The sequence below is a fragment of the Micromonospora sp. CB01531 genome, from assembly GCF_001905095.1.
Taxonomy (GTDB): domain Bacteria; phylum Actinomycetota; class Actinomycetes; order Mycobacteriales; family Micromonosporaceae; genus Micromonospora.
In genome coordinates, this window is sequence record NZ_LWLS01000046.1 from 1 (window position 1) to 115343 (window position 115343).

Annotated in this window: 98 protein-coding genes, 1 tRNA gene and 2 pseudogenes (1 of these 101 running past the window's edge); 32 read left to right on the plus strand and 69 right to left on the minus strand. The window is 73.3% G+C overall.

All coding sequences use genetic code 11. The annotated features are described in order from the left end of the window. Positions 1-760: 760 nt before the first annotated feature. From uvrC to rsgA, 4 genes are all read right to left on the minus strand, one after another. The gene (gene uvrC, locus A6A27_RS07420) at positions 761-2701 is read right to left on the minus strand and encodes an excinuclease ABC subunit UvrC (RefSeq protein ID WP_073833803.1); all 1941 of its coding nucleotides are present in this window, start codon (positions 2699-2701) and stop codon (positions 761-763) included. 87 nt (positions 2702-2788) lie between these two features. Continuing rightward, complete coding sequence (locus A6A27_RS07425; RefSeq protein WP_073833804.1) at positions 2789-3277, minus strand: Rieske (2Fe-2S) protein; 489 nt, start codon at positions 3275-3277, stop codon at positions 2789-2791. Between the two features lie 195 nt (positions 3278-3472). Continuing rightward, positions 3473-6415, minus strand: coding sequence for an excinuclease ABC subunit UvrA (gene uvrA, locus A6A27_RS07430; RefSeq protein WP_073833805.1), 2943 nt, complete (start codon positions 6413-6415; stop codon positions 3473-3475). A gap of 204 nt (positions 6416-6619) precedes the next feature. Continuing rightward, a complete protein-coding gene (rsgA, locus tag A6A27_RS07435; RefSeq protein WP_073833936.1) occupies positions 6620-7699 on the minus strand; it encodes a ribosome small subunit-dependent GTPase A in 1080 nt (359 codons plus the stop codon). Between the two features lie 289 nt (positions 7700-7988). On the opposite strand from rsgA, the gene A6A27_RS07440 reads away from it, so the two are divergent. Further along, entirely contained in the window at positions 7989-8708 is a 720-nt protein-coding gene (locus A6A27_RS07440; RefSeq protein ID WP_073833806.1) for a maleylpyruvate isomerase family mycothiol-dependent enzyme, read from the plus strand. A 7-nt stretch (positions 8709-8715) separates the two neighbouring features. After that, a complete protein-coding gene (locus A6A27_RS07445; RefSeq protein ID WP_073833807.1) occupies positions 8716-9369 on the plus strand; it encodes an MBL fold metallo-hydrolase in 654 nt (217 codons plus the stop codon). A 63-nt stretch (positions 9370-9432) separates the two neighbouring features. Here A6A27_RS07445 and A6A27_RS07450 read toward each other — a convergent pair whose 3' ends face one another. Beyond that, positions 9433-10056 (minus strand): DedA family protein, encoded by a 624-nt coding sequence (locus A6A27_RS07450; RefSeq protein ID WP_073833808.1) that lies wholly within the window; start codon positions 10054-10056, stop codon positions 9433-9435. Positions 10057-10156: 100 nt separating this feature from the next. Continuing rightward, positions 10157-10831: a class I SAM-dependent methyltransferase gene (locus A6A27_RS07455; RefSeq protein ID WP_073833809.1), complete on the minus strand. Its 675-nt coding sequence runs from the start codon at positions 10829-10831 to the stop codon at positions 10157-10159. 178 nt (positions 10832-11009) lie between these two features. Between A6A27_RS07455 and A6A27_RS07460 the strand changes: the two genes are divergently transcribed. Beyond that, complete coding sequence (locus tag A6A27_RS07460) at positions 11010-11213, plus strand: cold-shock protein (RefSeq protein WP_073833810.1); 204 nt, start codon at positions 11010-11012, stop codon at positions 11211-11213. A 74-nt stretch (positions 11214-11287) separates the two neighbouring features. Here the strand turns inward: A6A27_RS07460 and A6A27_RS07465 are convergent, their stop codons facing one another. The 3 genes from A6A27_RS07465 to A6A27_RS07475 form a co-directional block, all read right to left on the minus strand. Continuing rightward, positions 11288-12190 (minus strand): hypothetical protein, encoded by a 903-nt coding sequence (locus A6A27_RS07465; protein WP_073833811.1) that lies wholly within the window; start codon positions 12188-12190, stop codon positions 11288-11290. A 167-nt stretch (positions 12191-12357) separates the two neighbouring features. Beyond that, on the minus strand, positions 12358-14013 hold the full coding sequence (locus tag A6A27_RS07470; protein ID WP_073833812.1) for a CocE/NonD family hydrolase: 1656 nt from the start codon (positions 14011-14013) through the stop codon (positions 12358-12360). Between the two features lie 2 nt (positions 14014-14015). Beyond that, positions 14016-14564 (minus strand): MarR family winged helix-turn-helix transcriptional regulator, encoded by a 549-nt coding sequence (locus A6A27_RS07475; RefSeq protein WP_073833813.1) that lies wholly within the window; start codon positions 14562-14564, stop codon positions 14016-14018. A 135-nt stretch (positions 14565-14699) separates the two neighbouring features. Here A6A27_RS07475 and A6A27_RS07480 point away from each other — a divergent pair. After that, positions 14700-16772: pseudogene (locus tag A6A27_RS07480) on the plus strand (MMPL family transporter); the annotation flags it as partial. 13 nt (positions 16773-16785) lie between these two features. Here the strand turns inward: A6A27_RS07480 and A6A27_RS07485 are convergent. Continuing rightward, complete coding sequence (locus A6A27_RS07485; RefSeq protein WP_073833814.1) at positions 16786-18255, minus strand: DedA family protein; 1470 nt, start codon at positions 18253-18255, stop codon at positions 16786-16788. A gap of 131 nt (positions 18256-18386) precedes the next feature. On the opposite strand from A6A27_RS07485, the gene typA reads away from it, so the two are divergent. Further along, entirely contained in the window at positions 18387-20255 is a 1869-nt protein-coding gene (gene typA / locus A6A27_RS07490; protein ID WP_073833815.1) for a translational GTPase TypA, read from the plus strand. A 161-nt stretch (positions 20256-20416) separates the two neighbouring features. Here typA and A6A27_RS07495 read toward each other — a convergent pair whose 3' ends face one another. Further along, positions 20417-21082 carry a class I SAM-dependent methyltransferase gene (locus A6A27_RS07495; protein ID WP_073833816.1) on the minus strand — a complete coding sequence of 222 codons (666 nt, stop codon included), beginning with the start codon at positions 21080-21082 and terminating at the stop codon, positions 20417-20419. A 66-nt stretch (positions 21083-21148) separates the two neighbouring features. Between A6A27_RS07495 and A6A27_RS07500 the strand changes: the two genes are divergently transcribed. Continuing rightward, complete coding sequence (locus A6A27_RS07500; RefSeq protein ID WP_073833817.1) at positions 21149-22012, plus strand: serine hydrolase; 864 nt, start codon at positions 21149-21151, stop codon at positions 22010-22012. 44 nt (positions 22013-22056) lie between these two features. On the opposite strand, the gene A6A27_RS07505 is transcribed toward A6A27_RS07500, so the two are convergent. Continuing rightward, positions 22057-22854 (minus strand): tyrosine-protein phosphatase, encoded by a 798-nt coding sequence (locus A6A27_RS07505; protein ID WP_073833818.1) that lies wholly within the window; start codon positions 22852-22854, stop codon positions 22057-22059. 45 nt (positions 22855-22899) lie between these two features. Here A6A27_RS07505 and A6A27_RS07510 point away from each other — a divergent pair, with 45 nt between their 5' ends. Continuing rightward, positions 22900-23997, plus strand: a complete 1098-nt coding sequence (locus A6A27_RS07510) for a mandelate racemase/muconate lactonizing enzyme family protein (protein WP_073833819.1) — start codon at positions 22900-22902, stop codon at positions 23995-23997. 56 nt (positions 23998-24053) lie between these two features. Continuing rightward, the gene (locus tag A6A27_RS07515) at positions 24054-24971 is read left to right on the plus strand and encodes a C40 family peptidase (RefSeq protein ID WP_073833937.1); all 918 of its coding nucleotides are present in this window, start codon (positions 24054-24056) and stop codon (positions 24969-24971) included. Positions 24972-25036: 65 nt separating this feature from the next. Here the strand turns inward: A6A27_RS07515 and A6A27_RS07520 are convergent, their stop codons facing one another. Beyond that, a complete protein-coding gene (locus A6A27_RS07520; protein ID WP_073833820.1) occupies positions 25037-26035 on the minus strand; it encodes a TerC family protein in 999 nt (332 codons plus the stop codon). Positions 26036-26540: 505 nt separating this feature from the next. On the opposite strand from A6A27_RS07520, the gene A6A27_RS07525 reads away from it, so the two are divergent. After that, entirely contained in the window at positions 26541-26855 is a 315-nt protein-coding gene (locus A6A27_RS07525) for an antibiotic biosynthesis monooxygenase family protein (RefSeq protein WP_073833821.1), read from the plus strand. Positions 26856-26980: 125 nt separating this feature from the next. On the opposite strand, the gene A6A27_RS07530 is transcribed toward A6A27_RS07525, so the two are convergent. Both A6A27_RS07530 and uvrB read right to left on the minus strand, forming a co-directional pair. Continuing rightward, positions 26981-27895 (minus strand): DUF5753 domain-containing protein, encoded by a 915-nt coding sequence (locus A6A27_RS07530; RefSeq protein WP_073833822.1) that lies wholly within the window; start codon positions 27893-27895, stop codon positions 26981-26983. A gap of 118 nt (positions 27896-28013) precedes the next feature. Continuing rightward, a complete protein-coding gene (gene uvrB / locus A6A27_RS07535; protein WP_073833823.1) occupies positions 28014-30122 on the minus strand; it encodes an excinuclease ABC subunit UvrB in 2109 nt (702 codons plus the stop codon). A gap of 296 nt (positions 30123-30418) precedes the next feature. On the opposite strand from uvrB, the gene A6A27_RS07540 reads away from it, so the two are divergent. Then, positions 30419-32545: a hypothetical protein gene (locus A6A27_RS07540; protein WP_158073962.1), complete on the plus strand. Its 2127-nt coding sequence runs from the start codon at positions 30419-30421 to the stop codon at positions 32543-32545. 6 nt (positions 32546-32551) lie between these two features. On the opposite strand, the gene coaE is transcribed toward A6A27_RS07540, so the two are convergent. Next, entirely contained in the window at positions 32552-33730 is a 1179-nt protein-coding gene (gene coaE / locus A6A27_RS07545; protein ID WP_073833824.1) for a dephospho-CoA kinase, read from the minus strand. Positions 33731-34026: 296 nt separating this feature from the next. Then, the gene (gene rpsA, locus A6A27_RS07550; RefSeq protein ID WP_073833825.1) at positions 34027-35514 is read right to left on the minus strand and encodes a 30S ribosomal protein S1; all 1488 of its coding nucleotides are present in this window, start codon (positions 35512-35514) and stop codon (positions 34027-34029) included. A gap of 351 nt (positions 35515-35865) precedes the next feature. Here rpsA and A6A27_RS07555 point away from each other — a divergent pair, with 351 nt between their 5' ends. Genes A6A27_RS07555 through A6A27_RS07565 form a run of 3 tightly spaced genes read left to right on the plus strand, consistent with a single transcriptional unit; the run spans position 35866 to position 37345 of the window. Next, positions 35866-36672 carry a class I SAM-dependent methyltransferase gene (locus A6A27_RS07555; protein ID WP_073833826.1) on the plus strand — a complete coding sequence of 269 codons (807 nt, stop codon included), beginning with the start codon at positions 35866-35868 and terminating at the stop codon, positions 36670-36672. A 39-nt stretch (positions 36673-36711) separates the two neighbouring features. After that, positions 36712-36930: a DUF2945 domain-containing protein gene (locus A6A27_RS07560; protein ID WP_073833827.1), complete on the plus strand. Its 219-nt coding sequence runs from the start codon at positions 36712-36714 to the stop codon at positions 36928-36930. Continuing rightward, positions 36917-37345, plus strand: coding sequence for a DUF3140 domain-containing protein (locus A6A27_RS07565; RefSeq protein ID WP_073833828.1), 429 nt, complete (start codon positions 36917-36919; stop codon positions 37343-37345). Before A6A27_RS07560 ends, A6A27_RS07565 begins: the two co-directional genes overlap by 14 nt. A gap of 53 nt (positions 37346-37398) precedes the next feature. On the opposite strand, the gene polA is transcribed toward A6A27_RS07565, so the two are convergent. From polA to A6A27_RS07620, 11 genes are all read right to left on the minus strand, one after another. Further along, the gene (gene polA, locus A6A27_RS07570) at positions 37399-40098 is read right to left on the minus strand and encodes a DNA polymerase I (RefSeq protein WP_073833829.1); all 2700 of its coding nucleotides are present in this window, start codon (positions 40096-40098) and stop codon (positions 37399-37401) included. Between the two features lie 134 nt (positions 40099-40232). After that, complete coding sequence (locus A6A27_RS07575) at positions 40233-41042, minus strand: amino acid ABC transporter ATP-binding protein (protein ID WP_073833830.1); 810 nt, start codon at positions 41040-41042, stop codon at positions 40233-40235. 76 nt (positions 41043-41118) lie between these two features. Beyond that, positions 41119-42096, minus strand: coding sequence for an amino acid ABC transporter permease (locus A6A27_RS07580; protein ID WP_073833831.1), 978 nt, complete (start codon positions 42094-42096; stop codon positions 41119-41121). Between the two features lie 2 nt (positions 42097-42098). Then, complete coding sequence (locus A6A27_RS07585; protein ID WP_073833832.1) at positions 42099-43010, minus strand: ABC transporter substrate-binding protein; 912 nt, start codon at positions 43008-43010, stop codon at positions 42099-42101. A 29-nt stretch (positions 43011-43039) separates the two neighbouring features. After that, positions 43040-43750, minus strand: a complete 711-nt coding sequence (locus tag A6A27_RS07590) for an ABC transporter ATP-binding protein (RefSeq protein ID WP_073833833.1) — start codon at positions 43748-43750, stop codon at positions 43040-43042. Further along, complete coding sequence (locus tag A6A27_RS07595) at positions 43740-44585, minus strand: ABC transporter ATP-binding protein (RefSeq protein ID WP_073833834.1); 846 nt, start codon at positions 44583-44585, stop codon at positions 43740-43742. Before A6A27_RS07595 ends, A6A27_RS07590 begins: the two co-directional genes overlap by 11 nt. Beyond that, positions 44578-45723 (minus strand): branched-chain amino acid ABC transporter permease, encoded by a 1146-nt coding sequence (locus A6A27_RS07600; RefSeq protein WP_073833835.1) that lies wholly within the window; start codon positions 45721-45723, stop codon positions 44578-44580. The genes A6A27_RS07595 and A6A27_RS07600 overlap by 8 nt, the downstream gene beginning before the upstream one ends. After that, positions 45720-46670, minus strand: coding sequence for a branched-chain amino acid ABC transporter permease (locus tag A6A27_RS07605; protein ID WP_073833836.1), 951 nt, complete (start codon positions 46668-46670; stop codon positions 45720-45722). Before A6A27_RS07605 ends, A6A27_RS07600 begins: the two co-directional genes overlap by 4 nt. Before the next feature lie 106 nt (positions 46671-46776). Then, positions 46777-47937 carry a branched-chain amino acid ABC transporter substrate-binding protein gene (locus tag A6A27_RS07610; protein ID WP_073833837.1) on the minus strand — a complete coding sequence of 387 codons (1161 nt, stop codon included), beginning with the start codon at positions 47935-47937 and terminating at the stop codon, positions 46777-46779. A gap of 260 nt (positions 47938-48197) precedes the next feature. Next, complete coding sequence (locus A6A27_RS07615; protein ID WP_143193930.1) at positions 48198-49397, minus strand: hypothetical protein; 1200 nt, start codon at positions 49395-49397, stop codon at positions 48198-48200. A 53-nt stretch (positions 49398-49450) separates the two neighbouring features. Beyond that, on the minus strand, positions 49451-50071 hold the full coding sequence (locus A6A27_RS07620) for an ANTAR domain-containing response regulator (protein WP_073833838.1): 621 nt from the start codon (positions 50069-50071) through the stop codon (positions 49451-49453). A 95-nt stretch (positions 50072-50166) separates the two neighbouring features. Here A6A27_RS07620 and A6A27_RS07625 point away from each other — a divergent pair. After that, a tRNA-Leu gene (locus A6A27_RS07625) sits at positions 50167-50239 on the plus strand. A 392-nt stretch (positions 50240-50631) separates the two neighbouring features. Next, the gene (locus A6A27_RS45765; protein ID WP_241825138.1) at positions 50632-51021 is read left to right on the plus strand and encodes an LAGLIDADG family homing endonuclease; all 390 of its coding nucleotides are present in this window, start codon (positions 50632-50634) and stop codon (positions 51019-51021) included. 34 nt (positions 51022-51055) lie between these two features. Here the strand turns inward: A6A27_RS45765 and A6A27_RS07635 are convergent, their stop codons facing one another. Further along, complete coding sequence (locus A6A27_RS07635) at positions 51056-52213, minus strand: trans-sulfuration enzyme family protein (RefSeq protein ID WP_073833839.1); 1158 nt, start codon at positions 52211-52213, stop codon at positions 51056-51058. Between the two features lie 102 nt (positions 52214-52315). Here A6A27_RS07635 and A6A27_RS07640 point away from each other — a divergent pair, with 102 nt between their 5' ends. The 3 genes from A6A27_RS07640 (at position 52316) to A6A27_RS07650 (ending at position 55517) form a co-directional block, all read left to right on the plus strand. Beyond that, entirely contained in the window at positions 52316-52795 is a 480-nt protein-coding gene (locus tag A6A27_RS07640; protein WP_073833840.1) for an Lrp/AsnC family transcriptional regulator, read from the plus strand. Positions 52796-52841: 46 nt separating this feature from the next. Beyond that, positions 52842-53852: an LLM class flavin-dependent oxidoreductase gene (locus A6A27_RS07645; protein ID WP_073833841.1), complete on the plus strand. Its 1011-nt coding sequence runs from the start codon at positions 52842-52844 to the stop codon at positions 53850-53852. Between the two features lie 327 nt (positions 53853-54179). Continuing rightward, positions 54180-55517: a pyridoxal-dependent decarboxylase gene (locus A6A27_RS07650; protein ID WP_241825139.1), complete on the plus strand. Its 1338-nt coding sequence runs from the start codon at positions 54180-54182 to the stop codon at positions 55515-55517. 192 nt (positions 55518-55709) lie between these two features. Here A6A27_RS07650 and A6A27_RS07655 read toward each other — a convergent pair whose 3' ends face one another. The 5 genes from A6A27_RS07655 to A6A27_RS07675 all read right to left on the minus strand — a co-directional run bounded on the left by A6A27_RS07655 (position 55710) and on the right by A6A27_RS07675 (position 60473). Beyond that, the gene (locus tag A6A27_RS07655) at positions 55710-56684 is read right to left on the minus strand and encodes a sulfite exporter TauE/SafE family protein (RefSeq protein ID WP_073833842.1); all 975 of its coding nucleotides are present in this window, start codon (positions 56682-56684) and stop codon (positions 55710-55712) included. Between the two features lie 202 nt (positions 56685-56886). Continuing rightward, positions 56887-57357 carry an RrF2 family transcriptional regulator gene (locus A6A27_RS07660; protein WP_073833843.1) on the minus strand — a complete coding sequence of 157 codons (471 nt, stop codon included), beginning with the start codon at positions 57355-57357 and terminating at the stop codon, positions 56887-56889. Positions 57358-57428: 71 nt separating this feature from the next. Beyond that, positions 57429-58298 carry an acyl-CoA thioesterase gene (locus A6A27_RS07665; RefSeq protein ID WP_073833939.1) on the minus strand — a complete coding sequence of 290 codons (870 nt, stop codon included), beginning with the start codon at positions 58296-58298 and terminating at the stop codon, positions 57429-57431. 120 nt (positions 58299-58418) lie between these two features. After that, a complete protein-coding gene (gene pyk / locus A6A27_RS07670) occupies positions 58419-59867 on the minus strand; it encodes a pyruvate kinase (RefSeq protein WP_073833844.1) in 1449 nt (482 codons plus the stop codon). Between the two features lie 240 nt (positions 59868-60107). Beyond that, complete coding sequence (locus A6A27_RS07675) at positions 60108-60473, minus strand: YciI family protein (protein WP_073833845.1); 366 nt, start codon at positions 60471-60473, stop codon at positions 60108-60110. 148 nt (positions 60474-60621) lie between these two features. Between A6A27_RS07675 and A6A27_RS07680 the strand changes: the two genes are divergently transcribed. After that, positions 60622-61245: a hypothetical protein gene (locus A6A27_RS07680; protein WP_073833846.1), complete on the plus strand. Its 624-nt coding sequence runs from the start codon at positions 60622-60624 to the stop codon at positions 61243-61245. Positions 61246-61321: 76 nt separating this feature from the next. Here A6A27_RS07680 and A6A27_RS07685 read toward each other — a convergent pair whose 3' ends face one another. The 5 genes from A6A27_RS07685 to A6A27_RS07705 form a co-directional block, all read right to left on the minus strand. Continuing rightward, on the minus strand, positions 61322-62122 hold the full coding sequence (locus A6A27_RS07685; RefSeq protein ID WP_073833847.1) for an esterase/lipase family protein: 801 nt from the start codon (positions 62120-62122) through the stop codon (positions 61322-61324). 238 nt (positions 62123-62360) lie between these two features. After that, on the minus strand, positions 62361-62807 hold the full coding sequence (locus A6A27_RS07690) for a hypothetical protein (RefSeq protein WP_073833848.1): 447 nt from the start codon (positions 62805-62807) through the stop codon (positions 62361-62363). 7 nt (positions 62808-62814) lie between these two features. After that, positions 62815-63078 (minus strand): DUF6244 family protein, encoded by a 264-nt coding sequence (locus A6A27_RS07695; RefSeq protein WP_073833849.1) that lies wholly within the window; start codon positions 63076-63078, stop codon positions 62815-62817. Positions 63079-63271: 193 nt separating this feature from the next. Further along, positions 63272-64174: a hypothetical protein gene (locus A6A27_RS07700; RefSeq protein ID WP_073833850.1), complete on the minus strand. Its 903-nt coding sequence runs from the start codon at positions 64172-64174 to the stop codon at positions 63272-63274. A gap of 67 nt (positions 64175-64241) precedes the next feature. Beyond that, positions 64242-66878: an FtsK/SpoIIIE domain-containing protein gene (locus tag A6A27_RS07705; protein ID WP_073833851.1), complete on the minus strand. Its 2637-nt coding sequence runs from the start codon at positions 66876-66878 to the stop codon at positions 64242-64244. Positions 66879-67070: 192 nt separating this feature from the next. Here A6A27_RS07705 and A6A27_RS07710 point away from each other — a divergent pair, with 192 nt between their 5' ends. Next, positions 67071-68498, plus strand: a complete 1428-nt coding sequence (locus A6A27_RS07710; protein ID WP_073833852.1) for an alkaline phosphatase PhoX — start codon at positions 67071-67073, stop codon at positions 68496-68498. 171 nt (positions 68499-68669) lie between these two features. Here A6A27_RS07710 and A6A27_RS07715 read toward each other — a convergent pair whose 3' ends face one another. After that, positions 68670-69251, minus strand: a complete 582-nt coding sequence (locus A6A27_RS07715; protein WP_073833853.1) for a TetR/AcrR family transcriptional regulator — start codon at positions 69249-69251, stop codon at positions 68670-68672. Between the two features lie 358 nt (positions 69252-69609). Here A6A27_RS07715 and A6A27_RS07720 point away from each other — a divergent pair, with 358 nt between their 5' ends. Further along, positions 69610-71073, plus strand: a complete 1464-nt coding sequence (locus A6A27_RS07720; RefSeq protein ID WP_083672488.1) for an MFS transporter — start codon at positions 69610-69612, stop codon at positions 71071-71073. Positions 71074-71416: 343 nt separating this feature from the next. On the opposite strand, the gene A6A27_RS07725 is transcribed toward A6A27_RS07720, so the two are convergent. The 3 genes from A6A27_RS07725 to gltB all read right to left on the minus strand — a co-directional run bounded on the left by A6A27_RS07725 (position 71417) and on the right by gltB (position 79425). Continuing rightward, positions 71417-72985 (minus strand): MFS transporter, encoded by a 1569-nt coding sequence (locus A6A27_RS07725; RefSeq protein ID WP_241825141.1) that lies wholly within the window; start codon positions 72983-72985, stop codon positions 71417-71419. 211 nt (positions 72986-73196) lie between these two features. Beyond that, positions 73197-74705 carry a glutamate synthase subunit beta gene (locus tag A6A27_RS07730; RefSeq protein WP_073833854.1) on the minus strand — a complete coding sequence of 503 codons (1509 nt, stop codon included), beginning with the start codon at positions 74703-74705 and terminating at the stop codon, positions 73197-73199. Further along, a complete protein-coding gene (gene gltB, locus A6A27_RS07735; RefSeq protein ID WP_073833855.1) occupies positions 74698-79425 on the minus strand; it encodes a glutamate synthase large subunit in 4728 nt (1575 codons plus the stop codon). The genes A6A27_RS07730 and gltB overlap by 8 nt, the downstream gene beginning before the upstream one ends. A gap of 148 nt (positions 79426-79573) precedes the next feature. Between gltB and A6A27_RS07740 the strand changes: the two genes are divergently transcribed. Next, positions 79574-80419, plus strand: coding sequence for a GNAT family N-acetyltransferase (locus tag A6A27_RS07740; RefSeq protein ID WP_073833856.1), 846 nt, complete (start codon positions 79574-79576; stop codon positions 80417-80419). Between the two features lie 21 nt (positions 80420-80440). Here the strand turns inward: A6A27_RS07740 and A6A27_RS07745 are convergent, their stop codons facing one another. Both A6A27_RS07745 and lgt read right to left on the minus strand, forming a co-directional pair. Next, positions 80441-81628, minus strand: a complete 1188-nt coding sequence (locus tag A6A27_RS07745; protein ID WP_073833857.1) for an FAD-dependent oxidoreductase — start codon at positions 81626-81628, stop codon at positions 80441-80443. An 11-nt stretch (positions 81629-81639) separates the two neighbouring features. Continuing rightward, positions 81640-82818 carry a prolipoprotein diacylglyceryl transferase gene (gene lgt, locus A6A27_RS07750; RefSeq protein WP_073833858.1) on the minus strand — a complete coding sequence of 393 codons (1179 nt, stop codon included), beginning with the start codon at positions 82816-82818 and terminating at the stop codon, positions 81640-81642. Between the two features lie 102 nt (positions 82819-82920). Between lgt and A6A27_RS07755 the strand changes: the two genes are divergently transcribed. Beyond that, complete coding sequence (locus A6A27_RS07755; protein ID WP_073833859.1) at positions 82921-83445, plus strand: NUDIX hydrolase; 525 nt, start codon at positions 82921-82923, stop codon at positions 83443-83445. 174 nt (positions 83446-83619) lie between these two features. On the opposite strand, the gene trpA is transcribed toward A6A27_RS07755, so the two are convergent. The 3 genes from trpA to trpC all read right to left on the minus strand — a co-directional run bounded on the left by trpA (position 83620) and on the right by trpC (position 86580). Continuing rightward, entirely contained in the window at positions 83620-84423 is an 804-nt protein-coding gene (gene trpA / locus A6A27_RS07760) for a tryptophan synthase subunit alpha (RefSeq protein ID WP_073833860.1), read from the minus strand. Positions 84424-84499: 76 nt separating this feature from the next. Beyond that, positions 84500-85738, minus strand: coding sequence for a tryptophan synthase subunit beta (gene trpB, locus A6A27_RS07765; RefSeq protein ID WP_073833861.1), 1239 nt, complete (start codon positions 85736-85738; stop codon positions 84500-84502). Positions 85739-85776: 38 nt separating this feature from the next. Beyond that, positions 85777-86580, minus strand: a complete 804-nt coding sequence (trpC, locus tag A6A27_RS07770) for an indole-3-glycerol phosphate synthase TrpC (RefSeq protein WP_198940234.1) — start codon at positions 86578-86580, stop codon at positions 85777-85779. 387 nt (positions 86581-86967) lie between these two features. On the opposite strand from trpC, the gene A6A27_RS07775 reads away from it, so the two are divergent. Next, positions 86968-87243, plus strand: a complete 276-nt coding sequence (locus tag A6A27_RS07775; RefSeq protein WP_073833942.1) for a hypothetical protein — start codon at positions 86968-86970, stop codon at positions 87241-87243. Here the strand turns inward: A6A27_RS07775 and A6A27_RS07780 are convergent. The 6 genes and pseudogenes from A6A27_RS07780 to A6A27_RS07800 form a co-directional block, all read right to left on the minus strand. Then, entirely contained in the window at positions 87236-87817 is a 582-nt protein-coding gene (locus tag A6A27_RS07780) for a Trp biosynthesis-associated membrane protein (protein WP_073833863.1), read from the minus strand. The two genes, A6A27_RS07775 and A6A27_RS07780, sit on opposite strands and share 8 nt — an antisense overlap. Further along, a complete protein-coding gene (locus A6A27_RS07785) occupies positions 87814-89367 on the minus strand; it encodes an anthranilate synthase component I (RefSeq protein ID WP_073833864.1) in 1554 nt (517 codons plus the stop codon). Before A6A27_RS07785 ends, A6A27_RS07780 begins: the two co-directional genes overlap by 4 nt. Continuing rightward, entirely contained in the window at positions 89364-89798 is a 435-nt protein-coding gene (hisI, locus tag A6A27_RS45770) for a phosphoribosyl-AMP cyclohydrolase (RefSeq protein WP_073833941.1), read from the minus strand. The genes A6A27_RS07785 and hisI overlap by 4 nt, the downstream gene beginning before the upstream one ends. A gap of 180 nt (positions 89799-89978) precedes the next feature. Continuing rightward, positions 89979-90629 (minus strand): annotated as a pseudogene (locus A6A27_RS45775) (phosphoribosyl-AMP cyclohydrolase); the annotation flags it as partial. A 160-nt stretch (positions 90630-90789) separates the two neighbouring features. Next, the gene (locus A6A27_RS07795; RefSeq protein WP_073833865.1) at positions 90790-91794 is read right to left on the minus strand and encodes an aldo/keto reductase; all 1005 of its coding nucleotides are present in this window, start codon (positions 91792-91794) and stop codon (positions 90790-90792) included. Next, positions 91791-92180 (minus strand): MerR family transcriptional regulator, encoded by a 390-nt coding sequence (locus A6A27_RS07800; protein WP_073833866.1) that lies wholly within the window; start codon positions 92178-92180, stop codon positions 91791-91793. Before A6A27_RS07800 ends, A6A27_RS07795 begins: the two co-directional genes overlap by 4 nt. 105 nt (positions 92181-92285) lie before the next feature. Between A6A27_RS07800 and A6A27_RS07805 the strand changes: the two genes are divergently transcribed. From A6A27_RS07805 to A6A27_RS07815, 3 genes are all read left to right on the plus strand, one after another. Next, positions 92286-93005 carry an ABC transporter ATP-binding protein gene (locus A6A27_RS07805; RefSeq protein ID WP_073833867.1) on the plus strand — a complete coding sequence of 240 codons (720 nt, stop codon included), beginning with the start codon at positions 92286-92288 and terminating at the stop codon, positions 93003-93005. 58 nt (positions 93006-93063) lie between these two features. Beyond that, entirely contained in the window at positions 93064-93819 is a 756-nt protein-coding gene (locus A6A27_RS07810; protein ID WP_073833868.1) for an ABC transporter permease, read from the plus strand. Between the two features lie 70 nt (positions 93820-93889). Beyond that, positions 93890-94501 carry a TetR/AcrR family transcriptional regulator gene (locus tag A6A27_RS07815; RefSeq protein ID WP_073833869.1) on the plus strand — a complete coding sequence of 204 codons (612 nt, stop codon included), beginning with the start codon at positions 93890-93892 and terminating at the stop codon, positions 94499-94501. 63 nt (positions 94502-94564) lie between these two features. On the opposite strand, the gene A6A27_RS07820 is transcribed toward A6A27_RS07815, so the two are convergent. After that, positions 94565-96352, minus strand: coding sequence for an ABC transporter ATP-binding protein (locus tag A6A27_RS07820; RefSeq protein WP_073833870.1), 1788 nt, complete (start codon positions 96350-96352; stop codon positions 94565-94567). Then, on the minus strand, positions 96349-98223 hold the full coding sequence (locus tag A6A27_RS07825) for an ABC transporter ATP-binding protein (protein ID WP_073833871.1): 1875 nt from the start codon (positions 98221-98223) through the stop codon (positions 96349-96351). The genes A6A27_RS07820 and A6A27_RS07825 overlap by 4 nt, the downstream gene beginning before the upstream one ends. 217 nt (positions 98224-98440) lie before the next feature. Here A6A27_RS07825 and A6A27_RS07830 point away from each other — a divergent pair, with 217 nt between their 5' ends. The 3 genes from A6A27_RS07830 to A6A27_RS07840 all read left to right on the plus strand — a co-directional run bounded on the left by A6A27_RS07830 (position 98441) and on the right by A6A27_RS07840 (position 102114). Next, positions 98441-99070: a TIGR03085 family metal-binding protein gene (locus A6A27_RS07830; RefSeq protein WP_073833943.1), complete on the plus strand. Its 630-nt coding sequence runs from the start codon at positions 98441-98443 to the stop codon at positions 99068-99070. Positions 99071-99196: 126 nt separating this feature from the next. Next, positions 99197-100147, plus strand: coding sequence for a terpene synthase family protein (locus A6A27_RS07835; protein ID WP_073833872.1), 951 nt, complete (start codon positions 99197-99199; stop codon positions 100145-100147). A 140-nt stretch (positions 100148-100287) separates the two neighbouring features. After that, positions 100288-102114 carry an AMP-dependent synthetase/ligase gene (locus A6A27_RS07840; protein WP_073833873.1) on the plus strand — a complete coding sequence of 609 codons (1827 nt, stop codon included), beginning with the start codon at positions 100288-100290 and terminating at the stop codon, positions 102112-102114. Between the two features lie 128 nt (positions 102115-102242). Here A6A27_RS07840 and A6A27_RS07845 read toward each other — a convergent pair whose 3' ends face one another. The 3 genes from A6A27_RS07845 to yczR all read right to left on the minus strand — a co-directional run bounded on the left by A6A27_RS07845 (position 102243) and on the right by yczR (position 107650). Beyond that, positions 102243-103556, minus strand: coding sequence for a low temperature requirement protein A (locus A6A27_RS07845; RefSeq protein WP_073833944.1), 1314 nt, complete (start codon positions 103554-103556; stop codon positions 102243-102245). A 121-nt stretch (positions 103557-103677) separates the two neighbouring features. Continuing rightward, complete coding sequence (locus A6A27_RS42110; RefSeq protein ID WP_083672489.1) at positions 103678-106134, minus strand: low temperature requirement protein A; 2457 nt, start codon at positions 106132-106134, stop codon at positions 103678-103680. Between the two features lie 58 nt (positions 106135-106192). Then, positions 106193-107650 (minus strand): MocR-like transcription factor YczR, encoded by a 1458-nt coding sequence (gene yczR / locus A6A27_RS07860; RefSeq protein WP_073833874.1) that lies wholly within the window; start codon positions 107648-107650, stop codon positions 106193-106195. A gap of 58 nt (positions 107651-107708) precedes the next feature. Here yczR and yczE point away from each other — a divergent pair, with 58 nt between their 5' ends. Next, complete coding sequence (gene yczE / locus A6A27_RS07865) at positions 107709-108386, plus strand: membrane protein YczE (protein ID WP_073833875.1); 678 nt, start codon at positions 107709-107711, stop codon at positions 108384-108386. Between the two features lie 140 nt (positions 108387-108526). Further along, positions 108527-108988, plus strand: a complete 462-nt coding sequence (locus A6A27_RS07870; protein ID WP_073833876.1) for a hypothetical protein — start codon at positions 108527-108529, stop codon at positions 108986-108988. Positions 108989-109141: 153 nt separating this feature from the next. On the opposite strand, the gene hisF is transcribed toward A6A27_RS07870, so the two are convergent. From hisF to hisD, 10 genes are all read right to left on the minus strand, one after another. Further along, the gene (hisF, locus tag A6A27_RS07875; protein WP_073833877.1) at positions 109142-109909 is read right to left on the minus strand and encodes an imidazole glycerol phosphate synthase subunit HisF; all 768 of its coding nucleotides are present in this window, start codon (positions 109907-109909) and stop codon (positions 109142-109144) included. A 112-nt stretch (positions 109910-110021) separates the two neighbouring features. Beyond that, on the minus strand, positions 110022-111020 hold the full coding sequence (locus A6A27_RS07880; RefSeq protein WP_073833878.1) for an NADP-dependent oxidoreductase: 999 nt from the start codon (positions 111018-111020) through the stop codon (positions 110022-110024). Further along, on the minus strand, positions 111020-111412 hold the full coding sequence (locus A6A27_RS07885; RefSeq protein WP_073833879.1) for a RidA family protein: 393 nt from the start codon (positions 111410-111412) through the stop codon (positions 111020-111022). The genes A6A27_RS07880 and A6A27_RS07885 overlap by 1 nt, the downstream gene beginning before the upstream one ends. Then, the gene (gene priA, locus A6A27_RS07890) at positions 111409-112137 is read right to left on the minus strand and encodes a bifunctional 1-(5-phosphoribosyl)-5-((5-phosphoribosylamino)methylideneamino)imidazole-4-carboxamide isomerase/phosphoribosylanthranilate isomerase PriA (RefSeq protein ID WP_073833880.1); all 729 of its coding nucleotides are present in this window, start codon (positions 112135-112137) and stop codon (positions 111409-111411) included. The genes A6A27_RS07885 and priA overlap by 4 nt, the downstream gene beginning before the upstream one ends. A 16-nt stretch (positions 112138-112153) precedes the next feature. Then, positions 112154-112477: a hypothetical protein gene (locus A6A27_RS07895; RefSeq protein WP_073833881.1), complete on the minus strand. Its 324-nt coding sequence runs from the start codon at positions 112475-112477 to the stop codon at positions 112154-112156. 115 nt (positions 112478-112592) lie between these two features. Then, positions 112593-113216: an imidazole glycerol phosphate synthase subunit HisH gene (gene hisH, locus A6A27_RS07900; protein WP_073833882.1), complete on the minus strand. Its 624-nt coding sequence runs from the start codon at positions 113214-113216 to the stop codon at positions 112593-112595. Positions 113217-113235: 19 nt separating this feature from the next. Then, positions 113236-113409 (minus strand): hypothetical protein, encoded by a 174-nt coding sequence (locus A6A27_RS44890; protein ID WP_198940227.1) that lies wholly within the window; start codon positions 113407-113409, stop codon positions 113236-113238. After that, entirely contained in the window at positions 113409-114020 is a 612-nt protein-coding gene (hisB, locus tag A6A27_RS07905; protein ID WP_073833883.1) for an imidazoleglycerol-phosphate dehydratase HisB, read from the minus strand. Before hisB ends, A6A27_RS44890 begins: the two co-directional genes overlap by 1 nt. A gap of 53 nt (positions 114021-114073) precedes the next feature. Next, positions 114074-115147: a histidinol-phosphate transaminase gene (locus A6A27_RS07910; RefSeq protein ID WP_073833884.1), complete on the minus strand. Its 1074-nt coding sequence runs from the start codon at positions 115145-115147 to the stop codon at positions 114074-114076. Positions 115148-115211: 64 nt separating this feature from the next. Next, positions 115212-115343 carry the end of a histidinol dehydrogenase gene (hisD, locus tag A6A27_RS07915; RefSeq protein WP_073833885.1) on the minus strand. Its footprint extends 1191 nt past the window's final position, so the window shows 132 of its 1323 coding nt (coding positions 1192-1323); its start codon lies off the right edge, out of view; it ends in the stop codon at positions 115212-115214.

Below are 115343 nucleotides of genomic sequence, written 5' to 3' on the forward strand. Positions count from 1 at the left end.
CCACCGGGCCACCCCCGGCCACCGGACAGCCAGCCCCCCAACCGGACGACACACCACGCCCAACCAGACCCCAACCAGACAGCCCATCCCGCACAGGCCGGGACCGAACGGGCGTCGACGGACCTCCGGGGCGAACAGCCGACCTTCTGGCGCTCTGAGGGGCCACTTTCCCCGAAAGTGTCGCCTCGTGGTCGCGCAGGGGCACGGTGATCGACTTCATGTGCGGTATGTGGCGGTGTCGTAGGTGATGGATACCGCCGTTTGCGGGATCTCGAGTGGATCAACGGAGGGCACCGGCCATTAGCCGGGGTTGTGGTGCGGGTGCCGGCACGCGCACGTCAACCCTCACCCACCGTCACATCCCGTGGCGGACCAGACCCATCCGCACCCTGCTTTGCTCTGCAGCCACATACGCAACACCCACAGAACGTGACAGCTGCGTATCCGGCTGCAGAGCAAAGCGAGGACGGGGACAATTCCCCTTTGCGAAGCTGGCGGAGGAAACACCTGCTCAGCCCCCTCTCCGGGGGCTGGCGTGCGTATTCGTCAAGACGCCTATCGGTTACGGTGCGTGCCTCAAGGCCAATCAGCCGGCCGTCACGTTCCGTCAAACCACTCCGATGGCTGGCGGGGCGATGTTGACGCAGGCACCTCGTCGCCCGCGCACCCTCGTGACGGCCAGACCGGGCACATGCGCGGCACCGACCGGCGCGGCACCGTTTCTCGCAGAGACCTGGGACGCGCGGCGGGCTGGGGCGAGTCAGGGGGTGGGAGTCGGCTTGGCGCCTTCGTCGAGGGCGGCCAGGATCGCCTCCGCCGTCCGCTTCCCCACCCCGGGCACCTCGCTGATCTCTTCGACCGTGGCGGCGGAGAGGCGCTTGAGCGAGCCGAAGTGGCGCAGGAGGGCCTTCCGGCGTACCTCGCCCAGGCCGGGGATGTTGTCGAGCGCCGACTCGGTCATCCGCTTCGAGCGCCGCTGCCGGTGGAAGGTGATGGCGAACCGGTGCGCCTCGTCACGGACACGTTGCAGCAGGTAGAGCGCCTCCGAGGCGCGCGGGAGGATGACCGGGAACTCGTCGTCGGGCAGCCAGACCTCCTCCAGCCGCTTGGCCAGCCCGCAGAGCGCCACGTCGTCGATGCCCAGCTCGGCGAGCGCCTGCGCGGCCGCCGCCACCTGTGGCGCGCCGCCGTCAACCACGACCAGTTGAGGCGAGTACGCGAACCGGCGCGGACGCCCGGTGGTGGGGTCGATGCCGGGCCGGTCCGGGTCGCCGGCGGTCTCCTCGCCGATCTCCCCGGTCTCGGCGCGCGCGTCGAGGTAGCGGGCGAAGCGCCGGCGGAGCACCTCGGACATCGCGGAGAGGTCGTCGCTGGCACCCCGGATGATGAACCGTCGGTACTCGCTCTTGCGGGGCAGCCCGTCCTCGAAGACGACCATGCTGGCGACCACGTCGGTGCCCTGGATCTGCGAGACGTCGAAGCACTCGATGCGCAGCGGCGATGTCCGCATGCCGAGCGTCTCGGCGATCTCGTCGAGGGCCTTGCTGCGGGTGGTCAGGTCGCCGGCCCGCTTGAGCTTGTGCCGAGCGAGCGCGTCCTTGGCGTTGCGTTCCACGGTCTCCAGCAGCGACCGCTTGTCGCCACGCTGTGGGACCCGCAACGACACCCGGCTGCCCCGGCGCGTGGAGAGCCAGTCGGCGAGCGCGTCGACGTCGCTGGGCAGCTCCGGGACCAGCAGCTCGCGGGGGACGTCCGCCTCGCCCTGCTCGCCGCCGTAGACCTGGGTGCAGAAGTGGTGCACCAAATCGCCGGTGCTCAGGTCTTCGGTCTTCTCCACCACCCAGCCGCGCTGGCCGCGTACCCGGCCATCGCGGATGTGGAAGACCTGGACCGCGGCCTCGAGCGGGTCGTCGGCGAAGGCCACCACGTCGGCGTCGGTGCCGTCGCCGAGCACCACCGTCTGCTTCTCCATGGCCCGGCGCAGCGCGGCCAGGTCGTCACGCAGCCGGGCGGCCCGCTCGAACTCGAGCTCCTCGCTGGCCTCCTGCATCTCCCGTTCGAGCCGCCGGACCATGGTGTCGGTGCGGCCGGCCATGAACTCGCAGAAGCCGTTGACGATCTCCCGATGCCGCTCGGCGGTGACGCTGCCGACGCAGGGCGCCGAACACTTGCCGATGTAGCCCAGCAGGCAGGGGCGGCCGACCTGACCGGCCCGCTTGAACACGCCGGAGGAGCAGGTCCGCGCCGGGAAGACCCGGAGCAGCAGGTCCAGCGTCTCGCGGATCGCCCAGGCGTGCGAGTACGGCCCAAAGTAGCGGACCCCCTTGCGCTTGGCGCCGCGCATCACCTGGAGCCGCGGATACTCCTCGTCCAGGGTCACCGCCAGGTACGGGTACGACTTGTCGTCGCGGTAGCGGACGTTGAACCTCGGGTCGTACTGCTTGATCCAGGTGTATTCCTGCTGGAGCGCCTCGACCTCGGTGGCGACGGTGATCCAGTCCACCGACTCGGCGGTGAAAACCATCTGCCGGGTGCGCTGGTGCAGGTTGACCGGGTCGGCGAAGTAGGAGTTGAGCCGGCTGCGCAGGCTTCGCGCCTTGCCGACATAGATCACCCGGCCGGTGCCGTCGCGAAAGCGGTAGACCCCTGGCGACTCCGGGATGGTGCCGGGTGCGGGACGATAGGTCGAGGGGTCAGCCACGCCGCAAGCCTAGTCCGCACCCCCGACACCCCACCGCCGCCACGCGTCCCCCACCCGGACCCGCGGGCGGGGGACGCCGCCGAGCACTCAGGCGAGGGTGATCTGGTCGCCGGTGACCTTGATGTTCTTCGGGGCCAAGGGCCGGGTGGCCGGGCCCTGCTTCACCGATCCGTCGACGATCGAGAACCTGCTGTTGTGGCAGGTGCAGTTGATGGTGCCGCCGTCGACATTCGACACCGGGCAGCCCTGGTGGGTGCAGATCGGGTCGAAGCCCTTGAACTGGCCCGGCTCCGGCTGGGTGATCACGACGCCCTTGCTGGCGAACACCGCGCCGCCGCCGACCGGGATGTCGGTGGTCCGGGTCAGCGGGCCGATGCTGTCCCGGTTACCGCCCCCGGCGTCGCCGGCGCCGGTCGCGCCCGGGCCGCCGCTGGTCGGCGCCGGGGTCCCCGAACCCGAGCCCTCGTTGTCGCCGCAGGCGGCGAGCACCACTGCCGCGCCGACCGCGCCGGCGCCCGCGAGCAGGGCTCGGCGCGTCTGCGTACCCGGCTCGTTTCCCACCTGATCGTCACTCATGTCCGGCCTCTCTCTCGACTGCCGCCACCCATCATGATCCGTGTCCATTTCTGGACACGGATGACTGTGCCGCGCGGTTCATACGAGCGCGTCACCAAATGGGTACCGAAACCCAGAACGCCCCGGCTTCGCCCGGACGCGCGGACGGGCCGTGCGGCGGGCCGGCGGGTGCGCCGGGCCGCCGCGGCGCTCGGCTCAGCGGGCTCCGGCTGGCACCTTACGGGCACGTGACCTGGCGGTGCCGTTGGCCCGCGCCGCCCGGGTGGTGGCCGCCGTGGCGCCCTTGGCCTCGCCGTCGAGTTTGAGCATCGGACGCAGGAACTGGCCGGTGTGGCTCTCCGGCACCTCGGCGACCTCCTCGGGCGTGCCGGTGGCGAGCACCGTGCCGCCCCGGTGGCCGCCTTCGGGGCCCATGTCGATGATCCAGTCGGCCGTCTTGATCACGTCGAGGTTGTGCTCGATGGTGATCACGGTGTTGCCCTTGTCGACCAGACCCTCCAGCACCATCAGCAGCTTGCGGATGTCCTCGAAGTGCAGGCCAGTGGTGGGCTCGTCCAGCACGTAGACGGTCCGACCGGTGGAGCGCTTCTGCAGTTCCGAGGCGAGCTTGACGCGCTGCGCCTCACCGCCGGAGAGCGTCGGGGCGGGCTGGCCCAGCCGGACGTACCCGAGACCCACGTCGACCAGGGTCTTGAGATGCCGGTGGATGGCTGGGATGGCGGAGAAGAACTCGGCCGCCTCCTCGATCGGCATGTCCAGCACCTCAGCGACCGTCTTGCCCTTGTAGTGCACCTCGAGGGTCTCCCGGTTGTACCGGGCGCCCTTGCACACCTCGCAGGGGACATAGACGTCCGGGAGGAAGTTCATCTCGATCTTGATGGTGCCGTCGCCGGAGCACGCCTCGCAGCGGCCGCCCTTGACGTTGAACGAGAACCGGCCCGGCCCGTACCCCCGGACCTTGGCCTCGGTGGTCTCCGCGAAAAGCTTGCGGATGTGGTCCCAGACGCCGGTGTAGGTGGCCGGGTTGGACCGCGGCGTACGCCCGATCGGCGACTGGTCGACGCCCACCACCTTGTCCACGTGCTCCAGGCCGCTGATCCGGGTGTGCCGGCCGGGGACCAGCCGGGCGCCGTTGATCTGGTTGGCCAGGACCGTGTACAGGATGTCGTTAACCAGCGTGGACTTGCCCGAGCCGCTGACCCCGGTGACCGCGATGAGCTGGCCGAGCGGGAAGTTCACCGTGAGGTTGCGCAAGTTGTGCTCGCGCGCCCCGTGCACCACCAGCTCGCGACCGGGGGTCTGCGGCCGGCGGTGGCCCGGCGTCGGGATCACCTTCCGCCCGGACAGGTACGCCCCGGTGACCGACTCCGCGTTTTCCAGCAGCGCCGGCACCGACCCGCTGTGCACGATCTTGCCGCCGTGCTCGCCGGCGCCCGGGCCGATGTCGACGATCCAGTCGGCGACCCGGATGGTGTCCTCGTCGTGCTCCACCACGATCAGCGTGTTGCCCAGCCCGCGCAGTCGCAGCAGCGTCTCGATCAGCCGGTGGTTGTCCCGCTGGTGCAGGCCGATGGACGGCTCGTCCAGCACGTAGAGGACGCCGACCAGGCCGGACCCGATCTGGGTGGCGAGCCGGATGCGCTGCGCCTCACCGCCGGAGAGGGTGCCCGCCGGGCGGTCCAGGGAGAGGTAGTCCAGCCCGACGTCGAGCAGGAACTTCAGCCGGGCGTTGATCTCCTTGAGCACCCGCTCGGCGATCATCTTCTGCCGGTCGGTGAGCTCGATGCCGGCCAGCAGGTCGGCCGCCTCGCCGACGGAGAGGTTGCAGACCTCGGCGATGCTCTTGCCGGCCAGGGTGACCGCGAGCACCTCCGGCTTGAGCCGGGCGCCCCCGCAGGCCGCGCAGGGCACGTCCCGCATGTAGCCCTCGTACTTGTCCCGCGACCACTCCGACTCGGTGTCCGTGTGCCGGCGCTCGATCCACTGCACCACGCCCTCGAAGCCCGTGTAGTAGGAGCGCTCGCGGCCGTACTTGTTGCGGTAGCGGACGTGCACCTGGTCGTCGGAGCCGTGCAGGATCGTCTTCTGCGCCCGGGACGGCAGCGCCCGCCACGGCGTGTCGATGTCGAAATGCTCGGCCTCGCCGAGGGCCTCCAGCAGGCGGAGGAAGTATTCCAGGTTGTGCCCGGTCGACCAGGGCTGGATCGCGCCGTCGCGCAGAGTGCGCTCCGGGTCCGGGATCACCAGCTCCGGGTCGACCTCCTTCTTGGTGCCGAGGCCGGTGCACTCGGGGCACGCGCCGTACGGGGCGTTGAAGGAGAAGACCCGGGGCTCCAGGTCCTCGATCGCGAGGGGGTGGTCGTTGGGGCAGGCCAGGTGCTCGGAGTAGCGGCGCTCCCGGGCCGGGTCGTCCTCGGGCAAGTCGACGAAGTCGAGCAGCACCAGCCCGCCGGAGAGGCCGAGCGCCGCCTCGACCGAGTCGGTCAGCCGCTGCTTGGCGCTGGGCTTGACGCTGAGCCGGTCGATCACCACCTCGATGGTGTGCTTCTCCTGCTTCTTGAGCTTGGGCGGCTCGGTCAGCGGGTGCACCACGCCGTCGACGCGGGCCCGGGCGTAGCCCTTGGCCTGCAGCTCGGCGAAGAGGTCGACGTACTCGCCCTTGCGGCCGCGCACCACCGGGGCGAGCACCATGAACCGGGTGCCCTCGGCCATGCCGAGCACCCGGTCGACGATCTGCTGCGGGGTCTGCCGGGAGATCCGCTCGCCGCAGATCGGGCAGTGCGGCTCGCCGATACGGGCGAACAGCAGCCGGAGATAGTCGTAGACCTCGGTGATGGTGCCGACGGTGGAGCGCGGGTTGCGCGAGGTGGACTTCTGGTCGATGGAGACCGCGGGGCTGAGCCCCTCGATGAAGTCGACGTCGGGCTTGTCCATCTGGCCCAGGAACTGCCGGGCGTACGACGACAGCGACTCGACGTAGCGGCGCTGGCCCTCGGCGAAGATGGTGTCGAACGCCAGACTCGACTTGCCGGACCCGGAGAGGCCGGTGAAGACGATCAGGGCGTCCCGGGGCAGGTCGAGACTGACGTCACGGAGGTTGTGCTCGCGCGCGCCACGGATGATCAGTCGGTCGGCCACGGTGCGTGTGCTCCCGGAGAAAGAATGTGAGGCGGATCTGTCCGCTCGGAGCGTGGTCTGAGCGGTTTTTCGAGGTTGTCGAGGCGCAGGGAAGACGCCCGAGCAACTCTAGCCCTGAGGTACGACAACTTTCGTCGTGCGCACATTCCCCCAGGTCGGCCCGGTCGCGCCGGCTCCGACGGGCCGCCGCGACCGGTGCTCGACTCAGTATCCGCCGGGAGGCGGCGGCGACGCCGGACGCGCGGCGCGCCGCCGCTCGCCCCGCCAGCTTCCTCGCCGCTCGGCGGCCAGCCGGGCCTGCCGGCGCCGGCTCTCGTACGCCACCTCCCGCTGGAGCCGGCGCCAGCTCTCCCAGCGCCGGACGGACAGTTCCCCGCTCTCCAGTGCCGCCCGCACCGCGCAGGCCGGCTCGGCCTCGTGTGCGCAGTCGGCGTAGCGGCAGCCGGCGGCGAGCTCGGCGATGTCCGCGAAGGCCCGGTCCAGCCCGGCCGAGCCGTCCAGCAGGCCGACCGCCCGGACGCCCGGGGTGTCCAGCACCGCGCCCCCGCCGGGGATCGGCACCAGCGCCCGCCAGGTGGTGGTGTGCCGGCCCTTGCCGTCCACCCGGCGGATCGCCTGGGTCCGCATCACGTCTGCCCCGGCGAGCGCGTTGACCAGGCTCGACTTGCCCGCGCCGGAGGGCCCGAGCAGCCCGAGCGTCCGCCCCGGCGCGACGTACCGGCGCAGCGGGCCCAACCCGGCGCCGCGCTCGGCGCTGACCGGCAGCACCGGCACCCCGGGTGCGACGGCTTCGAGCTGCCGGGCGACCGCCGCCGGGTCGGCGGCCAGGTCCGTCTTGGTGAGTACGAGCAGCGGCTCGGCCCCGGACTCGTGCGCCAGGGAGAGCAGCCGCTCGATCCGCGCGGTGTCCGGCTCGGGGTGCACCGGTTCCACCACCGCGGTGGCGTCCAGGTTGGCGGCGAGCACCTGGCCGCTGGCGTCCTTGCCGGCGGTACGGCGAACCAGCGCGGTGCGGCGGGGCAGCACCGCCTCGACGGTCACCGGCCCGTCCGGCCAGGTGGCCAGCAGCACCCAGTCACCGGCGCAGGGCAGCGCGGTCAGGTCGCGGGCGGCGGCGGCCAGCACCGCGCCGCCCAGGCTGGCCCGGACCGGGCCTTCCGGGCAGAGCACGGTGCAGATCCCCCGGTCGACCCGGGCCACCCGGCCCGGACGGTGGTCGGTGCGCCGTCGTACGTGTGCCGCCCAGTCGGCGTCCCAGCCGAGGGCGGTCAGATCGAGTGTCATGGTGTCCTCATCGGTGTCGAGGGGTTCATGGCGGAACACGCGTGCTAGGACCGGCATGCTCACCACCTCCGTCCCGACTCCCGGTGCCGCGTTCGACGCCGACTTCAGCTCGGCGCGTCTGGCGCCGCGCCGCGACCTGAAGCCGTCGGACCGACGGTAAGGGCGCGGGCCGACGCGCCGAAAGCGATTTCCCCGACGACGCGACGGCGCCCGACCGTTAGGGTCGGTTCGTGAGCGCGAGGAGTGAGCCGGTTCTGCGAGCCCCGCAGTCGCGAGGTGAGGTGGCGCCGTGAGCAACGATCCGCTGCTGTTGACCGGCGAGGTGGCCGACGCCACCGCCCGGTTGCTGCGTACCGTGGCCGGCTTCGACGCCGGGGACGTCGCCGCCGCCTCGCTGCTGCCGCGCTGGACCCGCGGGCATGTGCTGACCCACCTGGCCCGCAACGCCGACGGCTTCGTCAACCTGCTCACCGCCGCCCGCACCGGCGAGGCCGTTCCGATGTACGCCAGCCCGGCGGCCCGGGTGGCCGACATCGAGGGCGGCGCCGCCCGGCCGCCGGCCGCCCACCTGGACGACCTGCGCCGGTCCGCGGGCCGGTTCGCGGCGGCGGTCGCCGCCATGCCGCCCGAGGCGTGGACCGCGACGGTGCAGACACCGCGCGGCCCCCGGGTGGCCGCCCTGCTGGTCTGGGGCCGGCTGCGCGAGGTGGAGGTGCACCACGTGGATCTGGCCGCCGGCTACCGGCCCGCGGACTGGCCGGCGGCGTTCAGCCACCGGCTGCTGCACGAGGTCGCCGCCGACCTGGCCGACCGGGCCGCCGCACCCGCGATGGTGCTGCGCTTCCCCGGCAGCGGCTGCCACGAGTTGGGCATCGGCGACCGGGCCGGGGCGCCCACCGTCTCCGGCGCCGCGCCGGACCTCGCCGCCTGGCTGATCGGCCGCACCGCGGGCGAGGTGCTCACCGTCACTCCCGACGGTCCCCTGCCGAACCCACCGGAATGGATATAGCTGTCCCATGACCTACACCGGAGACGTCACGCCCGGCGGCGAGCCCGCCGTCCGCGAGCTCGACCAGCTCACCATCACCAAGGTGTCGGTGGGTCCGATGGACAACAACGCCTACCTGCTGCGCTGCCGGGACACCGGCGAGCAGCTGCTGATCGACGCCGCGAACGAGGCGCCGCGCCTGCTCGACCTGGTCGGCGACGGCGGGCTCACCGCGGTGGTCACCACGCACCGGCACATGGACCACTGGGTGGCCCTGGAGGAGGTGGTCGCCAAGACCGGGGCCCGCCCGCTGGTGCACGCCGACGACGCCGACGGGCTGCCGATCCCCGCCGAGCCGCTCCGCGACGGCGACACCATCGCGGTCGGTGGCTGCGGCCTGCAGGTGATCCACCTCAAGGGCCACACCCCGGGCTCGATCGCGCTGCTCTACCGCGACCCGTCCGGCATCCCGCACCTGTTCACCGGCGACAGCCTCTTCCCGGGCGGCGTCGGCAACACGGACCGGGAGCCGGAGCGGTTCGGGCAGCTCATCGACGACGTCGAGCACAAGCTGTTCGACCGGCTGCCGGACGAGACCTGGTTCTACCCGGGGCACGGCAAGGACGGCACGCTGGGCGCCGAGCGCCCTGCCCTGCCGCAGTGGCGGGCCCGCGGCTGGTGAGCCGCCCGTCGGCCCCGGCCCGGCGGGTCGGCGCCGACGGCGTCAGGTTTCCGGCCGGCCCACTCAGGACGCCGCGCCCGCGCCGATCACCGCGCGGAGCCGGCGCCGGGTGCCGAGCAGCACCGGAGCGGCGAGCAGGAGGCCGACCGCCATGGTGAGTACCGACGGGTTCGGCACCCCGGGCAGCAGCCCGGTCAGCGCCCGGGCGGTGATGCCCAGCGCCACGTAGGCGCCGGCCCAGAGCGTCGCGCCGAGCGCCGCGCAGGCCACGAACCTCCGGTACGGCATCCGCAGTCCGCCGGCGGCCAGCGGCAGCAGCGCGTTGAACACCGGCAGGAAGGGGGCGACCAGCACCATCCGGCCGCCGCCACGGTGCAGGAGCGCCTCGGCGGCCACCCAGCGCGACTCACCGATCCAGTCACCCAGCCGGCTGCGCCGCAGCCGCTCGCCCCAGCGCCGCCCGGCCAGGAAGCTCAGCGACCAGCCGGCGAGGCAGCCGGCCACCACCGCCGCCACGGTGGCCAGCCCGGTCGCCGGCCGGCCCGCGCCGACCGCCGCGAGCACCGCGGCGTCGCCGGGCACCAGCACCCCGATCAGGGGTACGGCGTCGGCGAGCATGACCATGCCCAGCATCCCCATCAGCAGGGTGGTGGGCAGCTCCCCGACCTGGGCCAGCAAATCCGTCATTCCGCGTACGCTATGGCCCCCGCTACGGGCGCACATCCGGCCGGATCCCCCACCCTCCCCTGATTTCGGCTCGGGGTCGCCCCGAACCGACCGGCACCGGTCATCGTGGACGCAGCACCTGCACCCGGCGTACCGGGGAGTCGACCGAGGGCTCGGTGGTCGGCACCGGGTAGCTGGCGACCACCTCCAGCCGGTCCGGCGGCAGGTGTCCCCGGTCGGGGTCGCCGACCAGCACCTGGACACCCCGGTCGGCGGCCCGCTGCAAAAACGGCAGCACCCGCTCGGCCAGCGCGGCGTCGTAGAGGATGTCCCCGGCCAGCAGCAGGTCGGTGCGGACAGTGCTGTCCAGCAGGTCGCCGGCGGTGGCGGCCACGGCCACCCGGTTGGCCCGGGCGTTGACCGTGACGGCGGCTACCGCGTACGGGTCGACGTCGTTGGCGACCACCCGCGCCGCCCCGGCGAGCGCGGCGGCGATGGCCACCAGCCCGGACCCGGCGGCCAGGTCGAGCACCCGCCGGCCGGCGGCCAGCTCGGGATGGTCGAGCAGGTGGCGGGCCAGCGCCTGGCCGCCGGCCCAGACCGAGGCCCAGTACGGCGGCGGCAGCGACTGTCCGGCGGCCGCCTCCATCCGGGCCCACCAGAGGATCGCGTCCTCGGCGACGTGCAGCCGTACCTCGGGCACGAACGGCGTGGCGACCAGCCGGAGCCGGTCCATGCCGCCGCCGGGCGCGGCGATCTCCCGTTCCAGGTCGGCCAGCGCGGTCTGTGCCCTCATCGGGCCAAGCATGCCGGGTGCCGACTCCACGCGGAGGGATTTTTCCGCTCGACGCGTATTCGCGAGGCACGCCGGCACTTCCGCCAGCGGATCCCGGTTCGGCCGGTTACTGTCGGGAAGGTACAGGGCGATCATCGGCTGCGGCCGGTGCTCACCCGCTTTGAACAGGGAGAGACGCATGGCAACCGGCACGGTCAAGTGGTTCAACTCGGAAAAGGGCTTCGGCTTCATCGAGCAGGACGGCGGGGGTCCGGACGTGTTCGTCCACTACTCGGCCATCCAGAGCAGCGGCTACCGCGAGCTGCAGGAGGGTCAGAAGGTCGAGTTCGAGGTGACCCAGGGGCAGAAGGGCCCGCAGGCGGACAACGTCCACCCGATGTAGTTTCGTGCCGGCGGCGGCGGTCGGGCGCGCCCGACCGCCGCCGAAGCGCATCCCCAGCCGGGCGCGCCGGCCGGTCAGGCGGCCAGCCGCCGGGACAGCTCGTCGGCGACCTGCCGGGCGATCTCCGGCGACAACGCGGCGGCGATCGCCTCCGGGGTGAGCTGCGCCAGCAGCAGCGGCGCGAGCGCGGCGGCCAACGCCGGCACGTCGACCGGTGGCCGGCCGGCGACCGTGGCCAGGTCGGCGCGGATGCCGTTCACCTGGTCGACGAGCCACACGGGCCCGCCGGCCCCCTTCAGGTCGCTCCGTATCTTGGTGCGGCCGTTGGCGATGGCCTCCATCCGCCCGTCGGTGTACCCGGACTGGCTGACCAGGGTGGGCAGCACCGCGGCGAGTTGGTTGAGGACAGCGGCGTGCGCGTCGGTGAACTGGGCCATGGGGTCCTCCAGAAGTCCGATGCCGGTCAGGTAGCGGCGGAACAGCGGGGTCTGGTCCCGGCCCGCCTTGGTGGAGTCGCGGAAGAAGCTGAAGTGGGTGTGCGTCAGGTGGCTGGAGTCGCCGGTGGTGCGCTTCCGCAGCCGGTCCCACCGCTTCACCACCTTGCCGTCCGGCGAGTAGATGATCTCTCTGAGGTCCCGCGCGTCCGACTCGTTGGCGACGCACTGCGCGACGCACCAGGCGGAGAAGGTGCGCAGGTTGTGGGTCCGGCCGCCGGAGCGGACCGTGAACATCCCGACGTCCAGGGCGGACGCGTCCAGGGTCAGGCCGGAGGAGTCCCGGGTGGACTCCACCACGGAGTAGTCGTTCTTCACGACCCGGTCGGAGCCGCAGTGGTATCCGCCCCGGTGGTTGGCGTCGCCGACGATGCCGACCTCGCCGGGTTCGAGATCCTCCGGCCGCACGGCCTTCTTGTCGACGTTGAGGTGGGTGAGCAGCAAATTGCGGACGGCCAACAGGTTGTTCGGGGCCCGCGTCATCGGATTCCCCCCTTGTGGATCGCCAGCCGGCCGGGCACGACAATCACTCCGCGTGATGCGGACGATCCGGGGACGCACCCGGTCGGTACGGTGCACGGCGCCGGGCAACTGACCCGAGAATATCCACGCCGACAGGCAACTGCCCAGGTCAGAGGCACTATCTGCAACTATGAAGGGGCTGCGGGCGCTGCCGCGGCCTGCGGCAGCACCAGGGCGGACGGATGCGCGGGGTCATGCAGCACCTCCCGCCATCCAGCACGGAGGGTGACGGCTGTACCCAGCGGTTCTCCGGTGCCGGGGTTGCGCGCGTAGCGCGGGTGCGCACCGCCGGACACCTGCACGCGCAGCCGGTGCCCCGGCGCGAAGCGGTACGCCGTCGGCCAGAGGGTGACCGGCACCCGGACCGCGCCGGACGGATCGACCGGGAAACGCCCCGGCGCCACCCGGACCAGGCCGTCGCAGACGTTCCAGGACCGACCGCGGTGGTCCACGTCGCAGAGGCGGACGAAGACGTCCAGGTAGGAGAGTTCACTGCGAACGTGGATCTCGGCGCGGACCGGGCCGACCACCTCGACCGGGCCGTCCAGCGGCTCGCTGGTGTAGGTCAGCACGTCGGGCCGGGCCTCCACCGGCCGGTTGTCCACGGCGCCGGCCCGCTGGGCGACCAGCAGCGGGCCACCGAGCGACGGGGTGGGGTCGGCCGGGTCGTACCAGATCCGGTCGGGCGGGGAAGACGCCGGCGCGGCCGGGTCGAGGGCCTGGCCGGCGTGCAGGTGCCAACGGGTCGGCACGGCGGGCGGGGGCCAGTCGGGCAGGTCCCGCCAGCCGCCGCCGACGCCGCCGACGTGCACCCGCACCGGTGCACGCCGGACCGCCCGGCGGCCGGCCAGGTGCGTGTCGAGCCAGTCCAGTCCCTCCCTGAGGGCCGCCACCAGGAGCCCGGGGCTGCCGTGGGTCCACGGGCCGACGGTCAGCCGGGGCCGGGCCCCGGCCGACCGGAGCCGGGCGTAGTCGTCGAGCTGGGCGGGGAGGAAGATGTCGTGCCAGCCGCTGATCATCGCCACCGGCGCCCGCACGTCGGCGATCCGGTCGCCGAAGACCCGCAGCCGCCAGTAGTCGGCGTCGGGAGTGTGGTGGCGCAACCACTCCTGGAAGAACGGCACGGTCACCCCGGTGGCGATGTGATCCGCCTCGGCGAGCGGCAGGTGGGCCAGCGCGCGGACCAACCGGGGTTGCCCCCGCCGGAGCTCCCACTGCCGGGCCAGCCAGGGCACGGTCTGCGCCTGCAGCAGCTCCGCCCAGGTGAGCACGGTGTCCAGCGCGAACGACTCCCCCGCGTACGTCGAATCCCGGGTGGCCGAGGCGGTCACCACCATGACCATCGCGCGCAGCTCGTCGGCCGCCTCGGCGGCGAGCGCCCATTGCACGAAGCCCTGGTAGCTGGCGCCGAACGTGCCGAACGACCCGGACCACCAGCGCTGCCGGCGCAGCCAGTCGAGGGTGTCCAGGCCGTCGTCGCGCTCGTGCACCAGCGGGACGAACGCACCGCCGGAGCCGTAGGTACCCCGGCAGGACTGGATCACCACGTGGTAGCCGCGCTCGGCGACGAGCCGGCCCAGCAGCCGGATCGGCCCACCGCGCCCGTACGGGGTCCGGATGAGCACGGTGGGCGCGCCCGTCAGATCCGGGGCGTAGTGATCGGTGCGCAGCGTGACCCCGTCCCGCACCCGGACCGGGATGTCCCGCCTCACCGCGACCCGCCGCGTCCGGACGGCAGGCAGCCGCAGCGCGGCGGCGGCGAGCCGGGTGAGCAGCCCGTCCATGTTCAGTCCGCGGGCGATCCCGCGGCGGCCGGGTCGGCGCCCGCCGCCCGTCGGGCCGGTTCGCCCCGGGCCGCGCGGACGGCGTCCCGGTGCTCCCGCATCGAGACCACCATCTCGGCCATGAACCGGTGGACGACCGCCAGCTCCTCGTCGCTGAACCGGGCCATCACCTCGTCGGTGCGCCGGCCGAGCGGGCCGAAGAAGCTGCGGGCCACGGCGGCGCCCTGATCGGCGTAGTGCAGGAACACCTTGCGGCGGTCGGCGGTGTCGCGGTCGCGCCGGATGTGGCCGGCCCGTTCCAGCCGGTCGATCAGCGCGGTCACCGAGCCGGAGGAGAGGTTGAGCTGCTCCCCGAGGCGGCCCGGGGTGATCGGGTCACCGACCAGTTCGGCGTCCATCACTGCGATCAGGGCGTGCAGGTCGGTGACGTTGAGCCCGTGCAGGCCGGCGAACGCGTGCCCGACGTGCTGCGCGTCCACCGAGTAGCGCCGCAGGTCGTTGGTGATGTCGGCGATCATCTGCCCGCGCCGGTCGTCCCGCCGCCGGTACATGCTCTGCGCTGCCACGTCTCGCCGCTGCCCCCTGTCCGACCGCTCCGGTTGCAGCATAGAGCAGCTGCAGATAATCTCGCCCATCAAGATACTTGCCAGGCGAGATTCGATCCCGAGGACCGTGAGGGCATCCCCATGTCACTGTTCACCCGCGTCGCCCGGAGCCGGCTGGCCGCCTGGCTCACCGTGGCCGTCGCGCTCGTCGTCGGCGTGATCGTCTTCGGGCTGCCCCGACCCGACAACCCCGCCCCCGTCTCCGCCACCGGCCTCTCCATCCGGTGGCAGTCGACGCAGGTCGAACGCCTGCAGGAGCAGTTGCCGGCCAGCGGCGGCCAGCCCGCCGTCGTCGTGATCAACCGCGCCGACGGGACACCGCTGACCGGGTCCGACCGGACCGCCCTCGCCGGCGCGTCGGCCGCGCTGGGGCGGCTCGCCGTCGGTGGCCGGGTCGCCCCGCCGCAGCTCTCCCCCGACGGCACGGTGGCGCTGGTCGCCGTGCCGCTGTCCACCGCCGGCGGCCAGCAGGCCGTGGTCGACGAGGTGGCACAGCTCCGCACCGCCCTGGCCGACCTGCCCGACGAGCTGACCGTGGCGGTGACCGGCGCGCCGGCCATCACCGCGGACCTCACCAAGGTCTTCGCGGGCGCGGACGTCACGCTGCTCGCGGTCACCGCCGCCGTCGTGGCGCTGCTGCTGCTCGTCACCTACCGCAGCCCGTTCCTGTGGATCGTGCCGCTGCTCGTGGTCGCCGCGGCCGAGCAGCTCACCCAGCGCGCCGTGGACACGCTCGTGCCCGCGCTCGGGATCCACCTCCAGGACGGCCAGGTCACCGGGATCGCCAGCGTGCTGGTCTTCGGCGCCGCCACCGACTACGCCCTGCTGCTGATCGCCCGCTACCGGGAGGAACTGCGCCGCACGGAGAACCGGTTCACCGCGATGCGTGCCGCCCTGCGCCGGACCGCCGAGCCGATCCTGGCCAGCGGCTCCACCGTGGTCCTCGGCGTGCTCACCCTGCTGCTGTCCGAACAGGAGACCAACCGCGCCCTCGCGGTCGCCTGCGCCACCGGCGTCGCGTTCGCCATGCTGTCGGCGCTGTTCGTGCTCCCCGCCGCGCTGGTGATCTTCGGGCGGGGCCTGTTCTGGCCGTTCGTGCCCCGGATCGGCAGCCCGGCCCGGGAAGGCCGGCTCTGGGGGCGGCTCGGTGCCGTCGTCGTCCGCCGGCCGGTGCCGGTCGCGGCGCTCGCCACGCTGCTCCTCGCCGGCCTGGCCCTCGGCGGCCTGGGAATCCGGACCGGGCTGTCGGAGACCGAGCAGTTCCGGGTGAAGCCGGAAGCGGTGGCCGGCGCGGAGACCCTCGCCCGTGCCTTCCCGGCCGGGACCACCCAGCCGGTCGCCGTGCTGACCAACCCCGGCGCGGTGCCGGCCGTCCTGGCGGCCGCCGAGCAGGTCGACGGCATCGCCGCCGCCCGGCCCGGCGCGACCGGCGACCGGGTCGCCCAGGTCGACGTCGTGCTCGCGGCCGAGCCGGGCACCGCCGCCTCGGACCGCGCCGTCGAGGCGCTGCGGGACGCGGTCGCCGCGGTACCCGACTCCGCGCCGCCCGCCGTCGCCGGCGCCGAGGCCCCGCCGGGGGCGGTGGTCGGCGGCACGGTCACTGCCACCTACGACTCGGCCCGGGCGGATGCACAGGATCTGCGGGTGATCCTGCCGATCATCCTGCTGCTCGTCGGGGCGGTGCTGGTGCTACTGCTGCGCGGCGTGCTGGCGCCGGTCCTGCTGGTGCTCACCGTCATCGCCTCGTTCTTCGCCAGCCTCGGCGCGGCCTGGCTGCTCTTCGACCACCTGCTGGACTACCCGGCGCTGGACAGCGGCGTGCTGCTGCTCGCCTTCGTGTTCCTGGTGGCCCTCGGGGTGGACTACAACATCTTCCTGGTCACCCGCGCCCGCGAGGACGCCCGCGAGGCCGGCACCCGCGCCGGCATGCGCTCCGCGCTGCGGGTCACCGGCGGGGTGATCACCAGCGCCGGGGTGCTGCTCGCGGCGGTCTTCGCCGTGCTGGGCGTGCTCCCGCTGATCACGCTCACCCAGATCGGCGTCATCGTCTGCGTCGGCGTCCTGCTGGACACGCTGCTGGTCCGGACGGTGCTGGTGCCGGCGCTGGCGTTCGTGCTCGGCGACCGGTTCTGGTGGCCGGGCCGGATCCGCCGCGAGCCGCAGCACCCTAAGCAGGATCGGCGGGGCCCTGGGGGGCGGGCGACGCCGCTCCGGACGGGCGCGGTCGGGGCAGATGCCCCGCCCCCAGCCACTCCGCCGGGCCGTCGGGCTCCGTTGTGGACGGCGGATCGGCCACGCCGACGGCCCGGTCCCGGGTGGCCCAGGCGACCATGAACACCGTGGTCCAGGCGGCGCCGAGCAGGACGGACGTGGCGGTGCCGCTGGCCGTACTCCAGCCCAGGTAGAGCCGGGCGCCGCCGACGGCGAACACCCCGGCCACGGCACCCGTCCACACCGCCACGGCGACCGGCCAGCGCGCCCCGCGGGACAGCAGCCAGGCCAGCGTGCCGAAGCTCGCCGTCACCACCGTGATCTGGGTGGGCAGGAGCACCGGCGTGTCGCCAGGACCGCCCGGGCCGGTCAGGTCGGCGACCACGGCCAGCACGACCAGCGGCACGAACGCCCCCACCGTGCCGACCACGCTGAGCAGGTCGGCCCGCCAGGGGCGGCTCCGCCAGGCCAGCACCGCCGCGACGACCGCCACCGCGGCGATCAGGGACGACCCGCGCAGCACCGAGACGGCGGCCAGCGCCGCGTCGGCCACCCCGGGGGTACGCCGGGCGGCGAACCACTCCGCGATGAGGCCGTCGACCACCCCGAGCCCGCTGTGCCGGACCACCGCCTCCAGCACCGCGGCGACGGCCAGGCCGGCGGTGAAGAGCAGCAGCAGGCCGGCAGCGAGGTTGAGCAGCAGCGTCCAGGCCGGCCCGATCCGCATGGCGACCAGGAAGAACAGCACCCCGTACCGGGCGCGCAGCCAGCGCAGCGGGGGCACGGCGGCCGCCCGGGCGGCCAGGGCCCGGGCCGGGTCCGGGTTGCGGCCGAGCCAGCGACCGGCCAGCACCACCCCGACCAGGCAGAGCAGCAGCACCAGCACCGCCCCGGTGGCCCGGCCGAGCAGCCGGGACACCTGCGCGTACGACTCGCCGGCGGCGTATCCGGCCAGCACGGACGCGCCGACCCAGCTCACCACCCCGGCCAGGTTCCACGCCGCGAACCGCCGGTACGGCAGGCCCGCCGCGCCGGCCAGCCGGGGCGCCAGGGTACGGGCGAAGGCCACCCAGCGGGCGGCCAGCACACCGCGACCGCCGAGCCGGTCGAGCAGCGAGTCGGCCCGCTGCCACCGGTCGGCGCCGATCCGGGCACCGAGGCCGGAGGCGCGTAGCCGGGGCCCGTACCGGCAGCCAGCCCGGAAGGCGAGTGTGTCACCGATCACGGCGGCGGCTGTCATGGCCAGCAGCGTGGGGACGAGCCGTAGCGTCCCCGCGTACGCTAGGAAGCCGACCAGCAGCAGGGTCGCCTCGCCCGGCACCAGCAGTCCGAAGATCACCGCGGTCTCACCCGCGACGATCATCGCGGCGACCAGGTAGATCAGCAGGGCCGGCAGGGCCTGCAGCCACGTCAGCAGGTCAGGCATCCGGTCCCCCGCACGAGGACCAGCATGCCAGTCACTGGAACGGTCGGAACAGCAGTTTCGGCAGACATCCGGGCGATCTCGGGGTGACCCCGACGCGCGCCCCGGCAACCGCAGACAGGAGTATGGAGGGTATGCAGCTTCGCACCGACCTCCGCAACGTCGCCATCATCGCCCACGTCGACCACGGCAAGACAACCCTGGTCGACGCCATGTTGCGGCAGGCCGGCGCCTACGGCGCCCGCGGTGAGGTCACCGAACGGGTCATGGACTCGATGGACCTCGAGCGGGAAAAGGGCATCACCATCCTGGCCAAGAACACCGGCGTGCACTACCTGCCGGCGGACGGGTCCGACCCGGTCACCATCAACATCATCGACACCCCGGGCCACGCCGACTTCGGCGGCGAGGTCGAGCGCGGCCTGACCATGGTCGACGGGGTGGTGCTGCTGGTCGACGCCAGCGAGGGCCCACTCCCGCAGACCCGGTTCGTGCTCCGCAAGGCCCTCAAGGCCCGGCTGCCGATCATCCTGGTGATCAACAAGGTGGACCGGCCCGACGCCCGGATCAAGGAGGTCGTGGACGACACCTACGAGCTCTTCCTCGACCTGGACGCCGACGAGGAGCAGATCGACTTCCCGATCGTCTACGCCTGCGCCCGCGACGGCATCGCCTCGCTGACCCAGCCGGCCGACGGCGCGGTGCCGGACGACAGCCACAACCTGGAGCCGCTGTTCCGCACCCTGCTGGACACCATCCCGGCGCCCGCGTACGAGGAGGACGCGCCGCTGCAGGCGCACGTCACCAACCTCGACGCCTCACCGTTCCTGGGCCGGCTGGCGCTGTGCCGGGTCCGGCAGGGCACCATCAGCAAGGGCCAGACCGTGGCCTGGTGCCGCACCGACGGCAGCACCCAGCGGGTCCGCATCTCCGAGCTGCTGATGACCGAGGGCCTGGAGCGCAAGCCGGCGGAGAGCGCCGGCCCCGGCGACATCATCGCCGTCGCCGGCATCCCGGAGATCATGATCGGCGAGACCCTGGCCGACGCGGAGAACCCCGCCCCGCTGCCGCTGATCACCGTCGACGAGCCGGCCATCTCGATGACCATCGGCACCAACACCTCGCCGCTGGTCGGCCGGGTCAAGGGCGCCAAGGTCACCGCCCGGATGGTCAAGGACCGCCTCGACAAGGAGCTGATCGGCAACGTCTCGCTGCGGGTGCTGCCCACCGAGCGTCCCGACGCCTGGGAGGTGCAGGGCCGCGGCGAACTGGCGCTGGCCATCCTGGTCGAGCAGATGCGCCGCGAGCAGTACGAACTGACCGTCGGCAAGCCGCAGGTGGTCACCCGGGAGATCGACGGGAAGACCTGCGAGCCGGTCGAGCGGCTGACCATCGACGCCCCCGACGAGTACCTCGGCGCGATCACCCAGCTGCTGGCCACCCGCAAGGGCCGGATGGAGCAGCTGGTCAACCACGGCACCGGCTGGATCCGGATGGAGTGGCTGGTCCCGGCCCGGGGCCTGATCGGCTTCCGCACCGAGTTCCTCACCGAGACCCGCGGCACCGGCATCCTGCACCACGTCTTCGAGTCGTACGAGCCGTGGTTCGGCGAGCTGCGGACCCGGGCCACCGGCTCGCTCGTCGCCGACCGCTCGGGCGCGGTCACCGCGTTCGCCATGACCAACCTGCAGGAGCGCGGCCAACTCTTCATCGAGCCCGGCACCGAGGTGTACGAGGGCATGATCGTCGGGGAGAATTCCCGCTCCGACGACATGGACGTGAACATCACCAAGGAGAAGAAGCTCACCAACATGCGCTCCTCGACCTCGGAGGAGACCGAGAAGCTGATCCCGCCGCGCAAGCTGTCGCTGGAGCAGGCCCTCGAGTTCTGCCGCGAGGACGAGTGCGTCGAAGTGACCCCGGCCGCGGTCCGCATCCGCAAGGTGACCCTCGACCAGACCCAGCGCGGCCGGATGGCCGCCCGCCGCAAGCACGCCGGCTGACCCCAGCCCACCCCGGAGCCCGGACCGCCCCCAGCGGCCCGGGCTCCACCCTTCCCCCACCCGCGGCCCCGGCGTCGATCATGGAGTTGGCGGCAGTCCTGAAGCGGAAAATCGCCGCCAACCCGATGATCAAACCGGGGTCATCGCGGGGCGTGCGTAGGTCAGGCGGGTTTGGTGGCCTGGAAGGCCAGGATGTCGGGGATGGGGGTGGCACCGGACTCCTGGACGCGGGCGAGGGCCAGGCCGGCCGCGGTGACCGCATTGAGCAGATCCGCCAGCGGCACGTGCCAGGCACCCACCCGGGCCCGGACGCCGCTGGAGTTCCACGACCGGAAGCTGCGCTCCCGCTCGCCGTACCCACCGTCGATGACGATGCGCGCCGGGTCGGAACGGTCCGCGAACGGGCCGATGAAACAGGGGTGCACGCCGATGTGGACGAAGCGCCCGCCGGGGACGAGCACCCGAGCGGCCTCCGCGACCACCGCCGGGTAGGCGGGCAGGTCGGTGTGCCCGAGTACACAGGTGACCGCACAGACGCTCGCGTCGGCGACCGGGAGCCGAGCCGCGTCGCCCCGGGCCACCGGCAGCCGGGTACGGGCGTACCGCAGCTGCCCGCCGGACAGGTCGACCCCGACCGGCTGCCAGCCCAGCCGACGCAGCTCGGCGGCGTGCACCCCGGTGCCGCAGCAGACATCGAGACAACGACCCGGCCCGTTGCCGAGCAGGTCGGCGAGCTGGCGACGGACCCGGAGCTGGTAGTCCGCCGAGGTGTCGGTGACGAACTGCTCATACCAGTCGGCGATGGCGTCGTACGCGGCGGTCGTCACCCCCCGCACGCTAGACGGCCGTCGGGCGGGCCGCAGCCCCGCCGGCGATCGACTACGGTCACCGGCATGACCTGGGAGGATCTCGACTCGTACCTCGACAAGGCGCCCGGCACCATCTCCGCGTACGTGGGGCGGCTGGGCGCCCCGCCCACCTGGACCCGCCTGCCCGACGCCACCCACTACGCGGCCAGCACCATGAAGGTCGGGGTGCTGGTGGCGCTGCACCGCGCTGCCGAGGCCGGCCGGCTGGACCTGGACGCGCCGGTGCCGGTGCACAACGCCTTCGACTCCGCCCTGCCGGGCGCACCCCGGTTCGCCAACGCCCGGGACTACGACAACGACGACGCGGTCTGGGACCGGGTCGGCAGCACCGCGTCGCTGCGCTGGCTCGCCGAACGCATGATCGTCCGGTCCAGCAACCTGGCCACCAACATCGTCATCGGCGCGGTGGGACTGCCGGCGGTGGCCGAGGCGTGGGCGCTGAGCGGGGCGCGGCACAGCGTCACCGGCCGCGGCATCGAGGACTCGGCCGCCCGGGAGGCGGGCATCGACAACCTGGTCACCGCGGCCGACCTCGCCGCCCTGCTCGGCGGGCTGGCCCGCGGCGCCCGGGAGCCCGGCCCGCTGGCCTCCCCGGCCGGCTGCGCGTCCATGCTGGACGTCCTGTTCGCCCAGGAACACCGTGAGGACCTCGCCGCCGGGCTGCCCGCGGGAACCCGGATCGCGCACAAGAACGGCTGGGTGCGCGGCATCCGGCACGGTGCCGGAGTGGTCTTCCCGGCCGACGCGCCGCCGTACGCGATCGTCGTCTGCACCACCACCGACCTGGCCGACGGCGGCCCGAGCGGCGAGGAGGACGACGACGCCTGCCGCCTGATCGCGCACGTCTCCGCGCACGTCTGGGCATCCCGGCACGACCTGGCCGACTGACCGCACCCCGCCGGCCCGCCGACGGGCGGGCCGGCGGCCAGGGCTCACTCCAGCAGCTGCGCGCGCAGCGCGGCGACCGTCTCGTCGGTCACGCCCAACCCGTCGCGCAGGTACGCCCCGAACGAGCCGTGCGCCCGCCGGACCTCGTCGTACGCGGCATCCAGGTATTCCGGCCGCACCTCCAGCAGCGGGCGCGCGCTCGCCGGGTCCAGATTCGACCGCCCCCGGGTCATCGCCGCCAGCAGCACCTCGCGCAAGCTCTCGGTCAACTCGTTGTGCCGCAGGTAGTCGGCCCGGATCGCCGCCTCGTCCACGCCGAGCGCGGTCAGCAGCACCACCGACAGCCAGCCGGTCCGGTCCTTGCCGGCCGAGCAGTGGAACAGCAGCGGCAGGTTCGCCCCCTCGGCCGCGAGCCGCACGGCCGCCCCGAACCCGGCGCGGGCGGACTCCCCGGTGACGAACCACCGGTAGATCGCCGCCATCGCCGCCGGCATACCCTCCCGGGCCAACTGCTCGTACGCGCTCAGGTCGTGGCCGAGCAGCACGGCCGAGACGTACGTGAAGACGGGGTGAGCCGGGTCGTAGACCGGCAGGTGCACCACCCGCGGCTCACCGGCCAGGCGGTCCGGCGGGGCGACCTCCTGCTCGCTGGCGTGCCGCAGGTCCACCACGCAGGCGGGCGCCAGCTTGCCCAGCACCGGCAGGTCCTCGTCGGTGAGCCGACCCAGCGCGGCGGTACGGATCAGCCGACCCGGGCGGACCCGCCGCCCATCGGATGTCGGCAGACCGCCGAGGTCGCGCGCGTTCGGTGCGCCCACCAGTGCCCAGTCCCGTTCCGTCATCGGCCCTCCCCAGTCGCCGGCAAACCTCCGTATAGGGTGCCGCACATGACGATCGCCGCGGTACGCACCCACCGGCTCTCCGCCCCCTTGCACACCCCGTTCGTCACCGCGCTGCGCCGCACGACCACGGTGGACACCCTGGTCGTCGAGGTCGTCGACAGCGACGGGCGGTCCGGGTTCGGCGAGGCCCCGCAGGTCTGGCAGGTCACCGGGGCGTCGATCGCCGGCGCCGAGGCGTGCGTCCGGGACCTCCTCGCCCCCACGCTGACCGGACGGGACGCCGACGACCTTCAGGCCCGCTGCGCCGAGGTGCGCCGGACGGTGGTCGGCAACGAGTCCGCCAAGGCGGCTGTCGACGTCGCCCTGCACGACCTGGCCGCGCGGCGGCTCGGCGTACCGCTGGTGCGGCTGCTCGGCGGCACCAGCCTGCGCGTCCCGACGGACGTCACGCTGGCCGCCGGCGACGCCGTGGACCTGGCCGCCGCCGCGAAGCAGCGCCGGGCCGAGGGGTTCACCGTGCTCAAGCTGAAGGTCGGCACCGACGCCCGGGGCGACCTGGACCGGGTCCGCGCGGTCCGCGCGGCGGTCGGCACCGACGTGCGCATCCGGCTGGACGCCAACCAGGGTTGGACCCCGCGCGAGGCGGTCCGGGTCATCCGGGGCATCGAGGACGCCGGACTGGACGTCGAACTGGTCGAGCAGCCGGTCCACCGGAGGGACCTGGATGGGCTGGCCTGGGTCAGCGACCGGGTCGACCTGCCGATCCTCGCCGACGAGTCGGTCTTCGACGTCCGCGACCTGGTCGAGGTGATCCGCCGGCGGGCGGCCGACATGGTCAACGTCAAGCTGGCCAAGTGCGGCGGCCTGCACACCGCGCGGACGCTGCTCGACCTGGCCGCCGCGCACGGGATGGGCACCATCGTCGGCTCGATGATGGAGAGCCCGGTGGGCGTGGGCGCCGCGGCCAGCCTGGTCGCCGCCTACGGCACCACGGCCGTCTCCGACCTCGACGCCGCATGGTGGCTCGCCTGGTCACCGGTGGGCGGCGGAATCCGGTACGACGGCGCGAGCGTCCTGCTGCCCGACGAGCCCGGCCTCGGCATCTCGGCCATGCGTGAAGTCAATGTGCACGCCCGCAGTTGATGGCTGGTGAAATTTTTCATAGGGTCGCCGGAGAGAACCGCGAGGTGGGAGTGGACGTGGAGCTGCAGCCGGGCCGCGAGGCCGTCGTCCGGGTCCCGGTCGCGACCCTATGGAGCGCCCCCGAGGCCGTCCGCCCGATCGACGGTGCCGCACTCGGCGACACGCCGGACACCGCCGCCTGGGTCGCCGGCATGGACCGCGACCAGCAGGTCGGCGAGTGCGTGCTGAGCCAGCTGCTGCTCGGCGAACGGGTGCTGGTCACCGAACTGCGCGCGGACGGTTGGGCGCAGGTCGTCGCCCTCGAACAGCCCGCCGCCAAGCTCGACCCCCGGGGCTACCCCGGCTGGCTGCCCGCCGCCCAGCTCACCGCCCCGGCAGCGACCGACGCGTCGGCGGGCCCGCTGGTGGTGGACGCCACGCTCACCGCGCTGCGCACCGCCCCGGACGGCCCAGTGGCTCTGCCCGACGTAGTCCTCGGCACCCGTCTCGCACCAGCGGGCCGGACGGTGGACGGATGGCGGCCGGTGCACGTACCCGGCCGGGTGGACCCGCTCTGGGTGCCCGAGGCCGACGTGGTCCCGCTGCCCACCGAGCGGCCGGAGGCCAAGGAGGTGCTCGCCGTGGCGGAGCGGCTGCACGACCTCGTCTACGTCTGGGGCGGGGTCTCCAGCCACGGGATCGACTGCTCCGGTCTGGTGCACCTGGCCTGGCGGCGGTACGGGGTGACGCTGCCCCGGGACGCCGACGACCAGGCCGAGGCGACCACCCCCCTGGCGCTTGGCGAGGAGCGCCCCGGCGACCTCTACTTCTTCGCCCGGCCCGGCCGCCGGATCCACCACATCGGCATCGTGAGCAGCGAGCCGCAGGGTGAGGTCCGGCGGATGCTGCATGCCTGCTACATCCAGCGCGTGGTGATCGAGCAGCGGCTTCCCGATTACCGAGAGGCCACCCTGGTCGCGGCCCACCGCGTCTGACCTCCGTACGCGAATGGGGCGCTCCCGACCGCGGGAGCGCCCCATTTCGCCGGGTGTGGGTCCGGTCAGTGTCGCGCCGCGGCCAGCTCGCGGCGCCGGTCCCGGGACGACTTGACCAGGCTGGCCGCGGTGGCGATCCCCAGGGTGCCCAGGATGACGGCCAGCGACAGCCAGATCGGGATGTGCGGGGCCCACGCCACGTGCTCGCCGTTGTTGATGAACGGCAGGTTGTTGTCGGCGAGGGCCTCCAGGACCAGCTTGACCCCGATGAAGCCAAGCACCACGGACAGGCCGTAGCTGAGGTAGATCAGCCGGTCCAGCAGCCCGCCGAGCAGGAAGTAGAGCTGCCGGAGCCCCATCAGCGCGAAGACGTTCGCGGTGAAGACCAGGTACGGCTCCTGGGTGATGCCGAAGATCGCCGGGATCGAGTCGAGCGCGAAGATCAGGTCGGTGGTGCCGATCGCGATCATCACGATCAGCATCGGGGTGAAGAGCCGCCGCCCCTTCTCGTGGGTGGTCAGCTTCGCGCCGTCGAAGTCCCGGGACAGGGGCAGCGCCTTGCGGCTCCACCGGATCAGCACGTTCTCGCTGAACTCGTCCTCGTCCGGCTCGCCCTGCCGGGCCAGGTTGATCGCCGTGTAGATCAGGAACGCGCCGAAGATGTAGAAGACCCAGGTGAACTGAGCGAGCAGGGCGGCGCCGGCGGCGATGAAGCCACCCCGCATCACCAGCGCCAGCAGGATGCCGATGAGCAGCACCTTCTGCTGGTACTGCCGGGGCACCGCGAAGCGACCCATGATGATCACGAAGACGAAGAGGTTGTCCACCGAGAGGCTGTACTCGGTGAGCCACCCGGTGTAGAACTGGCCGGCCACGCTGGGGCCGACGGCGAGCCACAGCCCCACGCCGAAGAGCAGGGCCAGCCCGACGTAGAAGCCGACCCAGATGCTCGACTCACGGACGCTGGGCTCGTGCGGGCGCCGACCGATGATGAGCAGGTCGACGAGCAGGACGGCGGTCAATGCGACGAGGGTCGCTGCCCACACCCATCCGGACACGTTCAAGATCCAACCTCCGGCAGACACACAACGTCGGCCACACCGTACGCCCCATGAGGGGCCAAGGTGCGTCGACGCTGACTCTGGTGACTGTCGGAGGTCTCTTCCGCCACCGACCGGGGGTGCCGGGTCGCTGACCAACAGAGCCGGGTCGTGCCACCGGGGGGCCGGCGCTCTTCCGTGCTGACGACTCCATTGCGGGGGAATACTCCCCTCCTCGGGCGCCATTGTTCACCATCAAGGCGGCTCGGCGCATCTCCGGGCGCCCGGATTGATGAGAGAATTAGGTCACGCCGCGAGGTGGATCTCCTCCGCCAGGGCTTCCTAAGAGGAGCTAGGTGAACCGCCCCGTGGTCGGCAGCAGGGCCGGCGATACGGCGGCATCCCGGCGATGTAACACCGCCAGGTCGGCGAGATGGAGCCGACTGTCGGGAGGCGCCCGGCCGATGGTGTGGCGGCCGGACCAGCCCCGGGGCGGACGGGTCGGCGGCCGGCGTGCGAGGCTTCGGGCATGGTTCTTGAGGTCGCGCTGATCGACGTGACACCCGGGCAAGAGGACGCCTTCGCCGCCGCCTACGCACAGGCGTACCCCCTCCTCAGCGGCACTGAGGGCTGCCGCTCGGTGCGGATGACCCGGGGCGTGGAGTCGCCGTCCCGGTTCGTGCTGCTGGTGGAGTGGGACTCGGTCGAGGCGCACGACGTCAACTTCCGGCAGAGCGAGCGGTTCCCGCAGTGGCGGGCGCTGATCGGTCCGCACTTCGCGAACCCGCCGCTGGTCGAGCACTTCGTGGACGTGCCGGCCGGACCTGTCACACCCCTCGCATAGCCTGCGGGCAACGCGCCAGCCACCGGTCCCGACGGGCATCGGGGGCGCCGGGCCCGGTGGCGGCGCGGGCTTCGCTCCAGCCAGCCGAGCCCGATTGATCAACTTCCGGCGCTGGGGCGCCGCCTTCAGTGCAGTTCGGGGACCGAGGCGTCGCGGGGCTCGCGGGGCCGCGGCACGTGCACCGGGCCGAGCCGCCGGGCCAGCAGCTCGACCGTCTCCTCCTCGGGCAGCGCCGCCGCCAGCAGCCGGTCGACCAGCCGCTCGTAGCGGGCGATGTCCGCCTCGCCGACCAGCCGCAGGTCGGTGGTGAGGGTCTCCACCAGTACCGTGCGGGGGTCGGCCGGGTCAGGGTACGCGTAGTAGGAGAAGGCAGTCAGCGGGCGGACGCCGCCTTCCGGGGCGGCGTCGCTCGGCACCACCCGGATGGTGATGTGCGGCCACTCGGCGAGGGCGATCAGGTGCCGCAACTGGTCCCGCCAGACGTCGGCCGGCGTGCCACCCGGCTCGCAGACCCGCTCGTCGACCAGCGCCGTGTAGTGCGGCGGATCCGGGCGGCGCAGCACCTCCTGGCGCACCGTCCGGCCCCGTACGTCGGACTCCACGTCCACGTCGTCGCCGAGCAGCGCCCCGGCGCTCACCCGCAGGCGGGCGTACGCCGGGGTCTGCAGCAGCCCGGGCACGAGGGCCGGCTGGTACTCCACGATGCGGGCGGCACCCGCCTCCAGTTCGGCGTACGCCCGCTGCCGCTCGCCCATCTCGCCCAGGGCCTTCGACAGACCCCGCCCGGTGGCGGCGTCCCGGGCGATGACGATCAGCTCGTTGCGCTGGTCGGCAGGCACCTGGTAGGCGTCGAGCAGGTCGAGCACATCGGCCAGGTCCGGCCGGCTCTGGCCCAGCTCGATGCGGGACAGCTTCGAGGTGGACGCCCACCCGAGCCGGACACAGACCTGCTCCAGGGTGAGCGCCTCCCGGCGACGCAGCCGGCGCAGCTCCGCGCCGAGGCGCACCCGCCGGACGACAGGACTTGCTGACAGCCGCATACCAGCCTCCCCACCGTGGGAGAGTACGCATTGCCGTCACTCACGGCAATACCTCACTCGCGCAGTGCAACCGGCCCGGAGTCCGTCCCGGGCGCACGTCCACCGCCGCCCGGCCCGCTCACTTCACGCCGGCCGCGTCCATCCCGCGCAGTTCCTTCTTGAGGTCGGCCACCTCGTCCCGGATCCGGGCCGCCAGCTCGAACTGCAACTCCCGCGCGGCGGCGAGCATCTGGTCGTTGAGCTCCTGGATGAGGTTGGCCAGGTCAGCCCGGGCCATGCCCTCCCGGGACGGGGTGGCGGCACCGCCCCGGCCGCGGCTACGGGTCTCCTTGACCGGGGCCTTGCCCCGGGACAGTTGCCGGACCGCCCCGCCGACGCGGGTGTTCTCGGTGTCCTCCGCCTCGCGGTAGATGTCGTCGAGGATGTCGTGGATCTTCTTGCGCAGCGGCTCGGGGCTGATCCCGTGCGCCTCGTTGTGCGCGATCTGCTTGGCCCGGCGCCGGTCGGTCTCCTCGATCGCGTCCGCCATCGACGGAGTGATCTTGTCGGCGTACATGTGGACCTGGCCGGACACGTTACGCGCCGCCCGGCCGATGGTCTGGATGAGCGACCGGCCGCTGCGCAGGAAGCCCTCCTTGTCGGCGTCGAGGATCGCCACCAGGGACACCTCGGGCAGGTCGAGGCCCTCCCGGAGCAGGTTGATGCCGACCAGCACGTCGTACTCGCCCTTGCGCAGCTCGCGCAGCAGCTCCACCCGGCGCAGCGTGTCGACCTCCGAGTGCAGGTAGCGCACCCGGATGCCGTTCTCCAGGAGATAGTCCGACAGGTCCTCGGCCATCTTCTTGGTCAGGGTGGTGACCAGGACCCGCTCGTCCCGCTCGGTCCGCAGCTTGATCTCGTGCATCAGGTCGTCGATCTGCCCCTTGGTGGGCTTCACCACCACCTCGGGGTCGATCAGGCCGGTAGGGCGGATCACCTGCTCGACGAACTCGCCCTGCGCCTGCTCCAACTCCCACGGGCCCGGGGTGGCGGAGAGGAACACCATCTGGCCGACCCGCTCCAGGTATTCGTCGAAGCGCAGCGGCCGGTTGTCTGCCGCGCTGGGCAGCCGGAAGCCGTGGTCGATCAGCATCCGCTTGCGGGAGGCGTCGCCCTCGTACATGCCGCCGATCTGCGGGATGGTCACGTGCGACTCGTCCACCACGGTGAGGAAGTCGTCGGGGAAGTAGTCGAGCAGGCAGTGCGGCGGGCTGCCGGGCAACCGGCCGTCGATGTGCATGGAGTAGTTCTCGATGCCGGAGCAGAAGCCGACCTGCCGCATCATCTCGATGTCGTAGGTGGTGCGCATCCGCAGCCGCTGCGCCTCCAGCAGCTTGCCCTGCCGCTCCAGCTCGGCCAGCCGCTCGCCCAGCTCGGTCTCGATGTCGCGGATCGCCCGCTCCATCCGCTCCGGCCCTGCCGCGTAGTGCGTGGCCGGAAAGATCATCAACTGGTCGACCTCGCGAACCACGTCCCCCGTGAGCGGGTTGAGGTAGTAGAGCTTCTCGATCTCGTCGCCGAACAGCTCGATCCGGACGGCCAGTTCCTCGTAGGCCGGGATGATCTCCAGCGTGTCCCCGCGGACCCGGAAGGTGCCCCGCTGGAACGCCATGTCGTTGCGGGTGTACTGGATGTCGACCAGCCGGCGCAGCAACTGGTCACGGTCCAGCTCCTGGCCGACGGCCGCCCGGACCGCGCGGTCCAGGTATTCCTCCGGGGTGCCCAGACCGTAGATCGCCGAGACGGTCGCCACCACGATGACGTCCCGGCGGGTGAGCAGCGACATGGTCGCCGAGTGGCGCAACCGCTCGACCTCCTCGTTGATCGAGGAGTCCTTCTCGATGTAGGTGTCGGTCTGCGGGATGTACGCCTCGGGCTGGTAGTAGTCGTAGTAGGAGACGAAGTATTCCACCGCGTTGTGCGGGAGCAGCTCGCTGAACTCCTTGGCGAGCTGGGCGGCGAGGGTCTTGTTGGGGGCGAGCACCAGGGTCGGCCGCTGCAGCCGCTCGACCAGCCACGCCGTGGTGGCGCTCTTGCCGGTGCCGGTCGCGCCGAGCAGCACCGTGTTACGGTCGCCACGCCGCACGCGACGCTCAAGCTCGTCGATGGCTGCCGGCTGGTCGCCGGCCGGCTGGAACTCGCTCACGACCTGGAAGCGGCCGTCGAGCCGGGGAATGTCGAGCGCCATGACCCCAACGGTACGCCCGCGGTCCGACACTTCGGGCCGACCACGGACCGTCCGTGATTGGCTTCGATATTCCCATTGTGTGCCCCAGCACACCCGACTACCCTCGTACCGTAGGCCGCTCGCGGCGGCCGACCGGGCCCGGTGGCCGCCCGTCAAGGGCGCGGCCGCCCCCGGCACAGGGTCGCAGCACCCGGGACGACCGGCGTGCGCACCCAGGTGGTCGCGCTGGAGGCGCTGACCGGCCGCCGCGAGCGCCCCTGCTCGTCACCCGATCCCGACAGCCGCGTTGTCCACTCGTGGAGACCTCCCCCGGCCGCCGGTCCCGGCCCGCTCCGTCGCCCGACGCCAGCCCGCCCCCCGCCGACGACACCCGCCGCCACCCGCCCGCCGACGGTCCCGAGAAGCCGACCACCGACGGCGCCGACGAACCGACCCCCGGCACCCGGACCGCGCGCGCCGCCGACCAGCCCGGAACCGGCACTCCTCCCCCGCAGTCGACCGGCCAGCCCCACCTCGACCCGCGACGCCCGCACGCAGCCGACCGGCAGGGCGTCGGCGCACCGCTCGCCCGCACCGCCGACCAGCCCGGTGCCGACCCGCCCGGTGCCGACCCGCCGGTGCCCCGCGCGATCGACCAGCCCGGCGCCGGCACAACGCCCCCACGCACCGCCGGCCGGCCCGGCACCGACCCGCCGCCACCGGGCACCGCAGGCAGGGCCCCACGCCGCACCACTCCCACCCCCGGCACCCGCGGCGAGCCAGCCAGCACCGGCCCGGACGGGGGACCGGCGCCGACCGCCGTGCCACGCGAACCGGGCCGCCGCCACCGTCGCGCCCGCTTGGCGGCCGGTGACCGGCTCCTGGCCCTCCCGCTCCGCCGTCGGCGGGCCGACCCGGCAGCCGCCACGGGTCCGCTGCCGCCGGGCAAGGAGGCCGGACCACCGCCCGACACCGATACGGACGGTACCGACGACCCGCCGGAGCGGTCGGCCCGGCGCCGAGCGGTGCTGGTCGCGCTCGGCGTCACCGCGGCGGCCTCGGCGGCGGCGCTGGTCGCCGGGCTGCTGAGCTGGTCGCCCGAGCCGGCCGACCCGGCCCGGCCGCTCACCGCGCCGGAGGCCGAGCTGCTGGCGGCGATGCGGGTCACCAACCAGCGCGACGTCCGTGCCGGCGTGCGGGGCTCGGTCGGGACGGGCAACGCGCGCACCGAGTTCGTCGGCTGGGTCGACTGGGCCCGGCCGCTGGTCTACCTGGACGTCGGCGGACCGGGTGCCGGCACCGAACGCGGGCTGGTCCAGGCCAACCGGTCGGCGCTGGTGGTCCGGCCCGATCCCGATCCGGCTGCGGCGCCCAGCCCCGCCCCGCCCCCGTTGGTGCCCCCGGCCGACCGCTGGCGGCTGCGGGAGCCGCCCGCCGGGCGTGCCGTGGCCGCCGTCCGGGACCTGCTCCTCGGGCTGAGCGCGAACCGGACCGACCCCATCTCCACGGAGGCCCGCTGGCTGGGCCAGGACACCGTCGAGGGCAGCCCGGTCGACATCCTCCAGGCATCCCTGCCGACGGCCCCGACCCCGACCCCGACCACCGCCGTACCGACCGCCGCTGGCGCGAGCAGCGGCGCCGGAGGAGACGCCCGCGGGCCGGCGACCGGCGACGGGCCGAGCTGGCGGCCGCGTCTCTGGCTGGACCGTGACGCGCGGTTGCACCGGCTGGAGGGGCGGCTGCCGGACGACACCCCGATCACCGTCGAGTTGGCCCGTAGCGACCGCCCCACGCTCCGCCCGGTGGACGCGCTCGGCGGCCGACCGGGCCTGCCCCGCGCGCTCGCCGACGGCGAGAATGACCGCCTGGTCCGGCTGCCCGACCGGCTGCGGGCGAGCGGAGGCGCCACGCTGACCCTGACCGCCCCGCTCGGCCCGACCGCCAACCTGCGGGCCGCCGGCTGGCTGAGCTGGGCGCAGTCCGCCGCGTACCTGGCGCTGGTCGAAGTCGACACCCCGGGACGCCGGACCCTCCTGCGGTGGCGGTCCGGGCAGGTGGCCCGGGCGGAGGTCCCGGGCGGCGGCGCGGCGACGGAGCTCCCGGCCGCGCCGCCGCTACCGCCGCCGACCGGGGTGACCTGGCCGGCCGACCAGCCGCCCGAGGACGACCTGGACCGGCTGCTGGACGCGGCGCTGCGGGCCGGCAGCGGCCCCGGGCCGGCGGGGACGACGGTCCGGGTCCGGGACGACCGGGTGGCCGACCGCGCGGTGGACGTCATCGAGGTGCGATCCGGCGCGACCGCGCTGCGCTGGTGGATCGACCGGAGCGGTCTGCCGCGCCGGTTGGAGCTGCGGACCGGGCGGGGCGTCTGGGCCCAGCTCGACCTCACCCCCAGCAGGGTGCCGGCGCTGCCCGTGGCCGCGCCCGGACCGACCGCACGCTGAGCCCGGTCAGGGCCGCCAGCCGGTCTGCGCGGCCCACGCCTCGGCCCGCAGGTGCTCCTCGTCGAACCAGGGGTCCTTCAACGTCCCGTACGTGGCGCTGTCCGGGGCCGACGCGGCCAACTCCCGCTTCAGCTGGAGGTAGGCGGCCCGCTGGCCCGGGTCGGCGCGCAGGTGGTCCCGCATCAGCAGCGCGTACCGCCAGCCGGGCGAGCCGGCCACCCGCAGGTGCAGGTAGACCGGGCGGCCCGGGTCGGCGCTGCCGTGCAGCCGCTTCTCCCACCGGGCACTGCCCGGTGGGCGGGGGTTGTCCCACCAGTCGCCGGGCAGCCGGGGGAACCCGGCGTCGGCGAGCCGCTCGGCGAGCGGCCCGTCCGCCTCCGCCAGCGACGAGACGGTGAGCTGGATGTCGATGACGTCCTTGGCGGCCAGCCCGGGCACCGCGGTGGAGCCGATGTGGTCCACGCGAATGTCGGCCCCGGCCGCGCGCCGGATCCGGGCGGCCAGTCGGGCGTACTGCTGGGGCCAGGCCGGGTCCGGTCCGGTGAGCACCACCTGGTCCGGCCGGACCGCGTGGCGTTCGCGGACGTTGCGCTCGTAGGGCACCAGCCGCTCATGCCAGAGCGCGTCCACCGCCGCGTGCAGCTCGTCCAACGGGCCGTCGTTGGTCAGCACCACGTCGGCCGCCGCCTGCCGGCGGGCGTCGTCGGCCTGCGCGGCGATCCGCCGCTCGGCCTCCGCGCGGTCCATGCCCCGGTCGTGCGTCAGCCGCGCCAGCCGGGTGGCCACCGCCGTCTGCACCACGACCACCAGGTGGTACGTCGGCGCGAGCCCCACCTCCACCAGCAGCGGTACGTCGTTGACCACGACCGCGTCCGGAGGCGCGGCGGCGGCCAGTTCGGCGGTACGCGCGCGTACCCGGGGATGGGTGATCGCCTCCAGCCGGCGGCGGGCCGCCGCGTCGGCGAAGACGACGGCGCCCAGGGCCGCCCGGTCGAGCGCGCCCTGCGCGTCGAGCACCCGGTCGGAGAAGGTGGCGACGACCTCGGCCAGTCCCTCGGTGCCCGGGGCGACCACGTCGCGGGCGACCTGATCGGCGTCGATGATCACCGCGCCGAGGACGGCCAGCCGGCTGGCCACCGCGCTCTTGCCGGACCCGATACCACCGGTCAACCCCACCATCAGCACCCGCCCAGTCAACCCGATCACTGGGCCGGTGCCAAACCGGCCGCCAACCTCGACGGGCCGCGCGGGGATGCGGGATGGCGGGGGGTCCGGTCGGCGGAAAGGCAACACCACACCGAGTCGATCAAGCCCACCCGGCGGGGCCGGCCGACGACGGGGTCGGGCAGAGACACGCGAGGGCCCCGCCCCCGGCGGCCTGGTGAGACCGGATCGCGGGGACGGGGCCCGTCGTCGTCAGCGACGACTCCAGATCGACATGGCGTCAGACGCGCCGACCTGGAGGTGTCGTCGCAGGAGGGTCACTTGCCGCCGGCGAGCTTCTCCCGCAGCGCGGCGAGCGCCTCGTCGGTGGCCAGGGTGCCGGCCGGCTCCTCGGCCTGACGGCTCGGGGCCGTGGTCGAGGTGGTGGTGCCGCCGGCCGCAGCCGGAGCCGGGTTGGCGGCAGCCTCGGCGTCGGCGGCCCGGGAGGTCTGCACCTGCTTGGTGTGGGCCTCCCAGCGCTGGCGCGCCTCGGCGTACTGGTTCTCCCAGGTCTCGCGCTGCTTGTCGTAGCCCTCGAGCCACTCGCCCGTCTCCGGGTCGAAGCCCTCCGGGTAGATGTAGTTGCCCTGCTCGTCGTAGGTCGCGGCCATGCCGTAGAGGGTCGGGTCGAAGTGCTCCTCGCCCTCGACGAAGCCCTCGTTGGCCTGCTTGAGCGACAGCGAGATCCGGCGACGCTCCAGGTCGATGTCGATGACCTTGACCATGACCTCGGAGCCGACCTGGACGACCTGCTCCGGGATCTCCACGTGGCGCTCGGCCAGCTCGGAGATGTGGACCAGGCCCTCGATGCCGTCGTCCACCCGGACGAACGCGCCGAACGGCACCAGCTTGGTGACCTTACCCGGCACGATCTGCTGGATCGCGTGGGTACGGGCGAACTGACGCCACGGGTCCTCCTGGGTCGCCTTCAGCGACAGCGAGACCCGCTCGCGGTCCAGGTCGACGTCCAGGACCTCGACCTCGACCTCCTGGCCGACCTCGACGACCTCGGACGGGTGGTCGATGTGCTTCCAGGACAGCTCGGAGACGTGCACCAGACCGTCCACGCCGCCCAGGTCGACGAACGCGCCGAAGTTGACGATCGAGGAGACGACGCCCTTGCGGACCTGGCCCTTCTGCAGCTTGTTGAGGAACTCGGTGCGCACCTCGGACTGCGTCTGCTCCAGCCAGGCCCGGCGGGACAGAACCACGTTGTTGCGGTTCTTGTCCAGCTCGATGATCTTGGCCTCGAGCTCACGGCCGACGTACGGCTGCAGGTCGCGCACCCGCCGCATCTCGACGAGCGAGGCGGGCAGGAAGCCGCGCAGACCGATGTCGAGGATGAGACCACCCTTGACGACCTCGATGACCGAGCCGCGGACGACGCCGTCCTCGTCCTTGATCTTCTCGATCGTGCCCCAGGCCCGCTCGTACTGCGCCCGCTTCTTCGAGAGGATCAGACGCCCCTCCTTGTCCTCCTTCTGGAGAACAAGGGCCTCGATGTGGTCGCCGACCGAAACCACCTCGGCCGGGTCCACGTCGTGCTTGATCGACAACTCGCGCGAGGGAATGACGCCCTCGGTCTTGTAGCCGATGTCGAGCAGGACCTCGTCCCGATCGACCTTGACGACGGTGCCTTCGACAATGTCGCCGTCGTTGAAGTACTTGATGGTCTCGTCGATCGCGGCGAGGAAAGCCTCCTCGGAACCGAGATCGTCGTGAGTGACCTTGTTGGCGCTCGAGGGGGCCTCGATGCTGCTCGTCATGTGGGCGGTTGCTCCGGTCGGATGGGTTGTCACAGCAGGCGTGGCGTCGCGGTGACTCGTCCGCGCCAGCGGATCCGTCACCGGGCACACCTAACGATCACCGTAAGAAGATCATTAGTGGCTCCGGTGACCGCACACCTGCTCCCTGCCGAGGCACACGATCCGCGAGCGCATCCTCTAGCCTACCCGCTGCATTACCACAGCGTGCAAGCCCTCCCTGGTCCTGACGACCTCGTCAGCTGCGAAAGCGGAGATTTCGCGCGGTAAGGTCCAGTAGCTGTCTCATCCGTCACATCAGCCCCACCCGACCCATGACGGCGGCCCCCGCGGGTTGAGGCTAGCGTGACTCGGATGAACGAGGACAGGGTGACCCGGCGCCGGGTGGGCGCCGCGGAGGTTCGCCGGGCCAACCGCGGCTGGTGGGACGCCGACGCCGACGAGTACCAGGCCGAGCACGGCGCGTTCCTCGGCGACGTGGACTTCGTCTGGTGCCCCGAGGGGCTGCGCGAGGCCGACGCCCGGCTGCTCGGCGAGGTGGCCGGGCGGCGGATCCTCGAACTCGGCTGCGGGGCGGCCGCCGCCGCCCGCTGGCTGGCCACCCAGGGGGCCCGGCCGGTCGCCCTGGACCTCTCCGCGGGCATGTTGCGGCACGCCACGCAGGCCGCCGCGCGCACCGGGGTACGCGTACCGCTGGTGCAGGCCGACGCGCTCGCCCTGCCGTTCGCCGACGCCGCCTTCGACACGGTCTGCACGGCGTTCGGCGCGATCCCGTTCGTGGCCGACTCGGCGGCGGTGATGCGGGAGGTGTCCCGGGTGCTGCGACCCGGCGGTCGCTGGGTCTTCTCGGTCACCCACCCGATGCGGTGGATCTTCCTCGACGACCCCGGTCCGGGCGGACTGGCCGCCGTGCATTCCTACTTCGACCGCTCCCCGTACGTCGAGCAGGACGAGCACGGGGTGGCCACGTACGTCGAGCAGCACCGCACCCTCGGCGACCGGATCCGGGAGCTGGTCGGCGCCGGGTTCCGCCTGCTGGACCTGGTGGAGCCGGAGTGGCCGGAGGGGCACGAGGGGATCTGGGGGCAGTGGAGTCCGCTGCGCGGCCGGCTCTTCCCCGGCACCGCGATCTTCGTCGCGGAGAAGCCGACCGACGGGTAGCCGTCGTTTCCGCCCGGCGGCCCCGGGTACCCGGAGGGCATGGCCGAGAAGGAGTTCCGCGAAGGCGACCACGTCTCCTGGGCCGCCCACAGCGGCCGAGCGTACGGCGTGGTGAAAGAGAAGCTGGTCGACCGGACGCACGTCCGCGGGCACCCCGTGAACGCCTCGCCGGAGGACCCGCAGTACCGGATCCGCAACGACCACTCGGGCCGGGATGTCGCGCACCGACCGGAGGCGCTCCGCCGTGAGTCGAAGTGAGGATGGGCGGGACACCTATCGGGAGTTCACCGAGGCGGTGAACATGAAGCCCGGCGAGCTCCAGAAGTGGCTGGAGACGGACCAGTCGAAGCATGTCGGCTGGCGGAAGAAGAGCAGCGGCGGTGAGTCGGTCGGCCACGAGTCCGGCCGGAAGATCGTCGAGCTGCTGCGCCGCAGGCGCGACGAGCTCTCCGAGAGCGACTACCGGCACATGCGCAAGGTGGTCGGATACGTCCGGCGGCACATGGCGCAGCGACCGAGCGGCGACGTCCGCGCGACCCGGTGGCGGTACTCCCTGATGAACTGGGGTCACGACCCGGTCAAGGCCCCGCTGCCCCCGCCGGGCGGTCCGTCCCGAAAGGCCCTGCAGCGGCACGGCGCCCCGCCGAAGGCGCGCCGCGGGCCGGGCCGCTGACCCGCGGACCACCCCTACCCCGCCCCTGGGTCCCCGGGCGGGGCGGGCGACGGTCAGTGGTCGGCGCTGTTCCAGTCGCGGCCCTCGCCGACGGAGACCTCCAGCGGCACCGAGAGCGGGTACGCCTCGCCCATCTCCTTGCGGACCAGGGCCTCCAGGGTGGCCCGCTCGCCGGAGGCGACCTCGAAGACCAGCTCGTCGTGCACCTGGAGCAGCATCCTGGAGCGCAGCCCGGCCTCGCGCAGCGCGGTGTCGACGTGCAGCATGGCGACCTTGATGATGTCGGCCGCCGAGCCCTGGATCGGGGCGTTGAGCGCCATCCGCTCGGCCATCTCCCGGCGCTGCCGGTTGTCGCTGACCAGGTCGGGCAGGTAGCGGCGGCGCCCCAGGATGGTGGAGGTGTAGCCGTCCTGCCGGGCCCGGGCCACCACCTCTTGGAGGTAGTCGCGAACCCCGCCGAAGCCGGCGAAGTAGTTCTCCATCAGCCCGCGCGCCTCCTCGGCGGTGATCCCGAGCTGCTGGGAGAGGCCGAACGCGCTCAGCCCGTACGCCAGGCCGTAGTTCATCGCCTTGATCTTGCGCCGCTGGTCGGCGGTGACCTGGTCCACCGGGACGCCGAAGACCGAGGAGGCGGTGGCCGCGTGGAAGTCGTGCCCGGAGTTGAACGCCTCGATCAGCGCGTCGTCCGACGACAGGTGCGCCATGATCCGCATCTCGATCTGGCTGTAGTCGGCGGTGAGCAGGCACTCGTAGCCCTGACCGACGACGAAGGCCCGCCGGATCCGCCGCCCCTCCTCCGTGCGGATCGGAATGTTCTGCAGGTTGGGCTCGGTCGAGGAGAGCCGCCCGGTGGCCGCCACGGTCTGGTTGAACGTGGTGTGGATCCGGCCGTCGTCGGAGACGGACTTGAGCAGCCCGTCGACGGTCGACTTGAGCTTGGCGACGTCCCGGTGGCGCAGCAGGTGCGCCAGCACCGGGTGCGGCTGCTGGGCGTAGAGCCACTGGAGGGCGTCCGCGTCGGTGGTGTAACCGGTCTTGATCTTCTTGGTCTTGGGCAGGCCCAGCTCGCCGAAGAGGATCTCCTGGAGCTGCTTGGGCGAGCCAAGGTTGAACTCCCGCCCGATCTCCGCGTACGCGCCCTGCGCGGCGGCCTTCACCTCGGCGGCGAAGTGTGCCTCCAGCTCGGACAGGTATTCGGTGTCGGCGGCGATGCCGGTGCGCTCCATGGTGGCGAGCACCCGCATGAGCGGCAGCTCCACGCCGGCCATCAGCCGGGCCGACTGCTCGCCGTCGCGGGACAGCTCGGCGTCGATCGCGTCAGCCAGGTCGAGGGTGGCCCGGGCCTGGAGCATGAGGTTCTGCTCGGCCTCGCCGTCGTTCCCCAGCCCTTCCAGGGTGAGCTGGCCGGTCTCCGGCGCGTCGACCCGCAGCTCCCGGTGCAGGTAACGCAGCGCCAGGTCGGTCAGGTCGTAGGAGCGCTGGTCGGGGCGGGCCAGGTAGGCGGCGATCTGGGTATCGCGGGAGATGCCCCCCAGGTCCCAGCCGTGCGCGGCGAAGGCGAGCACGGCCGGCTTGCTGTCGTGCAGCACCTTGGGGCGGGCGGCGTCGGCCAGCCAGCTCGCGAGGGCCGTCTCGTCGGCCGGGTCGAGCGTGGCCGGGTCGAACCACGCGGCGGCGCCGCCGTTGGTGGCCAGGGCCATCCCGGTCACCGACGCGGTGTGCCGCCGGTTCGGTCCGGTGTCGAGCTTGACCGCGAGGCCCACCGGGCTGCCGGCCAGGGCGTGCGTCTCCAGCCAGCCGGCGAGGGCGCCCGGCTCGGTGAGCAGCTGCCCGGCCAGCTCGAAGCCCGCCTCGGCCTCCGGCTCGACGGCCTCCAGGTACTGGTACAGCCGGTCGCGCAGGATGCGGAACTGGAGGGTGTCGAAGACCTGGTGCACGGCCTCCCGGTCCCAGCCCTGCCAGCGGGCGTCCTCCGGGCGCACCGGCAGCTCCAGGTCGGCGACCAGGCAGTTGATCTCGTAGTTGCGGATCACGTCGGCGAGCCGCTCGCGCAGGCTGTCGCCGGCCTTGCCCTTGATCTCGTCGGCCCGGGCCACCACGCCGTCGACCCCACCGTACGTGTTGATCCACTTGGCGGCGGTCTTCGGGCCGACGCCCGGGATGCCGGGCAGGTTGTCGCTGCTCTCGCCGACCAGGGCGGCCAGGTCACGGTAGCGGTCCGGGCCGACGCCGTACTTCGCCTCGACCGCGGCCGGGTCCATCCGGGCCAGGTCGGAGACGCCCTTGCGCGGGTAGAGCACGGTGATCTGGTCGCCGACCAGCTGGAACGCGTCCCGGTCGCCAGTGGTGATCAGCACCTCCATGCCCTGGTCCCGGGCCTGGCAGGCGAGGGTGGCGATGACGTCGTCCGCCTCGTACCCCTCCTTCTCCACCACCGGGATACGCAGCGCGGCCAGCACCTCCTTGACCAGGCTGACCTGCCCCTTGAAGTCGGTCGGGGTCTCGCTGCGGCCGGCCTTGTACTCGGCGTATTTCTCCGTGCGGAAGGAACGGCGGGAGACGTCGAAGGCGACCACGATGTGGGTGGGCTGCTCGTCGCGGAGCACGTTGATCAGCATCGAGGTGAAGCCGTAGACGGCGTTGGTCGGCTGCCCCGTGGTGGTGGAGAAGTTCTCCACCGGCAGGGCGAAGAAGGCCCGGTATGCCAGGGAGTGTCCGTCGACGAGGAGCAGGCGCGGCGTCGTAGCTGTCACGGCAGCGACTCTAGTCCGTACCGCCGACAAGCCCGACCCGCGGCGCGGCCCGAACGGCCGCGATCCGCCGGGCATCGGCGGCGATGTCCGATCTGTCGGGTCCGGTGCGGCACGTGCCGCACCGGACCCGACGATCAGAGGACCTTGGCCAGGAACGCCTTCGTCCGTTCGTGCTTCGGGGCGGCGATCACCTCGCGCGGGTTGCCCTGCTCGACCACCACGCCGCCGTCCATGAATACCAGCGAGTCGCCGACCTCCCGGGCGAAGCCGATCTCGTGGGTCACCACGATCATCGTCATGCCGTCGCGGGCCAGGTCCTTCATCACGTCCAGGACCTCACCGACCAGCTCCGGGTCCAGCGCGCTGGTCGGCTCGTCGAAGAGCATCAGCTTCGGCTGCATGGCGAGCGCCCGGGCGATCGCCACCCGCTGCTGCTGCCCGCCGGAGAGCTGACCCGGGTACGCCCCGAGCTTGTCCCCCAGCCCGACCCGGTCCAGCAGCTGCGCCGCCCGGTCCCGGGCCTCCGCCTTCTTGGCCCGGCGCAGCAGCACCGGCGCCTCGACGACGTTCTGCAGCACGGTCATGTGCGGGAACAGGTTGAACCGCTGGAACACCATGCCGACGGCTCGGCGCTGCGCGGCCACCTCCTTGTCCCGCAGCTCGTGCAGCTTCCCGCCGCGCTCCCGGTAGCCGATCAGGTCGCCGTCCACCCAGATGCGGCCGGCGTTGATCTTCTCCAGGTGGTTGATGCAGCGCAGGAAGGTCGACTTGCCGGAGCCGGAGGGCCCGAGCAGGCAGCACACCTCCCCGGCGCGGACCTCCAGGTCGATGCCCTTGAGCACTTCGAGGGGCCCGAACGACTTGTGCACCTGCTCGGCCCGGACCATCGGGCCCGACTCCGCTGTAGGCACCCCGGCCTGGGCGGAAACGATCAGCTCGCTCATACCGGCACTCCGCTACGCTCCGTGCCGCCATGAGACACCGCGGCACTGCGTCGATGATTCGCTCGCTGGCGCTCGCTCATGCGCCCCCTGCCCCTCCGCTGCTACGGCCCCAGACGCCGAAGCCCTGCAGCCGGTTGCGCGCGTCGGCGGTCCGGCCGAAGCCGCGCCCGTAGTGCCGCTCCAGGTAGTACTGCCCGACGAGCAGCACGCTGGTCAGCACCAGGTACCACAGGCACGCCGCGACGTACATCGGGAAGACCTGGAACGTCCGGTTGCCGACCGCCTTGAGCTGGAAGTACAACTCGGTGCTGACCGGCACGAAGGCCACCAGCGAGGTGTCCTTGAGCATCGCGATGGTCTCGTTGCCGGTCGGCGGGATGATCACCCGCATGGCCTGCGGCAGCACGATCCGGCGCAGGATCTGAGTGCGGCTCAGCCCGAGCGCCTGCGCCGCCTCGGTCTGCCCCTCGTCCACCGACTGGATGCCGGCCCGGACGATCTCCGCCATGTAGGCGGCCTCGGAGAGGCCGAGCGCCAGCATGCCGGCGACGAAGCCGGTGAGGATGTCCACCGCGGTGAAGCCGAACAGGCGCGCCTCGAAGTCCTGGATCCCGAACAGGGCACCGATCTGCCGGTCGAAGGGCAGGCCGAACTCCACCCGGGACCAGAGGATGCCCAGGTTGCCGAAGAGGATGGCCAGCACCAGCCGGGGCACCGCCCGGAAGAACCAGGTATAGACCCAGGAGACGCCGCGCAGGATCGGGTTCGCCGACAGCCGCATGATGGCCACGACGATGCCCAGGCCGATGCCGATCAGCATGGCCAGGATGGTCAGCGCGATGGTGCCCTTGAGCCCGTCGATGATCGGCGGCCGGAACATGTTGTCGACCATGAACGACCAGTTGAACGCCTTGTTCGTCACCAGCAGGTGGACGAACATGGCGACCAGCACCCCGATCACCAGGACGGCGACCCAGCGGCCGGGATGCCGCACGGGCACGGCCTGGATGGGTTCCGGCCGTGCCCGTTCGGGTGTTTCCGTCTCGACCGACATGGTCAGCTGGCGGGGTTCAGTTCGGAGCTGGTGACGGCGCCGCCCTCGACGCCCCACTTCTCCAGCGCGGTCTTGTAGCTGCCGTCGGTGATGACCGCCTGGACGGCCTCCTTGAGCACCTCGGCGAAGGCCTGCTGGTCCTTCTTCACCGCGTAGCCGTACGGGGCCGACTCGTAGATGTCACCGAGCAGCTCCAGCTGGCCGTTGCTCTGCTTCACCGCGTACGCGCCCACCGGCGAGTCGGCCAGCATGGCCTCGTCCTTGCCGCTGACCACGGCCGCCGTAGCGTCGCTCTGCGCCTGGTACTGGTCGACCGTAATGGCCGGCTTGCCGGCGTCGGTGCACTTCTTCGACCGGGCGGTGATGTCGTCGACCTGCACGGTGCCGGTCTGCACGGCGATCTTCTTGCCGCAGGCGTTGTCCGGGTCGACGCCGCCCGGGTTGCCCTTCTTGGTCGCCCACTGGGTGCCGGCGGAGAAGTAGCTGACCATGTTGACACTCTTCAGGCGCTCGGCGTTGATGGTGAACGACGAGACGCCGACCTCGTACTTGCCGGAGTCGACACCGGGCAGGATCGAGTCGAACGGCGCGGACTCGTACTCGGCCTTGAGGCCGAGCTTCTGGGCGACCGCGTTGAACAGCTCCACGTCGAAGCCGATGACGGTCTTGCCGTCGTTGTCGAGGAACTCCGCCGGGGCGTACGTGGAGTCGGTACCCACCTTGATCACACCGTCCGCCTTGATCGCGTCCGGCACCTTGGCGGCGAGAGCGGAGTCCGCCGCCGCGGTCACCGAGGGGCCGGCGCCCGGCTCACCGGAATTCTCCTTCTCACCGCACGCGGCCAACGAAAGCAGCAGCACGGCCGCGCCGGCGGCCCCGACCGCCGCCCGCCGAGCACCAGAGGGGTTGAACATGCTTGTACTCCTTCTGTGGGGGTCGCCGATCAGGCCACGCCGAGGTATGCCTCTTTGACCGACGGGTCGTGCAGCAGTTCGGCGCCGGTGCCGCTCTTGACGATCCGTCCGGTCTCCAACACGTACGCGCGGTGCGCCCGGGCCAGCGCCTGCTGCGCGTTCTGCTCCACCAGCAGGATCGTCGTGCCCTGCTCGTTGATCTCGGTGATGATGTTGAAGATCTGCTGGATCAACATCGGCGCGAGACCCATCGAGGGCTCGTCGAGCAGCAGCAGCTTCGGTCGGCTCATCAGCGCCCGCCCGACGGCCAGCATCTGCTGCTCGCCGCCGGAAAGGGTACCCCCGGCCTGCTTGCGCCGCTCCGCCAGCCGGGGGAAGAGCTCCATCACCCGGTTGAGGTCCTGCGCGACGCCCGCCCGGTCCCGCCGGGTGTACGCCCCCATGTCCAGGTTCTCCAGCACCGTCATGCCCGGGAAGATGCCGCGCCCCTCCGGGGCCTGGCACAGCCCGCGCCGCACCCGCAGGTCCGCCCGGAGCTTGGTGATGTCCTCGCCGTTGAACCGGATCCGCCCGGAGGCCACCGGCCGGATCCCGGAGATGGCCCGCATCGTGGTCGACTTGCCGGCCCCGTTGGCGCCGATCAGGGCGACGATCTCACCCTCGTCCACGGTGAGGCTGATGCCGTGCAGCGCCTGGATCCGCCCGTACAGCAGGCTCACATCGTCGATCTCAAGCAGCATCGTCCGGCACCCCCAGGTACGCCGCGATCACCCTCGGGTCGTCCCGCACCTCGGCGGGCAGACCCTCGGCGATCTTCTTTCCGAACTCCAGCACCACGATCCGGTCGGTGACCCCCATAACCAGGCGCATGTCGTGCTCGATGAGCAGCACGGTCACGCCGGTGTCCCGGATCTGCCGGATGAGCTGGAGCAGTTCCTCCTTCTCCGCCGGGTTGAAGCCGGCGGCCGGCTCGTCCAGGCAGAGCAGCACCGGTTCGGTGGCCAGCGCGCGGGCGATCTCCAGCCGCCGCTGCTCACCGTAGGAGAGGTTGCGGGCGAACTCGTGCATCCGCTTGCGGATGCCGACGAACTCCAGCAGGCGCTCGGCCTTCTCGCGACCCTCCCGCTCCTCCCGCCAGTGCCGCGGCAGCCGGAGCAGCGCGGAGACGACGCTGGTCTTGTGGTGCGCGTCGGCACCGACCTGGACGTTCTCCAGCGCGGTCATCTCGGGGAAGAGGCGGATGTTCTGGAACGTCCGCGCCATACCCATCTTGGTGATCTGGTGGCGCTTCTTGCCGCTGATCTTCTCGCCGCGGAACCTGATCTGCCCCTCGGTGGGCTGGTAGATGCCGGTCATCGCGTTGAAACAGGTGGTCTTGCCGGCGCCGTTCGGGCCGATCAGACCGAGAATCTCGCCCTTGTAGAGGGTGAAGTCCACCTGGTTCAGCGCGACCACACCGCCGAAGCGCAGCGTGACGTTGTCGACCTCCAGCAGCGGCTCCCGTGCGGACACCGCCTCCACCGCGGGTGCGGCGGCCTGCGCCGGGACGGCCGGCGTCTGCTCGACGTCACTCACCGACGATCACCTCCTTGCGACGATCCTTGAACTCCGCCGCCCGTCGTCGGTTCGGGATGAGGCCCTGCGGCCGGAAGATCATCATCCCCACGAGCACCAGGCCGAAGAAGAGGAACCGGTACTCGTAGAGCTCCAGGCCGAACAGCTCGATGCCGCGGAACCGCTCGATCATGTACGCCACCAGGCCGCCGCCCACAATGGCGCCGACGATGTTGCCGGAGCCACCGAAGATGACCGCGGCCAGGATGATGATCGAGTTCAGCAGCTCGAAGTTCTGCGAGTTGACGAAGTTCTGCTTGCCCGCGAAGAGCGCACCGGCCAGGCCGGCGATCGCCGCGCCCGACGCGAACGCCCAGAGCTTGAACTTGAACGTCGGCACCCCCATCAGCTGGGCGGCGTCCTCGTCCTCCCGGATGGAGATCCACGCCCGGCCCACCCGGCTGTGGGTGAGGTTCCGCACCCCGATCACCACCACGATGATCAGCGTGAGCACCAGCCAGTAGTACGGCCTGGCGTCGAGCACGCCGAAGATCGGCTTGCCGTCGGTGTACTTGCCCGGCGGGTGCGGGATCTGGTTGAAGCCCCGCTGCCCCTTGAGGAAGTCGGAGCTGACCGCCGCGATCCGGATCATCTCGGCGAAGCCGAGCGTCACCAGCGCGAGGTAGTCGCCGCGCAGCCGCAGCGTCGGCGTGCCCAGCATGACACCCGAGACCATGGTCAGCGCGATCGCCACCGGCACCACCAGCAGCCACGGCCAGAGGGTCTTGATGTTGCTGCTCGGCGAGGTCAGTACCGCCACGGTGTACGCGCCGACGGCGAAGAAGCCGAAGTAGCCGAGGTCCAGCAGGCCGGCGAAGCCGACCACGATGTTGAGCCCGACGGCCATCAGCACGTAGATCGAGACGGTGAACATCACCTGGGTGAAGTTCGCGCCCGGGGTCGGGATCGGCCCGAGGTACTGGTAGAACTCCTTGTTCGGCAGCGCGTAGAAGAACACGATGACCGCCGCCAGCACCGCCCAGCGCACCCACCGCGGCGCGTCGCGCCACCGCTGCGCGACCGCCTCGCGGCCGTGCCGCAGCCGGTCCATTACCGCTTCCCGTTGCTCCGGGTTCGGCGGTTTAACGGTCGTCGTCATGCCCGTGCCCTCCCCAGCGATTCGCCCAGCAGACCCGTCGGCCGGAACATCAGCAGCACCACCAGCACGGCGAACGCCGCGAAGTCCTTCCACTGGGAGCCGAACAGACCCGAGGCGTAGTTCTCCACCACGCCCAGCATCAGGCCGCCGACCAGCGCGCCGCGCAGGTTGCCGATGCCACCGAGCACCGCGGCGGTGAACGCCTTGAGGCCCAGCAGGAAGCCGACGCTGTAGGTCAGCGTGCCGATCTTCACGTCGTAGAGCAGGCCGGCCACGCCGGCCATCGACCCGCCCGCGATGAAGACCAGCATGATGATGCGGTCCTTGTTCACCCCCATCAGCGCGGCGGTGTTGGCGTCCTGGGCCACCGCCCGGACGCCGCGGCCGAGCCGACTGCGGTTGATGAACAGGTCCAGCGCGACCATCATCACCAGCGCGGCACCGACGGTGAGCAGCTGCACCGCGTCGATGGGCACACCGGCGATCTCGAACAACGGCTTGGTGTTGACCAGCCCGGGCGCGCCCTGCGGGAGCCGGCGGGTGTAGACGCCGAACGCCTCCGAGATCGCGATCGAGGCGCCGATGGCCGTGATGAGGAAGGCCAGCGGCGGAGCGTTCCGCTTACGCAACGGGCGGTACGCCACCCGCTCGATCACGGTCGCCGTGCCCGCCGAGGCGATGGCCGCAGCGATCACCGCCACGAGCAGATAGAACATGATCGAGCCGACCCCGCTGACCTGTGAGTTCTGGTCGAGGCCGAAGCCGTTCCAGGTCCACAGTGCGGCGAACGCGCCGGCGATGAAGACCTCGGAGTGGGCGAAGTTGATGAGTCTCAGCACGCCGTAGACCAGCGTGTAGCCGAGCGCGACCAGGGCGTAGATGGCGCCCTGTGTCAGGCCGGTCGTGGTGAGTTCCCCGAAATTGGAGAACAGTCCGTCGAAGTTCAAGGGAGGGACGCTCCATCAGGTGTGGCGACAAAAACGGGGTGCGGCCGGGAGCGAGCTCCCGGCCGCACCCGCGATCACGACTCAATCGCTGTAGCAGCGACCGGCGTCAGGACTTCTTGATCTCCTGGTCCGGAACGACCTGACCACCCTGGACCTTGAAGGCCCAGACCTTCACCTGCGCCGGGTCCAGCTCGCCACCCTCGACGAACTTGTAGTTGGCCGCCACGCCCTCGCCGCTGTAGTTCTTCACGAAGTCCAGCAGGCCGGCGCGGTCGGTCTTGCCTGCCTTGATGCCGGCCAGCAGGATGTTCGCCGCGTCGTACGCGGTGTCGCTGTAGGTGCCCGGGTCGGTGCCGTTGAGCGCCTTGTACTCCTCCTTGAAGGTGCCGCGCGCCTCGCTGGCGGGCTGGCACGGGCAGGTGAGGATCGTGCCCTCGGCGGCCGCCGCACCGGCAGAGTCGATGTACGCCTTGTCGTTGACGCCGTCACCGGCGACCAGCGGAGCGGTGACGCCGGCAGCGGTGAGCTGCTTGCGGATCAGGCCGGCCTCCTGGTAGTAGCCGCCGTAGAAGATCGCCTTGACGTTCGCGGCCTTGACCTTGGTGACCACGCCGGAGAACTCGGTCTGCTTGCCCTCGCCCTGGACCTTGTCCGAGCCGACGACGGCCCCGCCGAGCACCTTCTTGACCTCGTCGGCCAGGCCCGCGCCGTACGCCGACTGGTCGTCGATGACGTAGACCCGGTCGGCCTTGATCACGTCCTTGATGTAGGTACCGGCCGCGGGGCCCTGGCTGAAGTCGTTGCCGACCGCCCGGAAGAAGGTCTTCCAGCCCTGCTGGCTCAGGCTGGGCCGGGTCGCGGACGCGGTGATGTGCACCAGGCCCGCCTCGGAGAACAGCGGGTCGGCGGCCTCCGACTCACCGGAGTAGGCCGGGCCGACGATGCCGAGGATCTTCGGGTCGTCGATGGCCTTCTGCGCGAGGCCCGGGGCCTGGTCCGGGCTGCCCTGCGAGTCGAGCGGAACCAGCTCGACCTTGCAGTCGGCATTCTCCTTGTTGTACTTGTCGACGGCCAGCTTGACGCCGTTGTTCTCGTTGATGCCGAGTGCCGCCGAGCTGCCGGTCAGCGCACCGAAGAACGCGATCTTGTTGCCACACTTGTCACCACCGGACGCGCTGTCCCCACCGCTGCTGCTGCAGGCGGTGCCGCCGGCGACGAGCGCCAGCATGGCAGCTCCACCGATCACGCGCGCGAGCTTCTGCCTCAAGGCCCGAACCCTCCTCCGTCGCATGGCCCCAACCACCCGCTGCCAATTGGCCCTTGCGGGGGGCGAACGAACCAGACCGTCGTCGCCGGTCTGGGCCGGGACGTTATCCCACGTGGGAGCTGTGGCGTAAGTCCCAGGAGAGCGGGTTGACCGAACCGTTACACGCCGTGGCGGATTGGAAGCGATCGCTGTAAGAACCGTCGGTCGCGAGGGACTTTCACCTTTGTTTCATCGGTAAGCAGCCAATGCCGCTTCACCCGCTACCGATCGACGGTCGGCACCGCCGCCCACCAGGCACGAGACTCTCCACCGTCATCGGCGATCAACATCAGTCGATCCTCGTCGAACGCCGCCGCCACCGCGGTGTCCCCACCATCGGGCACCGCGACCGGCAGCACGATCGGCCGCCATGAACCGCCCGAATCGACCGAGAACCACAGACCGTGACGACTGCCGTCGCCGGTCACCGCCAGCAACCCGCCGCCGCCGGCCGGCACGAGCCCGTGCACCGACGACACCCCCGGACCCGCCGCACCGAAACCGCCGACCCGTTGCCAGCCCGCGGCACCGATCCGCTCCGCACCGCCGCCGGCGTCCGCCGCCCGCCACACCCCGAACCCGTCCCGCGCCGGACCGACCGCCACCACCGCGCCGCCCACCAGAGCGACCCGCTGCGCCTGGCTCCGCCCGTCCGACGCCGGCAACTCCATCCGCCGCCAGGCCCGTCCGTCCATCGAGGCCCAGGCGAGCGGCAGCGCCGCCGTCCCACGCGGCGGCAGCACCGCCCCCACCACCAGCCACCCCGGCGGTACGGCCACCGCGTCCAACCCGACCGTCCGGCCCCGAGCATCGCCGGCCAGCTCCGGCACACCCTCGTGCAGCGTGAACCGCGCCCCGTCCGGTGACGTCCACACCGCCGCCCCGTCGGCCCGGGATCCGACCACCAGCCACCCGCCCGGCCCCGCGATCAGCCGGGAGACGCTCACCGCCCGGGGCCCCCCGTACAACTCGAACGGGGCCACCGCCTCCCGCAGCGTGCCGCCGGCGTCCTGCGCCCAGGTGCCCGTACGCGGATTGCCGTGCACGCCCCCGTTCCGCGCACCCAACGCCCCCAGCCGACCCTGCCGGCAGGCCGCCGCGTAGAGCACGTGCCGCGCCCCGTAGAAGCTCGATGACGCGATCGGCACGGACGACCACGAGGAACCGTCCGCGCTGGCCCACGCCGCCGGGCGGGTCTCCCCCGCCGGATCGGTCACCCCGCCCACCACGAACCAGCGCCCGGCGCAGGCCACCACGTCGCGCAGCACCAACCGGCCGGGCGTTCCCGGCGGTACCGGCAGCGCCAGCGGTTGCCACCGCGGGCTGAGCGGCCCGGGCTCGACGTGCGCCCTCGCCCGTACGCAACCGGCGAGCAGCACGCCGACGACACCTAGCATCGCCACCAGCCGCCGCGCCGCCACGGGCCGAAGTCTATCGATCCCCGCCGCCCCAGCCCACCGGCCGAGCGGCGCCGTCAGGAGGCCGGCTGGGCCACCTCGCCGCCGGCGGTCTCGGCGAGGATCCGCTCGGCGACCTCCTTCATGGTCATCCGGTGGTCCATCGCCGTCCGCTGGATCCACTTGAACGCCTGCGGCTCGGTCATCCCGTACGTGGTCATGAGCGCGCCCTTGGCGCGTTCGACGGTCTTGCGGATCTCCAGCCGGTCGGTGAGGCCGGCCACCTCCGCTTCGAGCGCGGCGATCTCGGAGTAGCGGGAGAGGGCGATCTCCACCGCCGGCACCAGGTCGCTCTTCTGGAACGGCTTGACCAGGTACGCCATCGCGCCGGCGGCCCGGGCCCGCTCCACCAGGTCCCGCTGGCTGAACGCGGTGAGGATGATCACCGGGGCGATCCGGGCGCCGGCGATCCGCTCGGCCGCGGCCAGCCCGTCCATGATCGGCATCTTGATGTCGAGGATGACCAGGTCCGGCTTCAACTCCTCGGCGAGCTTCACGGCGGTCTCGCCGTCACCGGCCTCGCCGACCACCTCGTAGCCCTCTTCGACCAGCATCTCGGCCAGGTCCAGCCGGATGAGCGCCTCGTCCTCGGCGATCAGTACGCGCCTGCGCTCCCCATCCGTCTGCGTCTCGGCCACGAGCCTCTCCCACCAGTCTGAGCCTCGACACCCGCGGTACCGGGTGTCGCCGCCCCTAGCGTAGTGGGTAACCTGTCATGGCCAATCAACAGAAGGCCCCTGTAGTCCAACGGCAGAGACGATGGTTTCAAAAGCCATAAAGTGTGGGTTCGAATCCCACCGGGGGCACAAACTGTCATACAGGCGTTCGAAGATACATGGGTGTATCCACCCGAAGTACGCGCTGAAGCGCGGCGCCTCTACCTGGCCGGGGCGACCGCTGCCGAAACCGCCCGCGCCGTCAGGGTCTCCTATCCCACCGTTCGTCACTGGTGCAAAGTCCAACCGGAGCCGAAGCAACAGAGCACTTCCCTGCGCTGCTTCCGTTGCCGTACCGACGTCGACAATCCGACAGATCCCGGTCAGTACGCCTATCTGCTCGGCCTATATCTCGGTGACGGGCACCTGGTCACCACCGCGCGGGTTCCGGTGCTGCGCATCTCTTGCGCCGATGCCTGGCCCGGCCTGATCGACGCGTGCGAGGACGCTATGAAGAGCGTCCTTGCGGCCACAGTCAGCGCGTGCAGGGCCAGGGCTGCGTCAGCGTGCAGAGCTACGGCAAACACTGGCCGTGCCTGTTTCCCCAGCATGGGCCCGGCAAGAAACATGAACGGGCGATCGTCCTGGCCGACTGGCAGCGGGAAATCGTGGCGGCGCACCCGGGCGACTTTCTACGGGGACTGTTTCACTCCGACGGTTGCCGGTTCGCCAACCGGGTCACCGTCCGGGGCAAGCAGTACGTCTACCCGCGCTACATGTTCACCAACAAATCCACCGACATCATGGGCCTCTGTCAGGGGGCGCTCGACCTGCTCGGCATCGCGTGGAAGATGAACCGCCGCAACTCCCTCTCCGTCGCGAGGCGGGACGCCGTCGCCGCGCTGGACCGCCACGTCGGACCGAAATCCTGAGGCCGAGCAGCGCCGGAGACGCAGCCCCGACGGGTCAGATCGCCGCGAGCGCCTGCTCCAGGTCCGCCCGCAGATCCTCCGGGTCCTCCAGGCCGACTGAGAGCCGCAGCAGCCCTCCGCACGGCTTGGCGTCGCCCTCGACCGGCCGGTGGGTGAGCGAGGCGGGGTGCTGGATGAGGGTGTCGACGCCGCCGAGCGACACGGCGTGGGTGATCAGCCGGCAGGCACCCGCGACGGCGGCCGCGGCGGGGGCACCGCCGCGTACCTCGAAGGCGAGCAGGCTGCCGGGGCCGGACATCTGGCGGCCGACCAGACCGGCCGGGTCGTGGTGCGCGGGGTGGTGCACGCGCGTGACGGCGGGGTGGCCGGCGAGCCAGCCGGCGAGTTTCTCGGCGCCAGCCTGCTGGGCGCGGACCCGCAGCGGCAGGGTCTGCAGGCCGCGGTGCAGCAGGTACGCGCCGAGCGGGTGCAGGATCGCGCCGGTGACGGCGCGGACCTGGCGTAGCCGGGCGGCCCAGCCGGGGTCGCAGGCGACGACGCCGGCGAGGACGTCGCCGTGGCCGCCGATGCTCTTGGTGGCGCTGTGCAGCACGAGCGCGGCGCCGTGCCGGGCGGGCTGCTGGAGCACGGGGGTGGCGACGGTGTTGTCGACGAGCAGCGGGACGTCGCCGGCGGCGGTGGCGAGGGCGGCGATGTCGACGAGGTCGAGGGTGGGGTTGGCCGGGGTCTCGACGACGACCAGGGCGGTGTCGGGGCGGATCGCGGCGGCAACCTGGTCGGGCCGGGCCCAGGTGACCTCGGTGCCGAGCAGGCCGGTGGCGAGCACGTGGTCGGTGCCGCCGTAGAGGGGGCGGATGGCGACGACGTGGCGGCGCCCGTCGCGGGTGGCGGCGAGCAGGGCGGCGGTGAGGGCGGCCATGCCGCTGGCGAAGGCGACGGCTTCGGCGGTGCCTTCGAGTTCGGCGAGGGCGGTCTCGAAGCGGGCCACGGTGGGGTTCCAGAGCCGCTGGTAGACGGCGCTGCCGTCGGGCGGGAGGGTGCCGCCGGTGGCGAGGGTCTCGTAGGCGTCGCCGCCGCCGGCGACCGACGGCAGCGGGTTGGTGGTGGAGAGGTCGATGGGCGGTACGTGGACGCCGAGACCGGCGAGGTCGTCGCGCCCGGCGTGCACGGCTCTGGTGTCCACGGCGGTCATGGTCCGAAGCGTCGAACATCAGACCAGCACAGGGCAATAGAGACGAACAAGATTCTGCGGATTGCACTTTCGCCGTCCCCAGATTCGGTGGATGATGCTCGCATGCCTGTGGCACCGAATGATGTACGGCCGTTCGCGGCGCTGGACGACATCGACCGCGCGATCCTGACCGAGCTGGCCGTCGACGGCCGGCTGCCGAACAATGCCCTCGCCGAGCGGGTCGGGGTGGCCCCGTCGACGTGTCTGACGCGTACCCGGGCGCTGCGCGAGTGCGGGGCGATCCGCGGGTTCCACGCGGAGGTGGACCCGGCGGCGGTGGGGTTGCCGTTGCAGGCGCTGGTGTCGGTGCGGTTGGCCGCGCACGAGCGGGCGGTGGTGGACGCGTTCCGGGCCCGGTCGGTGCGGTTGCCGGGGGTGGTGTCGGTGTTCCATGTGGCCGGTGCGGAGGACTACGTGCTGCACGTGCGGGCGGCGTCCGGGGATGCGCTGCGGGACTTCGTGCTGGACCATCTGGCGGTGGATCCGGCGGTGCAGCACACCCAGACCAGCCTGATCTTCGAGCAGGCGCGCGGTATGGGTTAGGGCACCGTCCGGAACAAGTCCGGCGCGCGGCGGGTTGCTCAGAGGCGTGATCGACGTACCGTTGTCTGTTCTTGATCTTGCTCCGGTCGCGGCCGGCGGCAGCGCCGGTGAGGCCCTGCGACACACGACCGAGCTGGCCCGGCGCACCGAGGAGCTGGGCTATCGCCGGTTCTGGGTGGCCGAGCACCACAACATGCCCGCGATCGCTAGTTCGGCGCCGGCGGTGCTGCTCGCCCACCTGGCGGCCCACACCTCGACGATCCGGCTCGGCTCCGGCGGGGTGATGCTGCCCAACCACGCGCCGCTGGTGGTGGCGGAGCAGTTCGGCACCCTGGAGGCGCTGCACCCGGGCCGGATCGACCTGGGCATCGGCCGGGCGCCCGGCACCGACCAGGTGACCGCGCTGGCGCTGCGCCGGAGCATGGAGGGGCTGTCGGCCGAGCACTTCCCGCGGGAGCTGGCCGACCTGATGAACTATTTCAGCGGCGCGGAGCCGGGGCCGATCACCGCAACCCCGGGCCGGGGCCAGTCGCCGGCGGTCTGGCTGCTCGGGTCGAGCGGCTTCAGCGCCCAACTCGCCGGGCTGCTCGGGCTGCCGTTCTCGTTCGCGCACCACTTCAGCGCGCAGAACACGCTGCCCGCGCTGCAGCTCTACCGGCAGAGTTTCCGGCCATCGCAGTGGCTGGAGCAGCCGTACGCGATGGTCGCCGTGAACGCGGTCTGCGCGGAGACCGACGAGCGGGCGGAGTGGCTGGCCGGGCCGGCCGGGCTGTCCTTCCTGAAGCTGCGGTCGGGCCGGCCGGAGCCGCTGGCGACGCCCGAGGAGGCGGCGGCCTACCCGTACACCGAGTTGGAGCGGGAGTTCGTGGCCCAGCGCCGGGAGGGCCAGGCGACCGGTTCGCCGGAGACGGTGGCCCGGCAGCTCGGCGCGCTGCTGGCGCGCACCGGCGCGGACGAGGTGATGCTGACCACGATGGTGTACGACGTGGCGGACCGGGTCCGTTCGTTCGAGTTGATCGCCGAGAAGGTGGCCGGCGGACTTCGCCGGGATGCCTGAAACATGCTCTTCATAGCCGTGTCACCCCGCCGTCGCGCGGCACCCGTAGGTTGATGACCGGTGGTGGTACGGCACTCCCGGTCGGGACGGGTCGGGGGTGCCGCGGTGTGGTGCACCGGGTCGCCAGCAGCGGGTTCCGCGGCTGGCGGCCCGGTGCTTTTTCGTCCGGGCCGGTCTCGCCCGCTGCCCGACCCTTGCCCCCACGGCGGCCCACCTGATCGACTCCACCCCATGTCTGAGCACATGGATCCGGAGGAGTTCCGCCGCGCCGGGCACGCCGTGGTGGACTGGATCGCCGACTAGTGGACGACGCTCGGACAGCGGCCGGTGACGTCGCAGGACCCGCCGGGCGCGGTGGCCGCCGCGCTGCCCGCCGGGCCGACCGAGCGGGGCGAGCCGGTCGAGGCCGTCCTGGCCGACCTGGACCGGATCGTCACGCCCCGGCTGACCCACTGGCAGCACCCGGGCTTCTTCGGCTACTTCCCGGCCAACACCTCCGGCCCGAGCGTGCTCGGCGACCTGGTCAGCTCCGGGCTCGGCGTGCAGGGGATGCTCTGGACCACCGGCCCGGCCTGCACCGAGCTGGAGACGGTGCTGCTGGACTGGCTCGCCGGCCTGCTCGACCTGCCGGAGCGGTTCCGCTCGACCGGCCGCGGCGGCGGGGTGATCCAGGACTCCGCCTCGTCGGCGGCGCTGGTCGCCACGCTGGGCGCGCTGCACCGGGCCAGGAAGGGCCGCTGGCGGACCGACGGCGTCGACCGGCGCTACCGCGCGTACACCTCCACGCAGGGGCACTCCTCGATCGAGAAGGCGGCCCGGATCGCCGGGCTGGGCGCCGACGGGGTACGGGCGATCGAGGTGGACCCGGCGACGCAGGCGTTGCGCCCGGCGGCGCTGCGGGCGGCGATCGAGGCGGACCTGTCCGCCGGGGTGGTGCCGGCGATCGTGGTCGCCACCGTCGGCACCACGTCCACCACCGCAGTCGACCCGCTGCCGGAGATCGGCGCGATCTGCGCCGAGCACGGCGTCTGGCTGCACGTCGACGCCGCGTACGCGGGGGCGGCCGCGGTCTGCCCGGAGCTGCGCTGGTCGCACGCCGGGGTCGAGTACGCCGATTCGTACTGCTTCGACCCGCACAAGTGGCTGCTCACCGGCTTCGACTGCGACGCGTTCTGGGTGGCCGACCGGGGCGAGCTGATCGAGGCGCTGACGGTGATGCCGGAGTTCCTGCGCAACGCGGCGACCGAGTCCGGCGCGGTGATCGACTACCGGGACTGGCAGGTCCCGCTGGGCCGCCGGTTCCGTGCGCTCAAGCTCTGGTTCGTGCTGCGCTGGTACGGCGTCGAGGGGCTGCGGGCGCACATCCGCTCGGGGGTGGCCCTCGCCGACCGGTTCGCCGCGCGGGTAGCGGCCGACGACCGGTTCGAGCTGGCCGCGCCGCACCCGTTCTCGCTGGTCTGCTTCCGGCTGCGGGCCGGCGACGAGGCGAGCGCGGAGCTGCTGCGCCGGGTCAACGGCACCGGGCGGGTGCACCTCACGCACACCCGGATCGAGGGACGGTACGCGCTGCGCCTGGCGGTCGGCTCGCCGCTCACCGGGCAGGAGCACGTCGACGAGGCCTGGGAGTTGCTCTCCGCCGCGGCCGACGACCTGCTCGCCGCCTGACCCCGACACCGGCCCCGCCGCGCCAGGCTCGGGCGCGCACCTTCCCGGAAAGCTGTGGCCTCCTGGCGTCGGGCCGCATTCCCGAACGTGTGGCCGCACCGGGTCGTGGCGGGAGCTGCGCGGCGGGCCGCGGTTGCGAGCCTGCTGGCAGGACACGCCTGCGCGGGCGGGCGCCAGGCGGCGTACCCGGGATCAGCCCTCGACGGCGGCGGCGAGCCGCCGGGGCTCCTCGGGCGGCGCGGCGTCGGCCTGGCCCCCCGGGGCGCCGGCGACCGGCACGGCGAGGGCGGTCTCGACGACCGTCCGGGCCCGGCGGGTGCGGCGCAGGGCCCGCACGGCCAGCGTCAGCGCGACCAGCCAGCCGGCGCCGAGCGCCGCGTAGACCAGGAACGGGACCGGGCCGGCCAGCTCACCGGCGCGCAGCAGCGTCCGGGCGTTGGTCAGCACGATCACGCCGCCGATCGTCGCGCCCAGCAGCTGGGCGGGAACGATGCGGACCAGCCAGGCGGCGATCGGCGCCGCGACCAGGCCACCGATCAGCAGTGCGGCCACGGTGGGCAGCAGGAAGCCCTCGGAGCCGAGGCCGATCAGGAACCCGACACTGGCCGCGCCGGCGACCATGAACTCGGCGGTGTCGACCGAACCGATGACCTTGCGCGGCTCCATCCGGCCGGAGACGAGCAGCGCGGGCGTGGCGACCGGGCCCCAGCCCCCGCCGCCGGTGGCGTCGATGAAGCCGGCGACCAGGCCGAGCGGGCCCAGGAACCGCCCCCGCAACCGGCCGGCGGTGCGGTTGGCGCGCAGCGGTCGGGAGAAGCGCACCAGCAGGTACGCGCCCAGGGTGAACAGGATCGCGGCCATCCACGGGGCGGCGGCCTCGGTGGAGATCGAGCTGAGGAAGGTGGCGCCGGTGAACGCGCCGATCGCGCCGGGTACCGCGATCCGGGCGACCACCCGCCAGTCGACGTTGCCGAACCGCCAGTGCGCCACCCCGGCGGCGAGCGTGGTGCCGATCTCCGCCAGGTGCACCGAGGCGGACGCGGCGGCCGGCGCCACCCCGGCGAACAGCAGCAGGGTGGAGGAGGTCAGCCCGTACGCCATGCCGAGCGCGCCGTCGACCAGCTGCGCGGCGAGCCCGACCAGGGCGAGGATCAGCAGCTTGCGCACGAGGTCCTCCGACTTTTCGGCATCTCCTATCGACTTGGTCGACAATGCGGTACGCGACCGCTCCGGTCAAGTCCCCCATCCAGTTCGTGGGACGCGCCGGGCGGCGCGGAATGGGCGCGGGTCAGCCGGCCCGGCTGGACCGGCGGGCGCGCGGGCAGCCCCGGTCACTTACGCCGGGCGGGCCGGCGGACGGCCGGGTCGGTCAGCTCCAGGCGCTCGGGTCGGCGGCGAGCTCGTTGACCCGGCCGGGCAGTGCACCGCTGGCCACGTCGGCGAGAGAGACCTGCTCCAGGATCTGCCGCTCACTGGCCCGCAGGGCGATCCAGACGTCCTGCAACGCCCGGGCCGGTCCCTGGTAGCCGAGCTCCTCGGGGCGCTGACCGCGGATGTGGGCGAGCGGACCGTCGATCACCCGGATCACCTCGGCGAGGGAGATCTCCGTCGCCGGCCGGGCCAGCCAGTACCCGCCCTCGGGCCCCCGCTGGGCGTGCACGATCCCGCCCCGGCGCAACTGGAGCAGGATGCTCTCCAGGAACTTCGGCGGGATGTCCTGGGCGCGGGCGATCTGCTCGGCGGTCACCGGGCGGCTCCGTCCGGTCGCCGTCCCGTCGGCGACCGAGGCCAGCTCGGCGGCCGCGCGGAGGGCGTAGTCGACCCGGGCGGAGAGACGCATGCCGGCAAGATTAGTCGGCTGGTCAGCCAGCCGGATTGCCGGCCCTCGCCCGAGCGGGCACGGTGGCCCGGTCAGGCGCCCTCGCGGCGCAGCAAGCCCTCCTGCACTGCGCTGGCGATGTGCCGGCCGTCGGTGGTGAACATCCGGCCGGTGGCCAGCCCGCGGGCGCCCGAGGCGGACGGGCTCCAGCAGTCGTAGAGGAACCACTCGTCGGCGCGGAACCGCCGGTGGAACCAGAGCGCGTGGTCGAGGCTCGCGCCCACCACTCCCCCGGGCCCCCACACCTCGCCGTGCACGGACAGCACCGAGTCGAGCAGGGTCAGGTCGGAGGCGTACGTGAGGGCGCAGGCGTGCAGCAGCGGGTCGTCGGGCAGCTTGCCGTCGATGCGCATCCACACCCGCTGGTGCGGCTCGGCGGGGCGGTCGCCGGGGCGTACCCAGCCGGGCTCGCCGACGTAGCGGACGTCGATCGGGCGCGGGATCTGACCCCAGATGCCGAGGCGCTCCGGGTAGCGGGCGAGCCGGTCGGTCATGGTCGGGATCTCGTCCGGCCCGGGCACGTCCGGCGGGGCCGGCGCGTGGTGGTCCAGCCCCTCCTCCTGCCGTTGGAACGAGGCCGACATGAAGAAGATCGGCTTGTCGTGCTGCAGTGCGACCGAGCGGCGGACCGAGAAGGACCGGCCGTCCCGGATGTCCTCGACCCGGTATTCGATCGGCTCGGCCGGGTCACCGGGGCGGACGAAGTAGCCGTGCAGGGAGTGCACGAAGCGCTCCGGGTCGACGGTGCGGCCGGCGGCCACCAGGGCCTGGCCGGCGACCTGGCCGCCGTACACCCGCTGCGGGCCGACCGGCGGGCTGATCCCCCGAAAGGTCATCTCGCCGATCTGGTCCAGGTCGAGGACCTCGAGGAGCTGGTCGACGGCGGCCTGGCCGGTCGCCACCGGCTGCTCGCTCACGGGGTCACCTCAGTTCGCGACTGCGGGGCTCGCAAAACCGGCTCACTCCTCGCGCTCACGCTGTCGCCTCGCCACCGAGCCGGATGGCTCGGGCGCTCCGCTCGCTCACTGCAGCGCTCGGGCCGAGGCGGCGTCGACGAGCGAGCCGAGCTGGTGCACCCGCAGGGTGTTGGTGGAGCCGGGGGTGCCGGGCGGGCTGCCGGCCACGATCACCACGTGATCGCCGGGGTTGGCCCGGTTGAGGCCGAGCAGCGCCTGGTCGACCTGGCGGAACATGTCGTCGGTGTGCGCGACGAACGGCATCAGGAAGGTCTCCACGCCCCAGGAGAGGGCGAGCTGGTTGCGCACCTCGGGCACCGGGGTGAAGGCGAGCAGCGGCAGGTCGCAGTGCAGCCGGCTGAGCCGCCGGACGGTGTCGCCGGTCTGCGAGAAGGCGACCAGCGCCTTGGCGCCGATGGCCCGGGCGATGGAGGACGCGCCGACGGTGAGGGCGCCGCCGTGTGTACGCGGGTCGTGCTGCAGCCGCGGCACGGCAATCGAGCCGGACTCGGTGGTGGTGATGATCTTGGCCATGGTGCTGACCGTGAGCACCGGGTACTTGCCGACGCTGGTCTCGCCGGAGAGCATCACGGCGTCCGCGCCGTCGAGCACCGCGTTGGCCACGTCGGAGGCCTCGGCGCGGGTCGGCCGCGAATTCTCGATCATGGAGTCGAGCATCTGGGTGGCCACGATGACCGGCTTGGCGTTCTCTCGGCAGAGCTGCACGGCGCGCTTCTGCACCAGCGGCACCTGGTCCAGCGGCAGCTCGACGCCGAGGTCGCCGCGGGCGACCATGACCCCGTCGAAGGCGAGCACGATCGCTTCCAGGTGGTCGACCGCCTCGGGCTTCTCGACCTTGGCCAGGACCGGGCGCTGCACGCCCTCCTCGGCCATGATCGCGTGCACCAGCTTGATGTCCTCCGGCGAGCGCACGAAGGAGAGCGCGATCAGGTCGACGCCCAGACCGAGGGCGAACCGCAGGTCCTCGGCGTCCTTCTCCGACAGGGCCGGGACGCTGACCGCCACGTTCGGCAGCGAGACGCCCTTGTTGTTGGACACCGCGCCGCCCTCGGTGACCAGGCAGCGGATGTCGTTGCCGGTGACGTCGCTGACCTCGACCGCGACGCGGCCGTCGTCGATCAGCAGCCGGTCACCCGGCTTCACCTCCTGCGGCAGCTTGCGGTAGGTGCAGGAGACCCGGTCCTTGGTGCCGAGGATGTCGTCACCGGTGATCACCACCGAGTCGCCGGTGCGCCACTCGTGCGGGCCGTCGGCGAACCGGCCGAGCCGGATCTTCGGGCCCTGCAGGTCCGCGAGGACCGCCACCGGGCGCCCCGCCGCCTCGGCCGCCTCGCGGACCAGCCGGCAGACCGCCTCGTGGTCGGCGTGGCTGCCGTGGCTGAAGTTGAGCCTCGCCACGTTCATGCCCGCCTCGACCAGGCCCCGAATGCGTTCCGGGGACGAGGTGGCGGGGCCGAGGGTGCAGACGATCTTCGCGCGGCGTGTCACGCCCATCAGGCTAGTCTCTCCTCCGGGTCGACCTGCCGGCCGACCCCTTTCAGAGTGCGGAATTGTCCAACGACGGGCCATCCCCGCGCGGCGGGCGGAGAGGAACCGCGGCCGGAACGTCGTGGGTGGCGGGCATCGGCGACCGCGCGGCGGAAATCGTACCCCCCGCCGCCAGCTCCCGTCGGGGCGCTCCCGACCCGCCCACGAGCGCCGGTCGAGGCGGCGTCGACCGTTGCCCCACCGCGCTCAGCGCTGCGCCTCGGCGAGCGGGAACTCCAGCGAGCCGGCCGGGCAGAGGAAGGTCAGCACGTCCACCCGGTAGAGCCCGGCCTGCACGGCCGGGTCGGCCTCCATGACGGTGCGCACGTCGTCCACCGAGCCGGTGCGCGCCAGGCCGAAGCCGATCGGCGGGTCCGGCTCGCGGGCCGGACCGTCCACCGAGCCGTCGATCAGGACGATGCCCCGCCGGAGCAGCGCCTGCATGTGCTCCTGGTGCTCGGCCTGCAACCGCTGCACCGTCTCCTCCGGCAGGGCCCGGCCGGACGGCCCCGGGTAGAGCACGATGCACTCGTACGTGTCGAGCGCGAAGTCGACCTGCGGCGCTCCGGTCATGTCGCACCTCCAGACGTACGCCCCGGCCCAGGGTCGCACGGCTCGCACGGCCACCGCGGTCGCTCGACCCAACTGCCCGGGGTGCCGCCGGGTTCCCGACCCGCCGCGCCGTTCGTCCCGTCGTACCCCCGGCCTAACCTCACCGGCCATGGGCACGAGCTACCAGACCGTCCTCGCCACCGGGGAGCTGGCGCCGATCCGGGCCGCGCTGGCGGAGGCCGGGTGGGAGGCGTACGTCGCGCCAGCGGGCGACCGCCGGTGGGCGGTGATCCCCCGCGAGGAGGACGAATACGGGTGGGCCGACGCGGACGCGGTGGCCGAGTTGGTCAGTAGCTTCACGGGCAGCCCCGCCGTCTCCTTCGACGTCTTCGACTCGGACGTGATGCGCGCCCGGATCTTCGTCGACGGCGCGGAGGCACACGGGTACGTGTCCGACCGGTCCTACGTCTCGGAGTACTGGGACGACGACGACAACGAGTTCCTGGCCGGCTTCGACGGCACGCTGTACCCGGTCGACGCCCCGCCGCCGCCGGGACCGGGCGGCGCCGACCCGGGGGCGTTCGCGCCCCTCGGCGTCGGTGCGGTCGACGTGGCGGCGCTGGGCGCCGCGTTGCGTGCCAAGGTCCCGCTCGACGACGCGCCCCGGCTGTTCGCCGAGCGGCAGCACGCCGCGATCCTGGCGGCCCTCAACCTCCGCTGCCGCCCGCTCACAGCGGCGTTCCGGCACACCGACCCGGCCGACCTACCCGGCGCGCTGCACGTCACGCCGTGAGCATGCTGCCCCGAGGACGGCCGCTGACATGATCCACGGCCGGACCGGTGGGCGGCGCGCCCGTCGGGTGCTCGGATCAGATGGCGAAGCAGTTCGGGTGGATGGCGGCGCCGGCGAGCGCCTGCCGGACGATGCTGTAGGCCGTGCCGTCGAGGACGAGACCGAGGTGTCCGACCACTCGCAGCGGGCACGACGACTGGATCAGCACGTTGGTCGCGCCGTCGGCGAGGGTGGCGTTGTCGACCGGGATCACCAGCTCGTCCTGCCAGGTCCGGATCGTGGTCCAGCGGACCGCGCCCGGGGTGTCGTCACCGCTGTTGAGGTCGGCGAGCAGACCCGAGCCGACCGACATCTGCTGGCAGGCGACGATGCCGGCGCAGCTGCCCAGGCCGAGGAACTTCACGATGTTCGCGATGTAGGTGCCCTGTTGGGGGGTGCCCAGGCTGACGTTGCGGCCGACCTTGTCGACACCGCCGAGGAACTTCACGTACCAGCGGGAGACCAGGCCGCCCTCGGAGTGGGTGACCAGGTCCACCTTGGCCACCCCGGTGGCGGCGCGGACCTGGTCCACGTAGGACGATAGCGCGCGGGCGGATTCCCGGATGTCGCCGAAGCCGAGGTCGGGGAGCTGGTAGATGGAGGCCCGATAGCCGTCGGCGCGCAGCCGGGCGGCGATCGGCTCGTACGCGATGGAGACCCCGATCAGGCCCCCGACGACGATGACGGGGTTGCCGGTGGCCGCGGCGGTGCGGCCGGCGGTCTCGGTGGTGCCGGTCGGGGTGGCGGCACCGTCTGCGGTGGCGGCCTGGGCGGCGGTGGCGGGGAGCAGCAGGGCGGCGACGGTGGTGGTGGCGACCAGGATCTTTCGGAGCAGCATGGCTGCACCTCCGGTGGGAGGCACCCGGGGAACCGGGAGGGACGGGTGGGGGATCCGATCGATCGTGAGAACGATGATGCGTGGCGGCTTTCACGTACGTCAATGGAAAGTTACGCGTCGGTAACCCGTTGTTCCGCGAGACGCACAAACCGGCGTACCGGACAGCCGTCCCCTGTGGAGGGACGGGGCGCGCCGGACCGCCCGCACCGGTCCCGGGCCGCCGCACCGACGGCGGCGCTCACGCCGAGGCGGCAGCGCGGGTGATCGCGCGAGCGGTCGCCGCCAGCCCGGCCCGGTCGCACCGCTCCGGGTCGGCCAGCACGTCGACCGCGACGCCCGGCTCGACCAGCCAGAACGCCTCCCCCACGCCGATCAGGCCGGGGCCGTCGGGGTGCGCGAACTCGGCCCACTCCCCACCAGCCGGGTCGCGCTCGTGGTAGTCGGCGAGGAAATCCCGCAACGCGGTGAGGTCGGTGAGCCGGTCCACCCGGAGCACGTGCACCCGCAGGTCGACCCGGTAGCCCTCCGCGACCTGGCGCTCCCAGACCTGGGTGGCGAAGCTGACCTCATCCCACTCGCTGGCGAAGTCCGACACCTCGGTGCCTACGCCGGCCGGTACGTGACCGACGTGGAAGCCGTCCAGTTCACCGCCGTCGCGGGCGACGGACCCGTCCCGATCGCTCATCCCGGGCTCAGTTTCCCAGCGCCTGGACCTTGGCGATGGTCTCCTGGACGTGCTGCCGGGCGGGCTCGCCGCCCTGGGCGGCCTGGGCCAGGGCCTGCCGATAGGCGTCGACCACGCCGAGCAACGGTCCCGCCGCCACGCCCTCCAGCGCGCCGGCCACCAGCGCACGCGCCTCGGCCACGTCCTGGGCCGCAGCCGCCGTCTTGGCCTTCGCCTCGTCCAGCTTCTGCGCCGCCGCCGCCAGCCTGGCGATGATCTGCGCTGCGCTCACGCCACCGCCTCGCTTCGCTCGACGGCGGCGCGAGGCGCCACGCTGCTGAGCTGAATGGTTCGCTCGCTCCGCTCGCTCACGCGCCCTCCCCGTCCCGCCGCGTCGTCCGACCGGCACCGCCGCACCGGCCAACATGGAGCCTACGAGATCACCGCACGCCCCGCGACCACCCGATCACGCCGGCCGCACCCGGTCAGCGCATCAGGCGGAACACCAGGAGGTAGACGCAGAACAGCGACGGGGAGAACAGCGCACAGATCACGAAGCCGAGCGGGACGTACCGCGACGGTGGGGGGTCGGAGCTGACCGGCGGCCGACCCCAGCGGGCGAGCACCAGCTGCCCGGAGAGGAACGACAGCAGCGGCACGCCCGCGCACGAGGCGGCGGCCACCAGATCGAGCCCGGTGGCCGGGATCTGCGAGCCCACCAGCGCGACCAGCATCAGCACCGAGCCGGCCAGCGCGCACGCCGCGTAGACCGCGACGGCCCGGGCCGGCGGCGACCAGGTCGGCAGCAGCGCGGGCCGGTGGGCGATCGCCTCGGCCTGCTGCCCGTACCGGTCGGCCTCGTCGACCAGTTGCCGGGCTGCGGCCAGCTCCGCCGCCGGGTCCGCCTCCGCGCATGGGGCGGACACGGCGCTTTCCGGATACGCCCCGACGCCCGGCCGCCCCGGCGCGGCGGCTGCGCCGCCGGTCGACCCCGCCCCGGTTCCGGGCGTAGGTCCGGGTCCCCCCGCCAGGCTCGGTGCGCCCGCCGGCGGCGGTACGGCCCCCGGCCCCGTGCCGGACCCGGGTCCGGCCAGACTCGACACACCGGTCGGCGTCGACCAGGCCGGTGCCGATCCAACCGGGATCGCCGGTCCGCCCTGGGACGGAACCCGGTCCGCCGGGTCCGCCGGCGACGAAGCCGGCAGTCCGGCGGCCCGGCCGAGCTGGTCGAGGCGCTGGCCCTGGGCGGCGAGCCGCTGGCCGAGCTGGTCGACGGCGGTGTGCAGGGACCGGCGGCGTTCCGCCTCGGCGGCGACGGCCTGCTCCTCGCCGCGCTGCCGCGCGGACAGCTCCCGGGCCAGGGCCGCGTACTCCTCGAATCCGCTCACGCCGCCGCCTCGCTCCGCTCCGCGGCGGCGCGAGGCGCCACGCTACCGAGCCAAATGGTTCGCTCGCTCACGTGTCGCCTCCGTCACCGACGAAGGGCACGACCAGGGTGGTTCGCTGGTCGTGCCGATCCACCAGCAGTGCCCGCCCGTCACGCGGGGCGTAGGCGAGGTCGTGCCAGCCCAGATGCAGGCCGAGGTCGGCGCCGGGCACGTTCAGCGCGACCAGGCAGGCCAGGTCGTCGCGGTTCTGCGTACCGCCGAGATCCTCGCCGAGCCGGCGCAGCCCGCGCCACCAGCCCAACAGGTGCACCCCGCGCGCCGGCCCCTGGCGCAGCACTGCGCGCAGGTCGTCGTGCCCGGAGCGGAAGGTGGCCGGGTCGGTGGCCGCGAGCACGCCGGCGGCGGCGTCCACCCCGAACACCACGAGGTAGGTCCGCCCGGGTGCACCACCCCCCGAGCCAGCCACGGCGCCGGACGGGCCGCCCGGTCGCTCACCGCCGGGTCCGGCGGCCAGCTCGGCGAGTTCGGCGCGCAGTGCCGCCCCGTCGAGGCGGCGGACCGGATGCCCTGCGGCGGCCAGGGTCATCGCCAGGTCGTCGGCGGCATCGGTGGTGCCGGGCGCCAGGGGGGCGAGCAGGAAGCGGGCCGTGCCGGGGGACTGCTGCCGGGCCAGGCTGAGGGCGGCCGAGCGGAGCACGTCCACCCCGGCCGAGGCGGTGCCGACCACGGCGAGGTGCCGGCCGGGGGTGGCGTCCAGGCGGAAGGCTGCCGTGCTGCCGGCCACGTCCACCGTCCGGCCGACCAGCGCGAGCGGCGGCTCGGCGCCCGGCCGCAGCGCGGCCCAGGTGGGGTCGGCGGCCAGTCGCGGCGTCTCGTACCCGCGGAAGACGGTGGGCGGACGCGCGCCCGCCGGTCGGGCCTGGAACAGCTCGTGCCGGAGGGTGGCCAGGTCGGCGCCGGCGGCGTGCGCGTCGGGGAAGCGGACCTCGGTGTTCGCGCCGGCCGCGCCCCCGGCGGTGTTGACCACGGCCGTGCCCACCCGCAGCGCCTGCGCGACGTCGTTGAGCGGGTCGAGCACGCCGCTCCCGCCGGGGAGCGCCACCCGCAGCGGGAACTGGCCGAAGATGGCCTCGGCCCGACCGTACAGGGCCTCGATGCCGGTGGTGCTCTGGCTGGCCAGCACCAGGTGCAGGCCGTACGAGCGACCCTTGCGGGCCAGCTCCTCCAGCAGGTCGACGGCCTGCCGGGCGAGGGCGTCGTTGCCGGCGAACAGCACGTGGAACTCGTCGACCACGGTGACGATCCGGGGTGGCCGGTGCTCGGCCGGCAGGTCGGCGAGCTTGGTGACGCCGTGGCGCTTGAGCAGGTCTGCCCGGCGGGTCAGCTCCTCGCGCAGCTCGCGCAGCACGGCGACGCCGTACTCGCGGTCGGACTCGATGCCGACCGCGCGGGCGTGCGGCAGCCAGGACGGGTCGCGCTCGGTGGGGACGAACTCGGTGAAGCTGACGCCCTCCTTGAAGTCGAGCAGGAGGAGCTGGAGCTCGGTCGGGGCGTACCGGGCCGCCAGGCCGTAGAGCACGTCGAGCAGGAACACCGTCTTGCCCGCGCCGGTCCGCCCGCCGACCAGCCAGTGCGGGGTGGCGTCGTCGAAGGCGACCGTGACCGGTCGGCCTCCGACGGCTCCAGCGCCGGCTGCAGATCGTGGCGCGGCGTCGGACGCGCCGAGCTGGAGTGGTCGAACCGACCGGCCGAGCACGGTACGCAGCCCGGTGGCGGCCGACTCGGCCCAGCGCCGGGCCGGGAGCAGGTCGGCGAAGGTCACCGCCTCGGCCCGGCGGGTGGCCGCGGCGAGCTGCCGGGCCAGCCCGGTGACGGTGGCGTGCGTTGGGTCGCCGTCGAGCACCACCGGGGCGGGCAGGCCGCTGCCGTCGGCGCTGAACGGCTGCCCGGGTGGGTCGCCGACCAGCGCGTACCGGTCGTTGAGCCGGAGCTGGGTGGTGGCGCCTAGCGGCGGTGGCGGGTCGCCGGGACCGGCGGCGGGGTAGCCGGCGAGCAGCACGCAGACCGCCGCGGCCGGACCGGCGTGGGTGAGCGCGGCGAGCCGGGCCAGCTCGCGGGGCGGCGGGGCGGACGCGGCGACCACCAGCAGCAGTTCCTGGTCGTCCCGGGCTGCCTGCTGGGCGCTGCGGGCGTGCCGTTCCGCCTCGTCGAGCAGGGCGGCCACCTCGGCGGCGGTGGTCGCGGCGGGGCCGAGCACCCCGGCGTCCAGCAGCGGGCGCAGCGGCAGGAACGCCGCGCCGAACGCGGCGGGGTCGATGCCGGCGACCCGGACCGTGCCGGCCGGCGCGGCGGCGAGCAGCCGCACCACCACGGCCCGCAGCAGCTCACCGATCCGGGGATCGCGGGCGTCGGCGTCGACCGCGAGGTGCGTGCCGCCGGCCAGCGGCACCAGCACCGGGAAGCGACCGTCCAGGGTGGTCGCCTCGCCGATGCGGACCGGCACCGGGGTCGTGACCGGGCGGGCGGCGCCCGGTGCGGCGGCGGCCAGCTCGGCGCCGAGCCGGGCCAGCCGGGCGACCAGCTCGGGACTGCCGGGGGCGACCGGCCCGGCGGCGGCGAGCGCCCGCCGCGCGGCCTCCCAGCGCCGTACGGCCTGCCGGTGGAAGGCGACCGCCTGCCCGTACGCCGTCGCGAGCCTGCCCACCGTCCCGTCCCTCCGACGCCGTCGCGGTCCCGATCGAGGGAACCCTAACGGAAGCGCGCCGGGCCGGCACAGCACGTGATGCGCTTTCAGGATTTGTCTACTGTTCACCTCGCGGACCCCGGCCGCGTCGACGGCGTTCCCCGGCCGCCGTTTGCCTGCTGACGGAAGCATCGTGAACAGGAAGGCGACGACGTGACCTCCTCCCCCATTTCCCGCCGGTCCATGCTGCGCGGCGGTGCCGCCGGCGCCCTCGGCATCGTGGTGGCCGGTAACCTGGACGTCATCGCGGGACCGGCGGCGGCGCGGGCCGCGGCCCGCCCGGCGGTCGGCTACGGCGAACTCGTTCCGGACCCGGCCGGCCTGCTGGCCCTGCCGCCCGGCTTCTCGTACACCATCGTGGCGCAGGCCGGCGTGACCCTGCTGGAGTCCGGGCAGCCGACCCCGAGCGACGCCGACGGCACCGGCTGCTTCCTCGGCCGTGAGGGCTCGGTGCTGGTCAACAACCACGAGATCGGCGGCAGCGAGCCCTTCCCGGTGCCCGCGCTGGCCGGCCTCACCTACGACCCCGGTGCCCGCGGCGGCACCACCACCATCGAGGTGGATGCCCAGGGCCGGCGGCTGCGCGAGTACGTCAGCGTGGCCGGGACGCACAACAACTGCGCCGGCGGAATCACCCCGTGGGGCACCTGGCTGACCTGCGAGGAGACCGAGCAGAAGGCCGGCGGGCGGTACCTGAAGGACCACGGCTACACCTTCGAGGTCGACCCGCACGACCGGTCCGCCAACCTGGACCCGGTGCCGCTGAAGTTCCTCGGCCGGTACGCGCACGAGGCGGTGGCGGTCGACCCGTACACCCACGCGATCTACCTGACCGAGGACGCCGGCGGGCCGAACGGGCTCTACTTCCGCTGGACGCCGCCGGCCGGCTTCCGGGGCGGCAAGGGCGCGCTGCGCGCGCTGGCGCAGCGTCCCGACGGGGACACCGTCGGCAGCCTCCAGGCGATGAAGTGCTTCCGGGGCAGCCAGCACGTCGCCGACCTGTCCGAGGCGACCACGCCGGGCACCCGGTACAAGGTGGAGTGGGTGGACGTGCCGGACCGGGACGCGAAGACCGTCTCGGTGCGCAAGCAGTTCACCGACGAGCAGGTGACCCGCAGCCGCAAGCTGGAGGGTGCCTGGTGGGCCGACGGCGGCGCGTACTTCGTGGCCAGCTTCGCCCGGCACTCCGACGGCAGCGTCAACGAGCACGACGGCCAGGTGTGGTTCTACGACCCGCGGACCGAGACCGTCACGCTGAAGACCATCTTCGGGGTGAACCAGAACCCGGACGAGGAGGCCGGCAACTACGACGGCCCGGACAACATCACCGTGTCGCCGTACGGCGGGGTGATCCTGGCCGAGGACGGCGAGGGCCTGTCGCACCTGGTCGGGGTGACCGAGCAGGGCAAGGCGTACCCGCTGGCCCGCAACGAGCTTAACGACAGCGAGTTCACCGGGCCGACGTTCAGCGCGGACGGGAAGATTCTGTTCGCCAACATCCAGTCCCCCGGCTACGTCTTCGCGATCACCGGCCCGTGGGGCCGGCCGAGCAACGCCGACCTGGCGGCTGACCACTCCTGAGTACCTGCGGCGGCCGGCGGTTCCCTGGGGGCCGCCGGCCGCCGCCTTGGCAGGACCACGCCAGCCGTCCGGTGTTGGCCTCGGCGGCTGCCGGCCTGGCACCGCCGATCCGGCCCACCGGCCCCGGCTCCGCCCGACGCGACCGGACCCGGCGCGCCGCCTCCCCGTGTGTCAGGGGCGCGCGGCCGGGTGGCGCAGGCCGTCCAGGGCGATGGCCAGCACCCGGTCGCGCTGGGCCGGCTCGGGGAACTGGTACGCCGTGATCCCGCTGATCAGCCGCACCACGTCGTCGAAGCTGGCGTCCGGCCGGGCCACCCCGGCCTCCTGGGCGCGGCGCAGCAACGGCTCGCCCGCGGCGTAGATCTCGGTGCGGCAGCTGCGGAACACCTCGGAGTCGTGCACCAACTCCTCGGCGAGGGCCCGTTTGGTGCCGACGTAGGCGACGAACCGGTTGAGCCAGGCGACCAGGGCATCCCACGGCGGGAGGTCCGCCAGGTCGACGGCGGACCGGCTGAGCGCCCCCACCTCCTCGACATAGACCGCCTCGAACAGGTCACGCCGGTTGGGGAAGTTCCGGTAGAGCGTCCCGATGCCGACTCCGGCCCGCCGGGCGATCTCCTCCAGCGAGGCGCCTGCACCGCACTCCCCGAAGACCTCGCGCGCGGCGGCGATCAACGCGTCGTAGTTGCGCCGGGCATCCGCCCGTTTCGGGCGCCGCGCAAGGACCTCCCCCAGCTGCTCGCCGCTGGCCATGACGGGCGTCACCTCTCCTGCCTTGCAACCGGAGGCACCCCTCCGCTAGGTTAGTGGAGGCACCCCTCCGGAACTGACCGGAGCCATGCCTCCGGATAGCTTACTCCGGCATTCGGGCCGATCCCCACCTGGCGCGATCGGCCATCCAGACACCGGACCCAGGAGGTCCCACCATGCCCGCATTCGGCTGAACACCGGCAGTCCCGCCGCCACCGCGGCAGATCGCCCCGGCCGCGCCCGTGCGCGTGCCGTCCCCCGATCCGCGCGAGCGGCCCCGCGGTCACGTCGACCGCACACCCGGGCGACCGGCCGTCGCCCTGGCAGAGTTTTCTTTCGTACGCGAACGGGAGTTCCCTCCGTGACCGAAACCATCCGACGCGGCTCGCGTCGGTTGACCTTCCTCGTCCTCGCGGCCGGCACCGGCTTCTTCGCGATGCTCCAGTCGCTGATCACCCCGGTGCTGCCCACCATCCAGCACGACCTGCACACCTCCCAGAACACCGTGACCTGGGTGCTGACCGCCTACCTGCTCTCCGCGTCGATCTTCACCCCGGTCCTCGGCCGGGTCGGCGACATGGTCGGCAAGGAACGGATGCTGGTCGTCTCCCTCGCCGCGCTCGCGCTCGGCTGCCTGCTGGCGGCCGTCGCGCCCAGCATCGGCGTGCTCATCGTCGCCCGGGTGATCCAGGGCGTCGGCGGCGCGGTCTTCCCGCTGTCGTTCGGCATCATCCGCGACGAGTTCCCCGCCGCGCGGGTCAGCTCCGCAGTCGCGGCGATCTCGGCGATCGTCGCCGCCGGTGGCGGCCTCGGCGTCGTCCTGGCCGGTCCGATCGTCGCCACCCTGGGGTACCGCTGGCTGTTCTGGATCCCGCTGGTCGTCGTCGGGCTCACCGCGCTCGCGGCGCACCGGTTCGTGCCGGAGTCGCCGGTCCGTACGCCCGGCCGGATCAACTGGGCGGCCACCCTGCTGCTCTCCGGCTGGCTGGTGGCGCTGCTGCTGCCGATCAGCAAGGGCGCCGCCTGGGGCTGGACCTCCGGTCGGGTGACCGGCCTGCTGGTGCTCGCCGGCCTGCTCCTGGTCGCCTGGCTGGTGGCCGAGGCCCGCTCGGCGAACCCGCTGATCGACCTGCGGATGATGCGCCTGCCCGGGGTCTGGACGACCAACCTGGTCGCCCTGCTCTACGGCGCTTCGATGTTCGCCGTCTACGCCTTCCTGCCGCAGTTCGTGCAGATCCCGACCAGCGCCGGATACGGCTTCGGCGCCAGCGTCACCCAGGCCGGGCTGTTGATGCTGCCGATGCTGGTCGCCATGTTCGTCGCCGGCCTCGCCGCCGGCCGGCTGCAGGCCCGGTTCAGCGCCAAGGCACAGTTGGCGACCGGCGCGGTGTGCAACGTGCTCGCGTCGGCGATGTTGACCGTCGCCCACGACACCCGCTGGGAGATCGGTGTCGCCGGGGGACTGGTCGGCCTGGGCATCGGGCTGGCGTTCGCCTCGATGGCCAACCTGATCGTGGCCAGCGTTCCGCCCGGGCAGACCGGGGTGGCCACCGGCATGAACGCCAACATCCGCACGATCGGCGGCGCGATCGGTGCCGCGGTGGTGAGCGGCGTGATCACCGCCCACCCGCAGGCGAGCGGGCTGCCGCGCGAGGCCGGGTTCACCCTGGGGTTCCTGGTGCTCACCGGGATCGCGCTGGCCGCCGCGATGGCCGCGCTGATCGTTCCGTCCGGCCGGCCGACGATGCGTGAGCGGCGCGCGGAGCTGTCGCCGGGGAGTGCCGGGCCGGAGCTGACCGGCGAACTCGCGACGGCGGGGCGCTGATCCGACTCTGGAGCTGACAGCGCCGGCGACTCAGCCGCGCGGCGGCCACCGACGAGGGCGGTCAGCGCGCTGCCGGACCCCCAGCGCCCGTACGCGCATGACCTCGCTCAGCACCGTCGCGCCGCCGGCCGCCGCCGTGGCCATGGTCGCGCTCGAACCTGGAAGTAGTGGCCTCCCGGGGCGCGGTAGGCCACTACTTCCTGCATTGAGCGGGATCTTGATGCGCCGGTGAATCACCTACGCCATCAGGTTCGTAGCGGGTCCGGACCCATCTGCCGCGCCGGCCGGATCGCGCCGCCCACCCCGGTCGGGCGTCGGGTCCTGCACCAGGGGACGGGCCGGGTCAGCCGGCGAGGGCGCAGTCGGCCGCGTGAACCAACGCCGTGGCCCGGGACCGGCGGCGCGACCGGTGCGACGCGCAGGCGGCGCACTCGTGGGGCGGGCGGACGGACGGGCCGGCCGCGAGCCGCCCGGCCCGGGGACCCAGCCCGGCGAACCGCGTGCCGGCCAGGCGCAGCCCCGCCGGGCGGGACGCCGGGACCGGGCGCGGTCCCTCGACGGCCATCGGGGCGACGTGGCCGGCCGCGGCAACCGGGCGGGCGACGGCCGGGACGCTCGCCGGCCGGACGACGCGGGCGGCGGCGGCGCGGCGGCGCATGGCGGGCGCGGCGAGCACCAGGCTGAGCCGGCGTCGCAGCCGCCGCTCCCGGAGCCGGTCGAGGGCCACCCCGGCCGCCACGGTGGCGACCGTGGTGACCGTGCCGGCCAGCACCAGGGTCTGCCGGGGTCCGGCGTGCTCGGCGAGCCAGCCGAGCAGGGGCGCGCCGACGGCCGCGGAGACCGAGCCGGTGATCGCCAGGGCGGCCAGCACCCGACCCCGCATGGCGTAGTCGGTGTCGAGCTGGGCGCGGGCGCCGACCGTGGTGTCGATGACCACGGCCGCCGCCGCCACCGGCAGGATCACCGCGGCGAAGCTCAGCGTGCCGGGGGCCAGCCCGGCGACGATCTGCAGGGCGCTGGCCAGCAGGCCGGCCGCCACCAGCACCCGGTAGCCGAGCTCTCGGCGGCGGGCCGCGACCAGCGCGCCGAGCACCGTCCCGACCGCGAAGACGGTGGAGAGGAAGCCGTACCCGGACACGCCGCCGCGCAGCGGACCGTCGCTCATCGCGGCCATGGTCACCTGGTAGTTGCGGCCCAGGCTGCCGAGCACGAAGGACAGCGCCAGGGCCACCAGCACCACCGGCTGCCGCAGCAGGTACCGGAAGCCGGCCCGGATGCTGCGGTCCGCCGGCGCCGCCTCGGTCACGTCGGGTGCGCCGTGCTGCTCCCCCTCGCGTACGGCGAACAGGGCCGCCACCACCGCGACGAAGCTGGCGGCGTTGATCCCGAAAAGCAGCGCGGGGCCGACGGCGGCCACCATGACGGCGCCGACGCTCATGCCCAGGATGCGGCCGGCCGAGTTGGTGAGCGAGCCGAGGGCGAGCGCGTTGCCGAGGCTCTCCCGGTCCACCAGGGTTGAGCACCAGCGGCCCATCACCGGGCCCTCGATCGCCGACACCGCGCCGGTAACCAGGGAGATCGCGTAGATGGCCGGCAGGCCGCCGGTGCCGGTGACGGCCACCATGGCCAGCCCGGCGGCGAGCAGCGCGTGGGCGGCCTGGGCGCCGATCAGCAGCGGCTTGGCGGGCAGCCGGTCGGCCAGCGCGCCGCCCCAGACGCTGAGCACCAGGCTGGGCAGCGCCTGCAACAGGACGGTGAGCCCCATCGAGGTGGCGGACCCGGTCTCCGCCAGCACGTACCAGTTGACGCCGAGAACCTGCATCCAGGTCCCGATGACCGACACGAACCCGGCGGCGGCCCAGATCCGGTAGTTGCGGTGGCGCAGCGCGGCGAACGTGGCGCCGAGGGCCATGAGGATTTCCCCGTCCAGTGGGTGACACGACGAAAGCCGGACCCCGCAGGTCCGGCCAGCCGCCAAGTCTGACCGCCCGTAAACCTCATTGCCGCAGTTCGTGAGGCGTTTCACGGGCCGGGCAGGAACTGGACGACCATCGTGACCACCCCGGTCCGGGCCGGCCCGGCCCGGGGCCGGCCCGGCCCGCGGAATCGGCGACCGCGCCGGATCAGCGCGCGGCGAGCGGCTGCCGGGCCGGGTCCACCGGCGCGGGCAGCTCGCCCACCCCACCGAGGTACCCGTGGACGGCCGCGGCCGCGGCCCGCCCCTCGGCGATCGCCCAGACGATCAGCGAGGCGCCCCGGTGCATGTCCCCGGCGACGAAGACCCCGTCGGCGTCGGTCTGCCAGTCGGAGCGGGCGTCGACCGCGCCCCGAGTGTTGCGGGTCACCCCGAGCTGGGCCAGCAACGGCTGTTCCTCGGTCCCCTCGAAGCCGATGGCCAGCAGCACCAGGTCGGCAGGCAGTTCCCGCTCGGAGCCGGGCAGCGCGGTGACGATCCGCCGGCCGTCCCGCTTCTCCACGCTCACCTCGGCGATCCGGACCGCCCTGACCTGGCCGGTGCCGTCGTCGACGAACTCCTGCACCGCCACAGCGAAGACCCGCTCGCCGCCCTCCTCGTGGGCCGGGTAGTCGCGCAGGATCCACGGCCAGGTGGGCCACGGGTCCCGGGCGGCGTCCCGGCCGGCCGGCGGCTCCGGGTAGAGGTCGAGCTGGTGGACGCCGGCCGCGCCCTGCCGGTGCGCCACGCCGAGGCAGTCCGCGGCGGTGTCGCCACCGCCGATGATCACCACGTGCTTGCCGGCCGCGTCGATCGGGGTCCCGTCCGGCAGCGTGGCCAGAGCCGGCTTGCCCTCCCCGGCTGCCGCGACGACCCGATTGGCCGCCACCAGGTGCGCCATCGCCTGGTGTACACCACGCAGCTGCCGGCCCGGCGTCTCGGGCACGTCCCGGCCCTGCAGCGCGCCGCAGGCGAGCAGCACCGCGTCGTGCTCGGCTCGCAGCTGCTCGGCGGTCACGTCGACTCCGACGTTCACCCCGGCGCGGAAGCGCACCCCCTCGGCGGCGAGCTGGGCCAGCCGCCGGTCGATGTGCTGCTTCTCCAGCTTGAAGTCGGGGATGCCGTACCGGAGCAGCCCGCCGAGCGCGTCGTCCCGCTCGTACACGGTGACGGCGTGGCCGGCGCGGGCGAGCTGCTGCGCGGCGGCGAGCCCGGCGGGCCCGGAGCCGACCACGGCGACCGACTTCCCGGTCGGCGCCGACACCGGGCGGGGGCGCAGCCCGCCGCCGGCCAGCGCGGCGTCGGCGATCTCCACCTCGACCTGCTTGATGGTGACCGGCAGCTGGCCGCCGAGGCCGAGCACACACGCCGCCTCGCACGGAGCCGGGCAGAGCCGGCCGGTGAACTCGGGGAAATTGTTGGTGGCGTGCAGCGACTCCACGGCGGCGTCCCAGTTGCCGGTCCGGACCAGGTCGTTCCAGTCCGGGATGCGGTTACCGAGCGGGCAGCCGTCGTGGCAGAAGGGGATGCCGCAGTCCATGCACCGGGTGGCCTGCTCGCGGATCAGCTCCTCGCCGGCCGGCGGGTACACCTCCCGCCAGTCCATGATCCGCACCGGCACCGGCCGGCGGGCGGGCAGCCGCCGGTCGTAGCGCAGGAAACCGTTCGGGTCAGGCACGAGCCACCTCCTGGGCGACCGCCCGCGGGGCGGGCGGCACCGGCAGCGCCGGTTGGGCCGGCTCAGCCGGCGCCGTCAGTTCTTTCATCACCGCGTCGTCGACGTCACGGCCGGCGGCTTCGGCGGCCCGCATGATCTCCAACACCCGGCGGTAGTCCCGGGGCACCACCGCGGTGAACTCCTCCACCGCCTCCGACCAGCGCTTGAGCAGCTCCTCCGCGACCGCCGAGTCGGTCTCGGCGAAGTGCCGCTGGACGAGGTCGTGCAGCAGGTCCCGCTCCTCGTCGCGCAGCGGCGACAGGTCGACCAGCTCCGGGTTGACCAGCCGCCGATCGAGCCGGTGCACGAAGGCGGCGCCGCCGGACATGCCGGCGGCGAAGTTGCGGCCGGTCGGGCCGAGCACCACCACCGTGCCGCCGGTCATGTACTCGCAGCCGTGGTCGCCGACACCCTCGACGACCGCCACCGCGCCCGAGTTGCGCACCGCGAACCGCTCGCCGACCCGGCCGCGCAGGAACACCTCGCCGTCGGTGGCCCCGTACAGAAGGGTGTTGCCGGCGATGATCTGGTCCTCGGCCCGCTCCCCCGACCCGGCCGCGGCGTCGGCGAACGGCGCCGCGGGGTCCGGTCGGACGATGATTCGCCCGCCGGAGAGGCCCTTGCCGACGTAGTCGTTGGCGTCGCCGTACAGGCGCAGGGTGACCCCGTGCGGCAGGAACGCGCCGAACGACTGGCCGGCGGTGCCGTGCAGCAGGAACTCGATGGTGTCGGTGGGCAGGCCGGCGCCACCGAACCGGCGGGTGACCTCGCCGCCGAGCATCGCGCCGACGCTGCGGTGCTCGTTGCGAATCGCCAGCTCGGCCCGGACCGGCGTGACCGGTGCGGCGTCCCGCGCCTCGGCGCCGACCACCCGGGACCCCGCATCCTGCAGGGCCGGCGCGGCCAGGGCGATGAGCTGGTTGTCCAGGGCCAGTTCCAGGCCGTGGTCCTGCGCCCGGATGCCGCGCCGGGCCGCGCCCTCGGGCAGCTCGGGCAGGTGCAGGACCCGGCTGAGGTCGAGGCCGTGGCCCTTCCAGTGGTCGACAGCCGGGGTGACGTCGAGCAGCTCGGTGTGCCCGATCGCCTCGTCGATGCTGCGGAAGCCCAGCTCGGCCAGGTATCCGCGGACCTCCTCGGCGAGGAAGAGGAAGAAGTTCTCCACGAACTCCGGCTTGCCGGTGAAGCGCTCGCGCAGCACCGGGTTCTGGGTGGCGATGCCGACGGGGCAGGTGTCCAGGTGGCAGACCCGCATCATCACGCAGCCCTCGACGATCAGCGGGGCGGTGGCGAAGCCGAACTCCTCCGCGCCGAGCAGCGCGGCGATAAGTACGTCCCGGCCGGTCTTGAGCTGGCCGTCGACCTGCACGGTGACCCGGTCGCGGAGCTTGTTGAGCAGCAGCGTCTGCTGCGCCTCGGCCAGCCCCAGCTCCCACGGCGTGCCGGCGTGCTTGAGCGAGTTGAGCGGGGACGCGCCGGTGCCACCGTCATGGCCGGAGATCAGGATGACGTCGGCCTTGAGCTTGGCGACGCCGGCCGCCACCGTGCCCACCCCGACCTCGCTGACCAGCTTGACGTGCACCCGGGCGCGCGGGTTGACGGACTTGAGGTCATGGACGAGCTGGGCCAGGTCCTCGATCGAGTAGATGTCGTGGTGCGGCGGCGGGGAGATCAGGCCGACGCCCGGCGTGGCGTGCCGGGTACGCGCGATCCACGGCCAGACCTTGTTGCCGGGAAGCTGGCCACCCTCGCCGGGCTTCGCCCCCTGGGCCATCTTGATCTGGAGGTCGTCGGCGTTGACCAGGTATTCGCTGGTCACGCCGAAGCGGCCGCTGGCGATCTGCTTGACCGCCGAGCGGCGCTCGGGGTCGTGCAGCCGGTCGACGTCCTCGCCGCCCTCGCCGGTGTTGGACTTGCCGCCGAGCCGGTTCATCGCGATGGCCAGGGTCTCGTGCGCCTCGGCCGAGATCGACCCGTACGACATGGCGCCGGTGGCGAACCGCTTGACGATCTCGCGGGCCGGCTCCACCTCGTCCACCGGCACCGCCGGGCGTACGCCGGTGCGCAGGGTGAACAGGCCGCGCAGCGAGCCGGCCTGCGCGGCCAGCTCGTCGACCTTGGCGGTGTACCGGCGGAAGATGTCGTACTGGCGGCTGCGGGTGGCGTGCTGGAGTAGGAAGACCGTCTCCGGGTTGAACAGGTGCAGCTCGCCCTCGCGGCGCCACTGGTACTCGCCGCCGACCTCCAGCCGGTCGGACGGCTGGGCCCCGGCGGCCGGCCAGGCCAGGGCGTGCCGGGCGGCCACCTCGGCGTGGATCTCGTGCAGCCCGATCCCGCTGATCGTGCTCGGGGTACCCCGGAAGTAGCGTTCGACCAGGCGGGTGTCCAGGCCGACGGCCTCGAACACCTGGGCGCCGCAGTACGACGACACCGTCGAGATGCCCATCTTGGACATGATCTTCAGGACGCCCTTGCCGAGCGCCTTCACGTAGTTGCGGACCGCCTTCTCCGGGTCGACGCCGACCAGCGCGCCCGTGGAGATCATGTCCTCCACCGACTCGAAGGCCAGGTACGGGTTGACCGCCGCCGCGCCGTAGCCGATCAGCACCGCCGCGTGGTGCACCTCGCGGCAGTCGCCCGACTCCACGACCAGCGCCACCTGGGTACGCGTCTGCTCGCGGACCAGGTGCTGGTGCACCGCCGCGGTGAGCAGCAGCGACGGGATCGGGGCCAGGTCGGCGTTGGAGTCCCGGTCGGAGAGCACCAGGATCCGGACGCCGTCCTCGATCGCCTCGGAGACGTGCCGGCAGATCTCGGTCAGCCGGGCCTTGATGCCGGCCCCGCCGTCCCGGACCCGGTAGAGCCCGGAGACCCGGACCGCCTTGAACCCGGGCAGGTCGCCGTCCTCGTCGATGGAGAGGATCTTGGCCAGCTCGTCGTTGTCGATCACCGGGTACGGCAGCACGATCTGCCGGCAGCTCGCCGGGCCCGGGTCGAGCAGGTTGCCCTCCGGCCCGATGGTGGACGCCAGGCTGGTCACCAGCTCCTCCCGGATGGCGTCCAGCGGCGGGTTGGTGACCTGGGCGAAGAGCTGGTGGAAGTAGTCGTAGAGCAGCCGCGGCCGGGTGGACAGCGGCGAGATCGGGGTGTCCGTGCCCATCGAGCCGATCGGCTCCGCGCCGCTGCGGGCCATCGGGGCGAGCAGGATCTTCAGCTCCTCCTCGGTGTAGCCGAAGGTCTGCTGCCGGCGGCGCACCGAGTCGTGGGTGTAGACGATGTGCTCGCGCGGCGGCAGTTCGTCCAGCTCGATCAGGCCGGCGTGCAGCCACTCGTCGTACGGCCGGGCGGCGGCCAGCTCGGTCTTGATCTCGTCGTCCTGGACGATCCGGCCGTTGACCGTGTCGACCAGGAACATCTTCCCCGGCTGGAGGCGGCCCTTGGCGACCACGGTGGCCTGGTCGAGGTCGAGCACGCCCGCCTCGCTGCCCAGCACGACCAGCCCGTCGGCGGTGCGCCACCAGCGGCCGGGGCGCAGCCCGTTGCGGTCCAGCACCGCGCCGACGATCTCGCCGTCCGTGAAGGCGACCGAGGCCGGACCATCCCACGGCTCCATCAGGCTGGCGTGGAACCGGTAGAAGGCGCGCTTGTCGGCGCGCATGTCCGGGTCGTTCTCCCACGCCTCCGGGATCATCATCAGCACCGCGTGCGGCAGGCTCCGCCCGGCCAGGTGCAGCAGCTCGAGCACCTCATCAAAGTTGGCCGAGTCGGAGGCGCCGGGGGTGCAGACCGGGAAGACCCGGCGGATGTTGCCGGGCAGGTGCGGGCTGCGCAGCAACGCCTCTCGTGCCTGCATCCAGTTCCGGTTGCCGCGGATCGTGTTGATCTCGCCGTTGTGCGCGATGAACCGGTACGGGTGGGCCAGCGGCCAGGACGGGAAGGTGTTGGTGGAGAACCGCGAGTGCACCAGGGCGATCGCGCTGACCACCCTCTCGTCGGTCAGCTCCGGGTAGAACGCGGGCAGCTGGTCGGGGGTGAGCATGCCCTTCCAGACCATGGTCCGCCCGGACAGCGACGGGAAGTATGCCGGCACGCCCCGCTCGGCGCTCTCCCGCTCGGCCTGCTTGCGCACGCAGAACGCCACCCGGTCCAGGTCGAGCCCGGTCAGCGGGGAACCGGCCGGGCCGGCGGGCGAGTCGGTGAGCCGGTGCGCGGCGAGGAAGACCTGCCGGACCCGGGGCAGCGCGGCGAGGGCGGTCTCGCCGAGGCCGCTCGGGTCGGTGGGGACGTCCCGCCAGCCGAGGATGACGGCCCCCTCGACCAGGGCGTACTTCTCCACCACCTGGCGGGCCCGGGCCTCGGCCGCGTCGTCGTCGGGGAGGAAGACCAGGCCGGTGGCGTACTGGCCGGCGGGCGGCAGCGGGAAGTCGACGACCGCGCGCAGGAACGCGTCCGGCACCTGGATCATGACCCCGGCGCCGTCGCCGGTGTTGGGCTCCGCGCCCCGGGCGCCCCGGTGGTCCAGCCGGCAGAGTGCCCCGAGACCGTTCGCGACGACCTCGTGCGACCGGCGTCCGTGCAGGTCGGCCACGAAGGCCACGCCGCACGCGTCATGCTCGTGCGCGGGGTCGTAGAGCCCCGTCGCGCGGGGGGCCGGCTGCGGGCTGAGAGGGTACGGAAAGGCCACCGGGCCTCCTGTCGTCACTCAGGTTGGATCATGGTCGGGACGACGTCGGCCCTACGTGGGTTTTATTGAGTCTACGTTAGGGCTTCCGGCGCAAGGCCAGTTCAGATTGATCACACCTTCCACAACGTGGGACATGTAGTCTCGCGCGGTGGATGTCGTACGCACTGACGTGCTCGACCGGTTGGAGCGGTTCTACGACGCGGTGCCCCGCGACGGGGCGCGTACCGAGGAATTCGGCGCACTGGTGCTCTTCGTCCGGGACGGCGCCGGGTGGCCGTTCTACGCCCGCCCGCGGCTCGACGCAACCGCACCGCCCTCGCTCGCCGACGTGACCGCCGTCCGGGCCCGGCAACGGGAGCTTGGCCTGCCGGAGGCGTTCGAGTGGGTGCACGAGATCACCCCGGACCTGCTCGCCGTCGCCCGCTCGGCGGGGCTGACCGTGCTGGAGGCACCGCTGATGGTGCTCGACCCGCCGCGCCTGCCCGACCCGACCGCGCTCAGCGACGTACCGGTGCGGGTCCTCGACCCGGCGGACCCGGGCTTCGCGGCGGACGTGGCGGTGCGGCGGGCCGTCGCCGCGGTCGGCTTCTCCAACGGCGGCACCGCCCGCGGCGACGCCGGCCCGGCCGAGCGGGACGCCGCGGTCTCCCGGCTAGACGTGGCCACGCTGGAGGAGGACGCCACCCGGATCTCCGACGGCCGGCGGATCTCGGTGCTCGCCGAGACCCCCGAGCTGGGGGCGCTGGCCAGCGGCATGGCCATGCGGGTCGGCGACGTGGCGGAGATCGCCGGGGTGGCTTCCCTGCCGGCGGCCCGCCGGCGCGGCCTCGGTGCGGCGGTGACCGCGACGCTCGCCCACGAGCTGCGCGCCGCCGGCACCGACCTGATCTTCCTGTCCGCCGGCAGCGAGGACATCGCCCGGGTCTACCTGCGGGTCGGCTTCCGCCGCATCGGCACCGCCTGCATCGCCGAGCCGGCCGCCCTCATCGGCTGACCCCGCCCGTCCCCGGGCGGGTCAGGCCGGTGGGTGCCAGGCAGCGGCCGCGGAGGCGGCCGTGTTACGCAGCCGGGGGCTGATCGTGCCGAGGGCCGCGTCGCGGGCGCGCAGCGCCAGGCGACCCCGGGTCTGCAGGACCGCCGACATCCGGCGGGTCTGCCGCACCATGGTCGCCGCGCGGGGCCGGCGCAGCCGGTCGTACGCGGCCACCGCGTCGGGCAGCCGGGACTCGCGCAGCAGCACGGAGAGGGTGGCCGCGTCCTCGAAGGCGAGGCAGGCGCCCTGCCCGAGGTGCGGGGGCATGGCGTGCGCGGCGTCGCCGAGCAGTACCACCCCGCCCGGCCCGACCGGGAAGCCGTACGCCCTGGGCAGCGGCCGTAGCTCGCGGATCTCCTGCTGCACCAGGTCGGCCGGCTCGGTGGCGTCGAGCAGCTCGGCGATCGGCGCGGGCCAGCCCGCGTACCAGCGCTTGAGCAGGGCGAGCTGGGTCTCCGCGGGCTCCGGGCGGGGCGCGCCGGCGGCGGTGGCCACCCAGTAGATGCCGCCCCGGCGGGAGGCGCCCGCGGCGCCCCGGTCGCCGAGCGAGGCGGCCACGAAGCGGTAGCCGGCGCCCAGCGTCTCCCCGGGCACCGGCTGGCCGTCGGGCAGCTTTGGGGCCCGGTACCACGGGATCACCGCCCGCCACGCGGCGCAGCCGGAACTCACCACCGCCGACTCCGGGGCGAGTTGCCGGCGGATCTCGCTGTCGGTGCCGTCGGCGGCCACCACCAGGTCCGCGGTCACGGTCTGCCGGCCGTCGCCCACCGCCGGGCGCTCCCCGGAAACCGCCCGCACGGTCCGCACGGTCACCCCGGTCCGCAGCTCCACCTGGTCACCGAGGCCGGCGATGAGCGCGTCGTGCAGGTCCTCCCGGTGCACCACGACCGGCATCCGCTCGGCCGGGGTGGGGCGGGGCTGTACCAGCCACTGCCCGTCCGGGCGGCGTATCCCGCCGTCGGGCAGCGGGGTGGCGATGGCGTCCAGCCCGGCGCCGAGCCCGAGAGCGCGCAGCGCGCGTACCCCGTTGGGCCAGAGCACGACGGCGGTCGGCTCCGGGCGGACCCGGTCGGACCGTTCGAGGAGGGTGACCTGCCACCCGGAGCGGGCCAGCACGCCGGCCACCGCCAGCCCGCCGAGGCCGGCGCCGACCACCACCGCGGTACGCATGACTCCCCCGCTCAGCTGTCCCGGTCGGGGCTGGCGGCGGTGGCGTCGGCCCGGTCCGCGGCGCCGCCGGCCGCCGGCCGCTCCCCGGCGGCGTCGGCGGACCCGGCTACGGTCGACTCGACGGTCTCGTCGGCCGCGTGCCCGGACTCCGTGCCGGCCGCCGGCTCCTCCTCCGGTACGACGCCGGTCTCCCGGTACGCGCGGAACTGCTCCTCGCTGACCACCCGGTAGCCCTCCGGGGCGACCGGCTGCGGCCCGGCCTCCCGCGCGGAGAGGTCGACCTGCGACACGTCACCGCCCGCGGGCGGCACCGGGGCGGCGGGGCCACCGACCGGGACCAGGTACTCGCGGGGCCCGCGGACGCGCACGAAGTAGACCAGCGCGCCGAGGAAGACCAGCGCCGCGGTCCAGACGTTGAGCCGCAGGCCGAGGATGTGGTTGGCCTCGTCGGTGCGCATTAGCTCGATCCAGAACCGGCCGGCCGTGTAGCCCATCACGTAGAGCGCGAAGGCCCGGCCCCGGCCGAACCGCAGCTTCCGGTCGAGGAGGAAGACCAGAGCGGCGACGCCGATGTTCCAGAGCGCCTCGTACAGGAAGGTCGGCTGGTAGAGCCCCGGCAGCAGGACCGCGTTGCCCGCGTCGTCGCGCAGCGCGTGCCCGGGATGGTCCGGGTCCATCACGTGGACCTCCAGTCCCCAGGGCAGGCTGGTGCGGCCGCCGTAGAGCTCGTTGTTGAACCAGTTGCCGAGCCGGCCGACGGCCTGGGCCAGGGGCAGGCCCGGCGCCAGCGCGTCGGCCACCACCGCGAACGGGATGCCGAGCTGCCGGGCCGCGATCCAGGCACCGATCGCGCCGCCGGCGACGGCGCCCCAGATACCGAGGCCGCCCTCCCAGATGGCGAACGCCTTGAGCGGCTCGCCGCCGGCGCCGAAGTATTTCTCGGGCGAGGTGATCACGTGGTAGATCCGGGCGCCGATGATGCCGGTCGGCACCGCCCAGACGGCGATGTCGAGCACGGCACCAGGGGCGACGCCGCGCCGGCGCAACCGATACTCGGTCACCACGCAGGCCACCACGATGCCGACAATGATGCAGAGCGCGTAGGCCCGGACCGGAACGGGTCCGAGCTGCCAGACGGCGGTGCTGGGGCTGGGCAGGGCCGCCAGTGGGGTCATCGGGGCGAGGGTCACGGGTGAACACGGTACCGCTGCGGACCGCACTCCCGGCACCCCGGTTCGCCGGCTTGACGCCTCGGATGACTTGTGCTTTGCCCGGCCGTAGGCTCTTTGTCCATGAGCTCGCTCACCTGGGCGGTTGCCGCGGTCGTCACCGACCAGGCCGGACGGGTGCTGCTCTGCCGCCGGTCCGGGCCCGGCCGGCGGTGGGCGCTGCCCGGTGGCCGGCCGCGCCGCGACGAGAGCCCGCTCGCCGCCGCGGTGCGCGAGATCCGCGCGGAGACCGGTTGGGCGGTCGACCTGGTCGACCTGGTGGGCCTCTACCGGCTCGGCGAGCCCGGCGTGCCCCGGCCGCCGGCCGGCCGCTCCGGCGCCCTGCCGGACGTCCTGGTGCACGTGTTCCGCGCCCGGGTGCGGGGGGACGCCCCGGCCGCCACCCCGGTCGGCGGCTGTGACCTGCGCTGGTACCCGCCCGAGGGGCTTCCCGAGGCGCTGACCCCGACCACCCGGGCCGCCGTGGCCGACGTCCTGGCGGGCCGGTCGGGGGTGCTGCGGGAGCCGCGACCGGACCCGGTCCCGCCCGGGCCCCGAGGTGAACCGCGCAGCGCGCCGGCCGACGGCGAGAACGCCGTCCCGCGCTGACGGGCCCGGCACGCTCCACGGCGCGGCGCAGTGCCAGCCGGGGCCTTTCACGGCCACCAGTGGCGCATGACACAGTGTGACGATCCTGTCACTCGGACGGGCTCTGCAGCCACCGGCGCAGCACCCACTCACCGTCACCGAGGCCGGCAGCCGACCGGGATTCCGGCCGGCGACTCAGCGGACCGGGTTGCGGACTCCCTCGGCGAGTTCGGCGCTGAGCGCCCGCAGCGCGGCCAGCCCGGTGGCCTGGTCCGGGGCGTCGAGGAGGCAACGGATCAGCGCGCTGCCGACGATGACGCCGTCGGCGTACCCGGCGACGGTGCCGGCCTGCGCCCCGGTCCCCACGCCCAGCCCGACACCGACCGGCAGATCGGTGACCTCGCGCAGCCGGGAGACCAGGATCGGCGCCGCCTCGGAGGTCTGCGACCGGGCACCGGTGACGCCCATCAGCGCGGTGGCGTACACGAAGCCGCGGCAGTGCTCGGCGGTCATCCGCAACCGCGCGTCGGTGGACGACGGGGAGACCAGGAACGTCCGGTCCAGGCCGTACGCGTCGGAGGCGGCCAGCCACGCGCCGGCCTCCTCGGGGATGAGGTCCGGCGTGATCAGTCCGGTGCCGCCGGCGGCGGCCAGGTCCCGGGCGAACGTGTCGACCCCGTACTGCTCGATCGGGTTCCAGTAGGTCATGATGGCCACCTGCGCCCCGGTCGCCGCGACGGCCTCGACGATCCGCAGGGTGTCGGCGGTCCGCACCCCGCCGGCGAGGGCCAGGTCGCTGGCCCGCTGGATGACCGGGCCGTCCATCACCGGGTCGGAGTACGGGATCTCCACCTCGATGACGTCAACGCCCGCCTCGACCATGGTCTTCATCGCGGCGATGCTGCCGTCGACGGTCGGGAACCCGGCCGGCATGCAGCCGACCAGCACAGCCCGCCCGTCGGCGCGGGCCTTGTCGAAGGCGACCCCGATGCGGCTCACGCCACCGCCTCGCTTCGCTCCGCGGCGGCGCGAGCCGCCGCGCTGCTGAGCTGAATGGTTCGCTCGCTCCGCTCGCTCACGCTGTCTCCCTGTCGAGGATGCCGAAGTACTGGCCGGCGGTGTGCACGTCCTTGTCGCCCCGGCCGGAGAGGTTGACGATGATGACCGGCTCCCGGCCGAGCTCGGCGGCGAGCTGCGGGGCGATCTTCAGGGCGCCGGCCAGCGCGTGCGAACTCTCGATCGCCGGGATGATCCCCTCGGTGCGGCAGAGCAGCTCGAACGCGGCCATCGCCTCGTCGTCGTCGACCGGCAGGTAGGTCGCCCGGCCCTGGTCGTGCAGCCAGGCGTGCTCCGGCCCGACGCCCGGGTAGTCCAGGCCGGCCGAGATCGAGTGCGACTCGATCGTCTGCCCGTCGGAGTCCTGCAGCACGTACGTCCGGGTGCCGTGCAGCACACCGGAGGAGCCGCCGGTGATGCTGGCCGCGTGCCGGCCGGTCGCCACGCCCTCGCCGCCGGCCTCGAAGCCGTACAACCGCACCCCGCTGTCGGGCACGAAGGCGTGGAAGATGCCGAGCGCGTTGGAGCCGCCGCCGACGCAGGCGGCGACCGCGTCCGGCAGTGCGCCGGTCAGGTCGAGGCACTGCTGGCGGGCCTCCTCGCCGATGCCACGCACGAAGTCCCGGACCATCTCCGGGAACGGGTGCGGGCCGGCGGCGGTGCCGATCAGGTAGTGGGTGGTGTCGACGTTGGCGACCCAGTCCCGCATCGCCTCGTTCATCGCGTCCTTCAGCGTCCGCGAGCCGGTGGTGACCGGTACGACGGTCGCCCCGAGCATCCGCATCCGGGCCACGTTGAGCGCCTGGCGCTGGGTGTCGACCTCACCCATGTAGACCACGCACTCCAGGTCGAACAGCGCGGCGGCGGTGGCGGTGGCCACGCCGTGCTGCCCGGCGCCGGTCTCGGCGATCACCCGGGCCTTGCCCATCCGCTTGGTGAGCAGCGCCTGGCCGAGCACGTTGCGCACCTTGTGCGCGCCCGTGTGGTTGAGGTCCTCCCGCTTGAGCAGGATCCGCGCCCCGGCCCGGGCGGAGAGCCGGGTGGCCGGATAGAGCAGCGACGGGATGCCGGCGTAGCCGCGCAGCAGGCCGTCGAACTCGGCCCGGAAGGTCTCGTCGGTCATCGCCTTCCGGTATGCCGCGTCCAGCTCGTCGAGCGCCGCGACCAGCGCCTCCGGGACGAACCGGCCGCCGAACCGGCCGAAGTGACCGGCGGCGTCGGGAACCTGGGCGGCCGGGGCGGCCGGGTCGGCGCTCATCGGCGTGTCCTCTCGCTGCGTGTCGGGTGCCGGGCGGATCAGCGCACCGGGCGGGGCGTGGCCGGGTGGTTGCCGGCGTTGACCAGCTCGGCCACCGCCTCGCGGGGGCTCTTCTGGGTGACCAGGCCCTCGCCGACCAGGACCGCGTCGGCACCCGCCGAGGCGTACCGGATGAGGTCGTGCGGGCCGCGTACGCCGGACTCGGCGATCTTGACGACGCTGCTGGGCAGGCCGGGCGCGATCCGCTCGAAGACCGAACGGTCGACCTCCAGGGTACGCAGGTCACGGGCATTGACCCCGATCACCTGCGCGCCGGCCTCCAGGGCCCGGTCGGCCTCCTCCTCGTTGTGCACCTCGACCAGCGCGCACATGCCGAGCGACTCGATCCGCTCCAGCAGCCCGACGAGGGCGTTCTGCTCCAGCGCAGCGACGATCAGCAGCACCAGGTCGGCGCCGTGGGCGCGCGCCTCGTGCACCTGGTAGCTGGAGACCACGAAGTCCTTGCGGAGCACCGGGATGTTCACCGCGGCCCGCACGGCGGCCAGGTCGTCCAGCGACCCGCCGAACCAGCGGCCCTCGGTGAGCACGCTGATCGCCCGGGCGCCGCCGGCCGCGTAGTCGCCGGCCAGGTCGGCGGGGTCGGCGATCTCCGCCAGCCGCCCCTTGGACGGCGAGGAGCGCTTCACCTCGGCGATGACGGCCACGCCGGGCCGGCGCAGGGCCGCGTACGCGTCCAGCGGCGGCGGCGCGGCGGCGGCCAGCTCGCGGATCCGCTCCAGCGGAACCTGCTCCTGTCGCCGCGCCACGTCCTCGCGGACGCCGACCAGGATCTCGTCGAGCACGTTTGCGGACGCCGCCGGACCGGCCTCGTCCCCCTCCGCGTGCGCATGCTCAGCAGTCACCAACGGACTCCCCTCTCCGGGTGTCATGGGCCGATGCTAGGGGGCGCCACCTGGCGACAAGTCCCGGGGGGTATGGCGCTCCTCACGAAATGGGCTGTGGCATGATGGCCGACTTCCGGTGAACGCGATGTCACGCAGCGCCACCCCGCGACGTTCCTCGATGCTGTGACCAAGCTCAAGGACGAACGACCCTGCGCTGGTCGCCCCGGCTACCCGAGAGTTGACCAGGGCGTCACGGCGGCGAAACCCGCGCCCGGCAGCATCGTCCTCGGGCAGACTCGATGAGGCGGCTGCCAATCGTCGCCAACGATCTCGTACGGGGTGACCATGAGCGCCATCGGGCCGAACCAGACCATCGGGTTCACCACCATCTCCCGGACCGTCGCCTCGCTCGCCGTCGGCGTGGTGCACACCGTGGAACGCGCCGTGATCGGCGACGCCCGGATGCGGACCGCCCGGGGCAACGCCTGGGAGGCGGTCTGCGCCGACCGGGCCCGGGCCGCGCAGCGCCGGGACCTGGACCGCCTGGTGGCCGAACTGGCCGCCGCCCGCGCCGTGGCCACCGAGCGGCGCGGCGCGCGGGACGCCCAGCCGGTCAGCTGACCGTCGGGTCCTCGCCCCGGTCCAGCGCCTCCCAGGCGTCCCGGGTGCCCCGCTCGACCGCCGGCCGGTCCGGGCCGGACGGGGCCGCCGAGCGGACCGGCCGCTCGTAGCGGGCACCCATCGCCGGCCAGCCCGCGCCCCGCAGCGCGGTGAGCACGCCGCCGACGGCCGCGACCAGCCCACCGACCAGCACCAGCGCCGGCCACTGCCGGCTCACCCCGGCGAGGGCGGTCAGGCCGTAGCCGCCGCCGGCCGCCACGGCCAGCCCGACCAGCGCCAGCAGGCCGCCCAGCAGCCGCCGGACCCGGCCCCGGGTGGCCAACACCGCGCCGCCGCCGGCCAGCCCGACCAGGGCCAGCGCCGAGACCCACGGCAGCAGGTCCGTGCCGGTGCGGGTGTGCCGGGTGGGCGGCAGCGAACCCCGGGCGGTCAGCTCGACCGACCACGTCCGGGTCACCGCCCAGAGGGCCAATCCGGCCCCGACCAGGCAGAGCAGCACCGCGTACGCCAGTTCGCGCCGGCCCCGCGCGGCCGGCGAACCGGTGGCGGGCGAGCCGGTGGTCGGTGCGGTCATCGGGCCGGCCGGAGGGTCTCGGCGGCGGCGATCGCGGCGAGCACCGCGGCGGCCTTGTTCCGGGTCTCCTGCTCCTCGGCGGAAGGATCGGAATCGGCCACCACCCCCGCGCCGGCCTGCACGTACGCCCGGCCCTCCCGGATCAGCGCGGTACGGATGGCGATGGCCATGTCCAGGTCGCCGCCGAAGCCGAAGTAGCCGACGGTGCCGCCGTACAGGGCCCGACGGACCGGCTCCAGCTCCTCGATGATCTCCATGGCCCGCACCTTCGGCGCCCCGGAGAGGGTGCCGGCGGGGAAGGTCGCGGCGAGCGCGTCGAAAGCGGTGCGGTCCGCGCGCAGCTCGCCCACCACGGTGGAGACGATGTGCATGACGTGGCTGTACCGCTCGATGGTGGCGAACTCGGGCACCTCGACGGTGCCCGGGCGGCAGACCCGGCCCAGGTCGTTGCGGCCCAGGTCGACCAGCATGACGTGCTCGGAGCGCTCCTTCGGGTCGGCGAGCAACTCGGCCGCGAGCCGGGCGTCCGCCTCGGGGGAACCGCCGCGCGGTCGGGTACCGGCGATCGGGTGCAGCAGCGCCCGCCGCCGCCCGTCCGCGCCGGTGCTCACCTTGAGGTGCGCCTCCGGCGAGGAGCCGACGATGTCGAAGCCGTCGAAGCGCAGCAGGTACATGTACGGGCTGGGGTTGGTGGTGCGCAGCACCCGGTAGACGTCGAGCGGATCGGCGTGGGTCGGCCGCTCGAAGCGCTGGCTGAGCACGATCTGGAAGCACTCGCCGGCCCGGATCGCCTCCTGGGCCGCCGCCACCGCCTTCGGGTAGCCGCCGTCGGGCGTACGGCTCACCACGTCGCCGAGCGGGGGCCGGGCGACCGTCGAGATCATGGGCGGAATCGGTCGGGACAGCGCGCCGGTCATCGCGTCCAGCCGACCCACCGCGTGGTGGTACGCCGCCGTGACCAGGGCCTCCCGGTCGGGTGCGTCGAGCGGAGGCAGGACCGCGTTGGCGACCAGGATCGCCGAGCCGTCGTAGTGGTCGAGCACCACCAGGTCGGTGGCGAGCATCAGTCCCAGCTCGGGCACGTCGAGGTCGTCCTCGGTCAGCTCCGGGAGCCGCTCGAAGCGGCGGACGAGGTCGTACCCGAGGTAGCCGACCATGCCGCCGGTGAGCGGCAGCATGCCGCTGGCCGGGTCCCAGGCGGGGCCGGCCAGGGCGGCCACGGTCTCGCGGAGCACCGTCACCGGGTCGCCGGACGCCGGTACGCCGGCCGGCGGCGCGCCGGCCCAGACCGCCGCGCCGTCCCGCTCGGTCAGCGTGGCGCTGCTGCGGACGCCGATGAACGAGTAGCGGGACCAGGCCATCCCGGCCGAGCCGACGCCCTGCTCGGCCGACTCCAGCAGGAACGTGCCCGGGCCGCCGGCCAGCTTGCGGTAGACGCCCACCGGGGTCTCCGCGTCGGCGAGCAGCCGGCGGGTGACCGGCACGACCCGCCAGCGGGCCGCCAGGTCGGCGAAGGTGGCCGGGTCGGGGCTGACCGTGCCGTCCGTCATGAGGTCGCCTCCGGGGAGCTGACCGGCAGCTCGGTGAAGAAGCAGGTCCGCTGGCCGGTGTGACAGGCGACGCCGACCTGGTCGACGCTGACCAGCAGGGCGTCCCCGTCGCAGTCCAGCGCCACCGAGCGGACGTACTGGTGGTGGCCGGAGGTGGCGCCCTTGACCCAGTACTCCTGCCGGCTGCGCGACCAGTAGGTGGCCCGGCCGGTGGTCAGCGTGCGGTGCAGCGCCTCGTCGTCCATCCAGGCGACCATCAGCACCTCGCCCGAGTCGTACTGCCGGACCACCGCGGCCACCAGGCCGTCGGGGGTACGGCGCAGCCGGGCGGCGATCGCCGGGTCGAGCCGGGATGGTCGGGCCGGGCCGGGGGCCGCGGCGCCGCCGGAGCTGGCGGGGGCGCCGGTCACCGGCGCGTCAGAGGCGGGCACAGTGAGCCATTCTCCCGCACGCGGCACCGGCACCGTCGACGTGTCCCGGGAGGCGGGCGCGGAACCGTCGAGCGCGCCGGTCAGTTGCCCCAGGTAACGGTCCAGCCGGCCGTCCAGCAGGGCCTCCGCCAGGTCCGCGCCGGCCGTCACGGCGATCTCGTCGGCGTACGGGCGGACCAGCGGGACGATGCCGCCGACCAGCCGGCCGGCGGCGGCGCTGAGCTCGCCGACGGCGGCCGGGCGCAGCCCCAGGCAGAGCAGCATGTCGTCGCGGTAGCCGGGCGGGGCGACCGGCAGGTCCAGCGCGGCGGCGAGCGCGTCCCGGCGGGAGACCACCCGGACCGACGGGTTGACCAGCCGCAGCACGGACGGGCAGAGCCGGGCCAGGTCGGCGGCGGCGAGCCGGACGCCCAACGGGTCGTCGGCCCGCCGGGCGGCGGCGACCTTGCCGAGGGTGGCGATCAACTCCTCCAGCCGCGGCTCGTCGGCGGGCTGGCAGAGCACCGGCAGGTCGATCCGGCGGCGCCACTCCGGCACCGCCCAGATCAGCCGGGCGGGCGCGGTGACCGGCAGCCCGAACGCCCAGTCCGCCGGCTGGCCGAGCCGGCGGACCCAGGACCGGACGTCCCGGGCGGCCACCGAGACGTGCACGAGGCGACCGCCGAACTCGGCCAGGTACGCCTGGTGTGCCGTGTACGGGACGAGGGCGGGGTCCGCCGTGGGCTGCTCAGGGTCGTCGCCGGAGTACTCCTCGTCGGCCACGACCAGCACGTCCACGTCCACGTCGCTGTGCTCGGTGGCGGCCCGGCGGGCGTGACTGCCGCGCAGCATGATGCCGACGACCGGTCGGTCGGCGGCCTGCCGAAGGCGGCCGGCCCAGTCGTCGAGGAATCCGGACTCGGGCAGCGGAGCGGGTCCCACGGCGACATGGTGCCGGACGTCCGATCTTCGGCGCAATGACCGCTGGCTGACCGGATGTCCGGTGCGATAGCTATCGACCGATGAATCTCATTGCTGCCTCGGGGTACCTTTCTCCGGCGGCCGCGCCGGGGGGCACCGCCTCGTCGAGTCGGGCCAACTGCTCCGGGCTGAGCCGGAGGTCAGCCGCCGCCGCGTTCTCCTCGAGGTAGCGGACCCGCTTGGTGCCGGGGATGGTCAGGATGTCGTCACCCTGGGCGAGCAGCCAGGCCAGCGCCACCTGGGCCGGCGTCGCGCCGACCTCGTCGGCGACCGCCCGCACCTGGTCGACCAGCTTGAGGTTCGCGTCCAGGTTGCCCTCGGCGAACCGGGGCGCCCCGGCCCGCCAGTCGTTGCCGGTGAGCTGGTCCCGGCTGGTGATCGTGCCGGTGAGCAGCCCCCGCCCGACCGGCGAGTACGCCACCAGGGCCACGCCCAGTTCCCGGCAGGTGGCCCGCATCTCCCCCTCGACGTCCCGGCTGAACAGGGAATACTCCATCTGCACGGCGGCGATCGGGTGCACCGCGTGGGCGGCGCGCAGGGTGGCCGGGCTGACTTCGGACAGGCCGATCAGCCGCACCTTGCCGGCCCGGACGAGGTCCGCCATCGCGCCGACGGTCTCCTCGATCGGCGTCGCCGGGTCGCGCCGGTGCAGGTAGTACAGGTCGATGGTGGCCACCCCGAGCCGGTCCAGCGAGGCGTCGCAGGCCTGCTTCGCCCAGGCCGCGCTGCTGTCCACGTACGCGCCGGGCGTGCCGGTGCCGCCGAAGCTGTCGCCGGTGGTGCGGTTGCCGAACTTGGTGGCCAGGAACACCTCGTCCCGGCGGGCCCGCACCACCGGGGCGAGCAGCCGCTCGTTCGCCCCGAAGCCGTACATGTCGGCGGTGTCCAGGTGGTCGACGCCCAGGTCGAGGGCCCGGTGCAGGGTACGCGTCGACTCTGCGTCGTCGGCGCCCCCGTACGCGAAGCTCATGCCCATGCAGCCCAGGCCGATCGCCGCAACCTCAGGGCCGCTCGCGCCCACTCGTCGCCGGATCATGTCAGTTCCTCCTCCGCCCGGCGATACGCGTCGATCTTGTAGTCGAGCACCCTGAGGTCCTCCTCCAGCTCGGCCATCCGGGCCAGCACCCGGGCGCGGTGCGCCTCGAACAGCGCCCGCCGGGCGCCGAGCGTCCGATCGCCCTGCCGGGCCAGCTCGGCGTAGCGGCGCATGTCCCGCACCGGCATCCCGGTCCGCCGCAGCCGGGTGAGCAGGAGCAGCCAGTTGACATCGGACTCGGTGTAGCGCCGGCGGCCCGCGGAGTCCCGCCCGACCGGGGCGACCAGGCCCTCCTGCTCGTACCAGCGCAGCGTGTAGGTGGTCAGGCCGACCCGCTCCGCCGCCTCACCCACGGTGAGGCTCATCTCCCGCGTGCTGATGTCCACGCATCCCAGGCTTCCAGTTCGAGCGCACTCGAAGTCAACCGTTGCGCCGGGCGGCATAACTCAACTAGCGTTGAGTTCAACACCTGATGAGTTTTGGAGGCGGGCATGGACGACGCGGTCGTGGTCCGTGACCTAGTGGTCGACCGGGGCCGGCGGCGGGTGCTCCAGGGCATCTCCTGCGTGGTGCCGCGCGGGTCGGTCACCGGGCTGCTCGGGCCCAGCGGCAGCGGCAAGACCACCCTGATGCGCGCGATCGTCGGGGTGCAGACCGTCAACTCGGGCGCAGTCACCGTGCTCGGCCGACCGGCCGGCACGGCAGAGCTGCGCCACCGGGTCGGCTACCTCACCCAGGCGCCCAGCGTCTACGCCGACCTGACCGTCCGGGAGAACGCGCGCTACTTCGCGGCGCTGCAGGGACGCGGCCGGGCCGAGGCGGACGGCGCGGTGGCCGACGTGGGCCTGACCGAGGCCGCCGACCAGCTGGTCGGCACGCTCTCCGGCGGCCAGCGCAGCCGCGCCTCGCTGGCCTGCGCCCTGGTGGGTGACCCGGAGCTGGTCATCCTCGACGAGCCCACCGTCGGCCAGGACCCGGTGCTCCGGGCCGACCTGTGGGCCCGGTTCCACGCCATGGCCGCCACCGGGACCACGCTGCTGGTGTCCAGCCACGTGATGGACGAGGCGGCCCGCTGCGACCGGCTGCTGCTGATCCGGGACGGTCAGCTGATCGCCGACGACACCCCGGACGCGGTCCGCGCCGCCACCGGTGTGCAGGACCTGGAGGAGGCGTTCCTCCGGCTGATCAGATCTCGCGAGGAGGACCGGTGAGCGCGCGGAGTGGACCGGGGCGGCGAGCCCCTCAGTCGCGAACGAGGGAGGCCCGGTCGTGAACCCCCGCATCCTGGCCGCCACCATCGGGCGCATCCTGCGTCAGCTGCGACACGACCGGCGCACCGTCGCGCTGCTCGTGGTGGTGCCGGCCGTGCTGCTCACCCTGGTCTACTTCATGTACGTCGACCAGCCCCATCCGCCCGGGCAGCCCACGGTCTTCGACCGGGTGGCGCTGATCATGCTGGGCTTCTTCCCGTTCATCATCATGTTCCTGGTGACCAGCATCGCCATGCTGCGGGAGCGCACCACCGGCACCCTGGAGCGGCTGCTCACCACCCCGCTGGGCAAGCTCGACCTGCTCTTCGGCTACGGCATCGCGTTCGGCCTGGCCGGCGTGGTGCAGGCCACCATCGCCTCGGCCGTGGCGTACTGGGTGTTCGGGCTGAGCACCGCCGGCAGCAGCGGACTCGTGATCATGATCGCCGCGATCAACGCGGTGCTCGCGGTCGCGCTCGGGCTGCTCTGTTCCGCCTTCGCCCGGACCGAGTTCCAGGCCGTGCAGTTCATGCCGGTGGTGGTGGCCCCGCAGCTGCTGCTCTGCGGGCTCTTCGTGCCCCGGGGGCAGATGGCCGGCTGGCTCCAGGCGATCAGCGACGCGCTGCCCCTGTCGTACGCCGTCGAGGCGTTGCAGGAGGTGGGCGCGCACGCCGAGGCGACCACGACGATGTGGCGGGACGTGGCGATCGTCGCGGGGGCGGCGCTGCTGGCGCTGGTGCTCGCCGCGGCGACGCTGCGCCGGCGCAGCGGCTGACGCCGTTCGTGGCCCGGTCCCGGCCGGGACCGGGCCACGAACGGGATGACGGAACGAGCGAAGGGCGGCAATGGCACGGCGTACCGGACGGCGACCGGGCAACCCGGGCACGCGGGAGGCGATCCTCGACGCGGCCCGGACCGCTTTCGCCGAGCGCGGCTTCGACGGCGCGTCCATCCGGGCCATCGCCGCCGCCGCTCAGGTGGACCCGGCGCTGGTGCACCACTACTTCGGCACCAAGGACCAGCTCTTCCTGGCCGCCATGAACGCGCCGTTCGACCCCCGTGAGCTGCTGCCAAAGGTGTTCGCCGGGGACCGCGACCGCGTCGGCGAGCGGCTGGTCCGGCTGTTTCTCGGGCTGTGGGACTCGCCCGCCGGCACCGCCGGAGTGGCGCTTCTGCGCTCCGCGCTCAGCAACGAGTGGACCGCTCGGCTGCTTCGGGAATTCCTGACCACCCAGGTGCTGCGCCGCGTGCTCGACAACCTCGACGTCGACCCGGCCGAGCTGCCGCTGCGCGGATCGCTGGTGGCCAGTCAACTGATCGGGCTGGCCATGATGCGGTACGTCATCCGGCTCGAACCGGTCGCCTCCGCCGCCCCGGCGGCCCTGGTCGCCACGATCGGCCCCACCGTCCAGCGCTACCTCACGGGCCCGCTGCCCACCCCACCCACGGAAAGTTGATCAAGAAGTCGCGGCGTGATCCGGACGCGAACTCCCTGATCAACACGGGCCGCGGGGGGTGGGTTAGCGGGTTTGTTCCAGCCAGGAGGCGTAGAGGAGGGCGTAGACCGAATTGGGGTCCTTGACCAGCTCGTCGTGGGGGCCACGCTGGACGATGCGGCCCCGGTCCACCACGATCACCTCGTCGGCGGCCTGGGCGGTGGAGAGCCGGTGCGCGATGGCGAGCGTGGTGCGGCCCCGGGTGACCGCGTCCAGGGTGCGCTGGAGGCGTACCTCGGTGGCCGGGTCGACGGCGCTGGTCGCCTCGTCCAGCACCAGCAGGTCGGGGTCCGCGACGTACGCCCGGGCCAGCGCGACGAGCTGCCGCTCGCCGACGCTGAGCGCCTCACCGCGCTCCCCCACTGGGGTGTCCAGCCCGGCCGGCAGCCCGTCCAGCCAGTCGCTCAGGCCCAGCTCGGAGAACGCGGCGGTGAGCTGCGGGTCGGTCAGCTCGGGGCGGGCGAAGCGGACGTTCTCCCCCACCGTGGCGTCGAACAGGAAGCCGTCCTGCGGCACCATCACCACCCGGGAGCGCAGCGAGTCGAAGCGCACCTGGCGCAGCGACACGCCGGAGAGCAGCACATCCCCCGCAGTGGGGTCCATCAACCGGGTGAGCAGCTTGGCGAAGGTGGTCTTGCCGCTGCCGGTCTCGCCGACCACGGCCACCCGGCTCTTCGCCGGGATCTCCAGGGTCACGTCGTGCAGCACCGGCGGGCCGCCCGGGTAGGCGAACGTCACCCCGGCGAAACGGATGTCCAGCGGGCCGGGCGGCAGCTCCCGCCCCTGCTCACCCGGGTCGGCCACGTCCGGCGCGACGTCCAGCACGTCGAGCACCCGGCGCCAGCCGGCGATCGCGTTCTGCGCCTCGTTGAGCACCTCGGTGGCGATCTGCACCGGCTGGATGAAGAGCGTCACCAGGAAGAGGAACGCGGTGAGCTGGCCGATGGACAAGGTGCGGTCCACACCGAGGTTGACCCCGACCACCACCACGCCGGCCAGCGCCAGGCCGGCGGCCAGTTCTCCCACCGAGCTACCCAGGATGCTGATCCGGATGGCCCGCTGCTGGGCCTGCCGCTGCCCCTCGATCGCCGTGTCCAGCCGCCGGGCGGTCCGCCCGGCGATCCCGTACGCCCGGATCACCGGGGCGCCCACCACGCTCTCGCCGATGGTGCCGAGCAGGGTGCCCGTCCGCTGGCGGACCACGCCGTACGCGACACCCAGCCGGCGCTGCAGCAGCCGGATCACCAGCACCGCCGGAGCGAACGCGACGAGCACCACCAGGGTGAGCTGCCAGGAGTACGCCAGCATCACGGCCGTGGTGACCACCAGCTGGCCCAGGTTGACGATGAGGATCACGCCACCCCACTGGAGGAACTGGGTGATCTGGTCGACGTCGCTGGTGACCCGGGAGACCAGCGAGCCACGCCGCTCGGACTGCTGGTGCAGCATGGACAGGTCGTGCACGTGCCGGAAGGCCCGGGTACGCACCCCGGCGAGGGCGGTCTCGCTCACCGTGAAGAGCCGGCGCATCATCAGGTAGCCGCAGGCGGTGGTGACCACCAGCACGGCGGCGGTGGCGATCACGGTCAGCGTGACCACATCCAGGTCGAGGCCGCCGACGATGCCGTGGTCGATGCCGCGCTGCACGGCCACCGGCACGGCGACCCGGCCGATCATGTAGACCAGCGCCAGCCCGAGCGTGCCGGCCAACCCGGTCTTCAGCTCCGGGGAGAGCGCGAGTCCGCGCCGCAGCGTCCGCCAGGTCGACTCGGTCGCCTCGGCCGGCCGATCCGCCTCCACAGTCGTGCTCACCGGTCAACCTCGATTTCCAGGCCGGAGGTCAGCGGGGTGACCTCGTCGTACGGGCGGGGCTGCTCGCGTTCCTGCTCGGCCTGCTCGTACGCGGTGACCAGGTCGGCGTAGCCGGGCACGGTGGCGAGCAGCTCGGCGTGCGTGCCGCGGGCGAGCACCCGCCCGTGTTCGACGTAGATCACCTCGTCCGCGAGCGCGATGGTGGCCCGACGGTACGCGACCACCAGGATCGACGCGGGTGCCCCGCCGTCGGCCGGGGTGCGCAGCCCGGCCAGGATGGCCGCCTCCACCCGGGGGTCGACGGCGCTGGTGGCGTCGTCGAGCACCAGCAGCCGCGGCCGGCCGGCGAGTGCCCGGGCCAGGGTGAGTCGCTGCCGCTGGCCGCCGGAGAGCGAGGTGCCCCGCTCGCCGACCATGGTGTCCAGCCCGTCGGGGAGCGCGGCGACGAAGCCGTCCGCCTCGGCGAGCCGCAGCGCCGCCCAGACCTCCTCGTCACCGACGCCGGGCCGGTCCAGGGCGATGTTGGCCCGGACGGTGTCGTCGAAGACGAACGGGACCTGGGCGACCAGGGCCACGTTCGCGGCGAGCGAGGCCGCCGTGAGGTCGCGGACGTCGACGCCGTCCAGGGTGACCGTGCCGGTACCCGGGTCGACCAGCCGGACGGCGAGCGAGGCGATGGTGGACTTGCCGGCCCCGGTGGGCCCGACCAGGGCGACGGTCTTCCCCGCCGGCACGGTGAAGGAGACCGCGCCGAGCACCTCCGCGCCGGGCAGGTGCGCCTCGGCCGGCTCGTAGCCGAAGTGGACGTCGCGGAAGGCGAGGGTGGCCGGCGTGGGCGTGGCCGGGTCGAGCGTCGCCTCGCCGTACGGCATCTCGCCGGTGGCGTTGAGGACCCGGCGCACCCGGTCCCAGCCGGCGACGCTGCGCGGCAGCTCGGCCAGCACCCAGCCGATGGCCCGGACCGGGAAGGCCAGCACGGTGAACAGGAAGGCGACGCTGACCAGCTCGGTCACGTCGATCGCGCCCTGCCGGAGCCGGACCGCGCCGACCACCAGCACGGCCAGGGTGCCGAGGCTGGGCAGGGTCTCCAGCATCGGGTCGAAGACGCCACGCAGCTTGCCGACCGAGATCAGCGCGTCGCGCAGCTCCCCGGCGCGGGCGGCGAACCGGGCCGTCTCCTGCGCCTCGCGACCCATCGTCTTGACCACCAGCGCGCCGTCGAAGCTCTCGTGCGCGATGCCGCTGACCTCGGCGCGCAGCCGCTGGGCGCGGGCCTGGCGGGGGGCCATCCGGCGGGAGTAGACCACGTTGAGGGCGAACAGCGCCGGGAAGACGGCAAGGCCGACCAGGGCGAGCGCCCAGTCGGTGAGGAACAGCGAGACCACGGCGCCGACCAGCATCACCAGGGTGCCGACCGCGAACGGCAGCGGCGCGATCGGATACCAGGCCGCCTCGACGTCGGAGTTGGCGTTGGAGAGCAGGGTGCCGGTGGCGTTGCGGTGGTGCCAGGCCAGCGGCAGGTCGAGGTAGCGGCGGGTGACCCGGCGGCGGTAGGCGGCCTGGAGCCGGTACTGCATGTAGCCGGCGCCGAGCCGGCGGCCGAAGATGCCGACCACCCGCAGCACGCTGATCCCGAACAGCGCGGCCGCGGCCAGCGCGAGGACGCCACCGGCCACCGAGCCGCGGGCGATGGCCGGGACCACCACCTTGCCGACCACCCCGCCGACGACGTACGCGCTGGCGATCACCATGAGGCCGAAGAGCACACTGCCGGCCACAGCGACCGCGAAGATCCGGGGTTGTTCCCGGATGGCCCGGCCGAGTACCCGCAGTCCCCTGCCGAGCACGTCCCGACTTGTCCCGCTCGCCACACTCTCCCCCGCCGTAAGCCGCAATTTTCTCCCTCATCCTTACCGCTCGACGCCAGATCCGCCGACCCGGAGGGCGTATGTCCGACGTCACCTTCCCCGCACCGGCCACCCTGACCAGGGCGGTTCGTGGCGCCGCGCCCGACGGGTGGCCGCCGGCGCGGCGCCGCCGGCCGTGCCCGTCCCGGTGGCCGGGCCGCCACCGGCCTACGATCGGGCCATGCCGCGGTACGCCCGATCGGAGCGCGAGGCGCTCGCCGATCTGCTGCTGGACCTGGGACCGGACGCGCCGACGATCGACGAGGGGTGGCGCACCCGCGACCTCGCGGCGCACCTGACGGTGCGGGAGCGCCGGCCGGACGCCGCCGCCGGCATCCTGCTGCGGCCGCTGCGCCGGTACGGCGAGGCGGTCCGCCGGCGCACGGCCGCGCGGCCGTACGCGGAGCTGGTGGCGCGGGTGCGCCGCCCGCCGGTGTGGAGCCCGGTCAGCAACCCGCTCACCGACGAGCTGGTCAACACCCTGGAGTTCTTCATCCACCACGAGGACGTCCGGCGGGCGCAGCCGGGGTGGCTGCCGCGGGACGTGCCGGCGGGGTTCCAGGTGGTGCTCTGGAAGCGGGCCGCGGGGATGGCCCGGTTGGCGCTGCGCCGCTTCCCGGCGGACCTGCTGGTCCAGGCGCCGGGGTTCGGCGAGCGCACCGTCGGCCGGGGCGGCGACCGGCTGCGGGTGGTGGGCGCGCCGGGCGAACTGGTGCTCTTCCTCTCCGGCCGGCAGCGGGTGGCGCGGGTGCAGGTGGACGGCCCGTCCGCGCCGGCCGAGCGGTTGCGGGCGGCCAGCCTGGGCTTCTGACGGATGGGCGGAAACGGTCACCACGAGATGTGAAACCGCCCACGACCTGACCACCACAGCTGATCTTTCCTGTCGTACGCTCTCGGCCACCGCCCCATTACCGAGGGCGGCGGGACAGGGGGACGGATGCGGAGCTTCGCGGTGGCGGCACTGCGCGAACCCCCCTTCCCGGCGCGCCGGCACCCCGCTGTCGAACTGGCCGCCGGGGAGAGCGCCTGCTGGGTACGCGAGCTGGGCCTGATCGACGATCCGGCCGGGCTGCGCCGGCTGACCGGTGCCAACCCGGCGGAACTGGCCGGCCGGGCCTGCCCGGGTGGGCCGCTGGACCGGCTGCGCCTGCTCACCGACCTGATCTCCTGGCTGTTCGTGATGGACGACGCCTGCGACGAGGACGGCCTGGGCGCCAGCCCGACCCGGCTCGCGCCCGCGGTGGCGGGCCTGCTGGAGGTGCTCGACCGGCAGGGCGATCCGGACGCGCCGGCGCCGGTCGGCGCCGGGCCGCTCGGCGTGGCGCTGCACGACCTGTGCCGGCGGGCGCGCGCCCGGCAGCGGCCGGCCCTGCTGCTGCGGCTGGTCAGCCAGTTGCGGGAGTATCTGCTGGCGCTGCTCTGGGAGGCGGCCAACCGGGAGCACCGGCGGGTGCCCGGGGTGGCCGAGTACGTGCAGATGCGCCGGCACACCGGCGGGGCCCGGCCCAGCTTCACCCTCACCGACCTGGCGTACGACGCGGTGCCGGAGCCGGGGCGGCGGGCGGATCCGGCGCTGGCCGCCGTGGACGACCTCGCCGCCGATCTGGTCTGCTGGTGCAACGACCTCTTCTCGTACGGCAAGGAGCGCAGCAGCGCGCCGGACGGCCACAACCTGGTCACCACGATCGCCGGCGAGACCGAGCAGGACGAGGAGTCGGCGTTGCGCGCGGCGGCCGCCCGGTTCAACGCGGCGCTGGTGGCGTACGGGGAACGGGAGTCGGCGCTGGCCGCGGGGGGCGACGAGGCGATCCTGGCCTTCCTGACCACCCGGCGGAACTGGATCCGGGCCACCTACGACTGGTCGCTCGCCGCGTCCCGGTACGCCTGACCGGGCAGGTCCCCGCCCGGGGACGCCGGTCGCCGCAGGCACCAGGGCTAGCCGCCGCCCCGGTGGAGGCAATACTCTTCGGTAACCGCAGAATGGCGTGAGATCCGTCACGTCCCTCCACCCTGAAGGCGGCTACAGCGATGGCTCTCGATGTACCGTACCGTTCCATCCCCGACATGTTCCTCAAACGCGTGGCGGCCAGCCCGGCCAGTCCCGCGTTCGCCCACCCCGCCGCGGACGACTCGGGGCCGGTGTGGCTGAGCTGGGAGCAGGTCGGGCGGCGCGCCAAGGCGGTCGCGGCCGGGCTGCACGGGCTCGGCGTCGGCCTGGAGGACCCGGTGGCGATCCTGGCGAGCACCCGGCTCGAATGGGTGATCGCCGACTTCGGCATCATGTGCGCGGGCGGGGCCACCACCACCGTCTACCCGACCACCGAGCCGGAGGACGCCACCTACATCATCTCCGACTCCGGGTCGCGGATCCTCTTCGCCGAGAACCCGACCCAGGCCGCGAAGGTCGCCGGCGCCGAGCTGCCGGCGCTGACCCACGTGGTGCTCTTCGACGGCGAGCCCGACCCGGCCGCGGCGGTCCCGCAGCTCACCCTGGCCGAGCTGGAGGCGCAGGGAGCCCGGGCGCTGGAGAACGAGCCGGACCTGATCGACATGCTGGTCGCCGGCATCGGCCCGGACCACCTGGCCACCCTCATCTACACCTCCGGCACCACCGGCCGGCCCAAGGGCGTCGAGCTGCTGCACGGGGGCTGGTGCTGGGAGGGAGTCGCGCAGGCCGAGCTGGGGCTGCTGCACTTCGACGACCTCCAGTACCTCTGGCTGCCGCTGTCGCACTCCTTCGGCAAGACGCTGCTCTGCGGCGTCACCCACGTCGGCCTGCCCACCTACGTCGACGGGCGGGTGGAGAAGCTGGTCGAGCTGCTCGGGGTGGTCCGGCCGACGCTGATGTGCGGCGCGCCCCGGGTCTTCGAGAAGGTCTACAACAAGGTGGTCACCACGGCCCAGGACGCCGGGGGCGCGAAGGCGAAGATCTTCGCCTGGGGCGTCGCGGTGGGCAAGGAGAAGGTCGCGCTGGAGCAGGCCGGCAAGCCGCTTCCCCTCGGCCTGAAGCTGAGGTACGCGGTGGCCGAGAAACTGGTCTTCAGCAAGCTCCAGGCCCGGCTCGGCGGCCGGATCCGGGTGCTCGTCTCCGGCGCGGCCCCGCTGAGCAAGGAGATCGGCACCTTCTTCGCCGCCGCCAACCTGCCCATCTCCGAGGGGTACGGCCTCACCGAGACCAGCGCCGGCAACTTCGTCAACCCGCCGGGCGGGCTGCGTATCGGCACCGTCGGCAAGGCGATGGGCGACCTGGAGTGCCGGATCGACAGCGACGGCGAGATCCTGGTCCGCGGCCGGCCGGTGATGCGCGGCTACCACAACCTGCCCGAGGAGACCGCCGCCGCGTTCACCGAGGACGGCTTCTTCCGCACGGGGGACATCGGCAGCCTGGACGACGACGGCTACCTGCGGATCACCGACCGGAAGAAGGACCTGGTCAAGACCTCGGGCGGGAAGTACATCGCACCGTCGCACATCGAGGGCATGTTCAAGGCCATCTGCCCGTACACCTCACAGGCCGTGGTGATCGGGCAGGCCCGCAACTACTGCACCATGCTGGTCACCCTCGACCCGGACGCGATCCAGGGCTGGGCGGCCGGCGGCCCGCTGGAGGGTCGCGACTACACCGGGATAGTCACCTCGCCGGAGGCCCAGGCGATGGTCGACGGCTACGTGGCGGAGCTGAACGCCAAGCTCAACCGCTGGGAGACGATCAAGAAGGTGACCATCCTCCCCCGTGACCTCACCATCGAGGACGGTGAGGTCACCCCGTCGCTGAAGATCAAGCGCCGGGGCGTGGAGAGCAACTTCGCCGCCGAGATCGAGAAGATGTACGCGGGCACCCTCGCCGAGCTGTAGCGGACCGTACCGTCCGGCGGCCGTGCCCCACCGTCCCGGGGCACGGCCGCCGGTCCTTCCGGCGATCGTCGCTGGCCGCGGCCTTCCGCCGACGTGCAGTTGACCCTCGACCGGCTCGTCGGCCGCGGTCACAGGTGGTGCTGGCGCCACCGGGTCTGCTCCATCTCGGCGGCGATCTGCTCCTCCAGCGCGAGCTGCCGGATCTGGCGCCGCCGGCCGTCCTCGCGGAGCGTCTCGGCGACGATGGCGGCCACGCAGAGCGCCGCCAGCAGCACCACCGCCACCAGTTCCGGCAGCCCGGCCGCCGCCGGGGCCACCGCCACGATCACCACCGTCGCCCCCAGCAACGGCCAGCGCACGGCGTGCAGCACCAGCAACGCGCAGGCCGCGAGGCTGAGCAGGTAGACGGCGACCCCGCCGTAGAGGACCGTCACCCAGAAGGCGCCGAGCGGCTCCCCCCAGGACGGTGTGCTGGACGAGGCCGACTCGGCGAGCAGGTCCTTGAGCCCCAGGGCGAAGAAGATGATCCCGGCGACCATCGGCAGGTGCAGGTAGGTGTACGCGTTCCGGGCCAGCCGGGCCCGGGCGCCCGGCTCCCGGGCGGCGTGCAGCCGCTGCTCGACCCCGGGGGCGAGGGTGTCGAAGTACGCCCACCAGAGCACCGCGGCGATCGCGACGCCGAGCACCGCGGCGGTCATCACCGGCCCGGTCAGCGGCAGCGCGCTGATCGCCTTCGGACCCAGCCCGAGCGCGATGATCGACTCGCCGAGCGCGAGCAGGACCATCAGGGCGTGCCGCTCCGCCCAGTGCCCGGCGGAGGTCACCACCCAGTACGAGCCGCCGAGGATGATGCCCGCCACGTACTCCACCAGCACCGCTGCCGTCCACAGGCTGAGCTGGATGGCGTTCGCCAGGGCTCCGGAGGTGACCCGGGGCGGCACCTGCCCGGCGGCGACCAGCAGCGCCGTGGCGGCCAGCGGCAGTGCGGCGAGCCGCAGCCAGAGCCGGAACTGGGCCGGATCGGACCGGGCCACCCAGCCGAAGACCGCGAGCTGCGGGGCGCGGACCAGGAAGTAGCAGACCGCGAAGACGAGCGGGCCGTTGAGCCCGCCGGGCTGGTCCACGAACGCGCCCGGGATGCTCAGCACCAGCAGGAAGGCGGCGGCCCCGATGACGAAGCCGACCACCGGTAGCACACCCTGGTCGGCCCGGACCAGGTTGCCGAGGCCGGCGAAACCCTGCCAGCACCACCAGAGCAGCGCCAGCACGAGCAGGGCATGGAACAGGTTGACCCAGCTGGGCCGGCTCGCGGTCAGGCCGGTGACGGTGAGGAACGCGAAGACGAAGACGAGGTCGAAGAAGAGTTCCAGCCGCGTCACCCGGGACCCCGGCGCGCCGAGCCGGACCACGCTCGCCCACCGGGTGCCGCCGCTGTTCCTCACCCGCGCAGTGTCGCAGCCGGTGCGCCCCACCGAGTGCGATCCGGGCAGGCTGGTCGCTGCCGGCGGCGATCTGGCGCCCGCCGTCCTGACCGGCTGCGGTGCGGGCGGTCAGCGGCACCCGCTACGGTCCCGCCTCGGGGACCAGCGGTTCGCGCAGCACCCTTCTGAGTTGCGCCGTACGCAGCGCTTCGACGATCAAGAAGATGATGGCGACGGCGACGAGGACCGCGAGGCCCGCCAGCCCGGCCCACGGGGCGGCCAGCGGGACCAGCGCGACGAACACCAGGGTCGTGATGCCGCGGATCCACCGGATGCGGTGCTGCGTCCGCCACCAGAAGGCCTGATCGCCGATCAGATAGAGGATCACCCCGCCGTAGAGGGCGAGGTGGGCCAGGGTGGGCAACCCCGCGGCCAGCCCGGGCCTCCGGTGCGCCAGCGCGAGCGTCTGACCCAGACCGAGCGCGACCAGCACGATGCCGGCCACCATCACCAGGTGCAGAAAGGTGTACGCGTCGGCGGCCAGCCGGCTGCGGTCGCCGCCCGCAGCGGTCTCCACGGCGCGTTCCCCGGCGATGGCGTCGACGTCGAAGTACACCCACCACAGCGTGCCCACCAGCGCCGTGCCGAGGATCGCCCCGACGACCACCAGCCCGGATATCGGTTGGTCCGCCACCGCACGTCCGGTGGCGATGATCGCCTCGCCGAGCGCGACGATGACGATCAGGCCGTACCGCTCCGCCCAGTGACTGGCCGAGCTGATCCGCCACCGCGTGACGTTCACCAGGTACCGACTGCCGTAGTCGACGGCTATGGCAGCCAACCACAGGGCGATCCGCAGCGGGCTGTAGGGTCCCCGCACGCCGACCAGTTCGGGCAGCAGCGCGGCGCCCAGCAGCAGGAGCGTCGCCAGCCCGGCCGCGAGGGCGAGCAGCAGCAGTTGGCGGCGTAAGCCGGGATTGCCGCGCGCGACCACCCAGAACGAGCCCAGGTGCAGCGCCCGGACGACGCCGTAGCAGGTCGCGAAAAGCAGCGGCCCGTACAGCCCGACCCGCGACGGGTCGTAGAACGCCACCGGGATCGCGATCGCGATGATGAGGATGTTCGCCGCCACGGCGACGTAGACCAGGCGAGTTCCCGGCTCGTCGGTGCGCAGCGCGGTGGACAGCCACGCGAACACGTTCCAGGCCCACCAGAGTACGGCCAGCACCGCCAGCCCGCGGACCAGCCCGTGCCAGGTCGGATCGGCGGCCATCAGGCTGGTGACCTGGATGAACGCGTAGACGAAGACCAGATCGAAGAAGAGTTCCTTCGGGGCCACACCGACGGCCCGCTGGACGGCGGGCTGGATCGCGCGGTGCAGGACCTGGTGCCGGCCCCGGAAGACGGTACGGTCGGCGAGCACGAGCACGGCCACCAGGACGGCGAGAATCCCGAGCGCGGCGAGCGCCGGCACCTGGGCCGCCACCGGTATGCCGAGGGCGAGCAGGACGAGGCCGAGCAGCGGCCCACGGCCCACGATGTGCATCGTGCGACCTTCGAAGGCGAGCAGCCCGGCCAGGTACAGGATCACGCCGCCGTACAGTGCGAGCAGGGACAGCCCGGGCAGCGGCTCCGGTTCGCCGGCGGCCCCCACCGCCTTCTCGAGGCCGAGGGAGAGCAGGATCAGACCGCCGACCATCGGCAGGTGCAGAAAGGTGTACGCGTTCCGGGCCAGCCGTACCCGGGCCGCCCCGGACACCTGCTCAAGGGCGAGTTCGGCGGCGAACCGGGCGAGGTCGAAGTAGGTCCACCAGAGCACGCCCACGATGCTCATGCTGAGCAGGATGGCGGCGACCAGCGGCCAGGTGATCGGTTCGGTGGAGCCGATGCCCCGGCTGACCCCGACGGAGATGATGGTCTCGCCGAACGCGACCATGACGATCAGGGCATGCCGCTCGACCCAGTGTCGTACCGGGATGTCGCGCCCACCGACCGCGCCGGTGAGCACCCCACCGCGGTACTCGATGAGGATCGCCAGGAGCACCAGCCCCAGGCGGGCCCACGGATGGATCTCGACGTCGATCAACCGGCTGGCCAGCAGCGCCGCGAGCAGCAGCAGCGGGGCGGCACCGAACAGGGGCAGCCAGCCGCGCCGGACCCGCTGCCGGGAGACCGGGTCGGACCGGGCGCAGATCATCGCGACCGTCAGGGCGCCGGCCCGCGCGGCGAGGTAGCCCAGCACGAAGATGAGCGGGCCGGGTAGCCCACCGGGCCGGTCGACGAATGCCTCCTGAATCGCCACCCCCACCACGAAGATGATCGCGATGAGGCCGAAGGCGACCATCGGCATGATCCCCCGGTCCAACCGGATGGAGTTGCTGAGCCAGGCGTAGGAGGCCCAGCACCACCACAGCAGCGCGAGCAGCAGCAGACCGCGCACGATCCCGAAGAGGTCGGGATGGGCAGCGGCCACGCTGGTCACGTTGAGGAAGGCGTAGACGAAAACCAGGTCGAGGAAGAGTTCCAGCCGGGTCACCCCGCCGCTCTCGGCGACCATCTGGAACCGATCGGAGAGTCCCCTCGACCTACCGCTGGCCATCGCTTGAGTCTGCCGGGCGCCGGTGCCCCGCGCGGGGCATCCGGCAAGCCCGCCCGGCTCAGGCGATGACGGACGGCTCCCGCCACTGCGGGCGGCCGGTCCGGTCGAGGTCGTAGCGGACCGCGGCGAGCCGGCCGACGGCCTCCACCAGGTCGGCGGCGGGCAGCGTGAACGGCAGCCGCAGGAACCGCTCGAGGGTGCCGTCCAGGCCGAACCGGGGCCCGGGCGCCAGGCGTACGCCGACCTCCTCGGCGGCCCGGGCCAGGGCGCTGGAGACCGGCCCGTCCAACTCGACCCAGAGCGTCACGCCGCCGCGCGGCACGCTGACCCGCCAGTCGGGCAGCCGCTCGGCCAGCGCGCCGACCAGCGCGTCCCGCTGGGCGGCGAGCTGCGCCCGCCGCGCGGCCACGATGGTCGCCGCTTCGGCGAGCAGGTGCACCGCGACGAGCTGGTCGAGGACCGGGCTGGCCATGTCGACGCCGACCCGGGCGGCGGCCAGCCGCTGCACCTGCGGCGCGGACGCCCGGACCCAGCCGATCCGCAGGCCACCCCAGTACGGCTTGCTCATCCCGCCGATGCTGATCACCCGGGAGTGCCTGTCGAAGGTGGCGACCGGCGGCGGCAGCGGGGTGCCGTCCAGCGGCAGGTCCACGAAGGACTCGTCGATCACCAGGTCGGTCCCGGCCGCGTGGGCGGCGGCGACCAGCCGCTCGCGCAACTCGGTCGCCATCAGGTGGCCGGTCGGGTTCTGGAACTCGGGGATCAGGTACGCCAGCTTCGGCCGGGCCTGCCGGATGCTGCCCAGCAGCAGGTCGGCGTCCCAGCCGAGGTCGTCCATGGCGAGGCCGTGGGTGCTGATGCGGGCCCGGCGGGCCGACAGCGCGGCGAGCGCGTTGGGGTAGGTCGGGGACTCGACCAGCACCCCGCCGCCGGGCGACAGGGCCAGCCGCAGCACCAGGTCCAGCGCGTGCTGGGTGCCGCTGGTGACCATGATCTGCTCCGGGCTGGTCGGCAGCCCCCGCTCGGTGTACGCCCGGGCCACCGCCTCGCGCAGCTCGATGATGCCGGTCGGGTGGTAGCCGGCCCCGCCCAGGTAGTGGGGCAGGTCCTCGGTGGCCGCCCGGGCGGCCGGGACGAGCTGCGGCGGGGCGGCGAGCGCGGCCACCCCGAGGTCGATCATGTCCCGGTCGTCCAGCGGGGTCCACAGCCCGGTGCTGGCCATCCGGTGGGTACCGGGCAGCATGGTCCAGCTGCCGGCCCCGCGCCGGCTGGCCAGGTGGCCGCTCTCGCGCAGCTCCCGGTAGGCGGCGGTGACCGTGGTACGGCTGATCCGCAGCGCCTCCGCCAGCTCCCGCTCGGCCGGCAGGCGTACCCCCAGGGGGAGCCGGCCGTCGGCGAGCAGGCCGCGGACCGCGGCGGCGAGCGCGGCGTAGTCGGGGCTGCGTCGGCGGCCGGGCAGCGCGTGCCACTGGCCGAGGAGCCGAGCCAATTGGACACCACGCACCTGACTCGTCATGGCCACCCCTCCGGAATTGGCTCTGTCGTGGGCGAGATTGGACCCTAGGGTGGCATGCATGGCACCGATTGGCAATTTCCGGTACCGGCCCGCCCGGCGACTGACCCAGCTCTACGCCGGGCTCACCCTCTACGGCGTCAGCATGGCCCTGATGATCCGGTCCGGCCTCGGCCTCGACCCGTGGGACGTGTTCCATCAGGGCCTCGCCCGGCAGACCGGGCTCTCCTTCGGCACGGTCACCATCGCGGTCGGCGCCCTGGTACTGCTGCTGTGGATCCCGCTGCGGCAACGCCCCGGCCTCGGCACGGTCAGCAACGTGGTGGTGATCGGGCTGGTGGTGGACGGCACCCTGGCCCTGGTGCCGGCCGGCGGCGGCCTGCCGCTCCGGATCTGCCTGCTGGTCGTCGGGATCGTCGCCAACGGCGCGGCCACCGGGCTCTACCTCGGGGCGGCCTTCGGCCCCGGCCCGCGCGACGGCCTGATGACCGGGTACGTCGCCCGCCGCCCCGGCCGCTCCATCCGGCTGGTCCGGACCGTCATCGAGGTGACCGTGCTGGCGCTGGGCTGGCTGCTCGGCGGCACGGTCGGCGTTGGCACGGTCGCGTACGCGCTCGCCATCGGGCCGCTCGCCCAGTTGTTCATCCCGCTCTTCGCGGTGCCCCCGCAGCAGTCGGAGGAGTCCGCCGTGGAGCCGGCGGTGGGCCCCACGCCGAGCCCGGCCGGCGAGGCGGCCTGAGCCGGGGTCACCGGGCAGTGCCACCCCGGCCACGCCGACGGCCACCGGACGGGCCGGACCGCACCCCGGCTGAGCTGCGCCGACGTCCGGCGTCGAAACCAGGTGTTTTCTCCGCCGGCAACGCCGGGCATCATTCGTTCATGGGGGAGAACGGATGGCGCTGGACCGACGCCTGGATCTTCGTCTCGCTGGTGATCGCGAGCGGTGCCGGACGGCACCGCCGGGCGGCCACCACCCGGCGTCCGGAGGGTGTCCGCCTGGCTGATGTCCTCTCCACCGCCGACCACCTCAACCGGTCCATCCCAGAGCGGGACGAGGTCGAGGGCGCCGTCCGCCGGCTGCTCGGCGCGGGCCTGGTCACCGTCTCCGACGGCTGGTTCCGGATCACCCCGGACGGCGAGCAGCTGTGGCGCACCCGGCCGAGCGCTGGGCTGGGGACCACCGTGGACACCGTGCAGGGCGTGCTGACCCGCCGGCACACGCCGGGCACGTCCGACTGGAGCCTCGCCGAGGACGACCACGCCGCCGCCGTCCAGGAGTACGTGGTCCGGTCGATCCCGATGCCGCGCCGTTCCCCCGAGGGCCATTCCGGCCGCCCCTGAACCCGCCGCCTCCTTTGACCGCGCCAGCGCGGCCACCTGGCGGTGTCCGGACCGGCGCGATACCGCTACATCGGCGACCTGGCGGCATCCGGGCCGGCATGACACCGCCAGCTCGGCGACCCGGGTCCGGTCAGGGGCGGGCCGGTGGGTGGGTCAGCGGACCGGGTGGCCGGCGGTGCGCAGGGCGTCCTTGACCTCGCCGACGGTCAGCTCGCCGAAGTGGAAGACGCTGGCCGCGAGCACCGCGTCGGCGCCCGCGCCGATCGCCGGCGGGAAGTGCGCCACCGCGCCGGCGCCGCCGCTCGCGATCACCGGCACGTCGACGGCCGCCCGGACAGCCTGGATCAGCGGCAGGTCGAAGCCGGCCTTGGTCCCGTCGGCGTCCATCGAGTTGAGCAGGATCTCCCCCGCACCCAGCTCGGCGCCGCGCCGGGCCCACTCGACCGCATCGAGGCCGGTGCCCCGGCGGCCGCCGTGGGTGGTCACCTCGAAGCCGCTCGGCGTGGTGCCGTCCGGCGCCCGCCGCACGTCGAGGGAGAGCACCAGCACCTGCCGGCCGAACCGGTCGGCGATCTCGGCGATCAGCTCCGGCCGGGCGATCGCGGCGGTGTTCACGCCGACCTTGTCCGCGCCCGCCCGCAGCAGCGTGTCGACGTCGGCGACCGTGCGTACGCCGCCGCCGACGGTGAGCGGGATGAAGACCGACTCGGCGGTGCGCCGGACCACGTCGAGCATGGTTCCCCGGTCGCTGACGGACGCGGTGACGTCGAGGAAGGTCAGCTCGTCCGCGCCGCCCCGGTCGTACGCGGCCGCCAGCTCGACCGGGTCGCCGGCGTCCCGGAGGTCGACGAAGTTGACCCCCTTGACCACCCGTCCGGCGTCCACGTCCAGACAGGGGATCACCCGTACCGCCACCGTCATGTCGCGAGCCTATCCTTCCCCGTTTCCGGCAGCGGCCGGCCTGTGAGGCCGACCACGGTGCTGGCCGGGCCCCTCCACTACCGGGCTCCTTGTGCAGGGGCCCGGTCCTGCCTCACAGCCGGACCAGCATCTTGCCCAGGTTCTCGCCGCGCAGCATGCCGAGGAACGCCGCCGGGGCGTGCTCGATGCCGTTGACCACCGTCTCGTCGTAAGCGATCTTCCCGGCGCGCAGCCAGCCGGCCGTCTCCTGGACGAACTGCTCGCGCAGGTGACCGTGGTCGCCGACCAGGAAGCCGCGCAGGGTGAGCCGCTTGCCGATCAACAGCGCCAGGTTGCGCGGCGCGGCGGGCGGCTCGGTGGCGTTGTACTGGGCGATCATGCCGCAGATCGCGGCCCGGCCATGCGGGTTCATCGCCCCGATCGCGGCCTCCAGGTGCTCGCCGCCGACGTTGTCGAAGTACACGTCGACGCCGTCGGGCGCGGCGGTCCGCAGGGCGTCCCGGACCGGGCCGTCGTGGTAGTCGAAGGCGGCGTCGAAGCCGAGCGACCTGAGCCGCTCGACCTTGCCCGGCGAGCCGGCGCTGCCGACCACCCGGGCCGCGCCGCGCAGCTTGGCGATCTGGCCGACCATGCTGCCGACCGCGCCGGCCGCGCCGGAGACGAAGACGGTCTCGCCGGGCTTCATGGCGGCCACGTCGAGCAGGCCGGCGTACGCGGTCAGCCCGGTCATGCCGAGCACGCCCAGGTAGGCGCTCAGCGGGGCGAGGTTCGGGTCGACCTGGCGGGCGGCCTTCGCGTCGACCAGCGCGTACTCGCGCCAACCGAGGCCGTGCAGCACGGTGTCGCCGGGCGCGAACCCGTCGGCCTCGCTGGTCATCACCTCGCCGACCGCGCCGCCGTCGAGCGGGGCGTCGAGGGCGAACGGGGGCAGGTACGACTTGACGTCGTTCATCCGGCCGCGCATGTACGGGTCGACCGAGATGAACCGGTTGCGGACCACCAGCTGCCCGGGGCCCGGGGTGGGCACCTCGGTCTCCACGAGGCGGAAGTTGTCGGCGGTCGGCCAGCCCTGCGGGCGGGAGGCCAGGTGGATCTCGCGGTTGGTGCTCATCAGGAGAGGTACGCCTCCAGCTCCACCTCGACCAGCTGCTCCGGGTCGATCAGCCCGGCCACCACGACCATCGTCGCCACCGGGCGGACCGCCCCGAACACCGCGTTGTGGGCCCGGCCGACCTCGTCGGCGTGGCGCCGGTCGGTCACGTACATCCGGGTCCGGATGACGTTGGCCGGCCCGGCGCCCACCTCGGCGAGTGCGTCCAAGCCGATCCGCAGCGCCTGCGCGGTCTGGGCCGCGGCGTCCCCCACGTGCGCCACCTGCCCGTCGACCGTCGAGGTGCAGCCAGCGGTGATGGCCAGGTTCCCGACCCGGACCACCCGCGAATAGCCGAACCGGTCCTCCCACGGCCCGCCGGAGCCGAGGCGGGTGCCGACCGGGGAGGTCACGCCGCGGCCCGCAGCGTGGCCAGGGCCTCGGCGACGGTGAACGCCCCGGCGTAGAACGCCTTGCCGGCGATCACGCCCTCCACGCCCACCGGCTCCAGGGCGGCCAGGGCGCGCAGGTCGTCCAGGGTGGAGACGCCGCCGGAGGCGATCACCGGCGCGTCGGTGCGGGAGCAGACCTCGCGCAGCAGGTCCAGGTTCGGCCCGCGCATGGTGCCGTCCTTGGTGATGTCGGTGACCACATACCGGGAGGCGCCGGCCTTGTCCAGCCGCTCCAGCACCTCCCACAGGTCACCGCCGTCGCGGGTCCAGCCGCGCGCGGAGAGCGTACGGCCGCGCACGTCCAGCCCGATCGCCACCCGGTCGCCGTACTCGCCGCAGATCCGGTCGCACCACTGCGGGTCCTCCAGCGCGGCGGTGCCGATGTTGACCCGGGCCGCCCCGGTGCCCAACGCCGCCTGCAGCGACTCGTCGTCCCGGATCCCGCCGGAGAGCTCGACCTTCACATCGAGCTGCCGGACCACCTCGGCGAGCAGGTGCGCGTTGGTGCCCCGACCGAAGGCGGCGTCCAGGTCGACCAGGTGGATCCACTCCGCACCGTCGGACTGCCACGCGAGGGCCGCCTCCATCGGGTCGCCGTACGCGGTCTCGCTGCCGGCGGCGCCCTGCACGAGCCGGACGGCCCGACCGTCGGCGACGTCCACAGCGGGCAACAGGGTGAGGCTCACAGCACTTCTCCTCGCATCAGGTACGACGGTCCAGGGCGATCACCACGATCGCCGGCAGCACCAGCAGCAACAACACGACCAGCGCCAGCCGCAGCGCCAGGTCGTCCACGAAAGTCCAGATGCCGGCCAGCGCCACCCCGGTGAGCAGCACGATCGCCGCCCGCTCGCCCCGGGTGTGCCGCCTCAGCCGGCCGGTCCGGCCGCGCCGCAGCTGCGGCGTCAGCCGGCGTACCAGGGCGCGCCGCCGCTCCCGGCGGGCCGCCCGGCGGCGGCGGAGGGCACGCTCGACCTCCAGTTGCGCCTCGCGGGCTTCCCGGCGGCGGGCCCGCTCCTTGCTCACCGGTCCACCGCCGCTCGCGGCCGTAGGGCTCGCAAACCCGGCTCACTCCTCGCGCTCACAATGCCGCCCTCGGTTCGCGACTGCGGGGCTCGCAAACCCGGCTCACTCCCCGCGCTCACAGTGCCGTGAGCCAGTTGCGCAGCAGGGTGGCGCCGGTGTCGGCCGACTTCTCCGGGTGGAACTGGGCCGCCGCCAGCGGACCCCGCTCCACGGCCGCGACGAACTCGGTCCCGTGCTCGGCGGTGGTCACCGTCGCCCCGGCAGCGGCCAGCCCGGCGGTGTCCGTCACCCCGTACGAGTGGACGAAGTAGAACCGGGCGTCGGCCGGCAGGCCGGCGAAGAGCACCGAGCCCGCCGGCGGGCGGACGGTGTTCCAGCCCATGTGCGGCAACCGCTCGGCGGGCAGCCGGGTCACCCCGCCGGGCAGCAGCCCGAGCCCCTTGGTCACCACGCCGTGCTCGTCGCCGTGCTCGAAGAGAACCTGCATCCCTACGCAGATGCCCAGGACCGGGCGGCCGGCCGCCACCCGCTCGGCGATGACCGGGCCGGCGCCGAGCGCCTCGATCCCGGCCATGCAGGCGGCGTACGCGCCGACACCCGGCACCACCAGGCCGTCCGCCTCGGCGGCGGCGGTCAGGTCGTCGGTCACGGTGACGTCCGCACCGGCCCGCTCCAGGGCGCGTTCGGCCGACCGCAGGTTGCCCGAGCCGTAGTCGAGCACCACAATCCGCTTGCTCATGCCGGCACTCCGCCCTCGCTCATGCGCCGTCCCCGGGTAGCAGCCAGAGCAGCCCGCCGGCGGTGGCCAGGGCGGCGAGCAGCCCGGTGATCACCACGGCGCCGCGCGGCGCGCCCTGGCGGTAGAGCGACCATGTCCCGCCGACCAGCACCCCGGCCAGGATCAGCAACAGCGTCGGCAGTGCCGCCCCCATCAGAGTGCGCCCTTCGTGCTCGGGATCGCCCCGGCGTTGCGCGGGTCGATCGCGGTGGCCTCGCGCAACGCCCGGGACACCGCCTTGAACTGGGCCTCGACCACGTGGTGGGCGTCCGGGTGGCCGCCGGGGCGGGCCGCCCGCAGCACGTCCACGTGCAGGGTGATCCGGGCCGCCTGGCCGAACGACTCCCAGATGTGCCGGGTCATGCTGGTCGGGTAGACCGGGCCGATGTACGGGGCGAGCGGCGGCTCGTCGTGCACCACGTACGGCCGGCCGGAGAGGTCGACCGCGGCCCGGACCAGGACCTCGTCCATCGGCACGGTGGCCGAGCCGTACCGCCGGATGCCGGCCTTGTCCCCCAACGCCTGGTCGAACGCGGCGCCCAGGGCGAGCGCGGTGTCCTCCATGGTGTGGTGGGCGTCGATCTCCAGGTCGCCGACGGTGTGCACGGTCAGGTCGAAGCCACCGTGCCGGGCGATCTGGTGGAGCATGTGGTCGTAGAAGCCGACGCCGGTCTCGATGTCGGCCTTGCCGGTGCCGTCGAGGTCGATCTCGACGAGGACCTTGGTCTCCTTGGTGATCCGCTCCACCCGGGCGGTACGACTCATTGCCTGCCTCTCGGTCGCGACTGCGGGCCTCGTCCGCCGCACGCCCCGCGCGCTCACGAGAGCTTCTCCATCGCGGCGAGGAAGGCGTCGGTCTCGGCGGGGGTGCCGGCGGTGACCCGCAGCCAGCCGGGCAGGCCGACGTCGCGGACCAGCACACCGGCGTCGAGCAGGGTGCGCCAGGCGACGGCCTGGTCACCGCCGACCTCGAAGAGCACGAAGTTGGCGTCGCTGTCGGCGACCCGGTGGTCGCGGGCCCGCAGCTCGGCGACGATCCGGTCGCGCTGCTCCATGATCGCGGCGACCGTGCCGAGCAGGGCGTCGCGATGCGCCAGGGCCGCGCGGGCGGCGGACTGGGTGAGCGCGGAGAGGTGGTACGGCAGCCGGACGAGCTGCACCGCCTGCACCACGGCCGGGTCGGCGGCCAGGTAGCCGAGCCGCCCGCCGGCGAACCCGAACGCCTTGCTCATGGTCCGGGTGACCACCAGCCGCGGGTGGTCGGGCAGCACGGCCAGCGCGCTCACCGTGCCGGGCCGGGCGAACTCGGCGTACGCCTCGTCCACGATCACCATGCCGGGCGCCTCGGCGAGCACCGCGGCGACCACGGCCGGGTCCAGCGCGGTGCCGGTCGGGTTGTTCGGCGAGCAGAGGAAGACCACGTCGGGCCGGTGCGCCCGGACCTGGGCGACCGCCTCGTCGGCGGTGAGGCCGAAGTCGACGCCGCGGGCGGCCGGGATCCAGCCGGTGCCGGTGCCGAGCGCGAGCAGCGGGTGCATCGAGTACGCCGGGGTGAAGCCGAGCGCGCTGCGCCCGGGGCCGCCGAACGCCTGGAGCAGTTGCTGCTGGATCTCGTTGGAGCCGTTGGCCGCCCACACCTGGTCGACGGTGAGCCCGTGGCCCAGGTACGCCGCCAGGTCGGCGCGGAGCGCGACCGCGTTCCGGTCCGGGTAGCGGTTGAGGTCGCGCAGCTCGGCCGCGAGGGCCTTGGCGATGGCGTCCGCCACCGGCTCGGGCACCGGGTAGGAGTTCTCGTTGGTGTTCAGCCGGACCGGCACGTCGAGCTGCGGCGCTCCGTACGGCCGCAGGCCCCGCAGGTCATCGCGGATCGGCAGATCGTCGAGCCCACTCATGCCGCCACCTCGGTTCGCTCGGGGCCGGCCGGCGGCCGGTGCGGGCTGAGCTCGCTGCGCTCGCTCACGAGCCGTCCCCCGGGAAGCGCGCGCTGACCGCCTGGCCGTGGGCCGGCAGGTCCTCGACGGTGGCCAGGGTGACCACGTGCGGAGCCACCTCGCGCAGCGCCTCCTGGCTGTATTCCACCAGGTGGAT

Bases quoted from the DNA above. Each gene is read 5' to 3' on its own strand.
- A6A27_RS07425 (WP_073833804.1), bottom strand. From the start codon at position 3,277: ATGAGTGACGATCAGGTGGGAAACGAGCCGGGTACGCAGACGCGCCGA.
- rsgA (WP_073833936.1), bottom strand. From the start codon at position 7,699: ATGACACTCGATCTGACCGCCCTCGGCTGGGACGCCGACTGGGCGGCA.
- A6A27_RS07445 (WP_073833807.1), top strand. From the start codon at position 8,716: ATGACCTACACCGGAGACGTCACGCCCGGCGGCGAGCCCGCCGTCCGC.
- A6A27_RS07450 (WP_073833808.1), bottom strand. From the start codon at position 10,056: ATGACGGATTTGCTGGCCCAGGTCGGGGAGCTGCCCACCACCCTGCTG.
- A6A27_RS07455 (WP_073833809.1), bottom strand. From the start codon at position 10,831: ATGAGGGCACAGACCGCGCTGGCCGACCTGGAACGGGAGATCGCCGCG.
- A6A27_RS07460 (WP_073833810.1), top strand. From the start codon at position 11,010: ATGGCAACCGGCACGGTCAAGTGGTTCAACTCGGAAAAGGGCTTCGGC.
- A6A27_RS07465 (WP_073833811.1), bottom strand. From the start codon at position 12,190: ATGACGCGGGCCCCGAACAACCTGTTGGCCGTCCGCAATTTGCTGCTC.
- A6A27_RS07470 (WP_073833812.1), bottom strand. From the start codon at position 14,013: ATGGACGGGCTGCTCACCCGGCTCGCCGCCGCCGCGCTGCGGCTGCCT.
- A6A27_RS07475 (WP_073833813.1), bottom strand. From the start codon at position 14,564: ATGTACCGGCGGCGGGACGACCGGCGCGGGCAGATGATCGCCGACATC.
- A6A27_RS07485 (WP_073833814.1), bottom strand. From the start codon at position 18,255: ATGCCTGACCTGCTGACGTGGCTGCAGGCCCTGCCGGCCCTGCTGATC.
- typA (WP_073833815.1), top strand. From the start codon at position 18,387: ATGCAGCTTCGCACCGACCTCCGCAACGTCGCCATCATCGCCCACGTC.
- A6A27_RS07500 (WP_073833817.1), top strand. From the start codon at position 21,149: ATGACCTGGGAGGATCTCGACTCGTACCTCGACAAGGCGCCCGGCACC.
- A6A27_RS07505 (WP_073833818.1), bottom strand. From the start codon at position 22,854: ATGACGGAACGGGACTGGGCACTGGTGGGCGCACCGAACGCGCGCGAC.
- A6A27_RS07510 (WP_073833819.1), top strand. From the start codon at position 22,900: ATGACGATCGCCGCGGTACGCACCCACCGGCTCTCCGCCCCCTTGCAC.
- A6A27_RS07525 (WP_073833821.1), top strand. From the start codon at position 26,541: ATGGTTCTTGAGGTCGCGCTGATCGACGTGACACCCGGGCAAGAGGAC.
- A6A27_RS07530 (WP_073833822.1), bottom strand. From the start codon at position 27,895: ATGCGGCTGTCAGCAAGTCCTGTCGTCCGGCGGGTGCGCCTCGGCGCG.
- uvrB (WP_073833823.1), bottom strand. From the start codon at position 30,122: ATGGCGCTCGACATTCCCCGGCTCGACGGCCGCTTCCAGGTCGTGAGC.
- rpsA (WP_073833825.1), bottom strand. From the start codon at position 35,514: ATGACGAGCAGCATCGAGGCCCCCTCGAGCGCCAACAAGGTCACTCAC.
- A6A27_RS07555 (WP_073833826.1), top strand. From the start codon at position 35,866: ATGAACGAGGACAGGGTGACCCGGCGCCGGGTGGGCGCCGCGGAGGTT.
- A6A27_RS07560 (WP_073833827.1), top strand. From the start codon at position 36,712: ATGGCCGAGAAGGAGTTCCGCGAAGGCGACCACGTCTCCTGGGCCGCC.
- A6A27_RS07575 (WP_073833830.1), bottom strand. From the start codon at position 41,042: ATGAGCGAGCTGATCGTTTCCGCCCAGGCCGGGGTGCCTACAGCGGAG.
- A6A27_RS07580 (WP_073833831.1), bottom strand. From the start codon at position 42,096: ATGTCGGTCGAGACGGAAACACCCGAACGGGCACGGCCGGAACCCATC.
- A6A27_RS07585 (WP_073833832.1), bottom strand. From the start codon at position 43,010: ATGTTCAACCCCTCTGGTGCTCGGCGGGCGGCGGTCGGGGCCGCCGGC.
- A6A27_RS07590 (WP_073833833.1), bottom strand. From the start codon at position 43,750: ATGCTGCTTGAGATCGACGATGTGAGCCTGCTGTACGGGCGGATCCAG.
- A6A27_RS07600 (WP_073833835.1), bottom strand. From the start codon at position 45,723: ATGACGACGACCGTTAAACCGCCGAACCCGGAGCAACGGGAAGCGGTA.
- A6A27_RS07635 (WP_073833839.1), bottom strand. From the start codon at position 52,213: ATGACCGCCGTGGACACCAGAGCCGTGCACGCCGGGCGCGACGACCTC.
- A6A27_RS07640 (WP_073833840.1), top strand. From the start codon at position 52,316: ATGCCTGTGGCACCGAATGATGTACGGCCGTTCGCGGCGCTGGACGAC.
- A6A27_RS07660 (WP_073833843.1), bottom strand. From the start codon at position 57,357: ATGCGTCTCTCCGCCCGGGTCGACTACGCCCTCCGCGCGGCCGCCGAG.
- pyk (WP_073833844.1), bottom strand. From the start codon at position 59,867: ATGGGCGTGACACGCCGCGCGAAGATCGTCTGCACCCTCGGCCCCGCC.
- A6A27_RS07675 (WP_073833845.1), bottom strand. From the start codon at position 60,473: ATGACCGGAGCGCCGCAGGTCGACTTCGCGCTCGACACGTACGAGTGC.
- A6A27_RS07680 (WP_073833846.1), top strand. From the start codon at position 60,622: ATGGGCACGAGCTACCAGACCGTCCTCGCCACCGGGGAGCTGGCGCCG.
- A6A27_RS07685 (WP_073833847.1), bottom strand. From the start codon at position 62,122: ATGCTGCTCCGAAAGATCCTGGTCGCCACCACCACCGTCGCCGCCCTG.
- A6A27_RS07690 (WP_073833848.1), bottom strand. From the start codon at position 62,807: ATGAGCGATCGGGACGGGTCCGTCGCCCGCGACGGCGGTGAACTGGAC.
- A6A27_RS07715 (WP_073833853.1), bottom strand. From the start codon at position 69,251: ATGGCCAGCGGCGAGCAGCTGGGGGAGGTCCTTGCGCGGCGCCCGAAA.
- A6A27_RS07725 (WP_241825141.1), bottom strand. From the start codon at position 72,985: ATGGCCCTCGGCGCCACGTTCGCCGCGCTGCGCCACCGCAACTACCGG.
- A6A27_RS07745 (WP_073833857.1), bottom strand. From the start codon at position 81,628: ATGCGTACCGCGGTGGTGGTCGGCGCCGGCCTCGGCGGGCTGGCGGTG.
- A6A27_RS07755 (WP_073833859.1), top strand. From the start codon at position 82,921: ATGAGCTCGCTCACCTGGGCGGTTGCCGCGGTCGTCACCGACCAGGCC.
- trpB (WP_073833861.1), bottom strand. From the start codon at position 85,738: ATGAGCGCCGACCCGGCCGCCCCGGCCGCCCAGGTTCCCGACGCCGCC.
- A6A27_RS07775 (WP_073833942.1), top strand. From the start codon at position 86,968: ATGAGCGCCATCGGGCCGAACCAGACCATCGGGTTCACCACCATCTCC.
- A6A27_RS07780 (WP_073833863.1), bottom strand. From the start codon at position 87,817: ATGACCGCACCGACCACCGGCTCGCCCGCCACCGGTTCGCCGGCCGCG.
- A6A27_RS07785 (WP_073833864.1), bottom strand. From the start codon at position 89,367: ATGACGGACGGCACGGTCAGCCCCGACCCGGCCACCTTCGCCGACCTG.
- A6A27_RS07795 (WP_073833865.1), bottom strand. From the start codon at position 91,794: ATGATCCGGCGACGAGTGGGCGCGAGCGGCCCTGAGGTTGCGGCGATC.
- A6A27_RS07805 (WP_073833867.1), top strand. From the start codon at position 92,286: ATGGACGACGCGGTCGTGGTCCGTGACCTAGTGGTCGACCGGGGCCGG.
- A6A27_RS07815 (WP_073833869.1), top strand. From the start codon at position 93,890: ATGGCACGGCGTACCGGACGGCGACCGGGCAACCCGGGCACGCGGGAG.
- A6A27_RS07830 (WP_073833943.1), top strand. From the start codon at position 98,441: ATGCCGCGGTACGCCCGATCGGAGCGCGAGGCGCTCGCCGATCTGCTG.
- A6A27_RS07835 (WP_073833872.1), top strand. From the start codon at position 99,197: ATGCGGAGCTTCGCGGTGGCGGCACTGCGCGAACCCCCCTTCCCGGCG.
- A6A27_RS07840 (WP_073833873.1), top strand. From the start codon at position 100,288: ATGGCTCTCGATGTACCGTACCGTTCCATCCCCGACATGTTCCTCAAA.
- A6A27_RS42110 (WP_083672489.1), bottom strand. From the start codon at position 106,134: ATGGCCAGCGGTAGGTCGAGGGGACTCTCCGATCGGTTCCAGATGGTC.
- yczR (WP_073833874.1), bottom strand. From the start codon at position 107,650: ATGACGAGTCAGGTGCGTGGTGTCCAATTGGCTCGGCTCCTCGGCCAG.
- yczE (WP_073833875.1), top strand. From the start codon at position 107,709: ATGGCACCGATTGGCAATTTCCGGTACCGGCCCGCCCGGCGACTGACC.
- A6A27_RS07870 (WP_073833876.1), top strand. From the start codon at position 108,527: ATGGGGGAGAACGGATGGCGCTGGACCGACGCCTGGATCTTCGTCTCG.
- hisF (WP_073833877.1), bottom strand. From the start codon at position 109,909: ATGACGGTGGCGGTACGGGTGATCCCCTGTCTGGACGTGGACGCCGGA.
- A6A27_RS07880 (WP_073833878.1), bottom strand. From the start codon at position 111,020: ATGAGCACCAACCGCGAGATCCACCTGGCCTCCCGCCCGCAGGGCTGG.
- hisH (WP_073833882.1), bottom strand. From the start codon at position 113,216: ATGAGCAAGCGGATTGTGGTGCTCGACTACGGCTCGGGCAACCTGCGG.
- A6A27_RS44890 (WP_198940227.1), bottom strand. From the start codon at position 113,409: ATGGGGGCGGCACTGCCGACGCTGTTGCTGATCCTGGCCGGGGTGCTG.
- hisB (WP_073833883.1), bottom strand. From the start codon at position 114,020: ATGAGTCGTACCGCCCGGGTGGAGCGGATCACCAAGGAGACCAAGGTC.
- A6A27_RS07910 (WP_073833884.1), bottom strand. From the start codon at position 115,147: ATGAGTGGGCTCGACGATCTGCCGATCCGCGATGACCTGCGGGGCCTG.